This window comes from Micromonospora thermarum, assembly GCF_012034245.1.
GTDB lineage: Bacteria > Actinomycetota > Actinomycetes > Mycobacteriales > Micromonosporaceae > Micromonospora > Micromonospora thermarum.
Genome location: NZ_JAATEO010000008.1, coordinates 1 through 114,746 on the forward strand (window position 1 = coordinate 1; position 114,746 = coordinate 114,746).

Below are 114,746 nucleotides of genomic sequence, written 5' to 3' on the forward strand. Positions count from 1 at the left end.
ACCCGCGCCGACAAAGGGGGGATCAGCCAGCGGGTGCGACGTCCGGGCTCGCAGGCGCGGTCCGAGGGGGTCGGACCGGCGATGTCCCGGGTGTCCGGCCCGGCGATGACGTGGGGCGGGGGCCCTCACGGCGCCGGGACCATGTGTAACGACCGCCGGGCCGCCATCATTCCGGCCGGGTGGACCGGCGATCCGCCCGCTCGGGGCGGCGGCCCTGCTCGATCGTCCACGTGATGTAACGACCCCGGCCCGGCCGCCATTCCGGCGTGGTGATGCCGCCGGTCACGCCCTGGAACCGGACATCCGGCCGGTCCGAGGACACCTGATCCGGACGGGCGGGGCATCGCACGCAGGCGTGCGGAAGATTCCGGAGTCGAGGGCGACGGACCGAGGGGGACCTCGCGAAACCGACGATGTTGGGATCATCTCCCGGTGTCCGTGAGAATCTCCCGCGTTCCGCTCGCCGCGACCCTCACCGCCGTCGTCGGCGCGGTCGTCCTGCTCACCGTCCCGGCCCACTTCCGCCAGCCGGCGAACGCCAGCATCGTCTGGGTGCCCGCTCCGAGCCGACCCGCGGGCACGGGGACGCCCCCGGGGCCGACCGAGGGGCCGGTCGACGCTCCGGGGAGCCAGCCCTCGCCGACCGGCCCCGCGACGCCGCCGGAGGCTCCCGCCCGGCCCGGCGCCACCCCGCCGGGGACACGGCCGCCGGTGGTCGACCATGGCCCGCGAACGGGCAACAAGGTGGCTCTCACCTTCGACGCGGACATGACCGACGCCATGCGGTACCAGTTGCGCAGCGGCGCCGTGCGGTCGTACGCGAACCTGAGGATCGTCGACCTGCTGGAGCGGGAGAACGTGCCGGCCACCTTCTTCCTGACCGGCAAATGGGTCGAGCAGTACCCGCAGGTGACCCGGCGACTCGCCGCCAACCCGCGCTTCGAGTTGGCCAACCACACGTACGCGCACCTGGCCTTCACGGCGGACTGCTACGGCCTGCCGCGGCTGCCGCAGCGGCAGATGACCGCCGACGTGGCCCGCACGTTCGACATCGTGGCGCCGTACGGCGGCCGGCAGACCCGGTACTTCCGCTTCCCCGGGCTCTGCCACGACCGGGCGGCGCTGGACGCGCTGGCCCCGCTGGGCGTCACGGTGGTGGACGGGGACGTGGTGAGCGGGGACCCCTTCGCCACGTCGTGGCGACCGATCGTCCGGGCCGTGCTGGACGGCGTACGCCCGGGCTCGGTGGTCGTCCTGCACGTGACGGAGGCGAACGCGCCGATGACCGACGAGGCGCTGCCGCACATCCTCGCCGGCCTGGCCGAACGGGGGTTGGAGCCGGCCCCGCTCTCGGAGGTCCTCGGGCATCCCTGAACCTCGTTCACGAAGGCCGGCAAAAGCCTAAAATCGGGGCAAGACCCTAGAGGAGGTTGGCATGACCGCAGCGATGGAGATGCCCCGCGTGCAGGAGTGCGTGGTCACGGCGTGCGGGTACAACCACACCGGCGACTGCCACGCCTTCGCCATCACGATCGGCAGCATGGATCACGCCCACTGCCACACCTTCATCGAACTACCGGCGGTACGGGCCGGGGTGGACGGTCTGATCGCCCAGGTCGGCGCCTGCCAGCGGGCCGACTGCCGGCACAACGACCAGTTGGAGTGCCACGCGCCGGGCATCAAGGTCGGGCCGGACAACGACATGGCCGACTGCCTGACGTACGCCACCCGCTGACCACTCGCACCGTCCAGGGGCCCCGGCTACCACGCTTGACGTCGTAGCCGGGGGCCCTGCTCTCACGTCAGGCCGTTGGCCTCGCGGACGACCGTCACCAGTTCGTCGATGATCCCGGTGAGGGCGAAGTCCTTCGGCGTGAACACGCGTGCCACGCCGGCCCTCCGCAGCGCCTCGGCGTCGACCGCCGGGATGATGCCGCCGACCACCACCGGCAGGTCACCCCGGCCGGCGGCGCGCAGGCCGTCCAGCACCGCCGGCACCGCCGCGAGGTGCGAGCCGGACAGCACCGACAGCCCGACCAGGTCGACGTCCTCCTCGACGGCGGCGGCCACGATCTGCCCCGCGGTCAGCCGGATGCCCTGGTAGACGACCTCGAAGCCGGCGTCCCGGGCGCGTACCGCGATCTGCTCGGCGCCGTTGGAGTGCCCGTCCAGGCCGGGCTTGCCGACCAGCAGCCGCAGCCGACCGCTGCCCAGCTCCCGCGCGGTGGCGGTGACCCGCTCCCGGACGGCGGCCAGGGTGGCGTCCCCGCCCGCGCCGGCCGCGCCGGACAGGCCGGTGGGCGCCCGGTACTCGCCGAACACCTGCCGCAGCGCGCCCGCCCACTCGCCGGTGGTGACGCCGGCGCGCACGCACTCCAGCGTCGCCGCCATCAGGTTCGTCGTGGTCGCGGCGTCCGCGCGGAGGCGGGCCAGTGCCGCGTCCACGGCCGCCGAGTCCCGGCCGACCCGCCATTCGCGTACGGCGGCAGCGGCGGCCGCCTCCACCGCCGGGTCCACCTGCTCGATCGCCTCGGCACCGGCCGCGGTCAGCGGGGACGGCTCGGTCTCGACGAACCTGTTCACACCGACCACCACGTCGGTGCCGGCCTCCATCCGGCGGCGCCGCTCCGCGAGCGAGGCCACCAGCGCGCTCTTGAGGTAGCCGGTCTCGACGGCGGCCACCACGCCACCCATCTCGAGAACCTTCTCCAGCTCGACGCGGGCCCCGGTGACGATGTCGTCGACGAGCGCGGTCATCACGTGCGAGCCCTCGAAGAGGTCCGGGTACTCCAGCAGGTCCGACTCGTACGCGAGCACCTGCTGCATGCGCAGCGACCACTGCTGGTCCCAGGGGCGGGGCAGACCGAGCGCCTCGTTCCACGCCGGCAGCTGGACCGCGCGGGCCCGGGCGTCCCGGGAGAAGGTGACGCCGAGCATCTCCAGCACGATGCGCTGGACGTTGTTCTCCGGCTGCGCCTCGGTCAGGCCCAGCGAGTTGACCTGGACGCCGTACCGGAAGCGGCGTTGCTTCGGGTTCTCGACGCCGTACCGGTCGCGGGTGATCTCGTCCCAGAGCGCGCCGAACGCGCGCATCTTGGCGATCTCCTCGACGAAGCGCACCCCGGCGTTGACGAAGAAGCTGATCCGCTGGACGACGTCACCCATCCGCTCGGCGGGCACCTGGCCCGAGTCGCGAACCGCGTCGAGCACCGCGACGGCGGTGGCCAGCGCGAAGCCGACCTCCTGCACCGGGGTCGCCCCGGCCTCCTGCAGGTGGTACGAGCAGATGTTGACCGGGTTCCACTTCGGCATCTCGCGCAGCGTGTACGCGATGACGTCGGCGGTCAGCCGCAGCGACGCCGCCGGCGGGAAGATGTACGTCCCGCGGGACAGGTACTCCTTGATGATGTCGTTCTGCGTCGTGCCGGCGCAGCGGGCCAGCTCGGCACCCTGCTCGGTGGCGACGGTGCCGTAGAGGCCGAGCAGCCACATGGCCGGCGCGTTGATGGTCATCGAGGTGTTCATCTCGGCCAGCGGGATGCCCTCGAAGAGCGCCCGCATGTCGCCGAGATGCGCCACCGGCACACCCACCCGGCCGACCTCGCCGGCCGCCAGCTCGTGGTCGGGGTCGTACCCGGTCTGGGTGGGCAGGTCGAAGGCGACCGAGAGCCCGGTCTGCCCCTTCGCCAGGTTGCGGCGGAAGAGCGCGTTGGTCGCGGCGGCCGAACTGTGCCCGGCGTAGGTGCGCATCACCCACGGGCGGTCGCGCTCGGGCAGCCGACCCGGGAGAGCCTTCTCGTCCATGGCGGGAGTTTAAGTTACCGTTCAGTAAAACGGGTTGTGGAAAACCACACAGGTCCATGTCGCGGACGCCGGGGCGGGAAGCGCCCGGTATGGCCCGGACCGCCACACCCCGGACGGCCGCCGCCGGCGGACAGGCCGCACACTTGACGGCATGGAAGACGAGCTCGCGATCTCCGTACGGGGGCTGCGCAAGGCGTACCGGGAGACCGTCGCCGTGGCGGGGGTGGACCTCGACGTCCGCCGGGGCGAGGTGTTCGCCCTGCTCGGCCCGAACGGCGCCGGCAAGACCACCACGGTGGAGATCCTGGAGGGGTACCGCAAGCGCGACGCCGGCGAGGTCTCGGTGCTCGGCAGCGACCCGGCGGCCCCCGCCGCCGACTGGCGTTCGCGGGTGGGGATCGTGCTCCAGGGCACCGGCGAGTTCGACGAGCTGACCGTCTCCGAGGTGGTGCGCCACTTCGCCGGCTTCTACGCCGACGCCGACGACCCGGACAAGGTCATCGCCCGTGTGGGGCTGGCCGACAAGGCGAAGGCGCGTACGCACGCCCTCTCCGGCGGGCAGAAGCGCCGCCTGGACGTGGCGCTCGGCATCGTCGGCCGTCCCGAGCTGCTCTTCCTGGACGAGCCGACCACCGGCTTCGACCCCGAGGCGCGGCGCGAGTTCTGGGAGCTGATCCGGGACCTGGCGGCCGCCGGCACGACGATCCTGCTGACCACGCACTACCTCGACGAGGCCGAGGCCCTGGCCGACCGGGTCGGGGTGATCGCCGACGGGCGGCTGGTCGAGGTCGCCGCACCCGGGCGGCTCGGCAACCGGCACGAGGCCCTCGCGACGGTCTCCTGGCGTACGCCGGAGGGGGTCGTGGAGAGCGCGGAGAGCGCGACGCCGACGGCGCTGGTGGCGGAGCTCGCCACGCGCTTCGGCGGCGAGGTGCCCGGCCTGACCGTGACGCGGCCGACGCTGGAGGACGTCTACCTGAGGATGATCGGACATACATGAGCACCACGATGACGCCGGCCACGCCGGCCACCGCGATGCCGCGACGCCGGCTGGGCCCGGTCGCCCTGGGCCTGCGACAGGGTCGGCTGGAGATCACCCAGTTCCTGCGCAGCCGTGAGTCCGTCGTCTTCACCCTGGGCTTCCCGGTAATCATGATCATGATCTTCGCGTCGATCTTCGACGGCGAGATCGCGCCCGGTGTGCGCTTCACGCAGTACTTCGTCACCGGCATGATCGCGACCGGCCTGATGACGGTCAGCTTCCAGAACCTCGGCATCTGGATCCCGATCGAGCGGGACCGGGGGGTCCTGAAGCGCTACCGGGGCACGCCGATGCCGAAGTGGGCCTACTTCGCCGGCAAGGTGATCCTGGTGGTGGTGATCGGCGTCGCGGAGACCGCGCTGCTGCTCGCCGTCTCGGCCGCCCTGTTCGACCTGGAACTCCCCGGCACGGCCGCGAAGTGGCTGACCTTCGGCTGGGTGTCCGCGCTCGGGATCACCGCCTGCACGCTGTGCGGCATCGCGATATCCTCGCTGGCACGCAGCTCGCGCAGCGGCTCGGCGGTGGTCACCCCGGTCGCCCTGGTGCTCCAGTTCATCTCCGGGGTGTTCTTCGTCTTCACCCAGCTGCCGAGCTGGATGCAGCAGGTGGCGGCGCTCTTCCCGCTCAAGTGGATGTGCCAGGGGCTGCGCTCGGTGTTCCTGCCGGACGCCTTCGGCGCCCAGGAGCCGGGCGGCTCCTTCGAGCTGGGCCGGGTCGCCCTCGTGCTGGCCGCGTGGTGCGTGATCGGCCTGCTGCTCTGCCTCGGCACGTTCCGCTGGACGACCAAGCGCGACGGCTAGGGCTTGTGTCGAGTCCTCGGTCGAGCCGAGGCGGAGTCCAGGCGGCGGTCGGCAAGGCGGAGTTTCGTCCGTCGTCGCCTGGGCCCGCCGCAGGCCGGCCAGGGACTTCGACACACGCCCTAACCCGTACGGGCCGGGCGCACCGCGCGCCCGGCCCGCCACGACTCAGTACGAGTAGAAGCCCTTGCCGGTCTTGCGGCCCAGGTCGCCGGCGGTGACCATGCGCTGGAGCAGCTCCGGCGGGAAGAACTTCTCGTCGGCGGTGTCGGTGTAGATGTTCTTCGCGGCGTGCAGCAGCACGTCCACGCCGGTCAGGTCGGTGGTCGCCAGCGGACCCATGGCGTGACCGAAGCCGAGCTTGCAGGCGGTGTCCAGGTCCTCCGCCGAGACCACGCCGGACTCGACCAGCTTGACCGCCTCCACCACCAGCGCGGCGATGAGCCGGGTGGTGACGAAGCCGGCGATGTCGCGGTTCACGACCACCACGGTCTTGCCGATCTCCTCGGCGAACGCCTTCGCGGTGGCGAGGGTCTCGTCGCTGGTCTTGTAGCCGCGGACCAGCTCGCAGAGCTTCATCATCGGCACGGGCGAGAAGAAGTGGGTGCCGACGACCGCCTCCGGGCGCTCGGTGACGGCGGCGATCTGGGTGACCGGGATGGCGGAGGTGTTGGTGGCGAGCACCGCGTCCGCCTTGCAGATCTTGTCCAGCGCGCGGAAGACCTCGTGCTTGATCTCCAGGCGCTCGAAGACCGCCTCGACGACGATGTCCGCGTCGGCGACCGCCTCCAGGTCGGTGGTGGGGGTGATCCGGCCGAGCGCCGCCTCGACGTCGGACGCGGGGATCTTCCCCTTCTCGGCGAACTTCTCCAGCGACTTCCGGATGCCGTCCACGCCGCGCTTCGTGGCCGCGTCGTCCAGGTCCCGCAGGGTCACCTGCCAGCCCGCCTGCGCCGCCACCTGGGCGATGCCCGAGCCCATCAGCCCGGCTCCGACGACCGCGAGTCGACCCGCCATCTGCTCACTCCCTCGCCTGATTGGGTGTCTGCCTGCACCCTAGTCGGCGGGCCTGAACGAGTGCTAAGGGCGGTGCCCGACGCAACCGGGCGGTGCCGATCCGTCAGATGGTCATGGTCGGCTCGTCGGGCGTCGTGTCACGCTCGACCTCGACGCCGAGCGCCCGCAGGTCCGCCACGAAGTCGGGGTAGCCCCGGTCGACGTGGTGCACGTGCGAGACCTCGGTGACCCCGTCGGCGCAGAGCCCCGCGATGATGAGGCCCGCGCCGGCCCGGATGTCCGTCGCGCGCACCGGCGCCCCGGAGAGGCGGTTCCGGCCCCGGACCACGGCGTGGTGCCCGTCGGTCTTGATGTCCGCTCCCAACCGCATCATCTCGTTGGCGAACATGAAACGGCCGTCGAAGATGTTCTCGGTGATCAGGGAGGCGCCGTCACTGACCGCGGCGAGCCCGATCGCCATCGGCAGCAGGTCGGTGGCGAATCCCGGGTACGGCAGCGTGACCACGTCGACGGCGCGCGGACGGTCGTCCATCCGCATCCGGAAGGCGTCCTGCCGCGTCTCCACCAGCCCGCCCGCGGACACCAGCTTGTCCAGGGCCACCTCGAGAAACGCCGAGGGCACGCCGGTCACCGTCACGTCCCCCCGGGTCATCGCCGCGCCGAAGGCCCACGTCCCGGCGACGATCCGGTCCCCCACCGTGGCGTGGCGCACCGGGCGCAGCCCGGGGACACCGACGATCGTCAGGGTCGACGTGCCCGCGCCGTCGATCAGCGCGCCCATCTGGTTGAGCATCGTGCAGATGTCGACGATCTCGGGCTCGCGGGCGGCGTTGTCGATGACCGTGGTGCCCTCGGCGAGGACCGCCGCCATCACCAGGTTCTCGGTGGCGCCGACGCTGGGGAAGTCCAGCACGATCTCGGCGCCGCGCAGGCCGTGCGGTGCCGAGGCGATCACGAATCCGTGCTCGCCGGCGATGTCGGCGCCCATCCGGGTCAGGCCCGAGATGTGCATGTCCAGCCCGCGCGAACCGATCGCGTCGCCGCCCGGATGCGCCACCCGGACGCAGCCCCGACGGGCGAGCAGCGGGCCGAGCACGCAGATCGACGCGCGCAGCCGACGGACCAGGTCGTAGTCGGCCTCGACACCCGGCATCTCGGGCACGTCAATGGTGACCGAGCGGGAGCGGGCCACGCCGCCGTACGCGACCATCGGGTCCACCGGGTCGTCCGCGTCGAACCGGACGTCGCAGCCCAGCCGGCGCAGCACCTCCCCCATGATGGCGATGTCGGTGATCCGCGGGACGTTGGTGATCACGCTGCGGCCGGGCGCGAGCAGGGCGGCGGCCATGAGCTTCAGGGCCGAGTTCTTGGCGCCGACCACGTGCACGGTGCCGGCCAGGCGGGCGCCGCCGCAGACCCGGATGACGTCGACGGCGTTGGGCGCCGGGTCGCCCGGCCCCACGCCGGCCGGCCAGGCGGGCTCCGGCCGGGCCGGGATGGTCAGGTCCGGTATCCGTAGGCTGTGCGTCATGGCCGTCCACCTCACGCGCATCTACACCAAGGCCGGCGACGCCGGCATGACCAGGCTGAGCAACAACGAGCAGGTGCCGAAGACAGATCCCCGGATCGCCGCGTACGCGGACGTCGACGAGTGCAACGCGGCGATCGGCGTCGCGCTCGCCCTCGGGCAGCTCGACGAGGAGCTGCGGAACGTCCTCGGGTCGATCCAGAACGACATGTTCGACGTGGGTGCCGACCTGGCCACCCCGGTGGAGCCGGACCCGAAGTACCCGCCGCTGCGGGTCACCGAGGAGTACGTCGAGCGCCTCGAGGGCTGGTGCGACGAGTACAACGCACGCCTCAGCAAGCTCGACTCCTTCATCCTCCCCGGCGGCACCGCGGGCGCGGCGCTGCTGCACGTGGCGCGGACGATCGCCCGACGCGCCGAGCGTGCGGCCTGGGCCCTGGTCGCGCACGACCCTGATCGGACCAGCTCTCTTCCGGCAAAGTATCTCAACCGGCTCTCCGATCTGCTCTTTATCCTGGCAAGAACGGCAAATCCGGCGGGAGACGTGCTATGGGTGCCGGGCGGTAACCGCTGACCGGGCAACCGCCGCCCGCCCGCACCGGCGCGCTGCACCACGTCGAGGTGTGGGTCCCCGACCTGGCCGGAGCCGTCCGCAGTTGGGGATGGCTCCTCGGGGAGCTGGGCTGGACGCCGTTCCAGGAGTGGCCGGCCGGCCGCTCCTGGCGGCTCGGCCCCACCTACGTCGTGCTGGAGGAATCCCCCGCGCTGTCCGGCCGGGTCCACGACCGGCTCGCCCCGGGCCTCAACCACCTCGCCTTCCACGCCGGCCCGCCGGCCGCCGTCGACCGGCTGGTCGCGGCGGCGCCGGCGCACGGCTGGTCGCTGCTCTTCCCCGACCGCCATCCCCACGCCGGCGGTCCCGAAACCTACGCCGCCTATCTCACCGACGGCCAGGGGTACGAGGTGGAGCTGGTCGCCTTCCCGAACCGGTGACGTGCATGACGGCGGGCCCGGATCGTCAGGCGTTTCCGGAGAGCGGGACGGTGGCTAGGCCGCCGGCCAGTCCTGCGAGGCCAGACGCGGCGAGACCGCCCCCGGAGGGGCGGCCTCGAGCCAGGAGAGGAACCCGGTGACGGTGGATCGCGCCATGGCGATCTCGACCGGAGCGTGGTGACTGGTACAGCGGAGGATGACCCAGTCGGCGGGCATCGCGAAGCGCTCCTGCCCCTCGGGCAGCCGGCGGCGCTCGACCGCCAGACCCTTCCGGGAGAGGACCCGCTTCGGGCGGAGGGCGAAGCTGAACATCCGGTACCACCGGAGTTCGTCGCCCGCGAAACGGCCGAAGCCGGGAGCCCAGCCTCGGCCGTCGAGCATCGTGGAGGTCCGGACGCTGAGCCGGATGATGCCTCCGCTGCGGGTGACAAGTGCCCGCCGGACGAAGAGAATCAGGAGCGCGCCGAGGATGACGGCGACGCCGATCCCGATCCCTTCGACGATCTCCATCTCCGGTGTCGGCTCAGCGACCGGCGGAGGAGACCGGGGTGGCGCTCTCGGCCAGGACGGTGACGCCCTCGGCGCTCACCGACAGGAAGCCGCCGGCCACCTCGTACGCGACCTGCTCGCCACCGGGCAGCTTGATGCGGACCTGGCCGGGCTCGGCGAGCTGGCCGAGCAGGGGCGCGTGCCCCGGCAGCACACCCAGCTCGCCCTCGGTCGTCCGCGCGACGACCATCTCGGCGTCGCCGGACCAGACCTTCTCCTCGACGGCTACGAGCTCGACGTGAAGCTGCTGTGCCACGCTGTCTCCTTGCTGCGGCGGCGGGTTGCCGAAAGTCTAATCGCGCCGCAGACCCGCCCGTAACGCGGGTGGCGAGACCTGCCTCACTGAAACCCGATTCAGCTCGCCTTGTTCTGGAATTCCGGGTGCTCCAGCAGGAAGGCGTCGAGCTGCTCGTTCTTCAGTGACGCGAAGAAGTCCTGTACGGCGGGGTCGAAGCGCTCGCCCAGGTACTTCCCGTTCTCCATGATGCCGCCGCCCGGCAGCTTGATCATCTGGATGTTGTTCGGGCGCAGGTTCTTCAGCGCGAGGCCGAAGTCGACGACGCTGTGCCCGCGACCGTTGAAGACCAGGGACTGGCCGGCCGCCCGGAGCACCTTGTCCAGCTTGATCGGGTTGGTCACCACGTCGGCGCTGAACGCCTGGCTCGCCATCGCCTTGACGAACTGCTGCTGGTGGCGCTGCCGGCCGTAGTCGCCGTCCGGCACACCGTTCTTGGGGTAGCGCTGCCGGACGTAGTCCAGCGCCTGCCAGCCCTTGAGGTGCTGCTTGCCCTTCGGGTAGATGGCCTGCTCGCCCAGGTATCCGCCGCCGCCGGGCCGCAGCTCGCGGTGGGTCCCGTCGGGGCGGCGGTGCTCCGAGCGCACCTCGCGCTCGATGTTCATGGTGACGCCGCCCATCGCGTCGACGATCCGGATGAAGCCGCTGAAGTTGATGATCGCGCCGGCGTCGAACCGCTCGATCCCGGTCACCTGCTGGACCGTGCTGGCGAGCAGCTGGAAGCCCTGGGCCGCGTCCGGGTTCTGCCCGGCCTTGCGGCTGCCGTACGACATCGCCGCGTTCAGCTTCTCCTTGCTGCCGCCGAAGCCGGCCGGCTCGAAGGCCGGGATGTCGACGTAGAGGTCACGGGGCAGGGAGAACAGGTAACCGCGGTCGAGGCCGGCCGGCACGTGCAGCACCATGACCGAGTCGGCCAGCGGCGGCTGCTCCGGCTTCCGGGGGTCGACGCCGACGAGCAGGATGTTGAGCGGGCCCTTGATGTCGCTCTTGCGCTCCTTGGCGCCGGCAGCCTGGTCGCCGAAGAGGTCGGCCTTGCCCACCGCGCCCTCGTAGCGGGCCATCAGCGCCTCGGCGCCCACCAGGACCGCGCCGCTGAGGAACATGAGGACGGCACCGAAGACGGTGCAGACCCGGGCCCACCGCGGCACGCCTGCCCACACGGACGGCTTCCGACCGCCCTTGCCGGCCTTACCCACGATCATCTCCGTTCGTCACGCCCACGATCAGGAGACGGGCGTACGCAGCCGTTTGGTTGCACGGTTCCGCGCGCAATCGGGGGAGCGCGCGCATGAACGGTACCTCGCGTCGGGCATGATCGCCGACCCGTGGAACCGGGCAGCGGCGATGATAGGTCCCGAAGATGAACGAAAGGCCGCCCCGGCTTTAACCGGGACGGCCTTTCGGGTCGTCGACGGGCGGGCCCGACGACGGTCGTCAGCGGGCTCAGCCCTGCGCCATCAGCTCCTTGGCCTTGCGCTCCAGGTCCTCCAGGCCGCCGCACATGAAGAAGGCCTGCTCGGGGAAGTGGTCGTACTCACCCTCGCTGATCTTCTTGAACGCCTCGATGGTCTCCTTGATCGGGACCGTCGAGCCCGGCACGCCGGTGAACTGCTCGGCGGCGTAGGTGTTCTGCGACAGGAACCGCTCGATCCGCCGGGCCCGGCCGACGGTGAGCTTGTCCTCCTCGGAGAGCTCCTCGATGCCGAGGATGGCGATGATGTCCTGCAGGTCCTTGTAGCGCTGCAGGATCCGCTTCACCTCGGTGGCCACCGCGAAGTGTTCCTGGCCGACGAACTCCGGGGCGAGGATCCGGGACGAGGACGCCAGCGGGTCCACGGCCGGGTAGATGCCCTTGTCGGAGATCGACCGCTCCAGGTTGGTGGTCGCGTCGAGGTGGGCGAACGTGGTGGCCGGCGCCGGGTCGGTGTAGTCGTCGGCGGGCACGTAGATCGCCTGCATCGACGTGATGGCCTGACCCCGGACGGAGGTGATCCGCTCCTGGAGCTCGCCCATCTCGTCGGCCAGGGTCGGCTGGTAACCCACGGCGCTCGGCATACGGCCGAGCAGGGTGGACACCTCGGAACCGGCCTGGGTGAAGCGGAAGATGTTGTCGATGAAGAGCAGCACCTCCTGCTTCTGCACGTCGCGGAAGTACTCCGCCATGGTCAGCGCGGAGAGGGCGACGCGCAGCCGGGTGCCCGGCGGCTCGTCCATCTGGCCGTAGACCAGCGCGGTCTTGTCGATGACGCCGGACTCGGTCATCTCGGCGATGAGGTCGTTGCCCTCGCGGGTGCGCTCACCCACGCCGGCGAAGACCGAGGTACCACCGAAGTTGCGGGCAACACGGGTGATCATCTCCTGGATGAGCACCGTCTTGCCCACGCCGGCGCCGCCGAACAGGCCGATCTTGCCGCCCTTGACGTACGGGGCGAGGAGGTCGATGACCTTGATGCCGGTCTCCAGCATCTCGGTCTTCGGCTCCAGGTCCGCGAAGGCCGGGGCCTTGCGGTGGATGCCCCAGTGGTCGTCCGGGGTGAGGGTCTCGCCCTCGGTGAGGTTGAGGCACTCGCCGATCGCGTTGAACACGTGGCCCTTGACCGCGTCGCCCACCGGCACCCGGATCGGCGAGCCGCTGTCGCGCACCTCGGCACCACGGACCAGACCGTCGGTCGGCTGCATCGAGATGGCGCGGACCACGTTGTCACCCAGGTGCTGGGCGACCTCGAGGGTCAGCGTCTTCTCGCCGCCGGAGAGGGTCACGTCGACCTGCAGGGCGTTGAACAGTTCCGGCATGGCGTCGCGCGGGAACTCGGCGTCGACGACCGGGCCGATGACCCGGACCACGCGACCGGTGGCCGTCTTGGTCTCTACTGGGGCAGTCATCACACTTCACTTCCCGACGCGGCCAGCGCGTTCGCGCCGCCGACGATCTCGCTGATCTCCTGGGTGATCCCGGCCTGGCGGGCCGAGTTCATCTCGCGCGTGTACTTCTCGATCATCTCTTCGGCGTTGTCGGTGGCGCTCTTCATCGCCCGCCGCCGCGCCGCCGACTCGCTCGCCGCCGACTCCAGCAACGCCGCGTAGATCCGCGTGTTGACGTACTTCGGCAGCAGCGCGTCGAGCAGTGCCTCCGCCTCCGGCTCGAACTCGTACGCCGGGAGCAGGCCCTCCGACCGCGGCCGGTCCTCCACCTGCATCGGCCCGATGATCTTCGCGACCGGGTTCTGGGTCATCAGGGACTTGAACTCGGTGAAGACGATGTGCAGTTCGTCGACACCGAGCACGCCGTCCGCCCCGGCGCTGCCGTCCACGTCGTCCGCGCCGGCCGAGAACGCCTTGATCAGCGTCTCACCCACCTCGCGGGCGTCGGCGAACGTCGGCTGCTCCGAGAAGCCCGTCCAGCTCGCCGCGATCTCCCGGTTGCGGAACCGGTAGAACGACACGCCCTTGCGCCCGATGACGTAGAGCACCGGCTCCTTGCCCTCGGCCTTGAGCCGGGCGATCAGCGACTCGGCGGTCCTGATCGCGTTCGAGCTGTACCCACCGGCCAGGCCCCGGTCGCTGGTGATCAGCAGGACACCGGCCCGCCGGACCTGGGGACGCGGCGTGAGCAACGGGTGGTCGATCCGCGCGTTGGACGCCAGCGCCGTGAGCACCCCGGTGATGGCCTGGGCGTACGGCAGCGACGCCTCCACCCGGGCCTGGGCCTTGGCGATTCGGCTCGTCGCGACGAGCTCCATCGCCTTGGTGATCTTCTTCATCCCCTTCGCCGAGCGGATCCGCTGGCGAAGGACGCGAACCTGGGCGGCCATCGTCAGCTCTCAGCCGGGCGGTCGGTCGTGCCCTCGCGGAACCGCGTCACCGTCTCGCGGCTCTCCTCGCCCTCCAGCGGCTGGGCCGCGGGCTCGTTGATCCGCCGCTCCTCCTCCTTGCCGAGGAAGAGCTTCTTGAACTCGGTGATCGCCGAGTCGAGGGAGCCGACGATCTCGTCGTCCCACTTGTTGTCCGCGATCGCCGCCAGGACGCCCTCGTGCTTGTGGCGCAGGTACTGGAGGAACTCGGACTCGAAGCGCCGGATCTCGCCGACCGGGATGTCGTCCAGCTTGCCCTCGGTGCCGGCCCAGACCGAGACGACCTGCTCCTGCACCGGGTACGGCGAGTAGTTCGGCTGCTTGAGCAGCTCGACCAGGCGGGCACCGCGCTCCAGCTGGGCCCGGGAGGCCTTGTCCAGGTCGGAGGCGAAGGCGGCGAACGCCTCCAGCTCGCGGTACTGGGCCAGGTTGAGCCGCAGCGAACCGGCGACCTTCTTCATCGGCTTCACCTGCGCGGCGCCACCGACCCGGGAGACCGAGGTGCCGACGTTGATGGCCGGCCGGACGCCCTGGTTGAACAGGTCGGTCTCGAGGAAGATCTGGCCGTCGGTGATGGAGATGACGTTGGTCGGGATGAACGCCGAGATGTCGTTCGCCTTGGTCTCGATGATCGGCAGACCGGTCATCGAGCCGCCGCCCATCTCGTCCGAGAGCTTCGCGCAGCGCTCCAGCAGCCGGGAGTGCAGGTAGAAGACGTCACCCGGGTACGCCTCACGGCCCGGCGGGCGGCGCAGCAGCAGCGACACGGCGCGGTACGCCTCGGCCTGCTTGCTCAGGTCGTCGAAGACGATCAGGACGTGCTTGCCGCCGTACATCCAGTGCTGGCCGATGGAGGAGCCGGTGTACGGGGCCAGGTACTTGAAGCCGGCCGGGTCGGAGGCCGGCGAGGCGACGATGGTCGTGTACTCCATCGCGCCCGCCTCCTCCAGGATGCCCTTGATCGAGGCGATCGTGGAGGCCTTCTGACCCACGGCGACGTAGATGCAGCGGACCTGCTTCGTCGGGTCGCCGGAGCGCCAGTTGTCGCGCTGGTTGAGGATGGTGTCCAGGGCGACCGTGGTCTTGCCGGTCTTCCGGTCACCGATGATCAGCTGCCGCTGGCCCCGGCCGACCGGGGTCATCGCGTCGACGGCCTTGATGCCGGTCTGCATCGGCTCGAACACGGACTGGCGGGCCATCACGTTCGGAGCCTGGAGCTCCAGCTCGCGGTAGCCCTCGTTCGGGATGTCGCCGAGGCCGTCGATCGGCTGGCCGAGCGCGTTGACCACACGGCCGAGGAAGGCGTCGCCGACCGGCACCGAGAGCACCCGCTCGGTGCGCTTGACGCGCTGGCCCTCCTCGATGCCGCCGTAGTCACCGAGGACGACGACACCGATCTCCCGGACGTCGAGGTTCAGCGCCACACCGAGGGTGCCGTCCTCGAACTCCAGGAGCTCGTTGGTCATGGTCGAGGGAAGACCCTCGACGTGGGCGATGCCGTCGCCGGCGTCAGCGACGGTGCCGACCTCCTCGCGGGAGACGCCGGCCGTGTAGGAGGAGACGTAGCGCTCCAGGGCGCCGCGGATCTCCTCCGTCGAGATGGTCAGCTCGGCCATCCTCTGCTTCCTTAAGTATCAGGGCCCGGGATACCTAGTACCGACCGGTCCGATGGCGTCGAATCAGGGCTGCGGAAGCGCTGGTCAGCTCTTCGCGAGCGCGTTGCGGGTCTCGTTGAGGCGGCGCAGGACGGTGCCGTCGTACAGGTCGGAGCCGACCCGCACGCTGACGCCACCCAGCACTTCGGGATTCACCGTCTGCTTGACAGAGACCTCCCGACCGTATATCGCGGTGAGGCTGGCGCCCAGTCGACGCTCCTCCTCCTCGCTCAACGGGGCCGCGACGGTCACGTACGCGACCTGCCGGTCCCGCCGGTCGGCGGCCAGCTCGACCAGCCGGGTGAGCGCGCCGCTGAAGTTGCGTCCCCCGAAGCCGGCGAGCGCGACCCCGACGAGGTAGCCGGTGACCGGCCGGGCCTTGCCGGCGATCAGCTGGTCGACCAGGGTGGCCCGCTGGTCGGCCGGGACCATCGGGTCGGAGAGCGCGTTGGACAGCTCGGGCGAGCCGGAGACGACCTGCCCGAAGCGGAACAGCTCGTCCTCGACCTCGCCCAGCTCACCGGCCTTGTCGGCGCTCGCCAGGAGTGCCTCGACGCCCAGCAGCTCGGCGGCGTCGAGGAGTTCCGACGGGGCCGACCAGCGACCGGAGACGAGCGCGGTCAGCAGGTCGAGCGCGTCCGCGCCGACCTTGCCGGACAGGATCCCGGTGAGCAGACCGGCGCGGTCCTCACTCGAACGGGCCGGGTCGGAGAGCGCCCGGCGCAACCGCGGCTCCCGCCGCAGCAGCGCGGCGACGGAGAGGAGCTCGTCGGCGGTGGAGGCCACCGCCGACGGCTCCGCGCCACGGGCGTACGCGTCGAGGCGCTCGGCCGCGACCTTGTACGACTCCCGGCTGGCGGCCTGCATCAGCGGGCCCCCGCGCTCTCGAGACCGCTCAGGAACCGGTCGACGGTGCCCTTGCGACGCGCCTCGTCGGCGAGCGACTCACCGACGATCTTGCTGGCCAGGTCCACCGCGAGGGTGCCGACCTCGGTGCGCAGCTCGCGCACGATGGTGGCGCGCTCGGCGGCGAGCTGCTCCTTGCCGGCGGCGATGATCCGGTCGGACTCCTCCCGCGCCTTGGCGAGGATGTCCTGGCGGATGCCCTCCGCGTCGGCCCGGGCGTCGTCCCGGATCCGGGCGGCGTCGGTACGCGCCTCGGCGAGCTGTGCCCGGTACTGCTCGAGGAGCTGGTTCGCCTCGGCCTGCGCGGCCTCGGCGCGCTTGATGCCACCCTCGATCGCGTCGACCCGCGCCTGGAACGTCTGCTCCATGCGCGGGAAGACGAACTTCATCAGCACGACGCAGAGCAGGATGAAGGCGATGCCACCGACCACGATCTCCTGCCAGATCGGAATGATCGGGTTGTGGGCGGACTCACCACCCTCAGCGGCGAGGAAGAACATGGAAGACCTCCCGGTCAGAGGGGGGCGGAATTACTGGATCGGGCCCTGCCAGATGAAGCCGAACGCGATACCGAGCAGCGCGAGCGCCTCGATGACGGCGAAGCCGATCCAGACGTACGGCAGGGTCATCCGCGACGACTCCGGCTGGCGGGCGGTCGACTGGATGTAGGCGGCGAAGACCAGGCCCACGCCGATGCCCGGGCCGATGGCCGCGAGGCCGTAGCCGATGGCGGCGGTGCTGCCCTCTACCGCGGCGAGAACGTCCATTGGTTGGTTCCTCCTGGTTATCACGCGTGACGGTCACGCGGGACGACAACGGTTGGTGCGGTGGATCAGTGTTCTTCGGCGAGCGCGCCCTGCACGTAGCTGGCGGTCAGCACGGTGAAGACGTACGCCTGCAGGACGATCACCAGGAACTCGAGGAAGGTGAGCGCGACGGTCATCGCCCAGGACAGCACCGAGACCGGCGCCAGCCACGGCGTGATGTTCAGCATCGCGAAGCCGCCGAGCGTGAAGACCAGCAGGAGCATGTGGCCGGCGAACATGTTCGCGAAGAGACGGACGGCCAGCGAGAACGGCCGGACGAGGAAGGTCGAGAAGAACTCGATCGGGATCAGCAGCGGCAGGATGTACCAGGGCGCCGGCGGGATCAGTGAATTCTTGAAGAACTTCCCGGCCCCGTGATGGCGGATGCCGACCCAGATGAACATCACGTAGCTGATCACGGCGAGGAACGCCGGGAAGGCGATGTGCGAGTTCGGCGAGATCTGCAGGAACGGCACGATCGCGAAGAAGTTGGTCAGCAGGATGAAGCAGAAGAGCGTGGTGAAGTACGGCGCGAACCGCACCCCCGCGTGCCCGATCATGTCGACCGCGATGTTGTTCCGCACGAAGCCGTAGATCGACTCGGCGAACCACTGCTTCTTCGTCGGCACCAGCTGCGGGTTCCGGTAGCTGGCCAGGAAGAAGATGATGAGGACGCCGACGGCGAGCCAGACCATCGCCGTGATCTTGGTGAACCAGTAGGAGTTCTCCGCACCCCACGGCAGGATGCTGGGCAGGTAGAAGTCCTCCACGCTGGGAGGGAATACCGCCTCGCCCTGTGCCAGGACGTTCGCCTGTCCGAACACCGCGTCCCTTCCTAATTAGGCGTGCCGAGCTTGCGGACGACCAGGATGATGCCCCCGGCCATGCCGAGCACGACGCCGATCCCGGTGGCGATGCCACCGGTGCCGAGCCACCGGTCGACCAGCCAGCCGATGAAACCCCACACGAGCATGCCCGCGATCAGGTAGGAGAGCGCGGTCCAACCCTGGCCGGCACCGGACGGAACATCGTCCGGGCCGCCGCTGGGTCGGGGGTTTTGGTCACCAGCCATGACGGGGCGAACGATATCAGCCGGGAAGACGAGGCTGTGCCTCACCCCCCGCACAACCGTGGTTGTGTGGGCGTCTGGCGGGCAGGGTCGTCTGTGGGCACGCTACTCCCGTTCGGCCACCCAGAAAATGACCCATGCCGGACACATTTTGCGGGCGTCCGAGGTGTGGGACAGCGACGTGGGCCGTGCCTAGCGTGACCGGCGGGCGTGGACGGTCGTCAGCCACCAGATGTGCACGCCGGTCCAGACCACCACGCCGGCGGCGATGCCGAGGCAGAGCGGGACCAGCCCGGCCCAGCCGGTCGAGGCCACGCCGACCATCACCACGCCGAGCAGGGTGAACTTCGCCGCGTACAGGGCGAGGCCGAAGGGCAGCACGAGCTGCGGGTTGACGCTGTCGGCCCAGGCCAGCACGACGGTGGTGAGGGTGTAGCTGGCGGCGGTCACGCCCACCCCGAGCGCGGCGCCGAGGGCCGCGTCGGAGCCTCCGGTGAGCGCGCCGACCACCGCGGCCGCCGCCGCGAGCAGGCCGGTCGCCGCGAGCAGCAGCGGCAGGTGCCGCAGGCGCCACCGCCGGTCACCGGCCGTCGGCGCCGCCGGCTCGCGCACCCCGCGCTCAGCCACGGGGGTACGCCGGGAAGGCCCCGACCAGCTCGGTCACCTCGGCCGCCACCCGGCGCAGCGCGTCGGCGCCACCGGGTTCGCCCGGGTCGGTGCGCACCGCCCGGGCGATCAGGTCCGCCACCCGCCGCATCTCCGGTTCGCCCATGCCCTGGGTGGTGACGCTCGGCGTGCCGACCCGGATCCCGGAGGCGGTCATCGGCTTCTGCGGGTCGTACGGGATGGCGTTCTTGTTGAGCGTGATGCCGGCGGCGTCGCAGCGCGCCTCGGCCTCGGCGCCGGTCACCCCGAGCTCGCGCAGGTCGAGCAGGGCGAGGTGGGTGTCGGTGCCGCCCGAGACCGGGCGCATCCCCTGGTCGGCGAGACCGGCCGCGAGCGCCTGGGCGTTGCGGACCACCTGGGCGGCGTACGCCCGGAACTCCGGCTGGGCGGCCTCGCGCAGCGCGACCGCCTTCGCCGCGACGGCGTGCATCAGCGGGCCGCCCTGGGTGAACGGGAAGACGGCCTTGTCGATCCGCTGGGCCAGCGGCTCCCGGCAGAGGATCATGCCGCCGCGCGGGCCGCGCAGCACCTTGTGCGTGGTGAAGCAGACGACGTCGGCGTACGGCACCGGCGACGGGATGGCCCCGCCGGCGACCAGGCCGATGAAGTGGGCGGCGTCCACCATGAGGTACGCGTCGACCTCGTCGGCGATCTCGCGGAAGCGCGCGAAGTCGATCAGCCGCGGGTACGCCGTCGCGCCGCAGATGATCATCTTCGGCCGGTGGGCGAGCGCCAGGTCGCGCACCTCGTCGTAGTCGATCAGCTCGGTGTCCCGGTGGACCGTGTAGCCGACCGTCGCGAACCACTTGCCGGAGAAGTTCACCCGGCTGCCGTGGGTGAGGTGACCGCCGTGCGGCAGGTCCATCGCGAGCACGGTGTCCCCCGGCTGGACCAGGGCCGCGTACGCGGCCAGGTTGGCGCTCGCGCCGGAGTGCGGCTGGAGGTTGGCGTGCTCCGCGCCGAACAGCTCCTTCGCCCGGGCGATCGCGATCTCCTCGGCGCGGTCCACCTCCGCGCAACCGCCGTAGTAGCGGCGGCCCGGGTAGCCCTCGGCGTACTTGTTGGTCAGCGTCGAGCCGAGCGCCGCGAGCACGGCCGGCGAGGTCAGGTTCTCGCTGGCGATCAGCTGGAGGCCGCCACGGAGCCGGGTCAGCTCACCGAGCACGACGTCGGCGATCTCCGGATCGGTCGCCCGCAGCTGGTCGAAGTCCGGCCCCCAGAAGGTCGGCGTCGTCTCGGTGTCCACAGCGCCAGAGTCTATTGGGCCGCAGACTGGAAGCCGTGCGATGCCTGGTGACCGGAGCGACGGGGTACATCGGCGGGCGCCTGGCGCCCCGCCTGCTGGCCGAGGGGCACACCGTACGCTGCCTGGCCCGCAAGGCCGGACGGCTGCGGGACGTGCCGTGGGCCTCCCGAACCGAGATCGCCGAGGGCGACCTGCGGAGGCCGGACACGCTGGCCGCCGTGTTCGACGGGGTGGACGTCGCCTACTACCTGGTGCACTCGCTCGGCCAGTCCGGGTTCGAGTCCGCCGACCGGGAGGCGGCCACCCACTTCGCCGAGGCGGCGCGCGCGGCGGGCGTACGCCGGATCGTCTACCTGGGCGGGCCGGAGCCGCCGGCGGAGGCGGGCCTCTCCTCCCCCCACCTCCGCTCCCGGGCCGAGGTGGGGCGGATCCTGCTGGCGAGCGGGGTGCCGACGGTGGTGCTGCGCGCCGCGGTGATCATCGGCTCGGGCTCGGCCTCGTTCGAGATGCTGCGCTACCTGACCGAGCGGCTGCCGGGCATGGTGACCCCGCGCTGGGTACGCAACCGGATCCAGCCGATCGCCGTCCGGGACGTGCTGCGCTACCTCGTCGCCGCCACGCGGCTGCCGCCGGACGTCAACCGCGCCTTCGACATCGGTGGGCCGGACGTCCTCACCTTTCAGGACATGATGCAGCGGTACGCCCGCGTGGCCGGGCTGCCCCGGCGGATCATCCTGCCCGTGCGCGCGCTGACCCCGTCCCTCTCCTCGTACTGGGTCGGACTGATCACGCCGGTGCCCAACAAGATCGCCCGGCCGTTGGTGGAGAGCCTCATCCACGAGGCGGTGGCGCGCGAGCACGACATCGCGGCGTACGCGCCCGACCCGCCGGAGGGGCTGACCGGCTTCGACGAGGCGGTCGCCCTGGCGCTGGCGAAGGTGCGCGACGCGGAGGTGGAGACGCGCTGGTCCACCGCGAGCGGGCCGGACGCACCGGCCGAGCCGCTGCCCAGCGACCCGGAGTGGTCCGGCGGCACCGCCTACACCGACGTCCGGGAGCGGGTGGTGGACGCCCCGCCGGACAGGTTGTGGCGGGTGATCGAGGGCGTCGGCGGCGAGCACGGCTGGTACTCCTTCCCGCTGGCCTGGTCGGTGCGGGGCTGGCTGGACCGGCTGATCGGCGGGGTGGGCCTGCGCCGGGGCCGGCGCGACCCGCACCGCCTCCAGGTCGGCGAGGCGCTGGACTTCTGGCGGGTGGAGGAGATCGTCCCCGGTGAGCTGCTGCGGCTGCGCGCCGAGATGCGCCTGCCCGGCCGGGCCTGGCTGGAGATGCGGGCGATGCCGGCCGGGGACGGCCGGAGCCGGTACCACCAGCGGGCGGTGTTCCTGCCGCGCGGTCTGGCCGGTCACGCGTACTGGGGCGCGGTGGCACCGTTCCACGCGGTGGTCTTCGGCGGGATGGCCCGCAACATCGCCAAGGGCGCCGAGACCGGCGACCTCGCCCGCCCGCGGCGCTAGGGCGTGTCGAGGTCCTCGGCTCGACCGAGGACCTCGACACACGCCCTATTCGCCCGTCCGGCCGCCGGTGATCTCGTGGGCGGTCATCTCGCTCGGCGGGACGAAGTCGCGCACCGGCTGGTCACGCAGGGCGAACGACATCAGCTCCGCCACCGCGCCCACCATCCGCGCCTGCACCGTCCGGCCCACCGGGTCCCGCGGGTCGTCCGGGTTGGTGGCGATCGCGGCCACCGCCAGTTGCGGGGTGACGGCGACGACGGTCTCCGTGCCGTACCCCTCCGAGCTGCCGGTCTTCCCGGCGAGCGGGCGGCCCAGCTTCGCACGCAGGCTCTCCGCGGTGCCGCCTTCGCAGCCCCGGTACATCGACCGGTCGCCGACCGGGCAGCGCGCCGCGTCCACCGCCGCCCGGGCCACGTCCCGGTCCACGACCTGGCGGCAGTCCGGCTGCGCCGCGGCGACCGGACGACCGGCGGCGTCGGTGACCGACACCACCGGCAGCGGCGCGCACCACGTCCCCTCGGCCGCCACCGTGGCGTACGCGTTCGCCAGGTCCAGCGGCGTGGTCGCCGAGACGCCGAGGGTGAACGGCCCCCACTCGCGGGCCCCGTGCCGGGCCAGTCGCGCGTCGTCCTCGGCCCGGAACACGATGCCGAGCCGCTCGGCCATCTCCACCACCCGGTCGGCACCGACACGCTCGATGAGCCAGGCGAAGTACGTGTTGACCGACAGGCCGAACGCGCTCCACATGGTGTGCCGGCCGTCGACGGACGAGTTGGCGTTGCGCGGGCACCAGTACCCGTCGCAGCTCGCCGGGCCGCTCGCCGGGTAGCCGGTGAGGATCCGTTCGGGTGCGTCGTACGCGGTGTCCAGCGGCAGGCCGGACTCCAGCGCGGCCAGCATGGTGAACAGCTTGAAGGTGCTGCCGGCCTGGTAGCCCTGGATCGACCCGCCGCCGGCCACCAGCTGGTTGACCGTGTTCGGGTGGTTCTTCGACCCGCGCGGGTTCGCCTCCACGCTGTAGTTCCGGTTCACCGCCATGGCCAGCACCCGGCCGGTGCCGGGCTGGACCACCGCGGTCGGCATCGCGTGCGGGTCGTCCGCCGGGTAGATCCGCCGCACCTGCTCCGTGGCGGCCCGCTGCACCGCCGGGTCGAGCGACGCCACGATCGAGTACCCACCTCGCCGCAGTGCGAGCTGCCGCTCGTCGACCGTCGAACCGAACGCCTCCTGGGAGTTCCACCAGCGGGTGAACCAGTCGCAGAAGAAGCCCCAGTCCTTGTGGGCCTCGGGCACGGCCGTGCAGTCGTTCGGCGTCTCGCTGGTTCGCAGGGCGAGCGGCTGGGCCTTCGCGCCGGCGGCCTGTGCGGCCGGGAGCTGCCCGGACTCCACCATCTGGTCGAGCACGTACGCCCGACGCTGCAGCGCGGCGTCGGCGTCGCCGTTGATCGGGTCGTCGGTGTGCGGCGAGCGGACCAGCCCGGCCAGCAGGGCCGCCTCGGCCAGCGTCAGTTTGGCCGGCGACTTGGAGAAGTAGCGCTTGCTCGCCGCCGCCACCCCGTACGCCCCGGCGCCGAAGTACGCGATGTTGAGGTAGCGGGCCAGGATCTCGTCCTTGCTCAGCTCGCGTTCCAGGGCGAGCGCGTACCGCATCTCCTGGACCTTGCGGGTGGTGCTCACCTCCGTGGCCGCGCGGCGCTGGCGCTCGGTCAACCGCGGGTCGTTGGAGAGGACGTTGCGGACGTACTGCATGGTCAGCGTCGAGGCGCCCTGCCGCGAGCCGCCGCTCTGGTTGTTCGTGAACGCTCGGGCCACGCCGCGCAGGTCCACCCCGCTGTGCTCGTGGAAGCGGACGTCCTCGGCGGCGATGATCGCCTGGCGCATGACGGGGGCCACCTCCGCCAGCGGCACGTCCACCCGGTCCTCCTGGTAGAAGGACGTGATCAGGGTGGTGCCGTCGCTGGCGTACAGGTTGGACCGCTGCGCGGTCGGCGGCGTCCGCAGGTTGTTGGGCAGCTCCGAGTAGGGCGCGGCGAGCGCCGAGAACCCGACTCCGAACACCAGCGCGGCCGGTAGGGCCGCTGCCGCGAGCACCAGGCCGGCCAGGACGCCGGCCAGCAGGACGGTCAGGAGCTTGTCGAGATGTGCCCGGGTCATCAGCTCTCCCCGCAGGAGCCGGCAGGACCCACACAGAATGACCTGAATGTGCCTCTTGTCCGCCTCGTTCCGCGGACGGGTAACCCGGGTGGGTTACGGGAGCAGCGCCGCCGCCAGCGGGTGGACGGTCTCCTCGATCTCGTCGGCGACCCGGCCGAAGCACTGGTCGCCGCGACCCCACGGGTCGTCGAGGTCGTCGGTGGGCAGCGGGGTGGTGCCCGCCCGGGCGGCGTGGGCCGCCTCGACCAGAGCCACGCCCCGCGTGTACACGGCGTCCGGGGTCGCGTCGGCGGGCGGCAGGCCGGCCGGGTCCAGCGCGGCCAGCAGACGGCCGAACTCACCCAGCACGAAGGTGCGTGCCGCCGCGTCCGAGCGCAGCGCCACCACGTACTCCTGCTGGTCGGCCGTCGCGGTCAGGACGAGGTCGGCGGCGTCGATGTGGTCGGAACGGAGCTTGCGCGCGGCGAACCCCTCGGCGCTGCCGCCGCGGGCGGCGACCTGCCGGGCGGCCGGCGGGTTCATCTCCTCACCGGCGTGCCAGCCGCCGGTGCCGGCGCTGTGGCTGTGCAGCAGGTCGTCGGCGCGGCCCGGGTCCGACCCGCGCCGCTCCAGCCGCTCCCGGACGGCCAGGGTCAACAGCCGCTCCGCCATCGGCGAACGGCAGATGTTGCCCATGCACACGTGCAGAACTGTGAACGGAGGCACTCAGGCCACCCGGCTCTCGACGATGTCCGGGACCACGTCGCGCAGCTTCTCCAGCCCGATGGCGCCCGGGCGGACCAGCTGGGGCACCTCGCCGGTGAGGTCCACGATCGTGCTCGGCACCGGGTCCACCGCGGGCCCGGCCTCCAGGTACGCCCGCACCGAGTAGGCGAGCTGGTCCCGCGCCGCCTCGGCCGTCGTCGCGGCGGGCTGGCCGGCCTTGTTGGCCGAGGCGACCGCCATCGGGCCGGTCTCCCGGAGCACCTCCAGCGCCACCGGATGCAGCGGCATGCGCACCGCGACCGTGCCCGAGGTCTCGCCGAGGTCCCACCGGAGGCTGGGCGAGTGCTCGACCACGATGGTCAGCGCACCCGGCCAGAACGCCTCGACCAGGTCCCGGGCGGCGCGCGGCAGGGAGAAGACCAGGCCGTCCAGCGTGTGCCGGGAACCGATCAGCACCGGCGGCGGGGCCGGCCGGCCACCCTTCGCGTCGAGCAGGGCCTTGACCGCGTACGGGGTGAACGCGTCCGCGCCGATCCCGTAGACCGTGTCGGTCGGTAGCACGACCAGCTCGCCGTTCTTGACCGCCTCGATGGCCGCAGCGATGCCGCGGTCCCGGTCGGCGGGCGACCGGCAGTCGTAGAGCATCACGAGGATGCAGTCTGCCACGCCGGGCCGTCGCCGGCGTGCGGGCCGTCCGCTCGCCGGGACGCGGTGGCGAACCGGGGCCGGCCGGCGAGATCGGTGTGGTCGGCGATCGAGGCGTACCGGCCGTCCTCGGCGAGCAGCCGGGGCACCACCTCGCCGTGCGTGTCGTCGTGCTCCATCCCGAGCACGCCGCCGGGGCGCAGCAGCACCGCCACCCGGGCCACCACCGGCCGGATCACCGACAGGCCGTCGCCGCCACCGAACACGGCGTTCGCCGGATCGTGCCGACCCACCTCCGGCGGCACGGTCACGTCCGCCGGCACGTACGGCGGGTTGCAGAGCAGCACGTCCACCCGGCCCGCCAGGTCGGCGAGCAGGTCCGGCGCGGTGACGTCGGCCGCCACCACCTCGATCGGCCGGTCCCCCGCCGCGGCCCGGTCCGCCGCGTTGCGCCGCAGCCAGGACAGCGCCTCCGGTGACCCTTCCACCGCCACCACGCGCGCCGCCGGCACCTCCTGGGCGACCGCGAGGGCGATCGCGCCGGACCCGCTGCACAGATCCACGACCAGCGGCTCCGGGATCCGTCGCGCCTGGTCGACGCCCCAGCCGGCGAGCAGTTCCGTCTCCGGGCGGGGCACGAAGACGCCCGGCCCGACCGCCAGCTCCAGGTGGCGGAACGCGGCGGTGCCGGTGAGATGCTGCAACGGCTCGCGGTCGGCCCGCCGGGTCACCAGCGCGTCGAACCGGTCGCGCTGGGCCGGGGTGAACCCGTCGGCCAGGGCCAGCCGCCCCCGCGACACCCCCAGCACGTACGCGGCCAGCAGCTCGGCCTCGGCGCGCGCGCCCTCGACACCGGCGTCGGCGAGCATCCGGGCCGCCCGCGCCACCGCCACGGTGGGTCGCTCCCGGTTCGTCCCTTCGGACGGCTGTTGCGGCAGGGTGCTCACGAGATAATCATGAAGCGTCGCGGAGCCCACCACGAGCTGGTGCGGCCAGGCGCACACCGACGGGAGGTCACGGGTGGGTTGGCTCGACCGGGTCGGCGACCAGGTTGACGCCCTGACTCGGGCGCGGGCGCTGCAGGAGTCGAGTCGTTCCGCCGAGGCGTACACCGTCCTCGACCAGGTGCTCACCACCACCGCCGACCCGTGCGCACGGGCCGACGCGCTGGTGCAGCGCCTCTCCGCGGTGCTCAACCTGGGCCGGACGGCCGAGTACACGAGGGCCATCGAGGAGGCCACCACCGCCGTCCGTGATCTCGCGGAGCCGTACCTGCACGGGCACCTGAACGCCCTCGCCGCGCTCGCCGCCCACCACCAGGGCGCGCTGGACCGCTGCGTCACCCACCTGGTGCGGGCCGCCCGCGCGCTGGGCTCGGTGGAGGACCCGGACCGGGACACCGCGTGGGGCTGGCACGACCTCGCGATGGCCTACTCCTACCTCAGTTTCCACGGGTACGCCCTCGGCGCGATCGAGCGCGCGCGGCAGCTCGGGCTCGCCGCCGGCATCCCCGAGGAGACGTTCGCCGCTCCCGGCATCCGGCTGCGCAACGCGGTCGCGCTCGACCACAACGGCGACAGCGACGGCTGCCTGCGGGTGCTCCGGGACGTGGCCGGGGACCTGGAGCGCTTCCTGCGGGCGGGGCGGGCCGGCCGGCTGCGCCCGAGCAGCCTCGCCGCGTACGGCTACGCCGCCGCGCGCCGGGCCGCGCTGGGCGACCGGCTGGAGGTCGGGACGGACGCGGCCCCGTCGCGGCTGCTCAGCCACGGCGGGGACAGCTCCCGGGCCCGCGACATGCGTCAGCTCGGCCAGGTCTGCCTGGCGATCGCCGAGGGCCGCCCGATCGAGGCGGTCACCCGGTTGGACGGCGTGCAGGTCTCCACCGAGACGCTGGGTGCGGCCGAGCCGGCCCGGCTGCGCAGCATCGCCCTGAGCCGCGCGGGCGACCACGCGGCCGCGCACCGGGCCGACCGGCTGGCCTTCCGGCTCGCCGCGCAACGCAACGACCGCCTCCGGGACGTGTACATCGACGGCATCGCCGCCCGGATCGACCACGAGGACCTGCGCCGCGAGGCGGCCCGCTTCGAGGGCGAGGCGCTGACCGACCCGCTGACCGGCCTGCCCAACCGGCGCCGGTTGGAGCGGTACATCGCCGCCGTGATCGCCCGGGGCGAGCGGGTCGTGATCGGCGTGTGCGACCTGGACGGGTTCAAGGCGGTGAACACCCGCCACGGCCACCACTCCGGCGACCTGGTCCTGCAACGTGTCGCCGGGCTGGTCAACCGGGTCATGCGCCGGGGCGACTTCGTGGCCCGCTACGGCGGCGACGAGTTCGTCGTGGTGCTGTCCGGCGCGGGGATGGCCGAGGCGGCCGAGGTGGCCCGCCGCATCGAGAGCGCCGTCCGGGCGGAGGACTGGGAGTCGCTGGTCCCCGGCACGCCGGTCGGGGTCAGCATCGGCTTCGCCGAGGTGACCGCCACCGGGCCGGGCCCGCACGACGCCCTCAGCGCCGCCTTCGGGGCCGCCGACCGCGCGATGCTGCACGCGAAGACCCACCCGCGCGCATCCTGACCGCCCGCGCCCCGACCTACGGCGGTCAGCGCCGGGAGAGCTCGGCGTCCCCGGCGAGGCGGGCGGCCCGGTCGGCCTCGACCAGCGCCTCCAGCACACCGTCGAGGTCCCCGGCGAGCGCCAGGTCCAGGTTGTACGCGGTGTAGCCGATCCGGTGGTCGGTGATCCGGTTCTGCGGGAAGTTGTACGTGCGGATCCGCTCCGAGCGGTCCACCGTCCGCACCTGCGCCTTGCGGGCGTCCGAGGCGGCCGCGTCGGCCTGCTCCTGGGCCGCCGCCAGCAGCCGGGCGCGCAGGATCCGCATCGCCTGCTCACGGTTCTGCAGCTGGGACTTCTCGTTCTGGCAGGAGACCACGATGCCGGTCGGCAGGTGGGTGATCCGCACCGCCGAGTCCGTGGTGTTCACCGACTGGCCGCCCGGGCCGGACGAGCGGAACACGTCGATCCGCAGCTCGTTCGGGTCGATCGTGACGTCGACCTCCTCGGCCTCCGGCAGCACCAGCACGCCGGCCGCGCTGGTGTGGATGCGGCCCTGCGACTCGGTGACCGGCACGCGCTGCACGCGGTGCACGCCACCCTCCCACTTGAGCCGGGACCACACGCCGTTGCCGCCCTCCGGCACGCCCTTGGTCTTGATGGCCAGCGAGACGTCCTTGACACCGCCCAGGTCCGAGTCCTGCGCGTCGATCACCTCGACGAGCCAGCCGCGGCGCTCCGCGTACCGGGTGTACATCCGCAGCAGGTCGCCCGCGAAGAGCGCGGACTCCTCGCCGCCCTCCCCCGCCTTGATCTCGACGATCACGTCCTTGGCGTCGTGCGGGTCGCGCGGGATGAGCAGCTCGGCGAGCCGCTCCTCCAGCGCCGGCAGCGTCGCCGCGATGGTCTCCGCCTCGGCGGCGAAGGCCGGGTCCTCGGCGGCCAGCTCCTTGGCCGCCACCAGGTCCGCGCGGGCCTGCTCCAGCTCGGCGGCGGCCTTGTGCAGCGGCACCAGCTCCGCGTACCGGCGGCCGACCCGGCGGGCCGTGTTCTGGTCGGCGTGGATGGCCGGGTCGGCCAGCCGCTTCTCCAGCTCGGCGTACTCGTCGAGGAGGACGGCCAGACGCTCGCTGCTCATGGACGATGCTCCTTCGACGACGGCGCTGGACGGATGATGACCCCATCGGGGCGGAATACGGACGACGCCCGCGTCCGGCGGGAAACCGGACGCGGGCGCCGAACGGAAGGTTACTTGCCCTTCTTGGCCTGAACCTTGGCGTACTTCTGCTGGAACTTGGCCACCCGGCCGGCGGTGTCCAGGACGCGCTGCTTGCCCGTGTAGAACGGGTGGCAGGCGCTGCACGTCTCGACGTGGATGGTGCCGCCCTTGGCGGTGCTACGGGTGGTGAAGGTGTTGCCGCAGGAGCAGGTGACGTCGGTGGTCACGTACTCCGGGTGGATGTTGGGCTTCATGTCGCCTCGGTCCTCTCGTCGGTGGTCGCCGGGTCGCCCCCGTCACGTGCTCCGACGGTGGAAGGGCGTGAACCGGTACCGGTGGCCGATTGACCAGTGTGCCATGGGCGTACGCCGGCCCGGCAATCGGGCCGCACAACGGGTCCGGCATCGACAACGCACGCCCCTGCTCCGGCATTCCCGGCCCACGGTCGGGCATTCACCGGGACACGGCCGACCCGACGTACGACACGGAGTGACTGATGGCCCGCCTGATCGCGACGCGGGGGCTCCCCGCCTCCGGCAAGACCACCTTCGCCCGGAAGCTGCAACCGTCCGTGGTCCGGGTGAACCGGGACGACCTGCGCCGGATGCTGCACGGCGAGCGGTTGTTCACGCAGCGGGCCGAGTGGCAGGTGACGCTCGTGCAGCGGGCCCAGGTGGAGGCGCTGCTGCGCTCCGGGGCGGACGTCTGCGTGGACGACACCAACCTGCGGTCGCGGACCCTGCGGGACTGGGCCGACCTGGCCGCCCGGTACGGCGCCGAGTTCGAGGTGCACGACTTCACCGACGTGCCGCTGGAGGAGTGCCTGCGTCGCGACGCCGCCCGGCCGGAGGCGGACCGCGTCGGCGAGGCGGCGATCCGCCGCCTGTTCGAGCGCTACCTGGAGAGCAAGCCGCTGCCGTTACCGGTGCCCACGGCGCGGACGGGACGGCCGGCGCGGGTGCACCCGCCCTCCGACGAGCCGCCCGAGATCGTCCTGGTCGACATCGACGGGACCGTCGCGCTGAACGTCTCCCGCAGTCCGTACGACATGACGCGGGTCGGCGAGGACGAGCCGAACCCGGCGGTGATCTCGGCGGTCCGGGCGATGCACGCCGCCGGACATGGCGTGATCTTCTGCTCGGGCCGGGACGCGTCGGCCCGCGCCGCCACCGAGGCGTGGCTGGACCGGCACGTCAAGGTCCCCTACCTCGCGCTGCACCTGCGGGCGGTCGGCGACTCGCGCAAGGACTCGATCGTCAAGCGGGAGATCTACGAGCGCGAGGTCAAGGACCGATACCGGGTGGTCGGCGTCTTCGACGACCGGATGCAGGTGGTGCGGATGTGGCGCGAGCTGGGCCTGACCGTCTTCCAGGTCGCCGAGGGCGACTTCTGACGGCGACGGGCCCCCGCGATCGCGGGGGCCCGTCGGGTGCCGGGCTCAGGCGGCCTCCGCCGCCGCGGTGAGCATGACCGTCGCCTCGGCGCGGACGCCGTTGACCTCGACTGCGAGCAGCACCGACGCCCCCGGTCGCAGGGCGGTGAGCTGGCCGGTCGCCGGGTCGAAGCGGGCCACGTGCCAGGGCTTCAGCCCGGCGGCCGCTCCGATGTGCAGGTTCGGCGACGCCGACCAGTCCGCGCTGACCGGGGCGGCCACCGGCACCGTACGGCCACCGGGCTGGGTCACCGTGGCGGTGACGGTCGCCGGGGTGCCGACCGTGACGGCCTCCGGGGCGGTCAACGTGACCCGGTCGGCGTGGGCGTGGAACTCCGCGTCGACCCAGCGCGGGCCCTCGGCGAGCGGGTTGCGCCGCGCCTGGTCGGCCTCGGCCGGGGTCACCGGGTCCACGCCGTACTCGCTCCAGCCGGTGAAGCCGCCTTGGTCGGCCGGGGTGGACGGGTTCTTCCCCGAGTTGCCGTTGATGACGAACGGCACCCCGTCCACCCGGTCGGCGTGGAAGGTGCCGACGTGGGCGCCGATGAAGAGCGCCCCCTTGCCGGTCCGGTGCTGGAAGTCGGCCAGCCACTGCTCCAGCAGCGCCGCCTCCTTGCGGTCGCCGAGCTGGCTCGCCTTGGCGGGGCTGGGGTCGCGGGGCGGGTGGTGGTGCAGCACGACCACCGAGCCGACGGCCGGATCCCCGGCGGCCGAGTCCAGCGCCGCGCGGAGCATCCGCACCTGCTCGAACCCGCCGCCGCGCAGCGTCCCGGTGGACGAGTTGAGGGTGACGAAGCGGGTCCCCTTGTGGTCGAAGACCCGCTCGGTGGCACCGAACACCGCCCGGAAGTTGTCGATCGGCGCGCCCATGATCTCGTGGTTGCCGGGGACGTAGTGGTAGGGCAGCTCCCCGCCGAGTTCCTCGTCGAACAGCCGCTTCGCGAGGGCGAAGTCCGCCGGGTAAGCGGTGTCCACGAAGTCGCCGTTGACCACGACGAAGTCCGGCTTCGCGGCCTTCACCTCGCGGAGCGTACGGCGGGCCTGGGCGACCAGGTCGCTGTCCGGGTTCGCCGCGACGAACTGGGCGTCGGAGAGCACCGCGAACCGCCAGGGCGCCCGTCCACCGTGCCCTCGCGGACGACCACCCGGTCGGTCCGCGGGGCCTCGGCCGGCACGTCGAGCGTCGGCGGCACCTTCGCCACCAGGTCGTCGATGACGACCTCGCTCCGGTACTGCGTGTCCGCCCGGGTCTCGGCGACGTAGAACCGGCGGACCCGCAGCGGGTACTGCACGCCGGACGGCACGGTGAACTCGACGTACCGCCAGCCCGTCCAGGTCACCAGCGGCCCCCGCAGCACGTGCTGCGTGTTCTGCGCGTCGTGCAGGTGCAGGCTCGGCCACTCCCCGGTGCCGTTGCCGTGGATCCACATGCCGAACGCCTGCGGCTGACCGGGCACCTCGATCCAGGCGGGCGGATCGGCGTACGCGGCCCGGGTGCCGGTGGACTGGCTGAAGTCGTACGACATCCGCAGGCCGGTGCCGGTGCGGCCCGGCGCCGGCGCGACCGAGCCGCTGGCCCGGGCCTGGCTGAACCGCCACGACGCGGCGTCGTCGAAGGTGGCCACCGACACGTCGGTGAGCCCGACGGTGACCGGGACGACCGCGGTGCTCCGGCCGACGTGGACGGTGACCAGCGCGGAGCCGGTGTCCCGCAGCGCCGTCACCAACAGGTTGCCCTCGGCGGTCGGCGTGATCCGCAGCAGCTCCCGGTCGTAGTCGAGGGTCAGGTCGGCGGGCTCGATCGGCGCGGTGTTGCCCTCGGCGTCGTAGCCGACCACACAGACCAGGGCCGTCCCGTCGGTGCCGTCGAGGCCGATCCGGTCCACGGTGGAGTCGATCCGGCTCAGTGGCCCGAGCACGGTGAGGTCGATGGCGCCCCGCGCGTCGTCCCGCCACGCCGTGACGGTGACCTGCCCGGGCAGGCCCGCCCGGAACACGCCGTCGCCGTCCACCCTCCCGTGCGCGGCCGGGTTGGCCCGCCAGGTCGGCTCGCCGGCCGCCGGCCCGTACGTCTCGTCGTGTCCGGCCGCGGTGAGCCGGCGGGTCAGGCCGGGGAAGACGCGGTCGGGCCGGCCGCCGCGCACCGGCGAGACGCCCGGCGCGCTGGTGGGGTCGCTCGCGGTCTCCAGCCAGTACCCGGTGAGCCGGCCACTGCCCTGCGGCGCGTAGAGGGCGAGGCCGTTGGGGACGGCCCGCTCGGTGCCGTCGGACGGGCTGTTCTCCACCTGCACCGCGGCCGCGCCCGGCTCGCGGGCGAGCAGCGTCGAGGAGCCACCGCCGTCGAGGTTCAGCGCGTGGTGGGCGCCGAGTTCGGCCATCATCCGGCCCATCTCGGTCTGCGTGACGCCACGGCTGTCGACCTGCCGTCCGTCCACGGTGAGCATGATCATGCGTCGTCCGTCGGCGGAGAAGCCGACCGCGGTCCGCGGGGCCAGTGTGGGGTCGGCGATGCTCTGCACCACGCCGTCGCGGACCAGCACGTTGCCGCCGCCGACGGCCGCGTGCAGGCTGCTGCCGTCGGCCGGCTTCGGCCGGTACGCGACGCTCACCGGGTCGCCGGGGCGCAGCCCGGCGAGGGCGTCGGCGCCGGCGTCCCGGCCGAGCAGCACGGTGGTGCCGGCGGGGATCGGGCCGCTGCCGGCGGTGGTGGCGACGCTGGCGACGCGACCGTCGACCACCACGACCTCGGTGACGCGGGTGGCGCCCGCCACGGGACGTTCCCGGGTGTACGACCCCCAGAGCGCGGTGAACACGCCGATGCCGTTGGCCTGGACCATGTTGTTGAACTGGGTCAGGGGCACCGGACCCGTGGGCAGCGTCGCGGTGCCCTCGAAGTGCACCTCGACGACGCGGCCGAGCCCCTCCGTGGTGAGGGCGACGGCGTTGCGGTGCCCGGCGACGGCGGACTGGACGAGCTGACCGTCCTGGATGCCGACGCCCTGGGCGGCACCGGAGTTGTTGATGTCGAAGAAGTCACCGTTGACGGCGGCGACTGCGCGGGTGCGGTCGGCCGCCGCGCGCAGGGGCTCCGCCTTGCTGACCACGCCGGAGTTGACGTAGTCCACCGTGACGTCACCGGACAGGTCGGCGGTGAGGGCGTCGGCGCGTAGCCAGCCGTCGGCGTCGTACCGGTCGAAGGAGGTGAGGTCGAGCCCCGGGGCGACGGGACGCGTGGTCTTCGTGGTCTCGAGACCGCCGGCCGGCTCGACGCCGGTCGTGGTCCGGGCCGCACGGGTGGCCCCCGCCGGGTCCGCCGCGACGGTGACCGCACCGGCGGGGTGGGACGAGGCGCGGGGTGCGTCCTCGACCGCGGTGGCGGACAGGTCGCTGGCGGGGGCGGCCAGCGCGGCGGGGACCGGGCCGGCGGCGGTGGTCGCGGTGAGCAACGGCGTCAGCAGCAGGACGCCGGCGAGCCGGGTGGATCGTCTGCGGGTACGCATGGACGACAGTCAACCCGACGATGAACAGAAGTTTCAATATCGGATAGCTGAAGCGAAGGAAAACTTCGTCGCCGGTGGGCGGCCGGCGCTTGTCCGCCCGGTCTCCCGGCCGCTGCCCCCCGGTCCCGGCCGCAGAGCGGGCGCTTGCCGGCCCGGTCCCGGCCGTGGCCCGACGTGAGGTGGCCGGTGTCCCTCCGCTCCCTTTGCTCTGCTTCAACCCACGCGACGGAAACCGGGCGTGAGTGTTGCGGTGGTTGAAGCAGAGCAAAGGACGTGAGTCGGGGTGTCGGCGGTGGCTGGACGGGTGGGCCGACAGCGAGGGGGCGCGGCCACTCGGCCACGCCCCCTCGTCTCGTCCCGCCCGGGGAGGGTCACTCCCCCGGCGTCGACTTCGCGATCTGCATCAGGAACTCGATGTTGGTACGCGACTGCTTCAGCCGGTCCAGCAGGAGGTCCAGCGCCGCCTGCGAGTCCAGCGAGTGCAGCACCTTCCGGAGCTTGTGGACGATGGCCAGCTCCTCCGGCGCGAGCAGGATCTCCTCCTTGCGCGTGCCGGACGGGTGGATGTCGATGGCCGGGAAGGTCCGCTTGTCGGCGATCTTCCGGTCCAACTTCAGCTCCGCGTTACCGGTGCCCTTGAACTCCTCGAAGATGACCGTGTCCGCCATGGACCCGGTCTCCACCAGCGCGGTGGCGAGGATGGTCAGCGAGCCGCCGTTCTCGATGTTTCGGGCCGCACCCAGGAACCGCTTCGGCGGGTACAGCGCGGTCGAGTCGATACCACCCGACATGATCCGGCCGCTGGCCGGCGCCGCCAGGTTGTACGACCGGCCGAGCCGGGTCACCGAGTCGAGCAGGACGACCACGTCGTGGCCCAGCTCGACCAGGCGCTTCGCCCGCTCGATCGCCAGCTCCGCGACGGTGGTGTGGTCCTGCGGCGGACGGTCGAACGTCGCCGCGATGACCTCGCCCTTCACCGACCGCTGCATGTCGGTGACCTCTTCGGGCCGCTCGTCCACCAGCACCACCATCAGGTGGCACTCCGGGTTGTTGCGGGTGATCGCGTTCGCGATCGCCTGGAGCACCATCGTCTTGCCGGCCTTCGGTGGCGAGACGATGAGCGCCCGCTGGCCCTTGCCGATCGGCATGACCAGGTCGATCACCCGGGTGGTGAGGATGTGCGGCTCGGTCTCCAGGCGCAGCCGCTCCTGCGGGTAGAGCGGCGTCAGCTTGTAGAACTCCGGCCGGCGCTTCGCCTCCTCCGGCTCCATCCCGTTGATGGTGTCCAGCCGGACGAGCGGGTTGTACTTGTCGCGCCGCTGCTCGCCGTCGCGCGCCGCGCGCACCGCACCGGTGATCGCGTCGCCGCGCCGCAGGCCGTACTTCTTGATCTGTGACATGGAGACGTAGACGTCGTTCGGGCCGGCCAGGTAGCCGGTGGTCCGCACGAAGGCGTAGTTGTCGAGAACGTCGATGATGCCGGCCACCGGGACGAGCACGTCGTCCTCGCTGACCTGCGGCTCGCGGCCGCCGTCGCCGCCCTCGGCCCGCTCGCCACGGCCCCGCCGACGGTCCCGGAAGCGGCTGCGCCGGCCGCGCCGGCCGCCGCCCTCGCCGTCGTCCTCGCCGTCGCCGTCGCGCTCCGCGCGCTGGCCACGGTCACCGTTGCGGTCGCCGCGCTCGTTGCGGTCGCCGCGGTCAGCACGCTCGGCCCGCTCGTTGCGGTCACCGCGCTCGGCCCGCTCGTTGCGGTCACCACGCTCACCGCGCTCACCGCGCTCACCGCGCTCGGCCCGCTCGCCGCGCTCGGCCCGCTCGTTACGGTCGCCGCGTTCGCGGCCGCCACGGCCCTCGCCCCGCTCGGCGCGCTCGCCGGCCTCGGCCTCCTCGGGCCGGGACTCGGCCCGGGTCTCGCCGGCCTCGCCGCCCCGGGCCTCGCCGGCCCCACGGCCACGCCGGCTCCGGGTGCGGCCGGTGGTCTCGGCGGTCGCCGGCTCGGCCGGCTGCTCCGCCCGACGCTCGGCCGCCTCCGGCCGCTCGGCCGGCTCGCGGACCTCGGCGTGGACCTCCTCCCGGGCGGGGGCGGCCGCAGCCGCGACCTCGGCCCGCGGTCGAGGGGTCCCGGTGGCGGCCCCGCCACCCTGGCGCTCGGAGATCGCGCTGATCAGCTCACCCTTGCGCATGCGAGCCGTGCCCGAGATGCCGAGCGACGCGGCCAGGCTCTGGAGCTCCGGCAGCAGCATCGCCGACAGGCCGGTGCCGCTGCGTCGCCGACGGGTCGGAGCAGCGGACGTGGCATCAGCGACGTTGGAAACATCCGACGTCACGTCGGTGGTGTCGCTCAATGGATTCCTTCCCTCGATAGGCCGGGACTGCCCGGGATCGACATGCAGGTGGCCGGGCGGCCTCGGTGCACCCGCCTCGCAAGGACGCGTCGCGGGAGTCTGTGACACAGCAGCCGGTCGCTTTCCCGACTCACCGACGTGGTGGGCGGGATCCGCCGTCTGCGGCGACCTGTGAAGACTGCGGTGCGGCGTGGGCCTAGGCAGGGGTGACGGGCTGACCGCCGAAAGCTTCGGGGGTGCGCCGACCCGCAGGAAGATCGCATGCTTCGCGGCTGTGCTAAGTCTAGAGCGTAATCAACTCTTCCGACCTGCGGCAACAGGGTCCCGCTCCGCGTGTCCCAGTCTACCCCGGAAGACCCGGGCGCCGTGTGCCTCTATCGGCAACCGCCAGACCTGCCAATCTGTTCCCGGATCGAGGTCGGCGGGCGGCTCGGACAACGCCAGCACGGTCGGCCCCGCACCGGAGACCACAGCAGCCACACCGGCCCCACGAAGCGCATCCACCAGCGCAGCCGTCTGCGGCATGCCCTCGGCCCGGTAGCCCTGGTGCAGGCGATCGACCGTGGCCGGCAGCAGCAGCTCCGGCGCTGCGGTGAGGGCGTGCACGAGCAGCGCGGCCCGGCCCGCCGTCAACGCCGCGTCGTGGTGCGGCACGGTCGGCGGCAGGGCGGCCCGCGCCGTGGCCGTGAGCCCGCGCTCGGCCGGCACGAAGACCGTCGGCCGGACGCTGTCGGCGACCGGCAGCGACACCGCCCGGGCACCGGCCGGTTCCGTCCACGCCACGGTGAACCCGCCGAGCAGGCAGGGCGCCACATTGTCCGGATGGCCCTCGATCCGGGCGGCGAGCCGGAGCGCCGCCGCGTCGTCCATCCGACGCTCCCCGTCGACCACCAGCGCCCGGGCCAGCAGCACACCCGCGACGATCGCCGCCGACGAGGAGCCGAGCCCACGTGCCTGGGGGATGCGGTTGACGCACTCCACCGCCAGCCCGGGTGGCTGGCCGCCGAGCTCGTCGAAGGCGGCCCGCATGGCGCTCACCACCAGATGCCGCTCGTCGTCGGGCAGGTCGCCGGCCCCCTCACCGGTGACGCTCACGGTGACACCGCCGGTGGTGACCTCGGCGGCGACGTCGTCGTGCAGCGCCAGCGCCAACCCCAGGGCGTCGAACCCGGGCCCGAGGTTGGCGCTGGTGGCGGGGACCCGCACCCGGACCGGGTCGGGCGTGAAGTTCGTGGGCACGCGCTCATGCTATGGCCGCGCACCGACGTTCCGGATCTCTGCCCGCACCGTGGGACCGGCCGGAACCGGCGCCTACCGCACGACCGACGGATCCGGCTCGACGACCGGGTCGGTGAGGGAGAGCTTCCGGGTCGCGATCCGCCAGCCGACCGCGTAGACCAGGGTGACCAGGCCGCAGCCGGCCAGCACCACCCGCTCGTCGACGATGTCGACCACCGACGCCACCACCAGCTGGCTCACCGAGATGGCCAGCGTCGCCAGCATCATGTCGGTGGCGAAGACGCGGCCCCGCAAGCGGTCCGGCACCTCGCCCTGGAGGGCGAAGTTCGACATCACCCAGTTGCTGCCGCCCGCGAAGTGCGCCACGAAGACCAGCGCGAGCACCAGCGGGAACCAGTCGACGACCGAGGTGCCGAGGTAGGCCAGCCCGTAGAGCGACATGGACAGCGCCAGGCCGGGCAGCAGCCAGGCTCGGTTGCCCAGCACCCGCCGCATCAGGATCGGGCCCACCAGCGCCCCCGCGCCGCGTACCGCGAAGAGCAGGCCGGCGCCGGCCGCCCCCGCGCCGTAGACACCCGCCAGCAGCGGGAACACGGTCAGCACGCCGTTGCCCAGACCGACCGCGGACTTCACCGTCACCAGAGCCAGCACGCGGGGCCGGTGCCCGATGTAACCGAGCGCCTCCCGGACGGCCACCCAGGTCTGCTGCGCCGGCAGGTCCCGGTCCCGCGGGGCCTGCAACGGCCGGCGGATCAGCGTCGCCAGGCCCGCCGCCAGGGCCAGGCCGCCCACCGCGACCCAGAAGCACGCGTACGGGCCGACCGCGCTGCTGAGCACACCGCCGAGCGACGCGCCGACGATCGTCATCGTGCCCCAGGCGGAGCCCGCGACCGCGTTGCCGGCGGCCAGCTCGTCGGGGTCGAGCACGTTCGGCAGGGCGGCCTGGGCGGCCGGCGAGTAGAAGGCCTTCGCGACCGCCACGACGCCGATGCCGACCATCGCCAGCCACGCCGTGCCGGCGCTGCGTACGCCCAACAGCAGCAGCACGCCGAGCAGGGCGGCGATGTTCGCCCCGATCATGATCTTGCGGCGGTCGAAGCGATCGGCCACCGTCCCGGTGTACGGCAGCAGCAGTGCCACGATGCCGGTGTCCACGGCGAGGACCAGCGCCCCCCACACGCCGCTGCCGGTCAGCGACGGCAGGAGCACCAGCAGCGGCACCATGACGAACCAGTCGGCGCCGAAGACCACCAGCTCGGCCAGGAAGAGATTGCGGAAGTTCCGGTTGCGGCGCAGGACCGAGAGGATGGACGGCACGACCGAACCCTACCCAGCCGGCGCCTCACGTTCCGTCGGTGCGCGGACAGCACGGGAACGAAGATCGTCCCGCTGGCGCCGAGACGGCGCACGCCCCCGGCCGGTGGCCGGGGGCGTCCGTTGACAGGTCCTACTCCGTCGGCGGCAGCGGCGACGTGCGGCTCCTGGGCAGCCGCAGCACCTCGAACTGGTCGGTGCCGTCGACCAGCGCCGCCGAGGGCGCCGGCCGGGCGACGGCCCCGCCGGCAGTACCGGTGGTTCCACCGGCCGACCCCGCGGTCCCGGCGCCCGGTCTCGTCGCGGCGCCGGTCACCGCCAACTCCCGCTCGACGGCCGGATCGGTGGTCTCCGGGCCGGCGCCCACGGACGGAGCCTCGGGCAGCACCCCGCGCCGGCGGGCACGGCGGGCCCGGAACGACTCCTTCGTGTGCTCCACCATCGCGTACAGGGTCGGCACCAGGACCAGGGTGAGCAGCGTCGAGCTGAGCAGGCCGCCGATCACCACGATCGCCAGCGGCTTCGAGATGAAGCCGCCCTCACCGGTGAGCCCCAGCGCCATCGGCAGCAGCGCGAAGATCGTGGCAACGGCGGTCATCAGGATCGGCCGCAGCCGGCGGCGACCGCCCTCGACCACCGCCTCCCGGACGCCCACGCCCTGCGCCCGGTACTGGTTGACCAGGTCGAGCAGCACGATCGCGTTGGTCACCACGATGCCGACCAGCATGAGTACGCCGATCAGCGCGGGAACGCCCAGCGGGGTGCCGGTGGCCAGGAGCAGGCCGATCGCCCCGGTCGCCGCGAACGGGACGGAGACCAGCAGGATCAGCGCCTGGGTCAGGCTCCGGAACGTCGCCACCATGATCAGGAAGACGATCGCGATGGCGGCCAGCACCGCCAGGCCGAGGTCGGCGAAGGCCGCCTCCTGGTCCGCGCTGACGCCGCCGATGGCGAAGGTCGCCCCCGGCACGTCGATCGCGTCCAGCTTCTTCTGCAGCTCCTGGCTGGTCTTGCCCAGGTTGGAGCCGGTGGCCGTACCGGTGACCGAGACGCTGCGCTCGCCGTCGATGCGGGTGACCTGCTGCGGCCCGTCGACCTCGGCGATCGTCCCGATGTCGTCCAGCGTCACGGCGCCGATCCGCATCGTCCGCAACTGCTCGACGGTGGCCGGCGGCTGGCCGGCGGAGCGCAGCACCACGGGCTGCTGACCGCCGTCGAGCGTCACCTGGCCCAGCGGAGCGCCCCGGTACGCCTGCGCGACCAGCTGCCCCACCGCCGCCTCGGTGAGCCCGACCCGGGCGGCGGCCGCCCGGTCGACGGTGACGTCGACACGCTTCCCCTGGTCGGCGAGGCTGGTCGTCACGTCCTCGACGCCGGACAGGCCCTTCATCGCCGCCACGGCCTCGTCGGCGGCCCGCTGCAGCGTCGCCGGGTCGGCGGCCTGGACGACCACCTCCAGCTGGTTGGCCGAGGCGCCGCCCTGCCCGGCGCCGAACCGGAACTCGCCGGCGCCCGACCCGAGCGCGTCGAACTTCTCCCGGAGGACGCCGCGCATCTCCTTGGCGTCCGTGTCCCCGCTGAGGGCGAGGTTCCAGGTGGCGACGTTGTTGCCGCCGGTGCTGGCCCACGGGGTGTCCCCGGACCCGGCCGTCAGCTGGTACGTCTCGACACCCTCGGTGCCGGCCAGCACCTCCTCGACCCGGCGGGCCGCCGCGTCCGTGCCGGCCAGGCCGGTGCCCGCCGGCAGCTCCTGGGTGATGGTCATGGTGTCCTGGCCGGAGTCGTCCAGGAAGTTGGTCTCCAGCTGGCGGGACAGGCCGAAGGTGCCGAAGAGGACCAGCACGCCGAGCCCGAGGGTGATCCAGCGGGTGGCCCACGTACGGGTGGCGAAGCCGATGACCGGCAGGTATCCCCGCTGCAACGGGCTGCGCAGCTCCTTCTCCTCCGCCGCCCGGCGGACGTCCGCCTTCACGGCGTCGCCGGCCGGCTTCAGGAACCAGTACGCCAGCACCGGGATGACGGTGAGCGACCCGAGCAGCGAGGCGAGCAGGGCCACCGTGACGGTGATCGCGAACGGCGCGAACAGCTGCCCGACGAACCCGCCGACCAGCGCGATCGGCGCGAACACGGCGACGGTGGTGAGCGTGGAGGCGGTCACCGCGCCGGCCACCTCGCGGACGGCGGTGAGGATGGCCTCCCGCTTGGCCTCGCCGTACTCCAGGTGCCGTTTGATGTTCTCCAGCACCACGATCGAGTCGTCCACCACCCGGCCGACCGCGATGGTCAGCGCGCCGAGGGTGAGCAGGTTGAGCGAGTAGTCGCCGATCCACAGCGCGATCAGCGCGACCACCACCGACAGCGGGATGGAGACCGCGGTGACGAGAGTGGACCGGACCGACAGCAGGAACACCAGGATCACGACGACCGCCATCACGAGACCCAGCAGGCCCTCGGTGGTGAGGCTCTCGATCGACTTCTCGACGAAGGGCGCCTGGTCGAAGACGACGGTCAGCTCGGCGCCGGACGCGCCGCGCAGGTCGGCGAGCCGGTCCCGGATCTCGTGCGAGATCTCCACCGCGTTGCCGTCCGGCGTCGCGGTGACGGCGACGCCCAGGCTGTCCTTGCCGTTCGTCCGCGTGATCGCCGTGGCCGGCACGGGCTGCTGCTCGACGGTCGCCACGTCCCGGAGGCGGACCGAGGGCGGGGCGACCACCAGGTTGCGCAGGTCGTCCAGGTCGGCCAGCGGCGTACCGACCTGGACCGGGAGGGTACGGCCCTCGGCGACCACCGCACCGGCGGGGACCACGACCCCGTTGGCCCGCAGCGCCTCACCGATCGCGCCGGGCCGGATCCCGGCCGCAGCGAGCTTGTTCTGGTCCGGCGTGATCGCCACGACCTCGTCGCGGGTGCCGGTCACCTCGACGGTGCGGACGCCCTCGATCGCCTCCAGCTCGGGCACGACCGTGTCGCGGAGCCTCTCGCCGAGCGCGCGCAGGTCCCCGCCGGACGCGGCGAGCACCACCGCCGGCAGATCGTCCGTGCCACCGGCGACGACCTGGGGGTCCACCCCCTCGGGCAGTTGGGCGTCGACCCGGTTGAGCGCGGTCTGCATCTTGTTGACCACGTCGTCCAGGTCGGTGCCGAACTCGTACTGCACCTGGACGGTCGCCGAGCCCTCACGCGAGGTCGAGGTGATCTTCTCCAGCCCCGGGATGCCCTGGAGGCTGTTCTCGATGGGCTCGGTGACCTGCGACTCGACGACCTCCGGACCGGCGCCGGGGTACGCCGCCACGACGAAGGCGGCCGGGAACTCCAGCGACGGCAGGAGTTGCTGCTTCAGCGACGGCACGGCGAACGCTCCGAACGCCGTGGCCACCACCGCGATGAGGGCGACCAGCCCTCGGTTGGCGAGACTGAATCTGGCGAGCAGCGACATCGGCTGGACTCACTCCTGGAGAGGGACTGCGGTGCGGGGTGGGGAAAGTGTGCCCCACCCGATCTCGGCGGTTCCGGTGGGGCTCCGCCCGCGGTCCCGCCGACGGGACGGCTCCCGGGAGGGGATCAGACCAGGTCGAGGGAGCGAGCCGCGGCCAGCGGATCGTTGGCGATGGTGACCGGTGCGGGGGCCGTGGAGATGGCCCACTCCGGGTCCTTCAGGCCGTGACCGGTGACGGTGCAGACGACCGTCGAGCCAGGCGGCACGGCGCCCGCGGCGGCCTGCTGGAGCAGCCCCGCGACGCTGGCCGCGCTGCCCAGCTCGACGAAGATGCCGACCTCCCGGGCGAGCAGCCGGTACGCCATCAGGATCTCCCGGTCGGTGACCGCGGCGATCAGCCCACCGGAGGCGTCCCGGGCGTCGAGCGCCTTCGTCCAGCTCGCCGGGTTGCCGATCCGGATGGCGGTGGCGATGGTCGACGGTTCACGGACCACCTGGCCGGTGACGATCGGCGCCGCGCCGGACGCCTGGAAGCCGTACATCTTCGGGGTCCGCGTGATGTTGCCGGCGTCCCGTTCCTCCGAGTAGCCCAGCCAGTAGGCGGAGATGTTGCCGGCGTTGCCGACCGGCAGGCAGTGGATGTCCGGCGCGTCGCCGAGCGCCTCGACGATCTCGAACGCGGCGGTCTTCTGGCCGTGCAGCCGGTCGACGTTCACCGAGTTGACCAGGGCGACCGGGTAGTCCTGGGCGAGCTTCGCGGCCAGCGACAGGCAGTCGTCGAAGTTGCCGCTCACCTGGAGCAGCCGGGCGCCGTGGACCAGCGCCTGCGCGAGCTTGCCCAGCGCGATCTTGCCCTGCGGCACCAGCACCGCGCAGGTCAGGCCGGCGCGGGCGGCGTACGCGGCGGCCGAGGCGCTGGTATTGCCGGTGGACGCGCAGATGATCGCCTTGTTGCCGGCCTCGACCGCCTTGGAGACCGCGACCGTCATGCCCCGGTCCTTGAAGGAGCCGGTCGGGTTGGCACCCTCGACCTTGAGCCAGACGTCGCAGCCGATCCGGGACGACAGCACCGGCGCGGGCAGCAGCGGCGTGTTCCCCTCGTGCAGGGTGACGACGGGAGTGGCCTCGGTGACCGGCAGCCGATCCCGGTACGCGTCGATGAGACCCCGCCACATGTCGTACTCCTCCGCCTCTGCTCCCGGCCGCGCCGGGTCCCGTCAAGCCTGGACCAGCCACCCCGGGCGGCCTCCGGCGCACCCTCCGCCACCCACCAGGCGGGACACGGGTCAGGCCCCGCCCTCGACCCGCAGCACGCTGGCCACCGACCGGACGATGTCCAACCCGCGCAGCTCGCGGACGGTCGCGGCGAGCGCGGCGTCCGGTGCGACGTGGGTGACGATGACCAGGTCGGCGTCCTCGCCACGGCCGGCCGCGCCCTCACCGGCCGGCCCCTGCCGGACGGTCGCGATCGAGACGTCGTGCCGGGCGAACACGCCGGCCACCGCGGCCAGCACACCCGGACGGTCGGTCACGTCGAGGCTGATGTGGTAGCGCGTCAGCGCCTCCCCCATCGGGCGCACCGGCAGGTCGGCGTACGCGGACTCACTGGCCGCGCGGACCCCGGCGAGCCGGTTGCGGGAGACCGCCACCACGTCGCCGAGCACGGCGCTGGCCGTCGGCGCGCCGCCCGCGCCCCGGCCGTAGAACATGAGCTGCCCGGCCGCCTCCGCCTCGACGAAGACCGCGTTGAACGCGTCGCCGACGCTGGCCAGGGGGTGGGTCAGCGGGATCATCGCCGGGTGCACCCGGACGCTGACCGTCTCGCGGCCGGCCGCGTCCGCGCCCCGGGCGGCGATGCAGAGCAGCTTGATGGTGCAGCCCATCGCCTTGGCGCTGGCCACGTCGGCGGCGGTGACCTCGGTGATCCCCTCGCGGTGCACGTCGGCCGCGCTGACCCGGGTGTGGAACGCCAGCGAGGCGAGGATCGCGGCCTTGGCCGCCGCGTCGAAGCCCTCCACGTCGGCCGTCGGGTCGGCCTCGGCGTACCCCAGCTCGGTCGCCTCCTCCAGCGCCTCGGCGAAGCCGGCGCCGGTGGCGTCCATCGCGGAGAGAATGAAGTTGGTGGTGCCGTTGACGATGCCGGTCACCCGGGTGATGCGGTCACCGTGCAGCGACTCGCGCAGCGGCCGCAGCAGCGGGATCGCGCCGGCCACCGCCGCCTCGTAGTAGAGGTCGCCGCCGCCCTCGGCCGCCGCGTCGTGCAGCGAGCCGCCGTCCTCGGCGAGGAGCGCCTTGTTCGCCGTGACGACGCTCTTGCCGGCCCGCAACGCCTCCACGAGCCAGCCCCGGGCCGGCTCGATGCCGCCGACGACCTCGACCACGACGTCGACGTCGTCGCGTTTGATCAGGCCGAGCGGGTCGGTCGTGAACAGCGCCGGGTCGACCGGCAGGTCGCCGCGGTCACGGCCGATCCGGCGTACGGCGATGCCGGCGATCTCCAGCGGCGCGCCGATCCGGGCGGCGAGGTCGGCGGACTGCTCGTGCAGCAGCCGGACGACCTCGCTGCCGACCGTGCCGCAGCCGAGCAGCGCCAAACGCACAGGTGACGTCATCCCACATCCAAAGCGAGCAGGTCCTCTTCGGTCTCCCGCCGGACGATCAGGCGCGCCTGGCCGTCCCGCACCGCCACCACCGGCGGGCGCGGCACGTGGTTGTAGTTGCTGGCCATGCTCCGGCAGTACGCACCCGTGCCGGGCACCGCGACAAGATCTCCGGGCTGCACGTCGGCGGGCAGGAATTCATCCTTCACCACGATGTCCCCGGACTCACAGTGCTTTCCCACCACGCGGGCGAGCATCGGCTCGGCGGCGCTCGACCGGGAGGCCAGGGTCGCCGAGTACGAGGCGTCGTACAGCGCGGTGCGGATGTTGTCGCTCATGCCCCCGTCGACGCTCACGTACGTCCGGATCCCGTCGACGTCCTTGACCGTCCCCACCTCGTAGAGGGTGAACACGGCCGGCCCGACGATCGCCCGGCCGGGCTCGATGGACAGGTGCGGCACGGCGAGCCGCTCGGCGGCGCACTCCGCGTCGACGATCTTCCGCAGCCGCTTCGCCAGGTCGGCCGGCGTGGCCGGGTCGTCCTGGGTCGTGTACGCGATGCCGAAGCCGCCGCCCAGGTCCAGCTCGGGCAGTTCCACGCCGCGCGCGTCGCGGATCTGCGCCTGCAACGCGAGCACCCGGCGGGCGGAGACCTCGAAGCCGCTCGCGTCGAAGATCTGCGACCCGATGTGCGAGTGCAGGCCACGCAGCTCCAGCACGTCCTCGTCGAGGATGCGCAGCGCGGCGGCGATCGCCGCGCCGCCGGCCAGCGAGAAGCCGAACTTCTGGTCCTCGTGGGCGGTGGCGATGAACTCGTGGGTGTGCGCCTCGACGCCGACGGTCACCCGGACCAGCACCCTCGGCCGGACGCCCCGCTCCCGCGCCAGCGCGGTCAGCCGGTCGATCTCCTGGAACGAGTCGACGATGATGCGGCCCACCCCGGCGTCCAGCGCCCGGGTCAGCTCCGCGACCGACTTGTTGTTGCCGTGGAAGCCGATCCGCTCCGGCGGCATCCCGGCCGCGAGCGCGGTGGCCAGCTCCCCGCCGGTGCAGACGTCGAGGTGCAGGCCCTCCTCGGCGATCATCCGGACCACCGCGCGGCAGAGGAACGCCTTGCCGGCGTAGTAGACGTCCTCGGTGGGGAACGCGGCGCGGAAGTCCCGGCAGCGCGCCCGCAGGTCGTCCTCGTCCAGCACGTACACCGGGGTGCCGAACTCGGCCGCGACGTCGCGGACCGGGAGGCCCGCGACGGCGAGCGCGCCGTCGGCCCCCCGCGCGACGTTCCGCGGCCACAGCTGCGGCACCAGGGCGTTGACGTCGACCGGCGTACGCAGCCACGCCGGCCCCCGGCTGCCGATGTCCCCGTGCAGGGCACCGGCCTCGTGCGCGCGCACTACATCCGCTCCGGAGCCGAGACGCCGAGCAGGCGGAGCCCGTTGGCGATGACCACCCGGGTCGCGTCGTTCAGCCAGAGCCGGGCCCGGTGCAGGTCGGTGACCTCCTCGTCGCCGCGGGGCAGGACCCGGCAGTTGTCGTAGAACCGGTGGTACGCCCCGGCCAGGTCCTCCAGGTAGCGGGCCACCCGGTGCGGCTCGCGCAGCTCGGCGGCGGCCGCAACCACGGCGGGGAACTCGGCGAGCGCCTTGAGCAGCTCGTTCTCCTTGTCGTGGTCGAGCAGCTCCGGGTGGAAGGCCGCGGCGTCACCGCGGGTCAGGCCGACCTCCGCCGCGTTGCGGCCGACGCTGGCCGTACGGGCGGCCACGTACTGCACGTAGTAGACCGGGTTGTCGCGGGTGGCCCGGGTCCACAGCTCGATGTCGATGTCGATCGGCGAGTCGCTCGAGTAGCGCGCCAGCGCGTACCGGGAGGCGTCCACGCCGATCGCCTCGACCAGGTCCTCCAGGGTGACGACGGTGCCGAACCGCTTGCTCATCCGCACCGGGACGCCGTCGCGCACCAGGTTGACCAGCTGGCCGATGAGGATCTCGAGGTTGCGGTCCGGGTCGTCGCCGAAGCAGGCGGCCATCGCCTTCATCCGGCCGATGTAGCCGTGGTGGTCGGCGCCGAGCATGATCACGACCCGCTCGAAGCCACGCTCCCGCTTGTCCAGGTAGTACGCGCAGTCGGCGGCGAAGTACGTCCACTCGCCGTTGGACTTGCGCAGCACCCGGTCCTTGTCGTCGCCGAAGTCGGTGGTGCGCAGCCAGGTGGCGCCCTCGGCCTCGTACGTGTTGCCCTGCTCCCGCAGCCGGTTGAGCGCGTGGTCCAGCTCACCCCGGTCGTGCAGGTCCTTCTCGTTGAAGTACGTGTCGAACTCCACGCCGAAGTCGCGCAGCGAGGACTTGATCTCGGCGAACATCAGCTCGACGCCCTCGACCCGGAACACCTCCTGGGCGGCGGCGTCGTCGAGCGTCAGCACCTCCGGCCGCCGGGCCCGCACCTGCTCCGCGATCTCCGCGATGTACGCCCCGGCGTAGCCGTCCTCGGGAGCGGGCTCGCCCTTGGCGGCGGCGAGCAGCGAACGGGCGAACCGGTCGATCTGCGAGCCGGCGTCGTTGAAGTAGTACTCCGTGCCGACGTCGGCCCCGGTGGCGCGCAGCAGCCGGCTCAGCGCGTCACCCACGGCCGCCCAGCGGACCCCGCCGATGTGCACCGGGCCGGTCGGGTTCGCCGACACGAACTCCAGATTGATCTTCTGGCCGGCGAGCCGGTCGCTGCGGCCGTACTCCGCGCCGGCCTCGACGATCGCGCGGGCGAGCTGGCCCGCGGCGGCCGCGTCGAGACGGATGTTGAGGAAGCCCGGGCCGGCGATCTCCACCGACTTGACCCCCGCGGCCCGGCCGAGCTGCTCGGCCAGAGCGGCGGCCAGCTCCCGCGGCGGCACGCCCACCTTCTTGCTGAGCTGGAGCGCCAGCGTCGAGGCGTAGTCACCGTGCTCGGGGTTCCGGGGTCGCTCCACCGCCGTTCGCTCCGGCAGGGCGGAGCGGTCCAGGCCCCGCTCGGTGAAGACGGCGTGGGCTGCGGTGAGGACGACCTCGGCGAGTTCTGCGGGAGTCACCGAACCATGTTATCGGGGGTAGACTCGGTCCCCGCGGCGGCGACCCAGCATGTGAACCCGGCCCGCCAGATCCCCTGACCGACCGACCTGACGAGGCACGATGAGCATCAGCACCCCGGGCGGCCCGGAGCGCCGTCCGACCGTGGTCAGCACCGGCAAGAAGCCGGCCGCCGGCAAGGCGGGGTCCGGCAAGCCCGGGTCCGGCAAGCCGGGCACTTCGCGCGCGGGTGGCGGGGGCAAGGGCCCACGCAAGCCGATCGCACCGGTCAAGGTGAGCCAGGGTCGCAGCTGGGGTCCGATCGCACTGTTCACCGCCGTCGGCCTGCTCGCCGTCGCCATCATCGGGTACGGCGCCTGGGCAACCTTCCAGGGCTCGAAGCCGTGGGAAGACCGGGCGAACGCGATCGACGGCATGGTCAACTTCCGCGAGAAGGACCCGGAGCTGGTCAAGGGCGGCAACCACCAGCAGGGCTCGATCCAGTACTCGGTCCTCCCCCCGGTCGCCGGCCCGCACAACGACGCCTGGCAGAACTGCATGGGTGACGTCTACGACGCACCGATCGCCAACGAGCACGCGGTGCACAGCCTGGAGCACGGCGCGGTCTGGGTCACCTACCAGCCGAACCTGCCGGCCGACCAGGTCGAGAAGCTCGCCGGGAAGGTGCGCGGCAACGAGAAGCTGTTCATGAGCCCGTACGAGGGCCTCGACAAGCCGATCTCGCTGCAGGCGTGGGGCTACCAGCTCAAGGTCGACAACGCCGACGACGGCCGCATCGACGAGTTCATCAAGACCCTGAAGGTGAACGCCTCGATCGAGGGCCCGACCGCCCTCTGCAACCAGGGCGTCACCGCCACCGGCACCACTCCCCGCCAGTTGCAGCAGCAGTAAGGACTGCCATGACCGCGCCCACGAGCCTCGACAGCGACAGCGGCGAGACCACGGCCACCGACGACGGTGACCAGGTGTCCGCCCGCCGGTTCGGCACCCTCGCGGTGGCGCTCGCCGTCGTGGTCGGTCTCCTGCTCGGGTACGCGGGGGGCCTGCTCACCCCCCGCCTCACCCAACCCGGGGACGCCTCGGTGGAGGCGGGCTTCGCGCGGGACATGACCACCCACCACGCCCAGGCGGTGGAGATGGGGCTGATCGCGTTCCAGCGCGGCACGGACCAGGAGGTCCGGACGATCGGCGGCGACATCGCCCTCGCCCAGCAGGGCGACATCGGCGCCATGCAGACCTGGCTGCGCTCCTGGGAGCTGGACCCGACCGGTTCCCAGCCCCGGATGGCGTGGATGCCGGACGGCACCAGGATGGTCCGCGACGGGCTGATGCCCGGCATGGCCACCTCGGAGCAGATGGCGCAGCTGCGCGAGGCCCAGGGCAAGGAGCTGGACGTCCTCTTCCTGGACCTAATGATCAAGCACCACATCGGTGGCATCCACATGGTGGACGCCCTGCTCGACGCGAGCGACGAGCCGGACGTGGTCCAGGCCGCGCAGACCATGAAGAACACCCAGCAGACCGAGCTGACCAACCTCCAGAACGCCCTCAAGCGCATCCAGGGCTGAGTCCGCTCGCGGCGTCCGAGAAAGGCCCGCACCGCCGGTCGGCGGTGCGGGCCTTTCGCTGTGCGGTTCCCGAGCTCGACTCAGTCCGAGTTGTCTGTTTCGGGCGATGTGGGGCGTCCGACCGAATCCATCACTAAGAGAAGTTTCTCCACACATATCGTGACCAGTTGCGATTCGGGCTCGTTGCGCAGGACGTGGGGGTTGCACTGAGAGACGCGCGGCGTTCGGTCACCAGCTGGTGCCGGCGCCACACCATCGGCGGTGACGGGGCGGTGGCGGCCGTCCGTCGCGGACAGCGGCAGGGCGAGCCGGGAATGCTCAGCCGCGAACAGGAACTCGAACTGATCGACACGCTGCGGGGCAGCTACCCCGACGCGTTTGGCCTGGACGAGGAGCTCTGGACGCGACAGAGCCTGCACACCCTCATCCAGAGCCGGTTCGAGCTGCCGCTGGACGCGGGGGCGGTCGGGGCGTACCTGCGGGCCTGGGGGTTGGGTCCGCGGGAACCCCGCGAGCGCGCCTGCGGGCTCTGTGTGGGCGCCGTCGAGCGGTGGGTACGCACCGAGTACCCCGCCATCACCCGGGCCGCCCAGGAGCACCTCGCCGAGGTGTACTGGCTCGGGCGGGTGCGGCTGCGGGGCACCATGCCGGCCGCCGACGTGGTCTCCGCCGTCTCGTCCCGTGGCCGCGTCCGCTTCATGATCACCACGCCGTCGGTGGACCCGCCGCTGCCGCGGGACTTCGTGCTCCGGCTGAGCGGCGATGAGCAGCGCACCGTGCACCTGATCGTGGACGGCTCCTGGCCCCGCAACGAGTGGCCCCGCCGACTGCCCCGCCGGATCGTGCTGCACCCGCTGCCGAGCTGCGGCCGGGCCGTCGCCGCCTGAGCCCACCGCGAGTACGCGGCGCTCGCCCTTTGCTCTGCTTCAACCGACGCACTGAAATCCGACTCGGACCGTTGCGCGGGTTGACGCAGCGCAAATGGGACGTGTGAATGCGTCCGCCCCCACGCGCCGAGGCGGTTGATCAAGAGGTTTTGGCATCGGAAAAGCGCTCCCCCTGGCCGAAACCTCTTGATCGACACGAGTGGGGGCCCGGGAGGGAGAGACCCGGCGACACGGAGTCGATCTCCGGATACCGATTCGGCGATCGCGGGTGGAGTTTGCTAGTCTTCTCCAGTCGCTGAGCCCCCGTAGCTCAGGGGATAGAGCACCGCCCTCCGGAGGCGGGGGCGCAGGTTCGAATCCTGCCGGGGGCACCAGACAGACCGAGAAGCCCGGGCCACCCGCCCGGGTTTTTTCATGTCCGGGGACCGTACGGTGGCCGGACGAGGCTGTCCGCGTACCTCAGTCGGCGGCGCGGCGGGCGCGGGCCCGGCGCTTCCCCTCGTGCATGGCCTGGACGCGGGCGACGGGGATCGTGTGGCCCTCGGCGACGAGGTCGTCCGGGAGCTTCTGCGGCGCGGGCATCGCGTCCGCCCACGGGTCCCGCCCGGCCAGCAGCGCGGGCGCGGTCCCGATGGTGAAGTCGGCCGGCGTGACCGACGGCAGGTCGTCCCAGGAGACCGGGAACGAGACCGGCACGCCGGGCCGCAGCCGGGGACTGTAGGCGGCGACCACCGTCGCGCCGCCCGCCCGGGTGGAGTCGATGAAGACCTTCCCGCCCCGGTCCTCCCGGATGAAGGCGGTCGTCGCGAGGTCCGGGTTGAGGCGGGCGGCGCGGGCGGCGAGCGCCCGGGTGGCGGCGGCCATGTCCTCGGCCGTGGCGTCGCCCGCGACCGGGACGAACACGTGCACCCCCTTCGCCCCGCTGGTCTTCACCGCGCCCGACAGACCCGCGTCGGCGAGCGCGCGGCGGACCAGCAGGGCGGCGGCCACCGCCACGTCGAACGGCGCGCCCTCCGGCGGATCGAGGTCGAGCACGAGATGCGTCGGGCGGTGCAGGTCGGCGACCGTGGCGAGGGTCGGGTGGTACTCCACCGCGCGCTGGTTGGCGAACCAGAGCAGGGTGCGCCGGTCGTCGCAGAGGGCGTACGAGACCTCCCGGTGCGAGGCCTCGGCCCACACGCCGGTGCGGCGGACCCAGTCCGGCGTGTACTTCGGCAGGTTCTTCTGCATGAACGGCGGTTGACCGGGGCGCACCCGGACCACCGACAGCGGCCGGTCCCGCAGGTGGGGCACGATCCGCTCGCTCACCGTGTCGAGGTAGTCGACCAGGTCCCGCTTGGTCGCACCGGCACCGTCGAACAGCGGCTGGTCCAGGTTGGTCAGCGCGACCCCGTCCCGGGTCTCCTCGGCCCCTGCCATCCGATCACCCTGCCGGCCGCCGCGCCGGCGGTCAACCGGACACGGCGAACGGTCCCGGCCGGCCCGGACGGCGGCGAGCAGCCCGTCACGCCACACAGCGCACGGGCTCGGCCGGGACGCCGGCGGCGGCCGGGGCGGGCACCGGCCGCCGCCGGCCCAGCGTGACCAGGGCCACCAGCAGGGCGGCGGCGACCAGGGCGGCGGCCACGGCGAAGGCGGCCCGGTACCCGGCGGCGAGGGCGCCGGTCGCGGCCTCGCCCGCCTCGCGGACCGCGTCGGTGCGGCTCGCGGCCAGGGTGGCGAGCACGGCCAGCCCGAGCGCGCCGCCGACCTGCTGGGTCGTGTTGACCAGTCCGGACGCCAGGCCGGCGTCAGCCGGGTCGGCGCCCGCCATCGCCAGGGTGGTGACGGCCGGCAGGATCAGCCCACCGGCGACGCCGAACACCAGCACGGCCGGCAGCACGTCGACCGGGTAGCTGCCGTCGGCCGGGAGCCGGGCGAGGAGCAGGAAGCCGACCACGGCGGGGCCGAGCCCGGTGACCAGCACCGGCCGGGCGCCGTACCGCGCGGCCAGCCGGCCGGCGAGACCGAGGGAGACCACCGCGATCACCACCGGAGTGGGCAGGAACGCGAGCCCGGCGCCGGTCGCGTCGAGGCCGAGCAGCAGTTGGAGCGCCAGCGCGAGCAGGAACTGGAACCCGAAGAGGGCGGCGACCGCGAGGAACTGCACGACGTTGGCGGCGACCAGGTCCGGGGTGCGCAGCACCCGGGGCGGCAGCAGCGGGGTCGCGGCGACGCGCTGCCGACGGACGAACGCGGCGAGCAGCACGGTGGCGAGCAGGGCGGCGCCGGCCGTGCGTACGGAGGCCCAGCCGTGCTCGCCGACACCGACGATGGCCAGCACGGTCACCATCAGCCCGGACGTCGCCAGCGCCGCGCCGGGGACGTCCAGGCCGGCGCGCAGGCCGGCGCCCCGGTCAGGAGCGACCACGCGGAGGGCGGCGAGCAGCACCGCCAGCCCGATCGGCACGTTGACCAGGAAGATGGCCGGCCAGCCGGCGATCCCGGTGAGCACCCCGCCGGCCAGCATGCCGATCGACGCGCCGGCTGCCCCGGTGAAGCTGAAGACGGCGATGGCCCGGGTCCGGCCGGCGGGCTCGGGGTAGAGCCGGACGATCATGCCGAGGCTGACCGCGGTGGCCGACGCCCCGCCGGCACCCTGGAGGAAGCGGGCGGAGACCAGGACGGCCGGCGTGGCCGCCACGGCGCACAGCAGCGACGCCACGGTGAACAGGGCGACGCCGGCCAGGAACACGCGCCGGCGCCCGAGCAGGTCACCGAGGCGCCCGGCGAGCAGGAGCAGCCCGCCGAAGGCGACGAGGTAGGCGTTGACCACCCAGGCCAGCCCGGCGGCGGAGAAGCCGAGGTCCCGCTGGATCGCCGGGAGCGCGACCGCGACGACGCTGCCGTCGAGAATGACCATGAGGCTGGCGGTGCACAACACCAGCAGCGCCAGCCGGCGGGACGGTGCGGTACGGGTCGGCATGGGAGAGCCCCTCCTAGGTGCATGGTTTGTTACCGAGACCATCCTCTGTGACCATGAGGCCGAGCGTAAGGAGGCACTTTCATGTCCCAGGGGAACAGCGATGTGCCCATGACCGGCTGCGACAGCACGGTCGGCCCCTTCTCACCCGGCCAGGCGAAGGCCTGCACGGTCCGCGAGGTGCTCGACCGCGTGGGCGGCAAGTGGAGCATCGGCATCCTGGTCGCGGCGTCTCGTGGCCCGGTCCGCTTCACCGAGTTGGAACGCTGCGTCGAGGGCATCAGCCGCCGCATGCTCACGCTGACCCTGCGCAACCTGGAACGGGACGGCCTGCTGCGGCGGACGGTCTATCCGACCGTCCCGCCGAAGGTCGAGTACACCGCCACCCCGATCGCCCTGGAGCTGTACGAGTCGCTGGTCGCCCTCACCGAGTGGGCGGACCGGCACCGCGTTGCCATCGCCGCCGCCCGGGCCGCGTACGACCGGGAGCACGGCCGTGTGGCGAACGCCATCGAATCGGTCTGACCGATCGGTCAGCACCTGACCGATCGGTCAGGCATGCTGGTCGGGGAGGTGGGACCGGCATGGCACGGGTGGTACCGGAGACGCGGGACGAGATCCTCGCGGCCGCGGCACGGCGCTTCGCGACGACCGGCTACCGGGGCACGTCGTTGCAGGACATCGCCCGCGACGTGGGCTGTTCCAAGGCGGCGGTGCTCTACCACTTCGCCAACAAGGAGGCCATCCTCACCGCGCTGATGGCCCCGGCGATCACGGTCCTGCACGCCCTGGACGGCCGGATCGTCGCCGCCGGCGGGCCGGCCGACGCGCAGCGGGTCGCGGCGGAGGGCTTCGTCGACCTGGCGGTCCGGTTCCGGCGGGAGATCGCGCTGCTGCGCGGCGAGTTCCCGGAACTGCTCCAGCAACCCGCCTTCGCACACATCCAGGCCATCTCCGAACGGCTCATCGGCGCGTTCGCCGGACACTCCGACCGCCCGTCGGCGCGGATCGCCGCGCTGGTGGTGCTCGCCGGCATCGCCGAGACGTGCGGGGAGTTCGTCGACGTGCCCGACGAGGAGCTTCGCCCGGCGCTGCTGGCGCTGGTCCGGCGGGCGCTCGAACCCGCCGGCTGACCCATCCATCCACGACGGAGGACACCGAACCCATGGCGACCCTGCTCTACCGGCTCGGCCGGGGCTCGATGCGCCGGCGGCGACTCGTCGCCGCGATCTGGCTCGTCGTACTCGTCGGCCTCGGCCTCGCCGCCGCGACCCTGCGCGGCCCGACGGCGAGCAACTTCACGATGCCCGGCACCGAGTCGCAGCGCGCCCAGGACCTGCTCGCCGAGCAGTTCCCGGCGGCCAGCGGCGCGACCGGCACCATCGCCGTCAAGGCACCGGCGCCCGGTCAGCTCGGCACGCCGCAGGGCCAGGCGGTGGTCAAGGAGCTGACCCAGGAGGCCGCGACGTTGCCCGGCGTGGTCGGCGCCGTGGATCCCTTCACGGTGCGGGCCCTCTCCCCCGACGGCCGGTACGCGCTGATCCAGGTCCAGTTCGCCGAGGGCGCCGACACGGTGACCGACGCGCAGCGGGAGGCGTACGAGAAGGTCGGCGCGGCGGCCGAGGCCCAGGGCTGGCAGGTGGCCCCCGGCGGTGAGGTGCTCAACACCGAGCCGGAGGTCGGCTCGACCGAGGCCCTCGGCGTGGCCATCGCGGCGATCGTCCTGGTGGTCACGTTCGGGTCGCTGGTGGCCGCGGGGATGACCATGCTCAACGCGCTGATCGGCGTGGGCGTCGGCATGGCCAGCCTGTACGCGCTCAGCGACGTCGTGGAGCTCACCAGCACCGCGCCGCTCCTCGCCCTGATGCTCGGCCTGGCGGTCGGCATCGACTACTCGCTCTTCATCACCTCCCGCTACCGGCAGAACCTGCTCGACGGGCTGCCCCGGGACGAGGCGGTCGGCCGGGCGGTCGGCACCGCCGGCTCGGCCGTTCTCTTCGCCGGCGCCACCGTGGTGATCGCGCTGGCCGGCCTGGCGGTGGTGAACATCCCGTTCCTCACGGTCATGGGTCTCGCCGCCGCCGGCACCGTCACCGTCGCCGTGCTGGTCGCTCTCACGCTCCAGCCGGCGCTGCTCGGCTTCGCCGGCCGGCGGGTGCTGCCCCGCAAGCTCCGCGCCGCCACCACGGTGACCGACACGGACGCCACCACCGAGGCCACCGACGCGGACGGCACCACCACCGAGGACCGGTCCGCCTTCGGGTTCCGGTGGGCCCGCCTGGTGACCCGGTTCCGGCTGCCCGTCATCCTGGTCGGCCTGGTCGGGCTCGGCGTGCTCGCGCTGCCCACGCCCGACATGCGGCTGGCCCTCCCCGACCCCGGCACCGCGCCGGCGGGATCGCCGGCCCGGGTCTCCAACGACCTGATCAGCGAGGGCTTCGGGCCGGGCTTCACCGGGCGACTGGCGGTCGTCGTCGCCGGCGACGACCAGCAGACCACGGCGGCGGCCGTACCGCAGGTCACCGCGCTGGTCCAGCGCACCGAGAACGTGCTCGCGGTGGCACCGCCGCAGTTCAGCCCCGACGGCCATACCGCGCTGCTGGGTGTGGTCCCGAAGACCGGGCCCACCGACCCGGCCACCGAGACCCTGGTGGACGACATCCGGGGCGCCGTCGACGGCATCCAGGGCGCCGACGTGCTGCTCACCGGCGTGACGGCGATCGGCATCGACGTCTCCGAGAAGCTCTCCGACGCGCTGCCGGTCTACCTGCTGCTCGTGGTCGGGCTGTCGGTGCTGCTGCTGATGCTGGTGTTCCGCTCGCTGCTGCTGCCGGTCAAGGCCGCGCTGGGCTTCCTGCTCACCGTCGCCGCGACGTTCGGGCTCACCGTGGCGGTGTTCCAGCAGGGTCGCCTCGCCGACCTGGTCGGCCTGGACACGCCCGGCCCGCTGATCAGCTTCCTGCCGGTCCTGCTCATCGGCATCCTGTTCGGCCTCGCCATGGACTACGAGGTCTTCCTGGTCTCCCGGATGCGGGAGGACTTCGTCCACGGTGACACCGCCCGGCAGGCCACCATCAACGGCATGGGGCACGGCGCCCGGGTGGTCACCGCCGCCGCGCTCATCATGATCGCGGTCTTCGGCGGCTTCGTCTTCATGGACGACCCGGTCATCAAGTCGATGGGCTTCGCGCTCGCGGTCGGTGTCGCCATCGACGCGTTCGTGGTCCGGATGACGATCGTGCCGGCGGTCATGTCGCTGCTCGGCGACAAGGCCTGGTGGCTTCCGCGCTGGCTCGACCGGGCCCTGCCCAACGTCGACGTCGAGGGCGAGGGCCTGCGCAACCACCTGCGGGAGAAGGAGAGCACTCGCGTCTGAGGTGCGGGGACGGGCCCCCTGCTCCGGGAGCAGGGGGCCCGTCCTGACACTCAGACGCCCGCCGGGTACGTCTCCATCTCGCCGGGGGCCGACAGCGCGGGGAGCGGGTGCAGGGCCGTCGTCTCGTCGCACCAGATGAACGCGTCGTACCGCGCTCCCAGCCGGGTCGGCACGTAGTTGCCCCACGACTCGAACGACGGGTCGTACACCACGCCGATCGCCCGGTGGTCGAGGGCGTCGGTGACCCAGCCCGGCTGGTCGTCCCCGCCGAACACCAGCACCGCCCGCTCGGGCATCAGCTCGTGCAGCCGCCGCTCGACCGATCCCTCGCGGGCCGGCGGCACGACCATCGCCTCCGCCGGCGAGCCCCAGCGCGGCGCGGCGATCACCGTGCCCCGGTAGCTGCCGAACCCGACCAGCACGACCGCGTCCCGGCCGTGCCGCTCCCGGCCCAGCTGGCCGATGTTGAGCATGCCGTCGGCGGCCATGTCGGTCGCCCGCGCGTCGCCGACGTGGGTGTTGTGCGCCCAGACGATCCCGCGCGACCCGGGGCCGTAGTGGTCGAGCAGCCGGTCGAGGGTGTCGGCCATGTGGATGTCCCGGACGTTCCACGACTCCGGCCCGCCCGCGACCATCGCCCGGTAGTACCGCTCCGCGCCGGCGACGACCTCCGCGTTCTGCCAGGCCGAGAAGGCGTCCGCGCCGTCCGCCGCGGCGTGTTCCCGGGTACGCGCCAGCAGCCGCACCACCTCGTCCTCGCACCGCGCCGAGACGAACCGGCTGGCCATGCCGTACTCCTCGACCCGCTTGCCGTACGGCTCGAAGCAGCGGTACGCGTCCTGCGCGGCCTCCAGCGACGCCGGGTCCTCCTCGCCCAGGTAGTCGAAGATCGCCTGCATCGACTCCCACAGGCTGTAGACGTCCAGGCCGTGGAAGCCGGCCCGCGCCGACTCGGGCCGCTCCACGTTCCACGCGCGCAGCCAGCGGCCGAAGCGCGCCACCTCGGCGTTCGCCCACATCCACGTGGGCCACCGCTCGAACCGTTCCAGGGCGGCCTGCGGCTCGGTGGCGCCGCCCGGGGCGGCGGTGACCGCCCTGCTGAAGCGGTCGCAGTCCGGCCAGTCCCCCTCCACCGCCACGAACGAGAAGCCGCACTCGGCGATCAGGCGCCGGGTGAGCTGTTCCCGCAGCCGGTAGTAGTCGTAGGTGCCGTGCGTCGCCTCCCCGATCATCACGATCCGGGCGTCCCGGACTCGCTCCAGTAACGGGTCGAAGTCGCTCGGCGCGCCGAGCCGCTGAACCAGCATGGCGAGCGGCTACCCGGCGCGTCGGCGGGCAAACCGGTGTGTCGGCGCGCGGAGCGGGTAGGCGGCGCCATGACCGTCACCGGGGTGCAGTTGCAGGAGTACCTGGCCGGGCTCGACTACCCGGTCTCCCGTGCGGACCTCGTCCGGTGGGGCCAGGAGAACGGGGTGAGCACGGAGATGCTCCAGATGCTGCGGGCGCTGCCGGCGGAGGACTTCGACTCCCCCGCCGAGCTGGCGGAGGCGTTGAACACGCTGGCGTAGCCGTCGGCCTCACCGGCGCAGCAGGCGGAACAGGACCAGCCACTGCTCGGGCAAGACGTGCCCGACCGGCGTGGCCGGGTCCAGGCGGGTGGCGCGCAGAGCCGCCGCCGGGCGGGCGCGCGGGTGGTGCCGACCCAACGACGCCGCGAGCGAGCCGCCGGCGCCGTCGAAGCCCAGCTCCACCATCCGGCGGTACGCGGGCAGCTCCGCCGCCGGCAGCAACGGCTCGCCGCGGCGCTCGATCCGCAGGATGCCGGCGTCGACCCGGGGCACCGGCGCCGGCGGGCGTACTCGAGCTGGGTGGGCAGGGTCGCGGCGCGCAGGGCGGGGGCGGTCAGGCACCACCGCACCACGGCGGCGGTCAGCGACCACGGGATGTTGCCGACCACCTCGAACGGCTGCCGGGCGGCGCGGCGGCCAGGAAGTCCGCCTGCCGGTGCGTCACGTTCGGCAGGGCGGCCCTGACCCGGGCCAGCTCGGCACCGGCCGTCGGGTCCACCTCGTACGCGGCCAGGTGCCGGCAGCGGGCGGCGAGCGGACGGGTCAGCTGGCCGCGTCCGGCGCGCACCTCCAGCAGCAGGCCGTCCGGGTCGGGGCGGGCCGCCCGGACCAGCCGGGCGATCGCGGCCGGGTCGGCGAGGAAGTTCTGGGAGAGTACGCGACGGGACCGGTCGCGTTCGGTTGCTCTGGTACGGCGGGGCGCCACGGGTCGTCGTCCTGTCTGTCGCCTTGGCGACGTGGCGGACAGGCGGTCCGGGGCGTCTGTGCCGAAGTCCCGGCGCGGCCGGGCGGTGACATCGGCACAGGCCCTGAGGGCGCCGGTCCGGGTGATCGGGACACGGACGGCCCTGGGGGCGACGGCGCGGGACGGTCTCGACGCACGGGGCCGGTCACCTCGGGCGGTGGCCCGGGTGCACCGGTCGCGGCGGCCCACCCGGTGCTCGGCCGGGACGGGGACGCGGTGCTTGCGGTGATCAAGAGGTTTGGGCCGCGACACGCCGGCGCGACCGCCGGAAACCTCTTGATCGACGCTTACGGGGGGCTGGTCGGGTGGGGCGGGTGGGTCAGGCGGGGACGTCGACTGTGCGGGCTTCGCGGCGGGCGGTCTCGGCCGCTTCGAGGACGGCGACCACCTCGCGGCCGAAGCGCACGTCGCAGCGGTGGTCGCGGGTGCCCGAGTCGATCTCCTCCAGCAGTTGGTCGATCGCCGTCCCGTACGCGTCGGCCACCGTCCCCTTGCCGAGCGGGGCGGTCTCGATGCCGCTGACGCCGTAGAAGCGCAGATCCCGCGTGACCGCCTCGCCCGGCGCGTCCAGGGTGAGCGAGACGCTGCTGGTGGCACCGCCGTCGTGGGTGAGCAGCAGGTGCACGAGCCCACTCGGGCCGTCCATGGCGGCCACCCGGGTCACCCGGCCCAGCACCGGCAGGATGATGGACAGCGCGTGCGGGCCGACGTCCCAGAGGGCGCCGTGCTGGCGCCGCCACGCGGAGCCCCCGTACGGGTTGCCGGGCTGGTAGATCGAGGCGAAGAAGGTGGCGGTGCAGTGCTGCCAGCCCTCCTCGGCGGCGGTGGCGGCGAGGAACGTGGTGACGTTCGGGTGGTACCGCTGGGTGAAGAAGATCAGGGAGGCGACGCCGGACGACTGCGCCGCGGTGACCACCCGGTCGGCGTCGGCGACGCTCAGCGTGAGCGGCTTGTCCAGCAGCAGGTGCCGCCCGGCGGTGGCCGCGCGGACCGCGATGTCCGCCTGCACGTCGGGCGGAAGGGCGACCGCGACGGCGTCGGACGCGTCGATGAGCGCGTCGACGTCGTCGAACGCGGGCACGCCGTACCGCTGCGCGAGCGCGGCGGCCTTGGCCGGGTCCCGCCCCCAGACGCCGACGAGCGTGGTCCGGGGATGTGCCTTCAGCCCCGCGCCGTGCGTCTCCGCCGCCCAGTGCCCGGTGCCGAACAAGCCGAACCGCACCACCACGAGAACCCCCAAGCCGTCGTCCCGCCGCAGCACCTCGCGGCCCCTCGATCATGCTAGGGCCTGTGGAGAAGTCCCGGCGCGAGTCGCGCCGAGGCCCACGCGGCGATCCGGCAAGGCGGAGAGTGGACCGGATACCGGCGCGGGCAGTCGGGGGAGGTAACGGGAAGCTGCTCGGCCGGCTGTCGAGCTGCCCCGTTCATGAGACCACCCTGCGGGCGCCCCTCAGCGGTCGCACAGATGGGGCAGCTCGACAGGCTCTCCCACATCTCCCTCGCCGGCGACCCGCGCCCGTACGACATCGCTACTACGCGGATTAGTAGAGTGTGGCGGTGACCGAACCGCGCTCCCGGTGGGCCCGATGACCAGCGCCGCACCGGCCGGATCGCCGGTGGACGGGCTGCTCGCCGTCGCCGCCATCGTGCTGTCCCTGCTCGTCGCGGCGTGGGCCCTGGTGGCCACGCTGCGGCACCGCGCTCCCGACCGGGTGCAGTTCACCGGCCTGGCCGCGCTGGAGGCGGTCCTGCTGGTGATGGCCGTGGTGGCACTGGTCGCCCTCGCCGGGGGCGAGCGGCCGGGCGAGCCGGGCGCCTTCGCGGGCTACCTGGTGACGCTGGTGTGCCTGCCGCCGCTGGCCTGGGTGCTGGCCCGGATGGAGCCGACCCGCTGGGGCTCGGCGATCGTCTGCGCGGTCTGCCTGGTCGCCCCGGTGGTGGTGGTCCGGCTCCAGCAGACCTGGGCGGTGCTCGGTGGCTGAGGCGCCGGCCGCGGAGCGCACGCGGACCAACGCCGGCCCGGGCCGGCTGCTGATCGCCGTCTACCTGTTGTTCGCGATCGCCGCGACCAGCCGCGCCGGCCTCCAGATCGCCACCAAGTTCGACGAGGCGCCGGTCGCGTACCTGCTCTCCGCGCTCGCCGCGGCGATCTACATCGTGGCGGCGGTGGGTCTGGCCCGCGCCGGTGCCGCCGGCCGGCGGGTAGCGCTGGCCTGCTGCAGCGTGGAACTGGCCGGTGTGGTCGGTGTCGGGGCGTTCAGCCTGGCCCGGCCGGACCTGTTCCCGGACGAGACCGTCTGGTCCGGCTTCGGCAGCGGGTACGGCTACATCCCGCTGGTCCTGCCGGTGCTCGGCCTGCTCTGGCTCTGGCGCACCCGCCACGCTCCGGCCTGACCCGCTTATGCCCCCGCGCCCGGGGCGCGGGGGCGGACAGCGGGAGCGGTCAGTCCTTCGGGCCGCCCGCGACGTAGATGACCTGACCGGACACGAAGGACGCGCCCTCGCTGGCCAGGAACGAGATCGTGTGCGCCACGTCCTCGGGGCGGCCCACCCGGCGGACCGGGATCTCCGCCTCGGCGTGCTTCTGCAGCGCCTCGAAGTCGACCTTCATGCGGGCGGCGGTCGCCGCGGTCATGTCGGTGACGATGAAGCCGGGGGCGACCGCGTTGACCGTCACCCCGAACGGGCCCAGCTCGATGGCGAGGGTTTTGGTGAAGCCCTGGAGGCCCGCCATGGCGGCGGAGTAGTTCGCCTGGCCACGGTTGCCGAGCGCGGAGGTGCTGGAGAGGTTGACGATCCGGCCCCACTTCCGCTCGACCATGTGCTTCTGGGCGGCCTGGCTGAACAGGAACGCGCCGCGCAGGTGCACGCCCATCACCGTGTCCCAGTCGGCGTCGGTCATCTTGAACAGCAGGTTGTCCCGGAGCACGCCGGCGTTGTTGACCAGGACGGTGGGTGCGCCCAGCTCGGCGGCGACCCGCTCGACGGCCGCCTCCACCTGGGGGCGGTCGGACACGTCCGCACCGACACCGAGCGCCCGGCCACCGGCGGCGGCGATCGCGTCGACGGTCTCCTTGGTCGCGGACTCCTCGATGTCCACCACGGCCACGGCCAGCCCGTCGGCCGCCAGGCGCTTGGCGGTGGCCGCCCCGATGCCCCGCGCCGCACCGGTCACGATGGCGACCCGCTGCTCCTCCGACATGCCTACCTCCCGGTAACCTCACTGGATGCGCCACCCTAACCCGCGGCGGGGCCGGCGGAGCGCCGCCGATTCCGGGCTCCTCGCCGAGGGGCGTCAGAACCCGCGGCCCCGGCGCAGGCGGATCCAGCGGTAGCCGTAGCCGGCCAGCTGGAGGCGGTCCAGCTTGCCGACCGGCGCGTAGCTGCGGTCGCCCAGCACGTCGATCGGCAGGTCGGCCTCCGGCTCCAGGTGGCTCAGGTCGACCACGGCGTCCCCGGTGCCGAGGTTGTGCAGGAAGACCATCGTCCCGGTCGACCCGTCGGCCCGGTGCGCCAGCACCCCCGGCGGCGTCGGTACGTCGATGTGCGTGGTCGAGCCGGAGCCGATCTCGGGGGCCTCGCGGAGCGTACGGATCATGCGCTCGAACCACGCCAGCAGCGAGGTGCGGTCGGCCCGCTGGGCGGTGACGTTGACCTTCTCATAGGAGAACTCACCCTTGTCGATCACCGGCCGGACGAGCTTCTCCGGGTCCGCCGTCGAGAAGCCCGCGTTGGGCTGGTACCTCCACTGCATCGGCGTACGGATGGCCTGCCGGCCGGGCAGGGACAGGTCCTCACCCATGCCGATCTCCTCGCCGTACCGCAGCACCGGCGTGCCGCGCAGCGAGAACTGGAGCGAGTACGCCAGTTCGAGACGCCGCCGGTCGTTGCCCAGCATCGGGGCCAGCCGGCGGCGGATGCCCCGATCGTAGATCCGCATGTCCTCGTCGGGGCCGAACTGGGCGTACACCTCGTTGCGCTGCTCCGCGGTGAGCCGGGACAGGTCGATCTCGTCGTGGTTGCGCAGGAACGTCGCCCACTGCCCGCCCTCCGGCAGCGCCGGGGTGTCGCGCAGCGCCTCGATCACCGGCTCCGGGTCCTGCCGGGCGAGGGCGAGCATGAGGCGCCCGTTCAGCATGAAGTCGAAGAGCATGTGCAGCCGGTTCGCCGACCCGCCGCTGTCACCGAAGAACGTCGGCAACTGGTCGGGCTCCACATTGGCCTCGGCGAGCAGGACGGCGTCGCCCCGGCGCCACTGCACGTGCTGGCGCAACTCGGTGAGGAACTCGAAGTCCTTGGGCGAGTTCGGGTTGCCCGGCTCGGTCAGCTCGATGATGAACGGCGCCGCGTCCATCCGGAAACCGGAGACGCCGAGCTGGAGCCAGAAGGACATGATCTTCTTGACCTCGGCCCGCACAGCCGGGTTGGCCATGTTCAGGTCCGGCTGGAACTTGTAGAACCGGTGGTAGTACCAGCCCTTCGCGGTCCGGTCGTAGGTCCACGTCTCGTGCTGCTCCCCGGGGAACACCATGCCCTGGTGGCGGTCCTCCGGCTCCTCGTCGGACCACACGTACCAGTCCCGGTAGGGCGAGTCCGGGGAGGAGCGCGCGGAGACGAACCACGGGTGCTGGTCCGAGGTGTGGTTGACGACCAGGTCGATGATCACCCGGATGCCCCGGTTCTGCGCCTGGTGCAGCAGCTCGGCGAAGTCGCCGAGCGTGCCGAAGCGTGGGTCCACGTTGTAGAAGTCGGTGGCGTCGTACCCGTCGTCCTTGTTGGGTGACGGGTGGATCGGGTGCAGCCACAGGCAGGTCACGCCCAGCCGGGCCAGGTAGTCGAGCCGGCCGATCAGCCCCCGGATGTCGCCGACGCCGTCGCCGTCGGAATCCGCGTACGTGTCGATGTCGAGGCAGTAGACGACGGCCTCGGAGTACCAGCGGTCACCCATGCCTCAGGTATGTCTCCGACGGCGCCGGCCGGCAAACGTGAGGACGGCGCGACACGCCCGGGTGTAAGTGGTGGCACGCCGGGTACCTCCTTCCGATCCCCCGGCCGGCAGCGGAAGGATCGCGATGGCACTCGCCCAGGACGTCCCCCCGGAGCAGTTCGGAGGATTGACCGGCTGGGTGGCCGCTGTCATCGACGCGCTGGGCGCGGTCGGGGTGGCCCTGCTGGTCGCGCTGGAAAGCATCATCCCGCCGATCCCCAGCGAGATCGTCCTCGCGATGGCCGAGTACCTGGCCGGCGAGGGGCGTTTCAACGTCGTCCTGATCGTTCTCGCGGCCACCGTGGGGTCGTTGGTCGGCGCCCTCGCGCTCTACTGGCTCGGCGCGGGTCTCGGCGAGGACCGGCTGAAGCGGTGGCTGGACCGACTGCCCCTGGTGGACCTCGGCGACCTGGAGCGGGCGGACCGCTGGTTCGAGCGGCACGGCCGCTGGGCGGTGCTGTTCGGCCGCCTGGTGCCGGTGGTCCGCAGCCTGGTCTCCATCCCGGCGGGGGCGAACCGGATGCCCCTGGGCGAGTTCGTCGCGTTCACCACGCTGGGCAGCGGTGTCTGGAACGGGCTGATCGTCGGCCTGGGGTACACGCTCGGCACGCGCTGGGAGGACGTCGACCGGTACAGCAGCTGGTTCAACTACGCGATCTTCGCGATCTTCGCGGTCATGATCGTCAGCTGGGCGGTGAAGAAGGTCCGCCGGCGGCGGGCCCGGCGCGACCGCGAGTCGGTCCGCGCCGGGCGCTGACCGGGCCGCGCACCCCGGCGGGGTACGCGGCCCGGCGCTCACGCCCGGGTCAGGGCAGGGTGTCGAGGTGCGGGCCGACGGTGCGGGCGAAGTTGTTGCCGTTGCTCACGTCCCAGTTCACCGACCAGGTCATCGCGCCCCGCAGGCCGGGGTAGGTGCGCGGCGGGCGGAAGCTGCCGCAGTTGGTGCCCCGGGTCAGGCAGTCCAGGGCCGCGTTGACCACGCTGGGCGCGACGATGCCGCCGCCGGCCGCCCCGGGACCGGCCGGCAATCCCAGCCCGACCTGGTCGGGCCGCAAGCCCGCCTCCAACTGGATGCAGGCCAGCGCGACGATGAAGTTCACCGTGCCCTGGCTGTACGCGGCGTTGTTGTCGCAGCCGAGCATCGAGCCGGAGTTGTAGAACTGGGTGTTCACGACGGTGAGGATGTCCTTGATGTCCAGCGCCAGCTTGAAGTAGCTGGTGGTCGGGTTCTGCATGTCGATGGTCTGCGGCGCCATCGCGATGATGAGCCCGGAGCCGACCTTGGCGCGCAGCGACCGCAGGGCCTGCGCCATGTACGTCGGGTTCAGGCCGTTCTCCAGGTCGATGTCCACGCCGTCGAAGCCGTACCGCTGGATCAGCGCGTACACCGAGTCGCTGAAGGCGACCGCGGAGGCCGCGTCGTTGACGGCGACGCGCCCGGTCTCACCGCCGACCGAGATGATGACCTTCTTGCCCCGGCTCTTCAGGATCCGGACGTCGGCCGAGAAGTCCGCGTCGGTGTAGCCGCCCAGCGCGGCGGAGAGGCCGGGGTCGACCGCGAAGGTGACCGCGCCGGGGGTGGCCGTCGCCTCGGCGAAGGCGACCGCGACCACGTCGTACTCGGCGGGGACGTCCCGCAGGCGCAGCTCGACCGCCGGGTTGTCGAAGTTGTGCCAGTAGCCGGTGAGGATGTGCTTCGGCAGACCGGTGACCGGCGGTGGGCTCGTGGGCGGGGGCGGGGTCGTGGGGGGCGGCGTGGTGGGGGGCGCGGTGGTGGGCGGAGGCGTGGTGGGGGTCGTGCCGCCGCCGCACGCCGCCCCGTTCAACTGGCAGTTGGCGGGCGAGCCGGGTCCGCTGCCGAGGAAGCCGAAGGAGACCGAGGCGCCCGGCGCGACCGTACCGTTCCACGACCGGTTGGTGAACGTGTACCGCTGGCCGGACGAGGTGAGCAGCGCGTCCCAGTAGGTGCCGACCGACGTGCCGGCGGGCAGGTCGAAGGTGAGGCTCCAGCCGTTGATCGTGGTGGTCCCCCCGTTGGTGATCGTGTACTTCCCCTCCCACCCGCTGCCCCAGTCGGACGTCTTCACGAAGGTGGCGGTCGGGCCGGCGGCGTAGGCCGGCATCGCCACCCAGGCGGCGCCGAGCGCTGCGGTCAGCATGGTGACCAGGGACAGGACTAGGGATCTGGAACGCTTCATGCGACCCTCCACACCCGAACAGGCATCCACGGACGTCTACGTTGGCGCATATTATTAAGACTGTTAACTGTTCCTGTCCAGAGGTGTTCGGCAAGGGCCCCTCGCGCAACGCCTGGCGTTGCGCGAGGGGCCCTTGCCCGAGCGCCGTCAGCGGCGGAAGGTGAACCAGTTGACGTTGACGAAGTCGTTGGGCTGGCCGCTGGTGAAGGTCAGGTAGACCGTCCGGCGGCCGGTGGGGCCGGCGACGTTGCCGGGCACCGAGCGCCAGCTCTGCCAGCCACCGGTGTTGGCGAGGGCGAAGCTGCCGATCGGCGGGCTGGTCGGGCTGTCGAGGCGGACCTCGACCAGACCGCTCACGCCGCCGCCCGCACCGGAGGCGACCCGGGCGACGAAGTCCCGCGGCGGCGTGGCGCCGAACTCGACGTTGTCGTAGCGCGCCCAGTCGCCGTTGCGCAGCCAACCGATGTTCTGCCCGCCCTCGGAGCACGCCTCGGTGCCCACGCCGTTCTGGGCGTTGAACGACTCGGCCTCGATCGTCGCGTACGCGTCGCGGACACCACCCGGCGGCGGAGTCGTCGGGGGCGGGGTGGTCGGCGGCGGGGTGATGCCGCCGCCCCGGCTGTAGACGGCGACGTAGTCGACCACCATCGGCCGACCGGGGACGGTCGAGGCGGTCGGCGTGGTGAAGCCGGCCACCCCGTTCGGGAAGCCCCCGCCCATCGCCACGTTGAGCAGCAGGAAGTAGCCGGCGTGCGACGTCATCTGGGTCCAGTACGGCTCGCCGACCTGGCCCTGGGTGACGGTGTGGTAGACCTGCCCGTCGACGTACCAGCGCAGTTGCTGGGGACTGACGGACGTGTCCCACTCGAACCGGTAGGTGTGGAACGCCGACTGGCAGGTGCTGCCCGGGCAGGCCCGGGAGGCGCCGAGCCCGTTGAACTCGTTGCACGGTCCGCCGGGCGCGACGCCGCAGTGCAGGACTCCCCAGACGGAGTTGATCCCGTTGACGTTCTCCATGACGTCGAACTCGCCGATGCCAGGCCAGTTCTGGTAGTTGCCCCGGTACGGCGACCCGAGGGCCCAGAACGCCGGCCAGTAGCCGAGCGCCTCGGCGCCGGTCACGTTCGGCATCTGGATCCGGCCCTCGATCGCCAGCACGCCACCGGACGGCGGCTTGAAGTTGCTGCGGACGGTCTCGATCCGGGCCGACGTCCACTGGCCGGACGCGTTGCGCAACGGCGTGATGCGCAGGTTTCCGGAACCGTCGTGGCTGACGTTCGCGGTGCTGTTGGTGTACGTCTGGATCTCCCCGGTGCCCCAGTTGGGCGGGCCGCCGGGGTAGCTGGTGCCGGTGTCGATGATCCAGTTGGCCGAGGACGGCAGGGTGCCGGCCGCGCCCGTGAAGTCGTCGCTCCAGACCAGACTCCAGCCCGACGGAGGCGGCGGGACGGCGGCGTTCGCGGTGACGGTCAGGCCGGCCACCGCGGTGGTGGTGACGGCGGTGAGCAGCGCCAACGCCAGTCGTGTCCGGCGTCGCGCGGGCAGGGCGGCGGGCGCCCCGGGTGGCGTGTGCATGGCTGTGCCTCTCTGCGGGACGGGTCGAGAGAGCGCTCTCTCAGGAGTTGTACGTGCCGTTCACACAGTTGTCAACATCGATCTATATCCTCGCTCCGGCCGAGGGCCGGCGGAGCACCGCCTGCTCCAGCCCCGACCACGCGGTCGTGGTCGCCAGGTAGATCACCGCGGCGAGCGGCAGCACGAGCGCCACCAGCACGGTCGTGTACGGCAGCAGCGGCAGCAGGCGGGCGAGCGTCTCCCCGCCCGGCGTACCGGCCGCAGCCGGCGGGGCACCGCGCCGCATCCGGCGCGACGTCCACCACGCCAGCACGAGCAGCGCGACCAGCAGGACGCCGAACAGCGGCACCACCGCCCCGCCGAGGCCGTCGCCGAGCTGGTGCCCGAGCGGCACCCCGGCGAGGCGTTCGTCCAGCAGCCCGGTGCCGCCCTCGTCGGTGGTGAACAGGCGGTACGCCACCAGCAGGAACGGCGCCTGGAGCAGCAGCGGCAGGCAGCCGGTGAGCGGGCCGGCGCCGGCCGAGCGGTAGAGGACGAGGAGTTCGGCCTGGAGGCGGGCCGGCTCGTCCGCGTACCGCCGCTGGAGCTCTCGGACACGGGGGGCGAGCGCCGCGCGGCGCCGCTCCCCGCGGACCTGCGCGACGGTCAACGGGGAGATCAGCAGGCGGACGGCGACGGTGAAGACGACGATGGCGGCGGCGGTCGCCGCGCCGCCGGTGAGCGGTTCGAGCAGGCCGGCGAGCCCGGCCAGGACGGTGCCGGCGGCGCCGACCACGTCCGACAGCGGTGCGAAGGCATACATGGTGGAGGGACCCCTCGGGTGCGATTCCGGGTACGCGCCGACGGCGCGCGAGGACAGCGGAACCGGCCGCGCCAGGCTGGTGCCTACGCGGCCGAGGGGCGGAGACCGGGTGCCCGCGGGCGGGGCCGGCCGGGAGCGTCCGGGTCCACCTGGCGCGGCACCCGGCGGGATCGGGCCCGCGCCCGGAGTGCGCACGCCGCGCGGCTCACACCTGCGGCCGGCACCGCGACGAGGCGCACCGCGAGCAGGGTGACGAGCAGCACGAGCGCCGCGCCGGCGAGCAACCCGGACGGGTGGTCGACGAACACGGTCAGCCCGGCGAGCGCCGCGGCCCACCACCCGAGCAGCATCCCGACCACGAGCCCAGGCTACGAAGGCCGGTCACGTCACCCGCTGTGATGACGACACGCCGGTACCGCGTTTCCCACCGCCACCACGGCGGGTAACGACTGGGCCGACCCGGCGCGGACGGACCGCGGCCGGCCGAGACGGACGGTGATTCCCGATGACCGGTCAGGTGGTGACGGCGCCGAGCGCGGCGGCCGACGGGACCGACCTGCTCACCGTGGGTGTCGAGGAGGAGTTCCTGCTCGTCGACCCGCACACCGGGGTCGCCGTGCCCGCCGTCGACCTCGTCATGGAGCAGGTCCCGCCCGAGCTGCGCGGCCAGGTGGAGCGGGAGTTCCAGACCAGCCAGATCGAGATCGGGAGTCCGCCCGGCCTGGAGCTGAGCTCGATCCGGCACTCCCTGGGCGTGCTGCGCGCCGCACTCGCCGACGCCGCCGAGCGGGCCGGCGTACGCCTGCTGGCCATCGGGACCGGTCCGGCCGACGGGCCGGTGCCACCGGTGGTCGACAAGCCCCGCTTCGACCGGATGATCGAGCGGTTCCGGCTGCTGGTGCCCGGTCCCGGCAACAACGGCATGCACGTGCACGTCGGGGTGCCGGACGCCGAGACCGGCGTGCAGGTGCTCAACCACGTCCGGCCGTGGCTGCCGGTGCTGCAGGCGGTGACCGCCAACTCCCCGTTCGCCCGGGGCGAGGACACCGGCTACGCGAGCTGGCGGTCGGTGGAGTGGGAGCGCTGGCCGTCGGTGGCGCCGACGCCGTTCCTGGAGTCGCACGAGCACTACGAACGGTTGATCCGGCAGCTCATCGCGAGCGGCGTGATGCTGGACGAGGGGATGCTCTACTGGTACGCCCGCCTGTCCGCGAAGTACCCGACCGTGGAGATCCGGATCGGGGACGTCTGCCCGTCGGTGGACGACGCGGTGCTGGTCGCCGCCCTGGTGCGGGCGATGGTCGCGACCGCGATGGCCGACATCGCGGCGGGCCGCCCCGCCATCCGCACCGACCACCACCTGCTCGTCGCCGCGCACTGGCGGGCCGCCCACGACGGACTGGAGGGCGAGGGCGTCGACCTCACCGACGGTGAGCTGCGACCCGCCTGGGAACTGCTCGACCAGCTCGTCGACCGGCTGCGCCCGGCGCTGGAGCGGCACGGCGACCTGACCGAGGTGACCGACCTGCTCGGCGGGCTGCGCCGGCACGGCAGCGGCGCCGCGCGGCAGCGCGCCGTCTTCGCCCGTACCGGGAAACTGACGGACGTGGTGGAGGACGTCGCCCGGCAGACCCGTGGCTGACGACGTTCCGTGACAGGATGGTGCCCGTGGCGCGACGACTGATCGTTATCGGTGGCGACGCCGCCGGCATGACGGCGGCGTCCCAGGCGCGACGCCGCCGTGGCCCCGACGAGCTGGAGATCGTCGCGTTCGAGCGGGGGCACTACACGTCGTACTCGGCGTGCGGCATCCCGTACTGGATCAGCAGCGTGGTGTCCGACCCCGAGCAGCTCATCGCCCGCGACCCGGAGACGTTCCGGAGGCAGTTCCACGTCGACGTGCGACTGCGGCACGAGGTCACCGCCATCGACCTCGACCGACGCGAGGTCGTCGCCCGGGACCTGGAGGGCGGCGGCGAGGTCCGCGAACGGTTCGACAGCCTCATGTACGCCACCGGTGCGACACCCATCAAGCCGGACTGGGCCCGCACCGACGTGCGCGGCGTGTTCGGCGTGCAGACCCTCGACGACGGCGCCGCGCTGCGCGAGTGGCTGGACGCGGCCCCGAAGCCGCGGAGCGCCGTCGTCGTCGGCGGCGGCTACATCGGAGTCGAGATGGCCGAGGCGATCCTCCGGCGCGGGCTGTCGGTCACCCTCATCGAGCGGGCCGAGCAGCCGATGTCGACCGTGGATGCGGACATGGCCGAGCTGGTCAGCGACGCCATGCACAGCCTGGGTATGCAGATCCGCACGGGCCTCTCGGTCACCGGGCTGGAGGAGCGGGACGGGCGGGTGTCCGCCGTGGTCACCACGGAGGAGCCGGTCCCGGCCGACGTGGTCGTCCTCGGCCTCGGCGTCCGCCCCAACGTCGGGCTGGCCGAGGCGGCCGGGCTGCCGATCGGTCCCAGCGGGGCGATCCGGACCGACCGGCGCATGCGCGTGCCCGGTGTCGAGGGCGTGTGGGCCGCCGGGGACTGCGTGGAGTCCCTGCACCGGGTCAGCGGGATGCCGGTGCACATCCCGCTGGGGACGTACGCCAACAAGCAGGGCCGCGTCGCCGGCATCAACATCGGCGGCGGGTACGCGACGTTCCCCGGGGTGATCGGCACGTCCGTCACCAAGGTCTGCGACCTGGAGGTGGGGCGCACCGGGCTGCGCGAGCGGGACGCCGTGGCGTCCGGTTTCGAGTTCGTCTCGGTCATCGCCCAGTCCACCAGCCGGGCCGGTTACTTTCCCGGCTCCCGCCCGATGGCGGTGAAGCTGATCGCCGAGAAGCCCAGCGGGCGGCTGCTCGGTGCGCAGATCGTCGGCTGGTCGGAGGCGGCGAAGCGGATCGACGCCCTGGCCGTGGCGCTCTGGAACGAGATGACCGTGGACGACATGACTGCCCTCGACCTCGGTTACGCGCCGCCGTTCTCCCCGGTCTGGGACCCGGTGCTGATCGCCGCCCGCAAGGCGGTCGACGCCCTCGGCGCCTCGTCCGGATAGCGGGAGGAAGGTTCCCCTGACGCTTCGTGCGTAGCAGGACCCCTTGTCTCGCAACCGGTTCTGTCGGTGGGCGCGGTTAGCGTGTGCGCGCTGTCGCAGTGCCGGTTCCCGCGCCGATCCCCCTCGGAGGCCCCCATGTCCCAGGAGACGACCTACCTCGCGAGCGGACGTACCACTGCGACGCCCCGGTCTTCTCGTGCGCCACCGCCGAGGGCGGCCGGTACGTCTTGGCCGGCGACAGCCAGTCCTCGATCTACTGCTTCGACGCCGCCGGCACCGGGCTGTGGAAGCTCGGCACCGGCTGCGGCTCGGCGTACTCGATGCGGTACCACGACGAGCGGCTCTACGTGGTCACCACCAGCGGGCACCTGGCCTGCATCGACGCCAGCGAGCCGGCGATCCGGGCCGCCGAGGTGGTGCAGTGCGTCGAGGACCACGGGCGGCTGCGCATCCAGGTCCTCTCCCCCGGGTACCGACGGGACTGGGCGGTGCAGTTCCCCAAGGGCATCCGGGAGGTCGGCGGGCGCTACGTCGTCACCGAGGTCCGGGAGGCGGGCCGGGGCGGCTTCCACCGCGCGTTCGGCGACATCCGCCGCCTCCGCTGACCCGGCAGCGCCCGACCGGTCACCGCTGGCAGGTGGGGCACCAGTAGAGGTTGCGGCCGGCGAGGGCACCCCGGCTGACCGGGGTGGCGCAGACGTGACAGGGCGCGCCGGGGCGGCGGTAGACGTACACCTCGCCGCCGTGCCGGTCGACCCGCGCGGCGCGGCCCATCGCCTCGGGCAGGTGCGCGTCGCGGACGGTGTCGATCCGACCGCGGTCGACGGCCTGGCGCATCAGCGTCACCAGGTCCGCCCAGAGCCGCTCCCAACCGGCGGGGGTGAGCTGCCGGCCCGGCATCGTCGGCGACAGGGCTTCCCGGAACAGCGCCTCGGTGACGAAGATCAGCCCGGTGCCGGCCACCACCGACTGGTCGAGCAGCAACGCCGCGAGCGGCGTCGGGCTGCGGGAGATCCGGGCATACGCCCGCTCCGGGTCGGCGTCGGCGCGCAGCGGATCCGGGCCGAGCCGCCCGCGCAGCGCGGCCACCTCCGGCGGGGTGAGCAGCTCGCAGGCGGTGGGGCCGCGCAGGTCCAGCCAGTGCCGGTCGACCGACGACTCCAGCTCGGCGCGTCTACCGCCGCGCCGCGACCTGGAGCCGTCGCTAGCGAGCCGCAGCCGGATCTGGCCGACCGGTTCCGGGGGCTCGCCGGCCCCGTCGGTGACCTTGCCGTACAGGCCGAGGTGGACGTGGAGGGTCAGCTCGCCCGCGTAGTGGTGCAGCAGGTGCTTGCCGTACGCCTCGGTGCTCTCCAGGACGGACCCGGTGAGCCGCGCGGCGCCCTCGGCGAAGCGGCCCTGGGGGCTCGCCGCGTGCACCTTGTCCCCGGCGAAGAGCTCGGCGTGCCGGGCCGCCAGGCGGTGGATGGTGTGTCCCTCTGGCACGGCGGCAAGGGTAGTCAGCCGTGCTCACGTCTGCCATGTCAACTGCTCGAACGGCACCGTTGGCCACCCCGGGCGCGCATGACCATCTATGACACAGGTGGGGCCGGGGTGGGGCCGGAGACCTGTTGTTCCAGGGCGTCCGTTCAAAACCTGCGTGATGACCGATGCCGCCAGCGTCCCAAGGACACCAAGCGCCGCGACGACGAGCACCGCCCACACGGGCGTACCGGACGACTGCCGGCATCCTCCAACGGTGGCGCAACCTCGGCCACCCTTCGCGGGCACGAGCCGCAGGTATCCCGGGCCCGGCCTTGCTGGTGGGCGGCCTCCGGACGTGGGAGCGTTCCCGGTTTCGGCGTTGTGAACGAGAGGTAAAGGGCCCGGCGAATTGGAGTCAGTCCAAAACTGCAAGTTACTCACTGGTACGCGCCGACTGCACCACGTGACCACTCCTCACGTCTGAGGAAGTCGGTCGATGAATGCGCAGGTCAGCGGCCTAATTGGACGCCAGAGCTACGAGCGCTTCATCCACCGACCTGATTAGAACGTGTGTCCAGAAGCTGGACGATCGATTTAGGCACATCCCACGATGCGGAACATGAAGGGGGTCGATGCAGGGGGCCGCTGTTGCCGCAAGATCAGTGTCGTCTGGTCGCCTAAACTCTGATCTCGGCACGTCAGAGCGAGGTGCCTGCGCAAGTAGACAGACCCCGAGCACGGACGTCCGTGACCGTAGGTCTGGACGCCGAGCCGGGGTCCGTTCTCATTGCGAGTGAGGCGGCTACGGTAACAGGCTTCCGTCGTCCCGTGTGGGCGATTGGTCCTTCTCGGCGTTTGGCGCAAACGTTTATGAGGAGGGTTGCCTTATGGCAGTCGGCAGGAAGGCACGGACGGGCGAGCGCTGCCCGGAGAGCGGTGTGTGGAAGGTCGTCGGCTACCCGACGACGACCGCGCCCATCGCGGTGAACAACGTCATGCCGCCGTACAACGGTCAGGCCGTGACGTGGGAGCTCATCCGCCTCGCGTGATGAGCAGGTGACTTGGGGCCGTCTACCTTGCCGGTAGGCGGCCCCAAGTGCTGGCGCGGCGTACGCCCTACGTCCAGCGCCCGCCGTTAGGCCTCGCCCCGGCCAGATCCAGGAGGTTGGCCAGGCGGTACCGCAGCACCCGCGTCTGCCCGACCGACAGGACCAGGCTGGCTGCGGCGCCGCCCTGCACGCTGGTCAGGCGGACCATCGGCTCAGCGGCCGGGTGCAGGGCTTGCACCAGGGCCACGTCAACGATGAACGCCTCCGGCCGGTTGGTGTCCACGCGGCGGGCGCGGGAGCGGTGCTGGTCGCGGCGCTGGCATTCGTCCCGGTCGCACCAGCGCGGGTGGCTCAGCTCGGCCGGCTCGTCGGCAAGGGTGCCGGTCGGGAACACGTGCACGTAACCGCAGGGCCGGTCAACGTCCGGTGCCATGCCGACCGGGTGGGCGTCCATCCCGGCTCGGGCGACCACGGCGGTTACGTGGATGACGTGCCCGGTGCAGGTGTACGCGCAGGCGTCCAGGGAGTCGGCGGTGTACAGCTCGATGCGGACCGTCGCAGGTTCTCCGCAGAGGGGTGGGGTCGGTAGGGTTCGCACGGGTCGCCTCCTAGCTAGGCGATCAAGGCCCTCGGTCGGCGTGGCTGCGCTGGCCGGGGGCCGCCTTGTTCTGGCCATGACAAACGTACAGTCGATGTACGTCTAGAAACTAGACGTCTAGGTACTGGACAACCCCGAACACGTACAGATCATGTGCGTGCTTACGCTCGCGCCCATGACGAGCCCGCTCCACAACGTGCCGCTCTACCGGCAGTTGGCGGACCTGCTCGCCAAGGAGATCGAAGAGGGCAAGCTGCGCCCCGGCCAGCCGTTGCCGAGCGAGCTCCACTTGCAGCAGACCTACGGCGTGGCCCGAGGAACCGTGCGGATGGCCATGCGTGAGCTGCGCGAGCGCGGCCTGGTCGTCACCGTGCACGCGCGGGGAACCTTCGTCGCCGAGCAGTAGCCACTGAGCCCTGCCGCCACACCCGCGCAGGGCTGACCACGGCTAACGCGGTGGGGCCGGGGCGCGGCCGGGCAGGGTCGTCGGTCAGCCAGCGAAGGCGTATCAGCAGGTAGGGGCGGAGATGCCGCCCGCTCTGCTGGCCCCTGCCCCACGGATGGTGTGTCCCTCTGGCACGACGGCAACGGTAGCCCCGCCCACCGGCACCCCCGGACGGGGTGGGTGTCGCGATCGTCACCTCTGGGTACGTCTCCATCGTTACCGCGCGGGCGCCACCCGCTCCACCGGCCGCCAGCGCATTCATCAGGAGGTGTGTTGTGGTCAGAATTCCTTCCCTCTCGCGCCGGACGGAACCGGCGCCCGACGACACCACCGGCCGCACGGGCGAGGCGACCGCCACCCGCGACGGCGCCGCCGACGGCACGGCGCGGACCGCCCGTCCGGTCGTGACCGACCGGAGCGACGAGCGGACGACGTACCGCGGCACGGGGACGCCCGCCGACACCCGGGACACCGACGCCACGCGCCGGGCCGCCACCGCACGTACGCCGATCGCGGACGCCAGCCAGGAACGGACGCTCGACGGCCGCACCGTCGACCTGGACCGGGACGCCGCCGCGGCGCGCGCCGACCGGGACCGCGACGGTGTGCCCGACCGGGCGGAGCGGCCGGTGGTCACCGGCCCGAAGCCCCGGTCCAGCCTGCTCGCCACGCTCGGCCTGATCGCCGGCGTGGCCGGCGTGCTGTTCGTGCTGACCGGCGCCCTGGCCGGGTACGGGATCGGGCTCGGCGCCGTCGGCGCGGTCCTCGCCGTTCTCGGCCTGGTCGCGACCCGACGGCGGCACGTCGCCGGGACGACCGACGCGCTGCTGGGCGTCGCCGCCGGTCTCGGCGCCGTGGTCCTAGGCGTGGTCGCGATGACCGGCCAGTTCGACTGGCCGACCACCGACGGCGACTGGGTGGCGCGCTTCCGGGAGTGGCTCGACTCACAGTTTGTGGACCGCTTCTAGCGGGCACTGTCCGGCTCGCCGGCGGTGCGCCGGCGACGCCGGTGGTGCACCGGCACAGCCCGACCAGCCTGGTGGTTCACCAGCCGGGCACACCCTGATTCGGGGGCGGCGATTCGCCGCCCCCGAAGTGTTTCCGCGCTCGTGGCGCGGTCGCGCAATGAAACGCTGCCTACCCTCGACTACACGCAACGATTCGACGTCCTGTGCAACTTCCTGCGGTGGATCCCGTCGGCCGGCGCCGCATACCGTTGAGCCAACGGCGCCAGCCCGCGGGCCGAAGGTGGCCGGGCGCGCCCGACCCCTGGGAGCAGGACAATGACGATGGACGCCACCAGCCAGCGCTTCCTGATGTGCCGGCCGACGTACTTCGCCGTCGACTACGCGATCAACCCGTGGATGGACCCGACCGCGCCGGTGGACGCCGACCTGGCGATCCGGCAGTGGGAGCGGCTGCGTCAGATCTACCGGGACCTGGGCCACACCGTCGAGGAGATCACTCCGGTGCCGGGCCTGCCCGACATGGTCTTCGCCGCCAACGGCGGCACGGTGATCGACGGCAAGGCCATGGCCGTGCAGTTCCGCGACCCGCAGCGCGCCGACGAGGCGCCCGCGTACCGGGCCTGGTTCGAGAGCGCCGGCTTCGAGATGTACGACCCGAAGCACGTCAACGAGGGTGAGGGCGACGTCCTGCTGGTCGGCGACCATCTGCTCGCCGGCACCGGGTTCCGTACCGCCCACGCCTCGCACGCCCAGCTCCAGGAGGTCTTCGGCTACCCGGTGATCACCATGCAGCTGGTCGACCCGCGCTTCTACCACCTGGACACCGCGCTGACCGTGCTCGACGAGCGGACGGTCGCGTACCTGCCGGAGGCCTTCTCCCCCGGCAGCCAGGCCGTGCTGCGCCGGCTCTTCCCGGACGCGGTCCACGCCACCATGGCCGACGCCGAGGTGCTGGGCCTCAACGCGGTGAGCGACGGCCGGCACGTCGTGCTGCCGGCGCAGGCCACCGGCCTGGCGGCCAAGCTGCGGGACCGGGGCTACGAGACGATCGGTGTCGACCTGTCCGAGCTGCGCAAGGCCGGCGGCGGACCGAAGTGCTGCACGTTGCGACTCCGTCAGGGAAAGGCGAGCAAGTGATCGAGGACAAGCTGCGGACGCCCGAGGCCGTCCGGGACGCGGAGCGGTGGACCGCGCACAACTACCACCCGCTGCCGGTGGTGATCTCCTCCGCCGAGGGCGCCTGGCTGACCGACGTGGACGGCCGCCGCTACCTCGACTGCCTGGCCGGGTACTCGGCGCTCAACTTCGGCCACCGGCACCCCGAGCTGATCCGTGCCGCGCACGAGCAGCTGGACAAGCTGACGCTGACCAGCCGCGCGTTCATCCACGACCAGTTCGCCGACTTCTGCCGCGAGCTGGCCGAGCTCTGCGGCAAGGACCTCGTGCTGCCGATGAACACCGGCGCCGAGGCCGTCGAGACCGGCATCAAGGTGGCCCGCAAGTGGGGCTACCAGGTCAAGGGCGTCGCCCCGGGCCAGGCGAACATCGTGGTGGCCGAGGGCAACTTCCACGGCCGCACCACCACGATCGTCTCCTTCTCCACCGACGAGGACGCGCGCGCGGACTTCGGGCCGTACACGCCGGGCTTCACCGTTGTCCCCTACGGCGACCTCGACGCGCTGAGCGCCGCCATCGACGAGAACACCGTCGCGGTGCTGCTCGAGCCGATCCAGGGCGAGCAGGGCGTGGTCGTACCGCCGGAGGGCTACCTGCCGGGCGTACGCCGGATCTGCACCGAGCGGAACGTGCTGTTCATCGCCGACGAGATCCAGTCCGGCCTGGGCCGGACCGGCGCGACCTTCGCGTGCGAGCACGAGGGTGTCGTGCCGGACATGTACCTGCTGGGCAAGGCGCTCGGCGGCGGCATCGTCCCGGTGTCGGCCGTCGCGGCGGATGCCGGGATCCTCGGCGTGCTCAAGCCGGGCCAGCACGGCTCCACCTTTGGTGGCAACCCCCTCGCCTGCGCGGTGGCCACCGAGGTCGTCCGGCTGCTCGCCACCGGCGAGTTCCAGCGCCGCTCCGCCGAGCTGGGCGCCCGGCTGCACGCCGGCCTCCAGGCGCTCGTCGGCAAGGGTCTGCTCGCCGTCCGGGGCCGGGGCCTCTGGGCCGGCCTGGACATCGACCCGGCGCTGATGAGCGGCCGGGAGGCGTGCGAGCGGCTGATGGAGCGCGGCGTCCTCGCCAAGGACACCCACGGCTCGACCATCCGCCTCGCCCCGCCGCTGGTCATCACCGAGGAGGAGATCGACCACGCGGTGGCGCAGCTGGCCGCCGTGCTGGCCGGCTGATCGCCGTACGCGACGAAGGGCGCCGGGAGTGGATCCCGGCGCCCTTCCGCCTTCCCGCCTCAGCGGGGCAGGCGCATCGCCATGGTCGGCGCCTCGGCCATCACCGACGCCGGCGTGTACGGGGCGCCGGCGGGCAGCTCGTCGGGGCGGCCCACCTGGACACCCGGGTAGAGCTCGACCATGTCGCCCTCGGCCAGCACCCGCGACTGCTGCGGCTTGAGCGGGATCCGCTCCGCCTCGGTCATCGACCCGCCCGGCCGGATGCCGGAGCCGTTCGTGCTGACGTCGGTCACGATAATCTCGCCGACGCGCAGCTCCAGCTTCAGGTGGCTGCGGCTGATCCAGCGGCGGGCCTCGTCGTTGAGCCACTGGCCGAGCACGATCGCGCCGGCGGCGTCCGGCGCGCGCCCCACCAGCACCGGCTCCTCGTCGGTGAGCACGAAGCGGCGGCGGATCAGGCCGCCGATGCGGACCGCCAGCACCTCGGAACGGGGCCGCGGGCCGGCGTCGTTCAGGCGGGTGCCGTGCCGCGGGCAGGTCGGCACGCCGCCGCGCAGACTGGGCGGCGGCTGCGTCACCGGGCTGCGGTCGGTCACCGCCGCCAGGTCGGCGAACGCGCCGCCCCCGCCGCCCTGGCCGAAGAGCGCGCACCCGGGCTCCGGGCACCGCCACTTCCGCGCCAGCAGCTTGACCCCGGCGGGCGACCGGTCCCCGGCGACCGGGGTGTCACCGCCGCCGACGTGGGCGACGAAGGTGGGCCCGCCCGCACCCGGCACCGGGGCGACCACCCGGCCCGGCTGGTCGGTCACCCACGGGTAGCGCCCGCGCAGCCCGTCGAAGCGACCGCGGCTGAGCACCGGCAGGCCGAGCAGGTCGGCCACCTCCAGCATCCGGTCACCCGGGTTGTCGAGCACCTCGACCAGCCCGTCGTCGGCCCACCGGCGCACCACCATGCGCTCGTTCGAGGTGAGGTCGGCGTCGGAGAGCAGGGCCCGGTGCACCACCGCGTAGACCGGGACGCTGTCCTCCTCCAGCTCGCGGGAGAGCGCGTCGATCACCATGCCGAGCCGGAGCAGGCTGGCGGGCCGGCCACCGTCGATGTCCTGGTACCGGATCACCTCCGCCAGGTCGAGCACCGCCCGGACCAGCGAGGGGTCGGTGCAGACCCGGCCCTCGATGGCGTCCAGCACCTTGCTGATCTCGAATCTCATCGGACCTCCTCCACGATCCCGTCGATCCGCCGCGCGAGGTCCAGGTCACGGTGGGTGACGCAGCCGACCGAATGGGTGACGCAGCGGAAGGTCACCGTCCGCCAACGGATGTCGATGTCGGGGTGGTGGTCGAGATCCTCGGCCACCACGGCCACCCGGTCCACCAGCGTGATGGCGTCCGGGAAAGTGGCCAGCTCCACGGTGCGGGTGATCCCGGCCTGGTCACCGGACCAGTCGGGCAGCCCGCTCAGCTCGTCTCGCACCGCCTCCGCGGTGAGCGCGTCTGCCATGGGGAGACCCTACCCGTGCGACCTGCGACGACGCCGACCAGCAACGTCGGGGTGCCCACCGGCCGACAGCGGGCGGGGGGTGGCACACCGCCACCCCCACCGCCCCGGGCTCAGCGGGCGCGGAGCGGACGACCCACCTCGTGCAGGTGCGCCAACGCCTGCCGGTACGACTCGACCAGGCCCACCTCGGCGTACGGGACGCCGCGCTCAGCGCAGTACGCCCGCACGATCGGCCGGGCCCGCCGCAGGTTCCCCCGGGGCATGTTCGGGAACAGGTGGTGCTCGATCTGGTAGTTCAGCCCGCCCAGCGCGACGTCGACGACCCGCCCGCCCCGCACGTTGCGCGACGTGAGCACCTGTTTGCGCAGGAAGTCCAGGTCGTCGGCGGCGGTCGGCATCGGCATGCCCTTGTGGTTGGGCGCGAACGAGCAGCCCATGTACAGCCCCCACAGCCCCTGATGGACAGCGGCGAAGACCAGCGCCTTCACCGGCGACATCACCAGCAGCAGGCCGCCGGCGTAGAGCACGGTGTGCGCCGCCAGCAGCAGCGCCTCGACGCCGCGGTGGCGCATCGGGGTGCGGAACCCGCCGCCGGGTTCCCGGCCCACCACCGCGCGCCCGCTCGCCACGTGCAGGCTCAGCCCCTCCAGCAGCAGCATCGGGAAGAACAGCCAGGCCTGCCGGCGGGCCAGCCAACGGGCCACACCCCGGGTCGCCCGGCCCTGCTCGGCGCTCCAGACCAGCGCGCCCGCCCCGACGTCCGGGTCCTCGTCGGTGTGGTTGGGGTTGGCGTGGTGCCGGTTGTGCTTGTCCACCCACCAGCCGTAGCTGATCCCCACCGCGAGGTTGCCGGCGAGCAGGCCTACCAGCTCGCTGGGCCCACGCCGCCGGAACATCTGCCGGTGCCCGGCGTCGTGCCCGAGGAAGGCCAGCTGGGTGCTGGCCACCGCCAGCAGCACGGCGACCGCCACCTGGGCCCAGGAGTCGCCGACCAGCACGACCACGGCCCAGGCGACGGCGAAGAACCCGGCGGTCAGGGCGATCCGGAGGGCGTACCGGCCCGGACGACGCTCCAGCAGGCCCGCGTCCCGGATCCGTCGGGACAACTCGGCGTAGTCACTGCCCCGCCGTACCGGTGGATCCGCCACGAGTTCACGCATGATGCCCCGCCCCCTGCCTCGGTCGCGATCGTGCCGGCTGGCCCGACCCCCCATCACCGAGTTTCACGGGAAAGGATGCGCTAGGTAATCCTGCGCACCCCCGGATCCGCGGTAGGGCGCGCCCTACGGTACCCCCCGAACACGCGCTGTGACGACCGTCAGCTCATCCGGCCCACTACGGCCCGGAGCCGGGCCAGGTCCCGGCGCCGCCGCTCGTACGTGGCGGCCAGGCCGATCAGCGCGAACCCACCGGCGGCGAGGAAGATCCACCGAGGCAGGAGGTCCCAGGTACGGGCCAGCTCGTGCAGCGCCAGCGGGGTGAGGGTCAGCGCGCCGAGGACGGCCGGCGCCTGCCAGCGCCGGGTTGCTCCGAGCAGCACCGCCGTGAGCGCGGCGAGCCCGAGCAGGAGCCGCCGGCCCGGCTGCGGGTCCGGCGCGACCAGCACCGACGCGAGGCTCGGCAGCAGCCCGGCGGCGAGGCCGGGCCCGAGCGCCTGCCAGCTGGTCAACCCCGGCCGGCTACGCAGTGCCACCGCGCCCGCCACGAGGGCCAGCGCCGCCGCCGGCAGCGTGTACGCCTCGAGTACCGCCACGTCGCCGGCGGCCAGGAGCAGCCAGGTGCCGACCAGTTCGCTGCCCCCGGCGACGGCGGCGAACGCCCAGCGCCGCGCGTACGGCTCGCCCCGGCGCAGCAGGCGCAGCCCGACGGCGACGCCCCAGAGCACGCAGACGGCGGCGGCGTGCCGCAGCGAGCCCGCGGCGAGCAGGAACGCCACCAGCGCCACTCCCTGCGCGGCGGCGTCCAGCACCCGCCCGGCGGCGCCCAGCACGGCGGCGACGGCGAGGGTGAGCACCGCGACGGCGAGCACCGTGAACGCTGCCGCCCGCAGCGGCAGCCCGCCGGCCAGCGGCGCCGTGACGGCGAAGGCGGTCGCCGCCCCGACCGCCGCGAGCCGGGCGACCAGCCGTGCTACGGCCTGCCGGCCGGTCACCCCGACCACGGTGGCGGTCACCACCAAAGCCCCGAGGCCGGTGAGCGTCCCCGCCCGGGTGGCGAGCAGCCCCAGCAGACCCGAACCGGTGAACACCAGCCCGAGCGGCAGCGCCACCGGGGCGAGCAGCGGACGCGGTGCGGCCAGGGCCGCGACCAGGAGGGCGGCGATCCCGAGCAGCATGGTGGCGCCGGGCAGCACCGGCCAGGGCGCGCCCGCCGCCATGAGCAGCACCGGAACCGCCGACGTGAGGAACGGCACCGTCCCCGGCACGGCGCGCCACCGTGCACCCGTCCCGCCGAGCGGGTCGGGCTCGGCCCGGGATGCGGCAGGTCGTGGCATCCCGGCCTCCGGCGGGTCACCTGGGTCCGCCTCGCCGCGTTCGGGGTCGACCGGTCGATCCGGGACGCCCGAAAGCCGCCCGGCCACGACGGCCACGCCGGCCGCCAGCACCAGCAACGCCAGGCCCGCCGGCACGACGCCCGGCGCCGGCTCGACCTCCGGCACACCCGACCAGACGGCGACGGGGCCGTACGGGGCGATCAGCGCGGTGAGCACCACCGGCAGGAGGACCGCCACGCCCACCGCCGACAGGCCGGCACCGGCCACGCGCAGAGCCCTGCCGCCACCGGCCGCGACGAGCCCGACCACGGCGGACAGGGCCGCCAGGGCGGCGTACAGGGCCACCGGTTCGTCGCCCGCCACGGCCAGCGGCGCCAGGCCGATCGGCGGCAGTGCCACGGCGAGCGCGGTCGAGGCGTACCGCTGGAGGTCCGGCCAGTGTCGACGGACCGCCAGCAGGGCCGCCGGCAGCAGCGCGGCGGCGGCGAGCGCCGCCCGGGCCTGCCACCAGGGCGGCGCACCGCCGGCGAACCCGGCGAGGGTGGCGCCCGCCGGCGTGGCGAGCAGGGCGCAGGCGAGGCCGGCACCGCCGACCCCGCGTTGCGCGACCCCGCCCCGCCGCCCGAGGACGGCGACCACGAGCCCGACGACTCCGGTCACCGCGAGTGCGGCCCCGGCGCCGCCGGGGGCGGCCAGCCCGACGAGCAGGGCGTGCGCGAGCAGGGTGGCCCCGGCCACGGCGGAGGTGAGCACCAGGGTCTGTGTCGACGGTCCGGCGCGGCCGGGCTGTGACGTCGACACAGACCCTGGCCCCGGGCGCGCGTCGCGGCGGCCGACGGCGGCCACGAGCAGGCCCACCGCCGCCGCCAGGTCCAGCGCCACCACGGCCGGCCACGGGGTGGCCCACGCGGCCGGCGCGGCGAGCACGGTCACCGCTGTCCCGACCGCCGCCAGCGGAAGCCGGGCGGGGCGGGGCAGCAACAGGCCGATCGCGATCACAATCACCGCCGTCGCGACCGGCAACTGCCAGCCCCAGGCGAGGTCCGGCCCCGGCCCGGCACCCCGCCACGGCGGGAGGGAGCGGACCACCGCACCGCCGGCCAGCCCCGCCACCGCCACCCCGGCGACCTGTGCCAACCCGCCGGCCACCACCAGCGCCCCGACGCGGGGCCCGGCACGCCACCCGGCCGGCACCAGCCGGACGCCCCCGGCGAGGGCCACCACGACCAGCGCCGACAGCACCAGCAGCAGGCTCTCCCGCAGCTCGGCGGCGGGCCGCAGTAGCGCGGCCGCCAGCACCGGCACCAGCAGGCCCGTCGCGACCAGCCGGAACACCCGCCCGCCGGCCAGTACGGCCGCCGCCACCACGGTCACCGCCACCAGCAGCAGCGGGAACCCGGCCAGCAGCGGCGTCCCGGCGAACCGCCCGACCGCCAGCGGCACCAGCGCACAGCCGGCGGCGAGGACCAGGGCGGTGGCGTACCCCAGCCAGGCCAGGATCCGCCCGGCCAGGACGGCCGGCCCCCCACCGGCCGCCGCAGACCCCCCGGCGGCCGGTGCCGCACCCCCCTCCGCTGCCGGCGTCGCCCCGGCTGTCGCCGTGGCCGGACCGTCCGACACCCCCGTGGCCGGACCGTCCGACACCCCCGTGGCCGATCCGGGCGGCACCGCTGTGGCGTCCGGCGCTCCAGCCCCGGCGACCCCCGGTCTGGTCAGCGCGGTCACCACCAGCAGGTCCACGACGGCCACGCCGACCAGCACCACCGCCCAGCCGCCCGCCGACGGCCGGTGCTCCGCCGCGAACAGCGGCAGCACCGGCTGCACGGTCAGCAGGGCCGCGAACCACGGCACGGTCAACCGGCTGAGCCGGGCGTATCCCGCGGCGATCGCCGCGCCGGCCCCCCCGACCAGCGCGGCGTACCGGGTGCCCGGCCAGCCGGCCACCCCGCCCAGGTCCACCGTCCAGGCGGCGTACCCGTCGAGGAGCACCAGCAGCAATCCCACCGCGGCGATCGTCTCCGCGGTCCCCCGAAGCCCGCGCCGCACCGCCACCAGCGGCACGGCGAGGGCCAGCGCGGTGAACGCCGCCAGGATCAGCGCCCGACCCGCGACGCCGACCGTCGCCCACGCCACGGCCGTGAAGACGACCGCCGCGGTGCCCAGCAGCAGTCCACCCAGGACGAAGAGCAGGCCCTGCACCGTCCGGGTGGACGCCTCCGCGCCGCCGGGCCGCGGCAGCGCGCCGGCGGGCGGCGTCGCCGGCACACCGGGCCGGCCCGCCGGCGCCACCGGACGCGCCGCCGCCGGCACCGGGAACTCCGCCCGGATCGCGGCGGCCAGCTCCGTGCGGCGCCGCCGGGCCGTACCGAGACGGTCCGTGACCTCCTCGTACGCCCGGCGCGCCCGCTCGACCTCCACGCCGAGTGCCGCGATCTCCCGGTCGAGCCGGATCACCTCGGCCGCCGGCGGGTACGGCGGGCGGCCGCATCCGGAGCAGCCGGCGCCGAGGTCGGCCGGCGCACCGCAGGCGGGGCAGGGGTAGGCGGTGGTCTCCACGCGGCCATCCTCGACAACCGGGGATCGTCCCACCAGAGTGCGCGTACCTAGGCACCCGGCCTCGGGCGACGGTGCTCCGCAGCCGCGGGATCGTCCGGCCGGCCGGCGCCGGTCAGGGGCGGGTGTGTTCGTACACCCAGGCGGCGTAGTCGGGGTTGCCGCTCTCCACCCGGGTCACCAGGATCTCCGGCACCTCGTACGGGTGGCTGGCCCGGATCTGCTCCACCAGCGCGGCGGCCCGGTCGGGGGCGGTCTTGAACTGCACGGACCACTCGGTGCTGGTCTCCACGCCCTGCTGCCACCAGTAGGTGCTGTCCACCTGGCCCCCCACCTGGGCACACGCTGCCAGGCGACCGGCCACCGCGGCAGCCGCGATAACGTCCGCGACGGCGCGCGCATCCACCACCGTCGTCACCACGCAGATCTGATCCACGACCGCACCCTACGCGGGACCGTCCCGGTTGGCGGAGATCCAGGCGTCGATCCGGGCCCACCAGTCGAAGAGCCAGTCGATGCGTTCCTGCCGGCCAACCGGCACCTCCTCGGGGGGCACGGACCAGAAACGCATCACGATCCGCTTGTCCATCGGCAGCTCACGCCACACGTCGGTGACGGTGAGCATCCGGTCCAGCCCGGTGTGCGCCACGAAGATGACGCCGGCGTCGGGGGCGGCGTCCAGCGCGGCGAGCAGACCGCCGGGTTGCGGGGCGAGGACGTGCTGCATCCGCTCCGCGCGCAGCGCCATCCGCTCCAGGCCCAGTGAGCGCAGCCGGGCGATGGCCCGGAGGCGGCGGCGCGGGGTGAAGTTGCCACCCTCCGGGAAGATCACGAACGCGTCGTCGTCGTCCAGGCCGGTCGCCAGGTGGCCGATCTGTTCCGTCACCGGGCCACGGCTGTCGGGGCCGGGCGCGAGGAAACGGTTCGGCAGCCGGTTGAGCAGCACGTCGATCGCCGGGTCCCACTGGAGGCTGTCCTTGAGGACGATCCGCGGCTCCCGCCGGAACCAGTTGACCAGGGCGTGGATCAGGATGAACGAGTCGCCCGGACCGGCGTGCCGGCACAGCACGAGTTCCGGCCGGCCGGGGAGCGCCGTGTCCGGGTCGGTGCCGACCACGTCGATGGTGAGCCGCAGCGTCCACCGGGCCTGCCAGAACAGCACCCGCAGGAACCAGCCGGCGAGCTGGTAGTGCGCCCGCTGGAAGGCCGGGGACCGGACCTGCCAGCCGAAGCCGGAGGCCACCCAGAGTATGAAGAGCGCGAGGAGCGCCGCCGCGTCCCAGACCAGGTAGACGGCGCCCACCCAGAGCACCCGCAGGGGCCGCAGCCGGCCCGGGACGAGCGGCGAGGCGGCCAGGGCGAGCAGGGCCCACGCCGGGACCGTGGTCACCACCGTGATGGCGAGCAGCACGACGCCGGGGGCGAGGAGCAGCCGGCGGACCCACCGTGGCGGTAGCGGCATCAGCTGTCCAGTTGGGCCAGGTAGTGCCGGGTCGCCGTGTACGCGCGGCTGATCCGCCGCCCCACCGCCGCCATGTCCCGGTACGCCCACGGAGTGTCGTCGCGGGGTCGCAGCCCACCGGTCGGCAGCACGTGCACCTCCACCCCGTCCGGCACGGCCGCCATCTCCCGGGCGAACCGGTGCCGGCGGGCGATCTCGAACGCGACCTGCGCGATCTCCCAGGGCCGCCGGGGCGGGCTCAGCTCACGCTCGATCCGGCCCACCTGGAGGACGAAGATGCGGCCGGCCCCGGCCGCCACCGCCTCGCCGATGGGGATGGAGTTGACGATGCCGCCGTCGACGTAGTGCTGGTCGCCGATGCGGGCCGGCGGCAGCAGGCCCGGCACGGAGGCGCTGGCGAGCACGGCCGGCACCACCGGCCCGGTGTCGAACCAGTACTCGGCGGCGCGCTCGATGTTCGCCGCGCAGCAGCGGAACGGCACCCGCAGGTCCTCGAAGGTGGTGTCGGCCCCCAGCTCGTTCTCCAGCAGCTTGCGGAGGGGGCGCGGCGAGTGCAGGTGCGTACGCGCGGCGAACCGGCGCAGCTGCCGGGCCACGGAGTCGCCGTACACCTCACTCGCCTCCGGCGACGCCCAGAGCCGGACCAGGCGGTCGGTGACCGCCTCGGACGGGTCGGCGGCCACCAGCGCGCCGTTCACCGCGCCGATGGACGTGCCCAGCACCAGGTCGGGCCGGATGCCGGCCCGGAACAGGGCCCGCAGCATGCCCACCTCGACCGCGCCGAGGACTCCGCCGCCCCCGAGCACGAACGCCACCGGTCCCCGCGCCATGCCGTTCATCCTGGCACGGGCACGCCGCACGGCCGCCGCAGGTGGCACGGGGACCGTTGACAGGGTGGAAACATTGACGCAACCTGATAGCGCTCCCATCCTCCCGAGGCAGGTGTGATCGGTGAAGCCGGCACTGCATCCCGGCCGGTTGCTGTCCCGCAGGTACCGGCTCATCGACCAGATCGGCGCCGGCGGCATGTCGGTCATCTGGCGGGCCCGGGACGAGGTGCTCGACCGGATCGTCGCGTTGAAGGTCCTGGTGCCGTCGCTGGCCGCCGACGCCCGCTTCCGGGACATGGTCCGGGAGGAGGCCCGCGCCGCCGCCCAACTGGTCCACCCGCACGTCACCTCGGTCCACGACTACGGCGAGACGGTCGCACCGGACGGCTCGATCACCTCGTTCGTCGTGATGGAACTGCTGGCCGGTGAGGAGCTGGAGCTGCGCCTGACCGAGGGCCCGCTGCCGTGGGCGGAGGCCGTCGAGGCCGGCGCGCAGGTGGCCGACGCGCTCGCGGCCGCGCACCGGCTGGGCATCGTCCACCGGGACGTCACCCCGGCCAACGTGATGATGACCCGCACCGGCGCCAAGGTGCTCGACTTCGGGATCGCCACGCGGATCGGGGCACCGGACGAGGACGAGGACGGCGGCACGTTCGGCACACCCGCGTACGTCGCACCCGAGCGGCTCGACGGCGCGCCCGCCCAGCCGGCCACCGACGTGTACTCCCTCGGCGTGCTCCTGCACGAGGCGCTCACCGGCCGGGTGCCGTACCCCGCCGACACCTGGGAACAGCTCAGCGCGGCACTGGCCGAGGGCGTCCCGCCCACGCTGACCGACGTGCCGGGCCTGCCGCCCGAGGTGGCGCGGATCTGTCTGCGCTGCCTGGCCCGGGACCCGGCCGCGCGGCCGACCGCCCGGCAGGTCGCCACGGTGCTGCGCGACCAGCTGCTCCCCGCCGATCCGCAGGCCGCCACGATGCTCGCGCCCACCCTCACCCTGCCCGCCCTCACCCCACCGTCCACCGGGGACGCCCGGCCCGAGCCGGGCGGGGAGCCGGCCGCCCCTCCGGACCAGAAGCACGATGCGGGGCCGACCATGGTGCCCACCGCGGCGGGAGCGCCCGGCGGAGCGGGCCGGGTCCGGGGGCGTCGGCCGCGGCCGGTGCTGATCGTGCCGGTCATGCTCGTCGTGGGCGTGGCGCTGGCGACGCCGGCACTCCGCCAGGAGGATCACCCTCCGCCCCGGTCGTCGCCCACCACCGGCCCGGCCGGGCCGGTCCCCTCGGCCGCGCCCGACCACACGCCACCCGCGACGCACACGCCGACCTCACCGGCACGCTCGGCCGAGCCGACGCCGAGCCCCGACGCCGGGACCCTGGTGGACGCCGCCAACCGGCTCGACGACGTGATCGGCGCCGGGCTCAGCGACGGCGGCATCCGCTCCGACGTCGGCCTGGACCTCCGCAACGAGCTGCGCAACCTCACCGCCGCCGCGCGCACCGGCGCGGACGACCTCACCGAGCGGGTGGTGGGGCTCCGCGAGAAGGTCGCGGTCCGCCTCCGCGAGGGCGCGATCAGCCAGTCGTACGCGGAGCAGCTGGACGCCGCGATGGCCGACCTCGCCGCGACGCGGGCCTGAGGTCAGGGCAGTGCCACGCGGGCGGGCTCGCGGACGCCGCCGGGGACGGCCGCCGTGGCGATGAAGTGCCGGTAGACCTCCTCGTAGCCGGCCGCCATCCGGGCGGTGGAGAAGTTCTCCGCGACGTGGGCGACGCAGGCCGCCGGGTCGAGGTCGGTCGCGGCGCGCAGCGCCCCGGGCAGTTCGTCCTCCCGCTCGCAGGTCAGCCCGGTCACGCCGGGGCGGACCAGCTCCGAAACGGCCCCCCGGTTCAGGGCCACCACGGGTGTGCCGGTGGCCATCGCCTCCAGCATCACCACGCCGAACGGTTCCTCCCACTGGATCGGCATGACCAGGCACCGGGCCTCGACCAGCAGACGGAAGGCGGCCGTACGGTCGGCGTCGAGCACCACCGTCACGTCATCGTCCACGATCGGCCGGATCACCTCCTCGTAGTAGCGGCGCTCGGCGGGCTCGTTGCACTTGCCGGCCAGCACCAGCGGCAGCCCGGCGGCCCGGCAGGCACGGATGGCGATGTCCGGGCCCTTGTCCGGGCTGAACCTGGCCAGCCAGAGCACCGGTCCCGACGCGGGTGTCCGCTTGCGCGGGATGCCAGCGAGGTCGAGCGCGTTGTGGACGGTCCCGACCCAGGGCAGTCGCGGGTTGAGGCGCCGTTGGGCGTGGGAGATGGCGACCAGGCCCACGCCCTGGTCGGTGTCGTCGAGCACGGTGCCGTACTCGCCCACCGGGTTGCCGTGCACGGTGGCCACCGTGGGAACGGCCCGCCGTCCGGCCACCAGCGGGCCGATGGTCGTGTGGTCGTGGATGACGTCGAAGTCGCCCGGGCCGATCAGGTGGTTCACCCGGGAGAGGTGGGCCAGCTCGGGCAGGGACTCACCGAGCCGGTGGTACTGCAGGTCCGAGATGGTGGAGACGAAGCGCGCGGTGGTGCCGTTCCCGCTGCCCGCACCGAACAGGGTGACCTCGTGGCCGCGCTCGCCGAGCGCGGCCACCAGACCGGCGACCACGTGTTCCAGCCCGCCGTAGCCGGGTGGGGGCACCGACAGCCACGGCGGGACCACCATGGCGATCCGCAGCGTCCGCTCGGCCGACCGCTGGTCCCGGCGGTTCACGGCCACGTGTCCTCCCCGTCGATCCGGGCGGGCGTCACCCGCCGTCCGCCGGACCGCCGTCACCGGACGGCGGCGGTCGCCTGCGGTTTCCCGGTGGCGACCCCGCTAAACAGGACAATTCGGTCAGTCATCCGCCCACCAGCAGCTGGTCCCGCACGGCGCGAACGCCCTCGGCGGACCACGCCACCCGCTCGGCCTGGTCCCTTTCCCACCACGAGCGCACCACGCCACCGAGGATCACCGTGTCCCCGTCCACCTCGACGGTCACCCGTTCGGTGCCGATCCCGCGCAACAGCGCCCGCTGGACGTCCCGCCGGATCCGCTCGCCGTCCGGCCGGACGGCAGGCCGCACCTCGACCAGGTTCGTCACCCCCCGTACGCCCCGCAGACGCCGCACCTCGGACTCGGCGGTCCGCCGTTGCCAGCCGAACTCCACCTCGCCCCGGAGCATCACCCACCCGTTGGCGACCGTCACGTCCAACCGCTCGGCCGGCACGAAGCTGTCCCACTCCAGCGCACGGCTGACGGCGATCGCGATGTCCCCGTCGGTGTACCGCTCCTCGCCGAGGAGGCGGACCTCCAGGTCGTCGGCGATCGCCCGGACGCCCCGGACGCGCTGCGCGCAGCGCCACGCCGCCCACTTCCGGGCGTAGCTGTCCACCCAGCCGGTCAGCGTCACCACGCCGTCGTCGACGCTGACCCCGATCTCCTGCGGCTCGACGCGGGGATCCCAGGCGAGTTCGTCCAGCACGTCCCGTTGGATCTGCGCGTCGGTCCGGACGGCGGTGGTGGTCATCGCTTCCTCCGTACGCCTCACGGGTCCTCGTACTCCGACCGTGCCGGCGGTACGGGTGACGGCGGTTCACCCGGACCGGGTGAACCGCCGTCGTCGGAAGGAGGCGCGGCGGGTGACGGAGCCAACCCCCTTGGCTCCGCCACCCGCCGCAGGAGGGAGGAGGAAAGTTCGTATCCGTTAGGACGCTTCGGCCAGCGTCACGGTTGCCGTCGATTCGGCGCCGTTTCGCTTGTAGGTCACCTCGACGCGGTCCCCGACCTTGCCGGCCTGCACGGCCGAGACCAGGTCGTCGGAGTCGTTGATCACCTTGTCGCCGAACCGGGTGACCACGTCGCCGCGCTGGAGGCCCGCCTTCTCGGCGGCGCTGCCCGGGGTGACGGCGGCCACCAGGGCTCCGCCGCCCTCGGCGGCGTTCACGCTCACGCCGAGCGTGGGGTGGCTGACGTTCTCGCCCCGCTGGAGCGTGGCCGCGACGTCCTTGGCCTTGTTGCTCGGGATGGCGAACCCGACGCCGATGTTGCCCGTGCTGCCCTGACCGGCGGTGGCGATGGCGGTGTTGATGCCGATCACCTCGCCGCGGGTGTTCACCAGGGCACCACCGGAGTTGCCGGGGTTGATCGGCGCGTCGGTCTGGAGCAGCCCGGAGATCGAGGTGACCCCCTGGCGCGGGTCCGGCTGCTGGGAGCCGGCCTGGATGGTGCGGTCCCGTGCGCTGAGGATGCCGGCGGTCACCGAACCCTGCAGGCCCAGCGGGCTGCCCAGGGCGAGGACCTGGTCGCCGACCTGCATCCCGTCGCTGTCGCCGAAGGTCGCCGGCTTCAGGCCGCTCACCCCGGACGCCTTCACGACGGCCAGGTCGGTCTTCGGGTCGGTGCCGACGATCCGGGCCTGGGCGGTCTCGCCGTCGGCGAAGACCACCCGGACGGTGTCACCGCCCGCCGACGCGATCACGTGGTTGTTGGTCAGCACGAAGCCGTCGTCGCTGAGGATCACACCCGAGCCCTCGCCGTTGCCGGTGGTGATCGACACCACGCTGGGCTGCACCTCGGCGGCGATCCGCGGCAGGTCGGCACTGTTGATCACCGGCGCGGCCGAGTAGGTGCGGGTGGTCCCGGAGTCGCCGTCCAGGGCGAGCGCGAGGGCGCCGCCGGCCACACCGGAGCCGAACATCAGGGCGAGCACCGCGACACCCGCTCCGGCGAACTTCGCGACGCGGCCCGGATTGGCACGCGGGCCGGTCTGCGGCGCCGCCCACGGCGGCAGGGTCTGCCCGGCGAGGTGGGGCTGCGGGCCGGCGTGGTGTGCCGGGGCGCCCGGATGCGGCGGCTGCGGACCGTACCCGGCCGCTCCCGGCTGACCCCCACTCCAGCCGGGCTGGTGGCCGGGGTACCAGGGAGCACCCGGGTAGCGGCCCTGCTGGTAGCCGCCGTACGGGTGGCCGCCGGACGGCACGGCACCGGGCTGGCCGGACACCGGGTACGGCGGCGCGGACGGGGTGGCGACCGACGGCGTGCCGGGGCCGGCGGGAGAGCCGGGGGCCGGGGCCTCGGGGGTACGGCCGGCCTCCGGCGCGGTCGCGGGACCGGCTTCGGCGGCGCCCGAGGCGGCGGGGTCGGCGGCACCCGAGGCGGCGGCGTCCGTGGCACCCGGGGCGGCGGGGTCGGCGGGGCTGCCCGGGGTGGTGGGGTGGGAGTCGGACTGCGCACGCTCGACGCGGGGCAGCCCGGCGGTGGGGTGCGACGGCTCGGCGTCGATGGGGGCCGGCCGGCGCTGCGGGTCGGACTCGTACTCGGTCATGGATCCACCATCTCCCCTGCCACTGCGACCAGCCTGGAACCAGCCTGAAGGTTGGCTGAAAGTCACACGTCGTCGCCGTCCGTGTCCGGAACGAGGGGCAGCCGGACCCGGAACGTCGCTCCCCCGCCCGGCGTCTCGGCCACCTCGACCGTGCCGTGGTGGGCGGCCACCAGGGCGGCGACGATCGCCAGCCCGAGCCCGGTGCCGGTGTTCCCACCGGCCCGGCGCGTCCGCGCCGCGTCCGCCCGGTAGAAGCGCTCGAAGACACGCTCCGCCCGCTCCGGCGAGAGCCCGGGACCGGTGTCGGCGACCTCCGCGACCGCGAGGTTCCCCGGCTCGGACCGCAGCCGCAGGGTCACCGACGCGTCCGGCGGGGTGTGCGTCAGGGCGTTCGTCATCAGGTTGCCGATCACCTGCCGCAGCCGGGCGTCGTCGCCGTACACGACCAGGGGTCCCGAGCCCGGGACGATGTCCAGCTCGATCCGGCGGTCCGGGGCCACCGCCCGGGCCGCCTCGACCGCGTCCGTCGCCAGCACCGGCAGCTCGACCGGGGCCAGCGCGAGCGGACGCTCCCGGTCCAGCCGGGCGAGCAGCAGGAGATCCTCGACCAGCAGCCCCATCCGGGCCGCCTCGTCCTCGATCCGGCGCAGCAGGTCGCCGGTCTGCTCGGGGGCGCGCACGGCGCCCTGCCGGTACAGCTCGGCGAAGCCGCGAATCGTCGTCAGCGGGGTGCGCAGCTCGTGCGAGGCGTCCGCGACGAACTGCCGCATCCGCTCCTCGGAGCGACGGGCCCGGGCCTCGGACGTCTGCGCATTCACGGCGGCGTCCCGGGCGGCGGACTCGGCGGCCCGGGCGGCCGCCTCCGACGCGGCGCGGGCGGTGAAGGCCGCCTCGATCTGGGTGAGCATCGCGTTGAGCGCCCGGGACAGCCGCCCGAGTTCCGAGGTGGGGCACTCCTGCCCCGCCTCCGGATCCGGCACCCGCCGGGTCAGGTCACCGCCGGCGATGGCGGCGGCCGTCTGCTCGATCTCCACCAGCGGTTTCAAGCTGGTCCGCACGATCGCCGCGCCGATCGAGGCGAGCAGGATCAGCACGGCGGTGCCGACCAGCAGGTCGATCCAGACCAGCCGCTTGACGGCCAGGTCCACGTCCGTCAGGTGCTGCCCGATGGCCACCCATTCGCCGCCGGGAAGCTCGGTGTAGAGGATGCGCCAGCGCACGTGGCCGTTCTGTGCCCGGACGGTGTGCGGCTCACCGCCGAGCCGCGCGAACTCCTCGGCCTGCGTGGGCAGACGCGGCAGGTCGGCGGTCGAGAAGCGTTGCTGATCGAACACGGCGACCAGCTGGCCGGTTCGGGAGTCTTCGGCTACCAGCAGGTAGTCCGTCGGGATGCCGAGCTTGCCGGACTGCTGCTCGATCACCGCTGCCTGGATGTTGCGCGCGGAACCTTTCAGTTCGGCGTCGACCTGGCCGACCAGGTAACTGCGCAGGAAATACGTGGTAAGGGCACTGATGACCAACAGCGCGAGGGCGACAAGGGCGAGAACCGCCGTGACCAGCTTGACGCGGAGCGGGACGCTGCGGAGCCGGAGCTTCGCCTCCTGGACGACGTTCACGCCGCCGGCTTGCGGAGGACGTATCCGACCCCGCGCAGGGTGTGGATCAACCGGGGCTGGGTGTTGTCGACCTTGCGCCGCAGGTACGAGATGTACGACTCGACGATGTTGTCGTCGCCCCGGAAGTCGTAGTTCCACACGTGGTCGAGGATCTGCGCCTTGGACAGCACCCGGTTGGCGTTGAGCATGAGGTAGCGCAGCAGCTTGAACTCGGTCGGCGACAGCTGCACCCGCTGGCCCGCCCGGTACACCTCGTGGGTCTCCTCGTCCAGCTCCAGGTCGGCGAAGGTGAGCCGGGACGGCGCCTGCTCGCCGGTGCTCGTACGCCGCAGCACGGCACGGATCCGCGCGGTCAGCTCCTCCAGGCTGAACGGCTTGGTGACGTAGTCGTCGCCGCCCAGGGTGAGCCCGCGGATCTTGTCGTCGGTGGCGTCCCGCGCGGTGAGGAACACGACCGGCGTCCGGGTGCCGCCCTCGCGCATCATCCGGATGACCTCGAATCCGTCGAGGTCGGGCAGCATGACGTCCAGCACGACCAGATCGGGGCGGTGGTCCTTCGCGGCGTTCAGCGCGGCGCTGCCGCTGGTGGCGGTCGCCACGTCGAAGCCCGCGAACCGCAGGCTGGCGGAGAGCAGTTCGAGGATGTTGGGGTCGTCCTCGACGACGAGCAGTCGCGCCTCGGTCTGGGTAGCGGCCATGTGGCCCATCATCCGCGCTCAGGCTGCGCCATGCCTGGGCGGTCGCTGAAAAGAATCTGTGAGCGTCAGGCCGCCAGGTCCAGCTCCCGCGATGCGACCACCGGCCGGGTCGGCAGCGGGTGCAGCGCCGCGGTCCGGGGCACCCGGGCGGGCACCAGGTGCACCGCCGACTCGGCGGCCCGCGCCAGCACCCGCCGGTCGGCGTCCGCCGCCGGATGCAGGGCCGCCGTGACGGCCACGGTCACCACCAGGTCGCGGGCGCCGAGCACCCGCCGCAGCGACCGCCACAGGGTCTCGTCGCCGAGGAAGGCCGCCGCGGTGGTGGCCGTGTCGGTGGCCGCGCACCGGTAGCCGATCCGCAGCGGCACCACCGGGGCACCCGCGTCGATCGCGGCCTGGAACATCGCCGGCCGGAACCCGCCGGCCGGCCGGCAGTCCCCCGCGTCACCGCACCAGGTGGTGCCCTCCGGGAAGACGGCGGCCGGCCGCCCGGAGCGCAGCAGGGCGGCCAGCCGCGCCACCGTGTCCGGCAGGTCCCGGGGCCGGGCCCGGTCCACGAAGACCGTCCCGGCGACGCCGGCGAGCTGGCCGATCAGCGGCCACGTCCGCACCTCGCTCTTGGCCATCATCCGGGCCGGCGACACGGCCAGCACCGCCAGGATGTCCAGCCACGACACGTGGTTGGCGACCAGCAGCGCGCGCCGCCGGGGCAGCCGGCCCCGGACCACGAGGCGCACGCCGAGGGCCGCTGCGGTGGCCCGCGCCCAGCGGCGGGTCGCGGCCTCCCGCTCGCGAACGGGCAGCAGCGGGAGCAGCACCGCCAGTCCGGCACCGGCGAGCAGCACCGCCAGTCCGGCGGCCATCCGGCCCAGCCGCCGGGCGGCGGAGACCTCGGGCGCGTCACCGGGCACCGGCAGGCAGGTCGGGCCGCATCCGGAGGTCGGCCGCCAGAGGTCGTACGGGACGGCGGTCACCGCTCCACCCCGCCCAGGAAGTGCCGAAGGTAGCGCGGGTTCATCCGGTCCAGGGAGAAGAGCACGTAGAAGTCGGCGACGCCGAAGTCCGGGTCGTAGGCCGGCTCGCCGCAGACCCACGCGCCGAGGCGCAGGTAGCCGCGGAGCAGCGGCGGGACAAGTGCCCGCGCCTCCGTTACCCCGACCGCGTCGGTGGGCACGCCGGGCTCGGCGAACCAGGGGCGCAGCGGGCGGACCCGCAACGGCGGCGGAGCCAGGTGCTTCGTCCGCGCCAGGGCCCACACCTCCGCGGCCGCCCGTCCCCCGTCGGCCACCGGGACCGAGGCACAGCCGCCGAGCCAGCGGACCCCGCGCAGGTGCAGGTAGCGGGCGATGCCGGCCCACATCAGGTTGATCACGGCGCCGGAGCGGTGGTCCGGGTGTACGCAGGACCGCCCGGCCTCCACCAGGTCGTCGCGGAGCGGGTCCAGCGGCGTCAGGTCGAACTCGTCCTCGGCGTACCGGCGGTCGGTGCGGCCCGGTGGCAGCAGCCGGTACGTCCCGACGACCTCACCGGTGCTCTCCTGCCGCACGATCAGGTGGTCGCAGTACGGGTCGAAGTCGTCGACGTCGAGGCCACCCGCACCGGGGCGCAGGGTGGCGCCCAACTCGGTGGCGAAGACCTCGTGTCGGAGGCGTTGCGCGGCCGCGACCTGGCTGGGGTCGTCGGCGATCGACAGCGTGTACCCGCTGGTCGTGAGGGGTGCGCCAGCGGCGGGCAGAACGGCCATGCGTACCTGTGTAGGGGCCCCGGGTTGCCGGTCACGGTGGTGAGGAGTGTCGATCGGGTGAACGGCGGTGGGCGGCCGGCTGCCGTCACCGCCTCCTGGCGCCGCCGGGCGGACGTGGCAGGCTGCCCGGGGCGGGCCGGCGACGGGGCCGGTGCCGCCGACCGGAGGTGCAGACATGATCATCGGCGCGCGGTACAACGGCCCGCCCGGCTCGGGCAACGGCGGGTGGAGCGCGGGGACGTTCGCGGCCTCGGCGCTGGACACCCCGCAGTCCCGGCCCGCGGCGCCCGACGACGCGGTGGAGGTGACCCTGCGACGGCCGCCGCCGCTGGAGACCCCGCTGACCCGGCACGGGAACGAGGTCCGCGACCCGGACGGTCACCTGGTCGCCGAGGTCCGCCCGGTCCCGGGGTTCCGCACCGTGGTGGACGCGGTCGACCTGCCGACGGCACGTGCCGCCGCGGCCGCGTACCCCGGGCTGGTGGACCACCCCTTCCCCGGCTGCTTCGTCTGCGGCCCGGAGCGGCCCGACGGCCTGCGGATCTTTCCCGGTCCGCTGCCGGACGGCCGCACCGCCGCGCCGTTCCGCGTGCCGGACGACGTCGACGCGGTGACCGTCTGGGCGGCGCTGGACTGCCCCGGCGGCTGGTCGGTGATCGCGCCCGGCCGGCCGTACGTGCTGGGTCGGATCGCCGCCGTGGTCGACGCGCTGCCGGAGCCGGGCGACGAGTGCGTGGTGACCGGGATGATGGCGGGCGCCGAGGGCCGGAAGGCCGAGGTGCACAGCAGCCTGTACGCGCCGGACGGCACCCTCCTCGCCTGGGCCCGCGCCACCTGGATCGCGGTGTAGGGCCTTTCGCGTTGCCTGGCGGAAGCGCGCTGGTCGTTCTCAAGGAGGAGCGCCTCCCGCGTGAGGCTGAGGAGTAGGTACGTACGACGCCTGATTGATCCGGTTGCGCCGGCCACTCACCCTGTGCAGTGGCATACCCCTAACGCCACCCACTGAGGGCTGTCAGCTGTGGCCGGTTGAGTAGGCGTTGATGCGGGTTGGCTTTGGGGAAGTGGCTTGCGGAGTAGGTGGTGCATGGTAGCGGGTGTCGATCGGGTGCCTGTCGGTGCGGCGATGCGGGGCGTGGGGCTGGTTGGGGTGGATGTCCCACCCGGTGGTTAGTGTCCCCACTATGGGGCAGCCGAATCGGCTGAGCGTTGTCCAGGCGTATCGATTCGCGTTGGACCTGTCCCCGGCGCAGGAGCGGGCAGTGCTGGGTCATGCCGGGGCGGCGCGGGTGGCGTACAACTGGGGGCTGGCCCGGGTGAAGGCCGTGTTGGATCAGCGGGCTGCTGAACGCAGCTACGGCATCGGCGACGATCAGCTCACCCCGGCTCCTGGATGGACGCTGCCGGCCCTGCGCCAGGCGTGGAACACGGCGAAGGAGGACGCGGCACCGTGGTGGCGGGATTACTCGAAGGAGGCATACAACACTGGCCTCGACGCCCTCGCCCGTGGGCTCAAGAACTGGGCCGACTCCCGCTCCGGTAAGCGATCCGGCCGGCCGGTCGGCTTTCCCCGGTTCAAGTCGCGCCGCCGGTCGACACCGGCGGTGCGGTTCACCACCGGGGCCATCCGGGTAGAGCCGGATCGAAAGCATGTGGTGCTGCCCCGGCTGGGCCGGTTGAAGCTGCACGAGTCGGCGCGCAAACTCGCCCGCCGGCTTCAGGCCGGCACCGCCCGGATCCTGTCCGCCACGGTGCGTCGTGACGGCCGCCGGTGGTACGTGTCGTTCACCTGTGAGGTGCAGCGCGCGCGACGCACCCCCGCCCGTCCGTGCGCGACGGTCGGCGTGGACCTTGGGGTGATGCACGTGGCCGTACTGTCCACCGGCGTGCTGGTGCCGAACCCGCGGCATCTCGATGCCGCCCTGCGCAAGCTTCGCCGGATCAGCCGTGCGCTGTCCCGCAAGGTCGGCCCAGACCGGCGCGCCCACCGAGATGCCTCGAAGCGGTGGTGTCGCACCCGAACAGCGCTGGGCCGGGCGCATGCCCGGGTGGCGAACCTGCGCCGCGACGGCCTGCACAAGCTCACCACCCGCCTCGCCACCGGCTACGGCACGATCGTGGTGGAGGACCTCAACGTGGCCGGCATGCTGCGCGGCCGCCGGCTGGCCCGGCGGATCACTGATGCCGGCTTCGCCGAGATCCGCCGACAACTCGTCTACAAGACCGACTGGTACGGCGGCCGGCTGGTGGTGGCCGACCGCTGGTGCCCCTCCTCGAACACGTGCTCGGCATGTGGCGCGGTGAGAACCAAGCTGACCCTGTCCGAGCGCACCTTCACCTGCACCACCTGCGGCCTCGTCCTGGACCGGGACGTCAACGCCGCACGCAACCTGGCCGCCCTGGCGGCCACCGTCGCCGGGAGTGGCCCGGAGACACTAAACGGACGCCGAGCCGACCGGAAGACCCCGCCCGCGGGGCTGGTGGCCGTGAAACGTCTACCCGGCACCGCCACCGCGGACAAGACCGGGACCGTCCCACCGCAAGGTAGGACATCCGATCATGCACCTACTGCTGCTTCATGAGAGGAAACGGAGAAGAATGTCTGACGGGCAGCGAAGCCCCACCAGCGACGGTCAGATCGTGGTGTCCGGCCTGACGAAGGTCTACCGCAACGTCCGCGCGGTCGACGACCTGTCGTTCACGGTCGAGCCGGGCCGGGTCACCGGCTTCCTCGGCCCGAACGGCGCCGGCAAGACGACCACGCTCCGCATGCTGCTGAACCTGGTCACCCCGACCGGTGGCCAGGCGACCATCGGTGGCCGGCGGTACGCCGACCTGACCGATCCGCTGCGGCACGTGGGGGCGGTGCTGGAGGCGTCCAGCGCGCACAAGGGCCGCACCGGGATCAACCACCTGCGGGTGATCTGCGCGGCCGCCGGCCTGCCGAAGTCGCGCGCCGACGAGGCACTGGCGCTGGTCGGGCTGACGCCGGCCGCCAAGCGCAAGTTCAAGGGCTACTCGCTCGGCATGAAGCAGCGGCTGGGCATCGCCGCCGCGATGCTCGGCGACCCGCGGGTGCTGATCCTGGACGAGCCGGCGAACGGCCTCGACCCGGAGGGCATCCGGTGGATGCGCGGGTTCCTCAAGAACCTGGCCGCCCAGGGACGGACCGTCCTGGTCTCCAGCCACCTACTGTCCGAGATGCAGCTCCTCGCCGACGACGTGGTGATCATCGCGGCCGGCCGGCTCGTCCGGCAGGGCCCGGTGGACCAGGTGATCGGGTCGATGACGCACGGCGTCCGGGTACGGGTCCGCACGCCGCAGGCCGACGCGCTGACCGCCGCGCTGAAGGACGGGCCCGCCACGGTGGACGTCGACGAGCACGGCACGCTGCTGGTCGGCGGTGTGGACGCGCCGACGGTGGGCCGGGCGGCCCTGGCCGCCGGTGTCGAGCTGCACGAACTCACCACGGAACGGCCCGACCTGGAAGGGGTCTTCCTGGAGCTGACGGCCGGAAAGGCGGGCATCCGATGAACCTCGTCCGAGCCGAGTTGGCGAAGGTCCGTACCACCAACATGTGGTGGATCCTGGCTCTGATCTACCTGCCGCTGTGGGGCCTCACCCTGTTCTTCAACTACGTCCAGACGGACCAGCTGGTGAACGGGAATCTCGGCCAGGTGCCGGAGGACCAGGCCGACACCGTGGCGGCGGTCGCCCTCCCGGACAATCTGGCCGCGAACCTCTACACCAACGGCCAGTTCTTCGGCCTGCTGATGGTGATGCTGCTCGGCATCCTGGTGGTGACCAACGAGTTCTTCCACCAGACGGTCACCACCACGTTCCTCACGACACCGCACCGGAGCGCCGTGATGGCGGCCAAGCTGGTGGCCACGGCCGCTTTGGGGCTGATCTTCTGGTTGGTCACGACCGGCGCGAACCTGCTGGTCGGCTCCGCCATCCTGGAGTCCGTCGGCGTGGGTGCCCGGTACGGGAGCGCCGCGTGGGAGGCGATCGGGCTGAACGCCCTGGCGTACCTGCTGTGGGCGATCCTCGGCGTCGGGATCGGGGTGCTGATCCGCAGCCAGATCGGGGCCACCGTCACCGGCATCCTGCTCTACCTGGGCGGCACGATCGGCGCGGTCATCGTCATCAGCACGCTGGCAGCGCGCTTCGGGGACTGGATCAACAACCTCCAGCTCCTGGTGCCCTCCCTCGCCTCCAGCCTGATGGTCACCGGGGCCGAGATCCCGGGGAACCCGCCGCGCTGGGCGGGCGCCGCGGTGCTGGTCGGGTACGCGGTGGTGGCCGGCGTGATCGGCACGCTGACCGTGCGTCGGCGCGACATCTCCTGACACACGTCGTGGCGGGGACGGCACCGTCCCCGCCACGCGTGGCGGACGCACTCATCGCGACACGCCGAACTGGGCGTGCCCGACACTCCGGCGCTTACCAGCAGTTGACGGAACACGCAGCGTTTACCGAACTTCTGGCATCTTCTGTGAAACGGACCACGCGGCGGAGGCGGAAATGCCTGCGGGTTCCGTACGGCGTAGCCTGGGAGCCGACTCCGCGCGCCCGGAGGAAAGGGCGCACCGCGTGACACACAAACCCGCGTGAAAGAGGCGATTACCGGCCGTGTCGACCCAGCAGACTTCGCAGGAGAACCCACTGGCGGGTTTCGGCCCGAACGAGTGGATCGTCGAGGAGATGTACCAGCGGTACCTCACCGACCCCACCAGCGTCGACCCGGCCTGGCACGACTTCTTCGCGGACTACCGGCCCGCACCGGGCGCCGCGACGCCGCGTGCCGAGCAGCCCGCCCCGAAGCCCGCCGCCGCGCCCGAGCCGTCCGGCCAGCAGGAGGCCGCCGCGACCGTGGCGCAGCCCGGGCGTAAGGAGGCCGAGGCGAAGCCGGCCCCGGCCAAGCCCGCCGCGGAGAAGGCCGCCGCCAAGCCGGCGAAGGCCGCCCCGGCGAAGCCGGCCGCGAAGGCCGCCGTCCCGACCGCCGCCGGCCCGCAGACCACGCCGCTGCGCGGCGTCGCCGCCAAGATCGTCCAGAACATGGACGCGTCGCTGAGCGTGCCGACCGCGACCAGCGTGCGAGCCGTCCCGGCCAAGCTCCTGGTCGACAACCGCATCGTGATCAACAACCACCTCGCCCGCGGGCGCGGTGGCAAGGTCAGCTTCACCCACCTCATCGGGTACGCGCTGGTCCGCGCGCTCGTCGCGCACCCGGAGATGAACAACTCGTACGCCGAGGTCGACGGCAAGCCGGTGCTGGTCCGCCCCGAGCACGTCAACCTGGGCATCGCCATCGACCTCACCAAGCCGGACGGCAGCCGCAACCTGGTGGTGCCCTCCATCAAGGCCTGCGAGCAGATGGACTTCCGGCAGTTCTGGCAGGCGTACGAGGACGTGGTCCGGCGGGCTCGGAAGAACGAGCTGACCATGGAGGACTACTCCGGCACCACCATCTCGCTGACCAACCCGGGCGGCATCGGCACCGTGCACTCGATGCCGCGCCTCATGACCGGGCAGAGCGCGATCATCGGCGTCGGCGCGATGGAGTACCCGGCGCCGTACCAGGGCATGAGCGAGGCCACCCTCGCCGAGCTGGCGGTCAGCAAGGTCATCACGCTGACCAGCACGTACGACCACCGCATCATCCAGGGCGCGCAGTCCGGCGAGTTCCTGAAGGTGATGCACGAGCTGCTGCTCGGCGAGCACGGCTTCTACGACCAGATCTTCACCTCGCTGCGCATCCCCTACGAGCCGGTGCGCTGGATGCGCGACGTCGCGGTCGACGGCGAGGGGCAGATCAACAAGACCGCGCGGGTGCACGAGCTGATCCACGCGTACCGGGTGCGCGGCCACCTGATGGCCGACACCGACCCGCTGGAGTTCAAGATCCGCAAGCACCCGGACCTGGACGTCCTCCAGCACGGGCTGACCCTGTGGGACCTGGACCGGGTCTTCCCGGTGAACGGCTTCGCCGGCAAGCAGCGGATGAAGCTGCGCGAGGTCCTCGGTGTGCTGCGCGACTCGTACTGCCGCCGGGTCGGCATCGAGTACATGCACATCCAGGACCCGGAGGAGCGGCGCTGGATCCAGGAGCGGGTCGAGCGCCGGTACGAGAAGCCGTCGCCGGAGGAGCAGAAGCACGTGCTCAACCGGCTCAACGCCGCGGAGGCGTTCGAGACCTTCCTCCAGACCAAGTACGTGGGCCAGAAGCGGTTCTCGCTGGAGGGCGGCGAGTCGCTGATCCCGCTGCTGGGTGAGGTGCTGGAGGCCTCCGCCGAGGGCGGGCTGGACGAGGTCGTCATCGGCATGGCCCACCGGGGCCGGCTCAACGTGCTGGCCAACATCGTCGGCAAGCCGTACGAGAAGATCTTCTCCGAGTTCGAGGGCCACCTGGACCCGCGGTCCACGCAGGGCTCCGGCGACGTGAAGTACCACCTGGGCCAGAACGGCAAGTTCACCACGCCGGACGGCGACCACGCGGTGAAGGTCTCGGTGGTGGCCAACCCGTCGCACCTGGAGGCCGTCGACCCGGTGCTGGAGGGCATCGTCCGGGCCAAGCAGGACCGGATCGACCTCAAGCTGGAGGGTTACACCGTGCTGCCGCTGGCGGTGCACGGTGACGCCGCGTTCGCCGGCCAGGGCGTGGTCGCCGAGACGCTCAACCTGTCCCAGCTGCGCGGCTACCGCACCGGCGGCACGGTGCACGTCGTGGTCAACAACCAGGTCGGCTTCACCACCGCCCCGGAGTACAGCCGCTCCAGCCTCTACAGCACCGACGTGGCCCGGATGATCCAGGCGCCGATCTTCCACGTCAACGGTGACGACCCGGAGGCCGTGGTCCGGGTCGCCCGGCTCGCCTTCGAGTACCGGCAGGCGTTCAACAAGGACGTCGTGATCGACCTGGTCTGCTACCGGCGGCGCGGGCACAACGAGGGCGACGACCCGTCGATGTCCAACCCCCAGATGTACAAGATCATCGACTCGAAGCGCTCGGTGCGGAAGCTCTACACCGAGGAGCTGATCGGGCGGGGTGACATCACCGTGGAGGACGCGGAGGAGCTGCTGCGCGACTACCAGGCGCAGCTGGAGCGGGTCTTCAAGGCCACCCGCGACGCCGCCACCACGCCGCGCCAGCTCTCCCGCCCGAAGCGGGAGGAGGAGCCGGAGCCGCTGGTCGAGACCGCCACCGACGCCGCGGTCGTCAAGGCCATCGGCGAGGCGCACGTCAACCTGCCGGAGGGCTTCACCCCGCACAAGCGGATCCAGCAGCTGCTCGACCGGCGGGCCAAGATGTCCGTCGAGGGCAACATCGACTGGGGCTTCGGCGAGATCATCGCCTTCGGCTCCCTGCTGCACGACGGGGTCACCGTCCGGCTCGCCGGCCAGGACTCGCGCCGCGGCACCTTCGTCCAGCGGCACGCCTCGGTCGTCGACGCGGCGACCGGCGACGACTACCTGCCGCTGAAGTCGCTCACCGGCGACGGCGAGCGGTCCCGGTTCTTCGTGCACGACTCCCTGCTCAGCGAGTACGCGGCGATGGGCTTCGAGTACGGCTACTCGGTGGAGAACGTCAACGCGCTGGTCTGCTGGGAGGCCCAGTTCGGCGACTTCGTCAACGGCGCCCAATCGGTCATCGACGAGTTCATCTCCTCCGGGGAGGTGAAGTGGGGCCAGCGGTCGGCGGTCACCCTGTTGCTGCCGCACGGCCACGAGGGCCAGGGCCCGGACCACACCTCCGGCCGCCCGGAGCGGTTCCTCCAGCTCTGCGCCGAGGACAACATGCGCGTGGCGATCCCGACCACCCCGGCGAACTACTTCCACCTGCTGCGCCGCCAGGCCCTGTCGCCGAAGCGCAAGCCGCTGGTGGTGTTCACGCCGAAGTCGCTGCTGCGGCACAAGCTCTGCATCTCGCAGGTCGAGGACTTCACCACCGGCACCTTCCAGCCGGTGCTACCCGACGGCGGCGCCCCGGCCCCGGAGCAGGTGAAGCGGGTGCTGCTCTGCTCGGGCAAGGTCTACTACGACCTGTTCCAGGCCCGGCAGGAGCGCGGTGTCACCGACACCGCGATCGTCCGGGTGGAGCAGCTGTACCCGATCCCGGTCGACGAGATCCGGGCCGCCCTCGCGACGTACCCGAACGCGGAGGACTTCGCCTGGGTCCAGGAGGAGCCGGCCAACCAGGGCGCCTGGTCGTTCGTCGCGCTGAACATGCTGGAGCACCTCGACGGTGTCCGGCTGCGCCGCATCTCCCGCCCGGCCGCGGCCGCCCCGGCGGTCGGCTCGGCCAAGATGCACGACGTCGAGCAGCAGGCGCTGATCGAGGCGGCCCTCCCCCGCCCGTAAACGCACCACGCACGGCGGCGGGGCAGGGACGACGGTCCCTGCCCCGCCGCCGTCGCGCCACCACAGACGAGGAACGCACATGTATTTCACCGACCGTGGGATCGAGGAACTGGTCGAGCGACGCGGCGACGAGCAGATCAGCATCGAGTGGCTCGCCGAGCGTCTGCGCGACTTCGTCGACCTGAACCCGGAGTTCGAGACGCCGATCGAGCGCCTGGCCACGTACCTGGCCCGCCTCGACGACGAGGACGAGGAGTGACCGGCCCGGGTCGGAGGACCCGGGCGGGGGGCACGCTGATCTCCTAGGGTGGATCTCGTGGCCCGGAGTGTGTACGTCACCAGCGTGGGGTCCGGCGGGGGCAAGTCGACCGTCGCCCTCGGCCTGGCGGAACTGCTGTCCCGGCAGGTCGAACGGATCGGGGTGTTCCGCCCGCTCGTCGGCGGCGCCACCCCGGATCCCATCCTGGCCCTGCTCGCCGACCGCTACCGGATCGAGCTGCCGATCGGGGACCTGGCCGGCGCGACGTACGCCGAGGCCACCGCGATGGTCGCCGACGGCCGGCGGGAGCAGCTGATCTCCGGGATCGTCGAGCGCTACCGCGAGGTCGAACGGCGCTGCCCGGCGGTGGTCGTGGTGGGCAGCGACTTCGCGGACGGCGGCGACGGTGCCGGCCCCCGCGAGCTGGCCTTCAACGCGCGGCTCGCCACCGACTTCGGCAGCGTCGTCGTCCCGGTCGTCGACGGGTACGGGCAGGAGCCGGCCGCCATCGCGGCGGCGGCGCGCCGGGCGTACCACGACTTGGAGGACCTCGGCGCGACGGTGCTGGCGGTGGTCGCCAACCGGGTGCCGGAGCCGATGGCGCTGCCCGACCTGCCGGTCCCCACGTACGCGATCCCGGAGGTGCCGAGCGTGTCGGCGCCGACGGTGGCCGAGGTGGCGGCGGCGCTCGGCGCCACGCTGCTCGCCGGTGACGACGCCGCACTCAGCCGCGACGTGCTCGACTACGTGGTCGGCGCGGCCCACGTGCCGACCCTGCTCGACCACCTCACCGAGGGCGCACTCGTCATCATGCCCGGCGACCGGGACGACCTCCTGGTGGCCACGAGCGCCGCGCACGTGGCCGGGCAGGTCTCGCTGTCCGGGCTGGTGCTCACCCTCGGCGTGCAGCCGGACCCGCGCGCGATGCGGTTGGTCGAGCGGCTGAAACCGGGGCTCGCGGTGCTGTCGGTGCCCAGCGACAGCTACGACACGGTCGCCGCGTCCAGCCGGATCGAGGGCCGGCCCAGCGCCGGCAACCCGCGCAAGGTCGAGGCGGCGCTCGGCGCCTTCGAGCGCTGTGTGGACACCGACGACCTGGCCAGCCGGCTGCGGGTCAGCCGCTCCGAGCGGGTCACGCCGCTGATGTTCGAGTACGACCTGATCGACCGCGCCCGGACGCAGCGCCGGCACGTGGTGCTGCCCGAGGGCTCGGAGGAGCGGATCCTGCGGGCGGCCGAGATCCTGCTGCGCCGGGGCGTGGCCGACCTGACCCTGCTCGGCCGGCCCGACGACATCGCCCGGCGCACCCGGGAACTGGGCGTCGACATCGCCGGCGCCCGGGTGGTCGACCCGGTCGCCAGCGAGTGGCGTGACGAGTTCGCCGCCACGTACGCGAAGCTGCGCGTCCACCGCGGCGTCACGCTGGACCTGGCCCACGACATCGTGGCCCAGCCGAACTACTTCGGCACGATGATGGTGCAGACCGGGCACGCCGACGGCATGGTCTCCGGCGCCACCCACACCACCGCCGCCACCATCCGCCCCGCCTTCGAGATCATCCGGACCATGCCGGAGGTCTCCATCGCGTCCAGCGTCTTCTTCATGCTGCTCGCCGACCGCGTCCTGGTGTACGGCGACTGCGCGGTCAACCCCGACCCGGACGCCGCCCAGCTCGCCGACATCGCCATCTCGTCGGCCGACACCGCCGCCCGGTTCGGCATCGAGCCGCGGGTGGCCATGCTCTCGTACTCCACCGGCGCCTCCGGCGCCGGGGCGGACGTGGAGAAGGTCGCGGCGGCCACCCTGCTGGTGCGGGAACGGCGACCGGACCTGCTGGTGGAGGGCCCGATCCAGTACGACGCGGCGATCGACCCGGCGGTGGCGGCCACGAAACTGCCCGGCAGCGCGGTGGCCGGCCGGGCGACGGTCTTCATCTTCCCGGACCTCAACACCGGCAACAACACGTACAAGGCGGTGCAGCGGTCGGCCGGCGCGGTGGCGGTCGGGCCGGTCATGCAGGGCCTGCGCCGGCCGGTGAACGACCTGTCCCGGGGCGCGACCGTCCCCGACATCGTCAACACGGTCGCGATCACCGCGATCCAGGCCGGGGAGTCGTCATGAGCCGGGTGTTGGTTTTGAACTGCGGGTCGTCGTCGGTGAAGTGGCGGCTGTACGACGGCGACGAGGTCCGGGGCAAGGGCACGGTCGAGCGCATCGGCGAGCCCGGCGGCGGCCCGCCCGACCACGGGACGGCGGTCCGGCAGATCCTCGACGGGCTCGACCTGACCGGGCTCGCCGCCATCGGGCACCGCGTGGTGCACGGCGGCCGGCGCTTCGGCGAACCGGTCCTGGTCGACGACGAGGTGCTCGCCGCCGTCCGGGACCTGGTGCCGCTGGCGCCCCTGCACAACCCCGCCAACCTGACCGGCATCGAGGTCGCCCGGGCGACACTGCCCGACGTGCCGCAGGTCGCCGTGTTCGACACCGCCTTCCACACCACGCTGCCCGAGGCCGCCGCCACGTACGCCATCGACCGGGAGACGGCCACGCGGTACGGCGTCCGGCGGTACGGCTTCCACGGCACCTCGCACGCGTACGTCTCCCGGCGCACCGCGGAGCTGCTCGGCCGCCCGTACGAGGAGATCAACACCATCACCCTGCACCTCGGCAACGGGGCCAGCGTCACCGCGGTGGCCGGTGGGCGGAGCGTGGCCACCTCCATGGGCATGTCCCCGCTCGAAGGCCTGGTGATGGGCACCCGCAGCGGCGACCTGGACCCGACGGTCATCTTCCACCTGCGCCGGGAGGGCGGGATGGGCGTCGACGAGATCGACGACCTGCTCAACCACCGCAGTGGCCTGCTCGGGCTGACCGGCGCCAATGACATGCGGGAGGTGCTGGCGCGCCGGGCCGACGGCGACCCGGCCGCCGCCCTCGCCTTCGACGTGTACTGCCGGCGGATCACCGCCTACGTCGGGGCGTACTACGCCCTGCTCGGCCGGGTGGACGCGGTCACCTTCACCGCGGGCGTCGGCGAGCACGCCGCCCCGGTGCGCGCGGCGGCGCTGGCCGGCCTGGAGCGGTTGGGGATAGCCGTCGACCCGGCCCGCAACGCCGGCAGCGGCGACCGCGTCATCTCCCCGGACGGCGCGGAGGTGACGGTCTGCGTGATCGGCACCGACGAGGAACGCGAGATCGCCCGCGCGGCCCGCGAGGTGGCCGCGGCCTCGCGCTGACGGCCGACACGCGCACGGGCGCGTGAGGGTGTCCGGGCGCGATGGACGGACCGGCAGACCGCGAGGGGCGGTGTGGCAACGCCGGAGCCCTCAACGGCTCCCGCGCGGCCGGCTCAGCCCAGGGCCAGCCAGGCGGCCAGGACGACCAGCACCACGGCGGCCACCGCGGCACCGACGAGCAGCGGCGCCCGCCCGGCGGCGGTCGGTGCCTGCGGCTCGGGCGTGTTCGCGAAGACGCGGAACGCCTCGGTGTTGCCGGCCGGGTCGGTGTAGTTCTCAGGCATGCCGCTGACCATAGCGAAGCGCGTCGACATACCGGATTCCCGGCTCGCGTGGATCCCACAGGTCGAGCCGGGCGGTGGAGGTGTTCCGGCCGGGTGGTGCGCGGACGTGGACCGGTCGGCGGGACCGACCGGGGCACCCGGACACCTACCGTGGATCCGTGGGGGTGAAGCGGCTGGTCGCCGCGGTGCTGGCGGCGCTGCTGCTGGCGGGCTGCGCGCCGGCCACCGCCGCCACCGGGGGGCCGCCGCCGGTCCGCCCGGTGCCCGAGGGCCCGTACGCCGTCGGCGTGCGTACGTTCACCCTGGACCCGGGCTCGGCGCGGCCCCTGCCGGTGACCGTCTGGTACCCGGCCGAGGGCGCCGGCGTCGCCGACGGGCGGTTCCCCGTCGTCGTCTACAGCCACGGGCTGCACAGCCTGCCGGGGCTGCACGCCGGACTGACCACCCGCTGGGCCGCCGCCGGCTTCGTGGTGGCCGCCCCGGCGTACCCGCACACCCGGCGGGGCACTGCCCGGTTCAGCCGGGCGGACGTCCGGCACCAGCCGGCCGACGCGTGGCGGGTGATCCGGCACCTCGTCCGCCTGGAAACCCGGCGCGGTGACCCCCTCGCCGGGCATTTGGACGTGGCGCGGTTCGCCGCCGCCGGCCACTCCGCCGGCGGCTTCACGACGGCCGGCATGTTCGCCTCCGGCCACTCCGCCCGGCTGCGGGCCGGCATCGTCATCGCCGGTGGCGGGATGGCCGGCGGTCTCGCCGATCCCGTCGCGCCGCTGCTCTTCGTGCACGGCACGGCCGACCGGATCGTGCCGCTGGGGGTCGGCCGCGCCGCCTACGATCGCGCCACCGGGCCGGCGGCGTTCCTGAGCGTGCTCGGGCAGGGCCACGGCGAGTACCTGGCGCCGGGCGGTCGGGGCTTCGACCAGGTCCTCGCCACCACGACCGAGTTCCTCCGCTGGACCCTCTACGGCGATCCGGCCGCCCGCCGCCGGCTGACCGGCGCCGCCCTCTCCCCCGGCGTGACGGCGTTCGAGCACCGCCTGAACACCTGAGCCGACCGGAGCCCCGATCAGCGGGCACGGGCCGCGGAACGGCGGGCCGGCGGCACGCCATCCCGCCTCACGACCGCGGCCCGATCCCGCCGGCAGTCCGCCGTGCCCGACCGGACACACCGCGGTTCGGATGAGGCTCGGTGGGCCTCGGGCCGGCGTGTCGCCTGCCCGCGCATCATCTGATCACCCGCTGCGGGTGGCACCGGCACAGCCCGTCCATCTCCGGCGGGTGGGCCCGCCGGGCGAGGCACAATCGAATCCATGTCGCGTCGCCTCACCCCCGCCCTGCTCACCCCCGCCCTGCTCGCCGGCGCCCTGGTCGCGGCCGGCCTCGCCGGGTGCTCCTCGGAACGGCCGGCCGCCCCGGCGGCACCCCCGACCCTGGCCACCCCGACGCCACCGGCGACCACCGGCGCACCGGCGCTGGCCGGCAGTGCCCCGGAGCGCAGCTTCGCGGTCGGCGTACGCCAGCTCGGCCTGACCCGCGACGGGAGCCGGAAGCTGCCGGTGACCGTCTGGTACCCGGCCGCCGGGACGGCCGGCGGCGCCGCACGGCAGTCCGCGGACGCGGCCGACGGGAAGTTCCCGGTGGTCATGTTCAGCCACGGCCTGGGCGGGCGGCCCGCGGACTACGCGCCGCTGCTGACCCGCTGGGCGGCGGCCGGGTTCGTGGTGGCCGCCCCGACGTTCCCGCACACCGCCCGGGGCGGCGACGGCAACGTGCTCGACGTGCTCAACCAGCCCGCCGACGTGTCGTACGCCCTCGACGCCGTCCTCCGCCTGGACGCCACGGCCGGCGACCCGCTGCGCGGCCGGCTCGCCACCGAGCGGGTGGCGGCGGCCGGGCACTCGGCGGGCGGGGTGACCACGATCGGGCTGTTCACCGCCGGCCGGGACGAACGGCTCGACGCCGGGGTGGTCTTCGCGGGCACCGCCCTGGGCGTGGGCACCGCGTTCGCCGGCGCGGCCGCACCGCAGCTGTTCGTGCACGGCGAGGCCGACGAGGTGGTCGAGTACGCCGCCGGCAAGGCGGTGTACGACAAGGTGCCCTGGCCGAAGGCGCTGCTCAGCCTCCCCAAGGGGGACCACGGCCGCGCCCTGCTCAGCGACGGTGCCTCGCTGCGGGTGGTCTCCGACACCACGGTGGAGTTCCTGCGCTGGACGCTCTACGGCGACGAGGCCGCGAAGCGCCGTATCCCGGCCGACGCCGCCCGCGGCGACATCGCGACGCTGGACAACCGCCTGTAGCGCGACGGCGCCAGCGATCAAGATCCGAACCAGGGTCAGGGAAGGAGCGGCCTCAGCATGGCCACATGGCCGGGAGGCCGCTCTTTCCCTGAAAGTGCGCGGATCTTGCGGCGAGGGCGTCAGGCGGTGTGGTCGACGACGACCTTGCCGAAGACGTCGCCGGAGTGCAGGCGGGCGAACGCCTCCTCGACCTTCGAGAACGGCACGACGCTGTCCACGACCGGGCGTACGCCGTGCTCGGCGCAGAAGGCCAGCAGGGCGGTCAGCTCGTCCGGGGTGCCCATCGAGGTGCCCAGGATCTCCAACTGCATGGCGAACACACGCCGCAGGTTCACCTTCGGCTCGTGCCCCGCCGTGGCGCCGGAGACGACGATGCGGGCATCCACCGCGGCGGACTTCAGCGAGTGGTCGAAGGTGGCCGCGCCGACCGTCTCGATCACCACGTCGACCCGCTCCGGCAGCCGGGCTCCCGGCTCGACGGCGGTCGCACCGAGCGCCGCGATGCGCTCCCGCTTGGCGGCGTCGCGGCTGGTCGCGTACACCCGCTTGCCCATCGCCGCGGCGAGCGCGACGGCCGCGGTGGCCACGCCCCCGCCGGCGCCCTGCACCAGCACGGCGTCGGCCTCGTCCACCCGGCCCTTGGTGGTGAGCATCCGCCACGCGGTCAGCCAGGCCGTGGGCAGGCAGGCCGCGTCCGCCGCCGCCAGCCCGGCCGGCAGCGGCAGCAGGTTCAACCGGGGTACGGCCACCCGCTCGGCCAGCGTGCCCGGGAAGTGCTCGGAGAGGATGGAGATCCCGCGCGGGTCGCCCGGGGTGGGGATCACCGGGTAGACCACCACCTCGTTGCCGTCCGGGTCGACGCCGGCAGCGTCACAGCCGAGGATCATCGGCAGCTGCTCCTCGCGCAGCCCCACGCCCCGCAGGGACCACAGGTCGTGGTGGTTGAGCGAGCTGGCGGTGACCTGGATGGTCACCCAGTCGTCGTCCGGGTGCTCCGGCTCGGGCCGCTCCCCGACGGTGAGCGCGGCGAGCGGGTTGGCGTCGTCGAAGCGGGAGGCGAAGGCGGCACGCATGATCCGCACGGTAACAAGCTGAGCGGGTGACAAGAAGGGCCCCTTCCTGTGCGAAACACGATAGGAAGGGGCCCTTGCTTCTCGTCCTAGCGGGTCACCCCGTCGCGGCGGGCGGCCTCGGCCACCGCCTCGGCGACCGCGGGCGCGACCCGCGGGTCGAGCGGTGACGGGACGATCGCCTCGGCCGTCAGCGACTCGGCGACCACCCCCGCGATCGCGTCGGCGGCGGCGACCTTCATGCCGTCCGTGATCCGGGTGGCCCGGGCGTCCAGCGCGCCCCGGAAGACGCCGGGGAAGGCGAGCACGTTGTTGATCTGGTTGGGGTAGTCGCTGCGGCCGGTGGCGACCACCGCGACGTGCCGCGCGGCCACCTCCGGGTGCACCTCCGGGGTGGGGTTGGCCAGGGCGAAGACGATCCCGCCGGGCGCCATGCCGGCGACCGCCGCCTCCGGGATCTCCCCGCCGGAGACACCGATGAGCACGTCCGCCCCGCGCAGCGCCTCGGTGATGTCGCCCTGCCGGCCGTCGGCGTTGGTCAGCTCCGCCAGCTCGGTCTTCGTGCCGGTGAGCCCCTCGCGGTGCCGCCCGATGATCCCCCGGGAGTCGCAGACCACCACCTGCTCCGGGTTCACCCCGCCGGCGATGAGCATCTTCGTCACGGCCACGCCGGCGGCGCCCGCGCCGCTGACTCCCACCCGCAGGTCACCGAGCTTGCGGTTGAGCAGCGTGGCGGCGTTGCGCAGCGCGGCGAGCACGACGATGGCGGTGCCGTGCTGGTCGTCGTGGAAGACCGGGATGTCCAGCGCCTCGTCCAGGCGCCGCTCGATCTCGAAGCAGCGCGGGGCGCTGATGTCCTCCAGGTTGATCCCGCCGAAGGACGGCGCGAGGGCGCGCACCACCGCCACGATCTCGTCGACGTCCTGCGTGTCCAGGCAGACCGGTACCGCGTCCACCCCGCCGAACTGCTTGAACAGCACGGCCTTCCCCTCCATCACCGGCAGCGCGGCGCGCGGGCCGATGTTGCCCAGACCGAGTACGGCGGAGCCGTCGGTGACGACCGCGACGGTGTGGCCGGTCCAGGTGTAGTCGTCGGCGAGGCGCGCGTCGGCGGCGATCGCCTCGCACACCCGGGCCACGCCCGGCGTGTACGCGAGGGAGAGGTCCTCCCGGCTGGTCAGCGGGACGGTCGAGGCGACGGCCATCTTGCCGCCTCGGTGCAGCCGGAAGACGGGATCAGCGGGGTCCACGGTGGACGATGACATTGGTGACTCCAGGATCTGTCGATGCAGACGGACCGACCGGTCGGGGCGCGAGGTGAGGCGACGAGCGGCGGCGCGAGGTGCGGGGGGTCACCCGGACACCTGCCGAGCATAGTGTCGAGTGCGCCCATGGGATGTGAGTAGGGTCATACTCGACGGCGGCTGAATAGGCGGGGGCGCGGCCAGTAGCGCGCCACCACCCGTCCCCGCACGTCCGCCACCCCGTACGCCCGGGAGTCGTCGGTGACCAGAGGGTTGTCGCCGGCCAGCCACCAGCCGCCCGCCTCGGTACGGACCGCGCGCTTGACGACCAGCAGGTCGGGGCGGCTGCGGAAGACCGCGACCACGACGTCCCCGGGGCGGACTCGCCGGTCGCCGCGCCGCACCAGGACGGCGTCACCGTGCCGCAGCGTGGGCACCATCGACGGACCCGTCACGAGTACGGCCGACAGCGGCATCCGCGGCCGGAACCCGGCCCCTGGCGGCTGCGCGGGCATCGGATTCACCTCCACCGGGTACCAGGTCCAGGAGTAATGTCGTCCTGGATCATCGCAAACTTCCCAGGAGGATCCTGATGCGACTTCCGCGCATCCTTACGCCCCGAGTGACCGCCAGCGCCCACTGCGACCTGCCGTGCGGCGTCTACGACCCGGCACAGGCCCGGATCGAGGCCGAGTCGGTGAAAATGATCTGCGAGAAGTACCAGGCCAACACCGACCCGGAGTTCCGCACCCGCGCCATCATCATCAAGGAGCAGCGCGCCGAGCTGGTCAAGCACCACCTCTGGGTGCTCTGGACCGACTACTTCAAGCCGGCCCACTTCGAGAAGTACCCGCACCTGCACCAGCTCTTCAACGAGACCACCAAGCTGGCCGGCGCGGCGGGCGCCAAGGGTGCGACCGACCCGGCCAAGGCCGACCAGCTGCTCCAGAAGATCGACGAGATCGCCAAGATCTTCTGGGAGACCAAGCAGGCGTGACGCTCGGCGCTCCGGCACCGACACTCCGGCCGGCACGTCCTCGGGACGTGCCGGCCGTCCGCTTTTCTGCGCCGACGCCGGCCGCGGTGAATCCCGTACCCGCCGGCCGACGGCGCCTTGGAGGCCCGCCGCCGGCACGCCGGTCGCCCCCACCGCACCCGGTGGGCCGAGCGGGTAGAGTCCCCGACCGGGGGGATGACGCGTGACTCCAACGACCGGCCGGCCGACGACCGAC

At 73.1% G+C, this 114,746-nt stretch carries 101 protein-coding genes, 1 tRNA gene and 2 pseudogenes (1 of these 104 running past the window's edge); 41 read left to right on the top strand and 63 right to left on the bottom strand.

Annotated elements, in window-relative coordinates; genetic code table 11:
• Positions 1–432: 432 nt before the first annotated feature.
• Together HCJ94_RS09225 and HCJ94_RS09230 are read left to right on the top strand one after the other, a co-directional pair.
• Complete coding sequence (locus tag HCJ94_RS09225) at positions 433–1,374, top strand: polysaccharide deacetylase family protein (RefSeq protein ID WP_309227203.1); 942 nt, start codon at positions 433–435, stop codon at positions 1,372–1,374.
• A 61-nt stretch (positions 1,375–1,435) separates the two neighbouring features.
• Positions 1,436–1,735 (top strand): DUF1540 domain-containing protein, encoded by a 300-nt coding sequence (locus HCJ94_RS09230; RefSeq protein WP_168000560.1) that lies wholly within the window; start codon positions 1,436–1,438, stop codon positions 1,733–1,735.
• Positions 1,736–1,797: 62 nt separating this feature from the next.
• Here the strand turns inward: HCJ94_RS09230 and HCJ94_RS09235 are convergent, their stop codons facing one another.
• Positions 1,798–3,804 carry an ethylmalonyl-CoA mutase gene (locus HCJ94_RS09235; RefSeq protein ID WP_168000561.1) on the bottom strand — a complete coding sequence of 669 codons (2,007 nt, stop codon included), beginning with the start codon at positions 3,802–3,804 and terminating at the stop codon, positions 1,798–1,800.
• A 151-nt stretch (positions 3,805–3,955) separates the two neighbouring features.
• Here HCJ94_RS09235 and HCJ94_RS09240 point away from each other — a divergent pair, with 151 nt between their 5' ends.
• Together HCJ94_RS09240 and HCJ94_RS09245 are read left to right on the top strand one after the other, a co-directional pair.
• Positions 3,956–4,804 (top strand): ABC transporter ATP-binding protein, encoded by an 849-nt coding sequence (locus tag HCJ94_RS09240; RefSeq protein WP_168000562.1) that lies wholly within the window; start codon positions 3,956–3,958, stop codon positions 4,802–4,804.
• Complete coding sequence (locus HCJ94_RS09245) at positions 4,801–5,646, top strand: ABC transporter permease (RefSeq protein ID WP_168000563.1); 846 nt, start codon at positions 4,801–4,803, stop codon at positions 5,644–5,646. The genes HCJ94_RS09240 and HCJ94_RS09245 overlap by 4 nt, the downstream gene beginning before the upstream one ends.
• Before the next feature lie 165 nt (positions 5,647–5,811).
• Here the strand turns inward: HCJ94_RS09245 and HCJ94_RS09250 are convergent, their stop codons facing one another.
• Positions 5,812–6,660, bottom strand: coding sequence for a 3-hydroxyacyl-CoA dehydrogenase family protein (locus HCJ94_RS09250; protein WP_168000564.1), 849 nt, complete (start codon positions 6,658–6,660; stop codon positions 5,812–5,814).
• Between the two features lie 103 nt (positions 6,661–6,763).
• Positions 6,764–8,191, bottom strand: coding sequence for a UDP-N-acetylglucosamine 1-carboxyvinyltransferase (gene murA, locus HCJ94_RS09255; protein WP_168000565.1), 1,428 nt, complete (start codon positions 8,189–8,191; stop codon positions 6,764–6,766).
• On the opposite strand from murA, the gene HCJ94_RS09260 reads away from it, so the two are divergent.
• Complete coding sequence (locus HCJ94_RS09260) at positions 8,190–8,762, top strand: cob(I)yrinic acid a,c-diamide adenosyltransferase (RefSeq protein WP_168000566.1); 573 nt, start codon at positions 8,190–8,192, stop codon at positions 8,760–8,762. The two genes, murA and HCJ94_RS09260, sit on opposite strands and share 2 nt — an antisense overlap.
• 47 nt (positions 8,763–8,809) lie before the next feature.
• Entirely contained in the window at positions 8,810–9,181 is a 372-nt protein-coding gene (locus HCJ94_RS09265) for a VOC family protein (protein ID WP_309227204.1), read from the top strand.
• A gap of 54 nt (positions 9,182–9,235) precedes the next feature.
• On the opposite strand, the gene HCJ94_RS09270 is transcribed toward HCJ94_RS09265, so the two are convergent.
• From HCJ94_RS09270 to glyA, 13 genes are all read right to left on the bottom strand, one after another.
• Positions 9,236–9,691, bottom strand: a complete 456-nt coding sequence (locus HCJ94_RS09270) for a DUF2550 domain-containing protein (RefSeq protein WP_168000567.1) — start codon at positions 9,689–9,691, stop codon at positions 9,236–9,238.
• A 13-nt stretch (positions 9,692–9,704) separates the two neighbouring features.
• Positions 9,705–9,986 carry a F0F1 ATP synthase subunit epsilon gene (locus tag HCJ94_RS09275; RefSeq protein ID WP_168000568.1) on the bottom strand — a complete coding sequence of 94 codons (282 nt, stop codon included), beginning with the start codon at positions 9,984–9,986 and terminating at the stop codon, positions 9,705–9,707.
• A gap of 98 nt (positions 9,987–10,084) precedes the next feature.
• Complete coding sequence (locus HCJ94_RS09280) at positions 10,085–11,227, bottom strand: LCP family protein (RefSeq protein WP_168000569.1); 1,143 nt, start codon at positions 11,225–11,227, stop codon at positions 10,085–10,087.
• A 241-nt stretch (positions 11,228–11,468) separates the two neighbouring features.
• Positions 11,469–12,908 (bottom strand): F0F1 ATP synthase subunit beta, encoded by a 1,440-nt coding sequence (gene atpD, locus HCJ94_RS09285; RefSeq protein ID WP_168000570.1) that lies wholly within the window; start codon positions 12,906–12,908, stop codon positions 11,469–11,471.
• The gene (locus tag HCJ94_RS09290) at positions 12,908–13,837 is read right to left on the bottom strand and encodes a F0F1 ATP synthase subunit gamma (protein ID WP_168000571.1); all 930 of its coding nucleotides are present in this window, start codon (positions 13,835–13,837) and stop codon (positions 12,908–12,910) included. The genes atpD and HCJ94_RS09290 overlap by 1 nt, the downstream gene beginning before the upstream one ends.
• Before the next feature lie 2 nt (positions 13,838–13,839).
• Positions 13,840–15,492, bottom strand: coding sequence for a F0F1 ATP synthase subunit alpha (atpA, locus tag HCJ94_RS09295; protein WP_168000572.1), 1,653 nt, complete (start codon positions 15,490–15,492; stop codon positions 13,840–13,842).
• 84 nt (positions 15,493–15,576) lie between these two features.
• On the bottom strand, positions 15,577–16,398 hold the full coding sequence (locus HCJ94_RS09300; RefSeq protein ID WP_168000573.1) for a F0F1 ATP synthase subunit delta: 822 nt from the start codon (positions 16,396–16,398) through the stop codon (positions 15,577–15,579).
• Positions 16,398–16,937 carry a F0F1 ATP synthase subunit B gene (locus HCJ94_RS09305; RefSeq protein ID WP_168000574.1) on the bottom strand — a complete coding sequence of 180 codons (540 nt, stop codon included), beginning with the start codon at positions 16,935–16,937 and terminating at the stop codon, positions 16,398–16,400. Before HCJ94_RS09305 ends, HCJ94_RS09300 begins: the two co-directional genes overlap by 1 nt.
• Positions 16,938–16,967: 30 nt before the next feature.
• Positions 16,968–17,204 carry an ATP synthase F0 subunit C gene (locus tag HCJ94_RS09310; protein WP_168000575.1) on the bottom strand — a complete coding sequence of 79 codons (237 nt, stop codon included), beginning with the start codon at positions 17,202–17,204 and terminating at the stop codon, positions 16,968–16,970.
• A 65-nt stretch (positions 17,205–17,269) separates the two neighbouring features.
• On the bottom strand, positions 17,270–18,067 hold the full coding sequence (gene atpB, locus HCJ94_RS09315; protein ID WP_168000576.1) for a F0F1 ATP synthase subunit A: 798 nt from the start codon (positions 18,065–18,067) through the stop codon (positions 17,270–17,272).
• An 11-nt stretch (positions 18,068–18,078) separates the two neighbouring features.
• Positions 18,079–18,315 carry an AtpZ/AtpI family protein gene (locus tag HCJ94_RS09320; protein WP_168000577.1) on the bottom strand — a complete coding sequence of 79 codons (237 nt, stop codon included), beginning with the start codon at positions 18,313–18,315 and terminating at the stop codon, positions 18,079–18,081.
• Positions 18,316–18,504: 189 nt separating this feature from the next.
• The gene (locus HCJ94_RS09325) at positions 18,505–18,939 is read right to left on the bottom strand and encodes a hypothetical protein (RefSeq protein ID WP_309227205.1); all 435 of its coding nucleotides are present in this window, start codon (positions 18,937–18,939) and stop codon (positions 18,505–18,507) included.
• Entirely contained in the window at positions 18,932–20,224 is a 1,293-nt protein-coding gene (gene glyA / locus HCJ94_RS09330) for a serine hydroxymethyltransferase (RefSeq protein WP_168000578.1), read from the bottom strand. Before glyA ends, HCJ94_RS09325 begins: the two co-directional genes overlap by 8 nt.
• A 35-nt stretch (positions 20,225–20,259) precedes the next feature.
• On the opposite strand from glyA, the gene HCJ94_RS09335 reads away from it, so the two are divergent.
• Positions 20,260–21,741 carry an SDR family oxidoreductase gene (locus HCJ94_RS09335; RefSeq protein WP_168000579.1) on the top strand — a complete coding sequence of 494 codons (1,482 nt, stop codon included), beginning with the start codon at positions 20,260–20,262 and terminating at the stop codon, positions 21,739–21,741.
• Between the two features lie 45 nt (positions 21,742–21,786).
• Here the strand turns inward: HCJ94_RS09335 and HCJ94_RS09340 are convergent, their stop codons facing one another.
• From HCJ94_RS09340 to prmC, 4 genes are all read right to left on the bottom strand, one after another.
• Positions 21,787–23,895 (bottom strand): transglycosylase domain-containing protein, encoded by a 2,109-nt coding sequence (locus HCJ94_RS09340; RefSeq protein ID WP_168000580.1) that lies wholly within the window; start codon positions 23,893–23,895, stop codon positions 21,787–21,789.
• A gap of 93 nt (positions 23,896–23,988) precedes the next feature.
• A complete protein-coding gene (locus HCJ94_RS09345; protein ID WP_168000581.1) occupies positions 23,989–24,600 on the bottom strand; it encodes an arsenate reductase/protein-tyrosine-phosphatase family protein in 612 nt (203 codons plus the stop codon).
• Positions 24,601–25,245 (bottom strand): L-threonylcarbamoyladenylate synthase, encoded by a 645-nt coding sequence (locus HCJ94_RS09350; protein WP_168000723.1) that lies wholly within the window; start codon positions 25,243–25,245, stop codon positions 24,601–24,603.
• The gene (prmC, locus tag HCJ94_RS09355; RefSeq protein ID WP_168000582.1) at positions 25,245–26,192 is read right to left on the bottom strand and encodes a peptide chain release factor N(5)-glutamine methyltransferase; all 948 of its coding nucleotides are present in this window, start codon (positions 26,190–26,192) and stop codon (positions 25,245–25,247) included. The genes HCJ94_RS09350 and prmC overlap by 1 nt, the downstream gene beginning before the upstream one ends.
• 73 nt (positions 26,193–26,265) lie before the next feature.
• Between prmC and HCJ94_RS09360 the strand changes: the two genes are divergently transcribed.
• A complete protein-coding gene (locus tag HCJ94_RS09360) occupies positions 26,266–27,816 on the top strand; it encodes a GGDEF domain-containing protein (RefSeq protein WP_168000583.1) in 1,551 nt (516 codons plus the stop codon).
• 25 nt (positions 27,817–27,841) lie between these two features.
• On the opposite strand, the gene prfA is transcribed toward HCJ94_RS09360, so the two are convergent.
• The gene (gene prfA, locus HCJ94_RS09365) at positions 27,842–28,930 is read right to left on the bottom strand and encodes a peptide chain release factor 1 (RefSeq protein WP_168000584.1); all 1,089 of its coding nucleotides are present in this window, start codon (positions 28,928–28,930) and stop codon (positions 27,842–27,844) included.
• A 110-nt stretch (positions 28,931–29,040) separates the two neighbouring features.
• A complete protein-coding gene (gene rpmE / locus HCJ94_RS09370; protein WP_168000585.1) occupies positions 29,041–29,265 on the bottom strand; it encodes a 50S ribosomal protein L31 in 225 nt (74 codons plus the stop codon).
• A gap of 242 nt (positions 29,266–29,507) precedes the next feature.
• Here rpmE and HCJ94_RS09375 point away from each other — a divergent pair, with 242 nt between their 5' ends.
• Positions 29,508–30,404 carry a phosphatase domain-containing protein gene (locus tag HCJ94_RS09375; RefSeq protein WP_168000586.1) on the top strand — a complete coding sequence of 299 codons (897 nt, stop codon included), beginning with the start codon at positions 29,508–29,510 and terminating at the stop codon, positions 30,402–30,404.
• Positions 30,405–30,449: 45 nt separating this feature from the next.
• On the opposite strand, the gene HCJ94_RS30045 is transcribed toward HCJ94_RS09375, so the two are convergent.
• The 10 genes from HCJ94_RS30045 to argS all read right to left on the bottom strand — a co-directional run bounded on the left by HCJ94_RS30045 (position 30,450) and on the right by argS (position 47,935).
• Complete coding sequence (locus HCJ94_RS30045) at positions 30,450–31,541, bottom strand: metallophosphoesterase family protein (protein WP_309227206.1); 1,092 nt, start codon at positions 31,539–31,541, stop codon at positions 30,450–30,452.
• Positions 31,460–33,943, bottom strand: coding sequence for a phosphodiester glycosidase family protein (locus tag HCJ94_RS09380; protein WP_240944096.1), 2,484 nt, complete (start codon positions 33,941–33,943; stop codon positions 31,460–31,462). The genes HCJ94_RS30045 and HCJ94_RS09380 overlap by 82 nt, the downstream gene beginning before the upstream one ends.
• Before the next feature lie 371 nt (positions 33,944–34,314).
• On the bottom strand, positions 34,315–36,288 hold the full coding sequence (gene rho, locus HCJ94_RS09385) for a transcription termination factor Rho (RefSeq protein ID WP_168000587.1): 1,974 nt from the start codon (positions 36,286–36,288) through the stop codon (positions 34,315–34,317).
• A gap of 294 nt (positions 36,289–36,582) precedes the next feature.
• Positions 36,583–37,527 (bottom strand): homoserine kinase, encoded by a 945-nt coding sequence (thrB, locus tag HCJ94_RS09390; RefSeq protein WP_168000588.1) that lies wholly within the window; start codon positions 37,525–37,527, stop codon positions 36,583–36,585.
• A 72-nt stretch (positions 37,528–37,599) separates the two neighbouring features.
• Positions 37,600–38,844, bottom strand: coding sequence for an MFS transporter (locus tag HCJ94_RS09395; protein ID WP_168000589.1), 1,245 nt, complete (start codon positions 38,842–38,844; stop codon positions 37,600–37,602).
• A 130-nt stretch (positions 38,845–38,974) separates the two neighbouring features.
• Positions 38,975–42,277, bottom strand: a complete 3,303-nt coding sequence (locus HCJ94_RS09400) for an efflux RND transporter permease subunit (RefSeq protein WP_168000590.1) — start codon at positions 42,275–42,277, stop codon at positions 38,975–38,977.
• Positions 42,278–42,402: 125 nt separating this feature from the next.
• Positions 42,403–43,452, bottom strand: coding sequence for a threonine synthase (gene thrC, locus HCJ94_RS09405; RefSeq protein ID WP_168000591.1), 1,050 nt, complete (start codon positions 43,450–43,452; stop codon positions 42,403–42,405).
• A gap of 111 nt (positions 43,453–43,563) precedes the next feature.
• Positions 43,564–44,877 carry a homoserine dehydrogenase gene (locus HCJ94_RS09410; protein ID WP_309227211.1) on the bottom strand — a complete coding sequence of 438 codons (1,314 nt, stop codon included), beginning with the start codon at positions 44,875–44,877 and terminating at the stop codon, positions 43,564–43,566.
• Positions 44,878–44,885: 8 nt separating this feature from the next.
• Positions 44,886–46,271 carry a diaminopimelate decarboxylase gene (lysA, locus tag HCJ94_RS09415; protein WP_168000593.1) on the bottom strand — a complete coding sequence of 462 codons (1,386 nt, stop codon included), beginning with the start codon at positions 46,269–46,271 and terminating at the stop codon, positions 44,886–44,888.
• Positions 46,271–47,935: an arginine--tRNA ligase gene (gene argS / locus HCJ94_RS09420; RefSeq protein ID WP_168000594.1), complete on the bottom strand. Its 1,665-nt coding sequence runs from the start codon at positions 47,933–47,935 to the stop codon at positions 46,271–46,273. Before argS ends, lysA begins: the two co-directional genes overlap by 1 nt.
• Before the next feature lie 100 nt (positions 47,936–48,035).
• On the opposite strand from argS, the gene HCJ94_RS09425 reads away from it, so the two are divergent.
• The 4 genes from HCJ94_RS09425 (at position 48,036) to HCJ94_RS09440 (ending at position 50,762) form a co-directional block, all read left to right on the top strand.
• Positions 48,036–48,824 (top strand): thioredoxin-like domain-containing protein, encoded by a 789-nt coding sequence (locus HCJ94_RS09425; RefSeq protein ID WP_168000595.1) that lies wholly within the window; start codon positions 48,036–48,038, stop codon positions 48,822–48,824.
• Between the two features lie 8 nt (positions 48,825–48,832).
• Positions 48,833–49,501, top strand: a complete 669-nt coding sequence (locus HCJ94_RS09430; protein ID WP_168000596.1) for a DUF305 domain-containing protein — start codon at positions 48,833–48,835, stop codon at positions 49,499–49,501.
• Between the two features lie 194 nt (positions 49,502–49,695).
• Positions 49,696–50,388 carry a winged helix-turn-helix domain-containing protein gene (locus tag HCJ94_RS09435; protein WP_168000724.1) on the top strand — a complete coding sequence of 231 codons (693 nt, stop codon included), beginning with the start codon at positions 49,696–49,698 and terminating at the stop codon, positions 50,386–50,388.
• A gap of 299 nt (positions 50,389–50,687) precedes the next feature.
• Positions 50,688–50,762, top strand: a tRNA-Arg gene (locus HCJ94_RS09440).
• Positions 50,763–50,847: 85 nt separating this feature from the next.
• Here HCJ94_RS09440 and ligD read toward each other — a convergent pair.
• Both ligD and HCJ94_RS09450 read right to left on the bottom strand, forming a co-directional pair.
• Positions 50,848–51,807, bottom strand: a complete 960-nt coding sequence (gene ligD / locus HCJ94_RS09445; RefSeq protein WP_168000597.1) for a non-homologous end-joining DNA ligase — start codon at positions 51,805–51,807, stop codon at positions 50,848–50,850.
• Between the two features lie 85 nt (positions 51,808–51,892).
• Positions 51,893–53,353 (bottom strand): MFS transporter, encoded by a 1,461-nt coding sequence (locus HCJ94_RS09450; RefSeq protein ID WP_168000598.1) that lies wholly within the window; start codon positions 53,351–53,353, stop codon positions 51,893–51,895.
• An 81-nt stretch (positions 53,354–53,434) separates the two neighbouring features.
• Between HCJ94_RS09450 and HCJ94_RS09455 the strand changes: the two genes are divergently transcribed.
• Genes HCJ94_RS09455 through HCJ94_RS09465 form a run of 3 tightly spaced genes read left to right on the top strand, consistent with a single transcriptional unit; the run spans position 53,435 to position 56,726 of the window.
• Complete coding sequence (locus HCJ94_RS09455) at positions 53,435–53,875, top strand: winged helix-turn-helix transcriptional regulator (RefSeq protein ID WP_373684227.1); 441 nt, start codon at positions 53,435–53,437, stop codon at positions 53,873–53,875.
• Positions 53,876–53,934: 59 nt separating this feature from the next.
• A complete protein-coding gene (locus HCJ94_RS09460) occupies positions 53,935–54,483 on the top strand; it encodes a TetR/AcrR family transcriptional regulator (RefSeq protein WP_168000599.1) in 549 nt (182 codons plus the stop codon).
• Positions 54,484–54,515: 32 nt separating this feature from the next.
• Positions 54,516–56,726, top strand: a complete 2,211-nt coding sequence (locus tag HCJ94_RS09465) for an MMPL family transporter (RefSeq protein ID WP_168000600.1) — start codon at positions 54,516–54,518, stop codon at positions 56,724–56,726.
• 50 nt (positions 56,727–56,776) lie between these two features.
• Here the strand turns inward: HCJ94_RS09465 and HCJ94_RS09470 are convergent, their stop codons facing one another.
• A complete protein-coding gene (locus HCJ94_RS09470) occupies positions 56,777–58,033 on the bottom strand; it encodes an erythromycin esterase family protein (protein WP_168000601.1) in 1,257 nt (418 codons plus the stop codon).
• 69 nt (positions 58,034–58,102) lie between these two features.
• Between HCJ94_RS09470 and HCJ94_RS09475 the strand changes: the two genes are divergently transcribed.
• Complete coding sequence (locus HCJ94_RS09475; RefSeq protein WP_168000602.1) at positions 58,103–58,294, top strand: DUF2795 domain-containing protein; 192 nt, start codon at positions 58,103–58,105, stop codon at positions 58,292–58,294.
• Positions 58,295–58,303: 9 nt separating this feature from the next.
• Here the strand turns inward: HCJ94_RS09475 and HCJ94_RS09480 are convergent.
• Both HCJ94_RS09480 and HCJ94_RS09485 read right to left on the bottom strand, forming a co-directional pair.
• Positions 58,304–59,000, bottom strand: a pseudogene (locus tag HCJ94_RS09480) (ribosomal RNA small subunit methyltransferase A).
• 358 nt (positions 59,001–59,358) lie between these two features.
• Positions 59,359–60,264, bottom strand: coding sequence for a Gfo/Idh/MocA family protein (locus tag HCJ94_RS09485; protein ID WP_168000726.1), 906 nt, complete (start codon positions 60,262–60,264; stop codon positions 59,359–59,361).
• 361 nt (positions 60,265–60,625) lie between these two features.
• On the opposite strand from HCJ94_RS09485, the gene HCJ94_RS09490 reads away from it, so the two are divergent.
• Positions 60,626–61,021, top strand: coding sequence for a hypothetical protein (locus HCJ94_RS09490; protein ID WP_168000603.1), 396 nt, complete (start codon positions 60,626–60,628; stop codon positions 61,019–61,021).
• Positions 61,014–61,510 (top strand): annotated as a pseudogene (locus HCJ94_RS09495) (hypothetical protein). The gene HCJ94_RS09490 and the pseudogene HCJ94_RS09495 overlap by 8 nt, the downstream one beginning before the upstream one ends.
• Here the strand turns inward: HCJ94_RS09495 and fabG are convergent.
• Positions 61,483–62,241, bottom strand: coding sequence for a 3-oxoacyl-ACP reductase FabG (gene fabG, locus HCJ94_RS09500; RefSeq protein ID WP_168000605.1), 759 nt, complete (start codon positions 62,239–62,241; stop codon positions 61,483–61,485). The pseudogene HCJ94_RS09495 and the gene fabG sit on opposite strands and share 28 nt — an antisense overlap.
• Before the next feature lie 93 nt (positions 62,242–62,334).
• A complete protein-coding gene (locus HCJ94_RS09505; RefSeq protein WP_168000606.1) occupies positions 62,335–63,987 on the bottom strand; it encodes an alpha-amylase family protein in 1,653 nt (550 codons plus the stop codon).
• 124 nt (positions 63,988–64,111) lie between these two features.
• On the opposite strand from HCJ94_RS09505, the gene HCJ94_RS09510 reads away from it, so the two are divergent.
• Positions 64,112–64,783, top strand: coding sequence for a DedA family protein (locus tag HCJ94_RS09510; RefSeq protein ID WP_168000607.1), 672 nt, complete (start codon positions 64,112–64,114; stop codon positions 64,781–64,783).
• A 49-nt stretch (positions 64,784–64,832) separates the two neighbouring features.
• On the opposite strand, the gene HCJ94_RS09515 is transcribed toward HCJ94_RS09510, so the two are convergent.
• The 4 genes from HCJ94_RS09515 to HCJ94_RS09530 form a co-directional block, all read right to left on the bottom strand.
• The gene (locus HCJ94_RS09515) at positions 64,833–66,224 is read right to left on the bottom strand and encodes a chitinase (RefSeq protein WP_168000608.1); all 1,392 of its coding nucleotides are present in this window, start codon (positions 66,222–66,224) and stop codon (positions 64,833–64,835) included.
• Positions 66,225–66,371: 147 nt separating this feature from the next.
• On the bottom strand, positions 66,372–67,799 hold the full coding sequence (locus HCJ94_RS09520) for a carbohydrate-binding protein (protein ID WP_168000609.1): 1,428 nt from the start codon (positions 67,797–67,799) through the stop codon (positions 66,372–66,374).
• Positions 67,800–67,881: 82 nt separating this feature from the next.
• Positions 67,882–68,601 (bottom strand): YidC/Oxa1 family membrane protein insertase, encoded by a 720-nt coding sequence (locus HCJ94_RS09525; protein ID WP_168000610.1) that lies wholly within the window; start codon positions 68,599–68,601, stop codon positions 67,882–67,884.
• 83 nt (positions 68,602–68,684) lie between these two features.
• Positions 68,685–68,951 carry a DUF6412 domain-containing protein gene (locus HCJ94_RS09530; protein WP_205800978.1) on the bottom strand — a complete coding sequence of 89 codons (267 nt, stop codon included), beginning with the start codon at positions 68,949–68,951 and terminating at the stop codon, positions 68,685–68,687.
• Between the two features lie 155 nt (positions 68,952–69,106).
• On the opposite strand from HCJ94_RS09530, the gene HCJ94_RS09535 reads away from it, so the two are divergent.
• From HCJ94_RS09535 to HCJ94_RS30050, 3 genes are all read left to right on the top strand, one after another.
• The gene (locus HCJ94_RS09535; protein ID WP_168000612.1) at positions 69,107–70,243 is read left to right on the top strand and encodes a carboxylate-amine ligase; all 1,137 of its coding nucleotides are present in this window, start codon (positions 69,107–69,109) and stop codon (positions 70,241–70,243) included.
• Between the two features lie 26 nt (positions 70,244–70,269).
• Positions 70,270–71,649 (top strand): FAD-dependent oxidoreductase, encoded by a 1,380-nt coding sequence (locus HCJ94_RS09540; RefSeq protein ID WP_168000613.1) that lies wholly within the window; start codon positions 70,270–70,272, stop codon positions 71,647–71,649.
• An 83-nt stretch (positions 71,650–71,732) separates the two neighbouring features.
• Entirely contained in the window at positions 71,733–72,254 is a 522-nt protein-coding gene (locus HCJ94_RS30050; RefSeq protein WP_309227207.1) for a PQQ-binding-like beta-propeller repeat protein, read from the top strand.
• 19 nt (positions 72,255–72,273) lie between these two features.
• Here HCJ94_RS30050 and HCJ94_RS09550 read toward each other — a convergent pair whose 3' ends face one another.
• Entirely contained in the window at positions 72,274–73,134 is an 861-nt protein-coding gene (locus HCJ94_RS09550) for an Fpg/Nei family DNA glycosylase (protein WP_168000614.1), read from the bottom strand.
• An 866-nt stretch (positions 73,135–74,000) separates the two neighbouring features.
• On the opposite strand from HCJ94_RS09550, the gene HCJ94_RS09555 reads away from it, so the two are divergent.
• Positions 74,001–74,162, top strand: a complete 162-nt coding sequence (locus HCJ94_RS09555) for a hypothetical protein (RefSeq protein WP_168000615.1) — start codon at positions 74,001–74,003, stop codon at positions 74,160–74,162.
• A gap of 67 nt (positions 74,163–74,229) precedes the next feature.
• On the opposite strand, the gene HCJ94_RS09560 is transcribed toward HCJ94_RS09555, so the two are convergent.
• Positions 74,230–74,760 carry a hypothetical protein gene (locus tag HCJ94_RS09560; RefSeq protein ID WP_168000616.1) on the bottom strand — a complete coding sequence of 177 codons (531 nt, stop codon included), beginning with the start codon at positions 74,758–74,760 and terminating at the stop codon, positions 74,230–74,232.
• Positions 74,761–74,935: 175 nt separating this feature from the next.
• On the opposite strand from HCJ94_RS09560, the gene HCJ94_RS09565 reads away from it, so the two are divergent.
• The 4 genes from HCJ94_RS09565 (at position 74,936) to rocD (ending at position 78,521) form a co-directional block, all read left to right on the top strand.
• Positions 74,936–75,166 (top strand): GntR family transcriptional regulator, encoded by a 231-nt coding sequence (locus tag HCJ94_RS09565; RefSeq protein WP_240944098.1) that lies wholly within the window; start codon positions 74,936–74,938, stop codon positions 75,164–75,166.
• A gap of 314 nt (positions 75,167–75,480) precedes the next feature.
• The gene (locus tag HCJ94_RS09570) at positions 75,481–76,173 is read left to right on the top strand and encodes a DMT family transporter (protein WP_240944099.1); all 693 of its coding nucleotides are present in this window, start codon (positions 75,481–75,483) and stop codon (positions 76,171–76,173) included.
• A gap of 321 nt (positions 76,174–76,494) precedes the next feature.
• A complete protein-coding gene (gene ddaH / locus HCJ94_RS09575) occupies positions 76,495–77,310 on the top strand; it encodes a dimethylargininase (RefSeq protein ID WP_205800980.1) in 816 nt (271 codons plus the stop codon).
• Positions 77,307–78,521, top strand: coding sequence for an ornithine--oxo-acid transaminase (gene rocD, locus HCJ94_RS09580; RefSeq protein WP_168000619.1), 1,215 nt, complete (start codon positions 77,307–77,309; stop codon positions 78,519–78,521). The genes ddaH and rocD overlap by 4 nt, the downstream gene beginning before the upstream one ends.
• 59 nt (positions 78,522–78,580) lie before the next feature.
• Here rocD and HCJ94_RS09585 read toward each other — a convergent pair whose 3' ends face one another.
• The 7 genes from HCJ94_RS09585 to HCJ94_RS09615 form a co-directional block, all read right to left on the bottom strand.
• Positions 78,581–79,732: an FHA domain-containing protein gene (locus HCJ94_RS09585; RefSeq protein ID WP_168000620.1), complete on the bottom strand. Its 1,152-nt coding sequence runs from the start codon at positions 79,730–79,732 to the stop codon at positions 78,581–78,583.
• A complete protein-coding gene (locus HCJ94_RS09590) occupies positions 79,729–80,022 on the bottom strand; it encodes a 4a-hydroxytetrahydrobiopterin dehydratase (protein WP_168000621.1) in 294 nt (97 codons plus the stop codon). Before HCJ94_RS09590 ends, HCJ94_RS09585 begins: the two co-directional genes overlap by 4 nt.
• 110 nt (positions 80,023–80,132) lie before the next feature.
• Positions 80,133–81,185 (bottom strand): fatty acid desaturase family protein, encoded by a 1,053-nt coding sequence (locus HCJ94_RS09595; RefSeq protein WP_309227212.1) that lies wholly within the window; start codon positions 81,183–81,185, stop codon positions 80,133–80,135.
• A gap of 155 nt (positions 81,186–81,340) precedes the next feature.
• Positions 81,341–85,072 carry an SCO7613 C-terminal domain-containing membrane protein gene (locus tag HCJ94_RS09600; RefSeq protein WP_168000623.1) on the bottom strand — a complete coding sequence of 1,244 codons (3,732 nt, stop codon included), beginning with the start codon at positions 85,070–85,072 and terminating at the stop codon, positions 81,341–81,343.
• 112 nt (positions 85,073–85,184) lie between these two features.
• Positions 85,185–85,505, bottom strand: a complete 321-nt coding sequence (cutA, locus tag HCJ94_RS09605; protein WP_168000624.1) for a divalent-cation tolerance protein CutA — start codon at positions 85,503–85,505, stop codon at positions 85,185–85,187.
• A 9-nt stretch (positions 85,506–85,514) separates the two neighbouring features.
• Complete coding sequence (locus tag HCJ94_RS09610) at positions 85,515–86,531, bottom strand: 1-acyl-sn-glycerol-3-phosphate acyltransferase (protein ID WP_168000625.1); 1,017 nt, start codon at positions 86,529–86,531, stop codon at positions 85,515–85,517.
• Positions 86,531–87,361, bottom strand: coding sequence for a patatin-like phospholipase family protein (locus tag HCJ94_RS09615; RefSeq protein ID WP_168000626.1), 831 nt, complete (start codon positions 87,359–87,361; stop codon positions 86,531–86,533). Before HCJ94_RS09615 ends, HCJ94_RS09610 begins: the two co-directional genes overlap by 1 nt.
• Positions 87,362–87,482: 121 nt before the next feature.
• On the opposite strand from HCJ94_RS09615, the gene HCJ94_RS09620 reads away from it, so the two are divergent.
• Complete coding sequence (locus HCJ94_RS09620; RefSeq protein ID WP_168000627.1) at positions 87,483–89,000, top strand: serine/threonine-protein kinase; 1,518 nt, start codon at positions 87,483–87,485, stop codon at positions 88,998–89,000.
• 2 nt (positions 89,001–89,002) lie between these two features.
• Here the strand turns inward: HCJ94_RS09620 and HCJ94_RS09625 are convergent, their stop codons facing one another.
• The 7 genes from HCJ94_RS09625 to HCJ94_RS09655 all read right to left on the bottom strand — a co-directional run bounded on the left by HCJ94_RS09625 (position 89,003) and on the right by HCJ94_RS09655 (position 96,763).
• Positions 89,003–90,118, bottom strand: coding sequence for a glycosyltransferase family 4 protein (locus tag HCJ94_RS09625; RefSeq protein ID WP_309227208.1), 1,116 nt, complete (start codon positions 90,116–90,118; stop codon positions 89,003–89,005).
• Positions 90,119–90,239: 121 nt separating this feature from the next.
• Positions 90,240–90,908, bottom strand: coding sequence for a BON domain-containing protein (locus tag HCJ94_RS09630; RefSeq protein ID WP_168000628.1), 669 nt, complete (start codon positions 90,906–90,908; stop codon positions 90,240–90,242).
• Between the two features lie 177 nt (positions 90,909–91,085).
• Positions 91,086–92,705: a trypsin-like peptidase domain-containing protein gene (locus tag HCJ94_RS09635; RefSeq protein ID WP_168000629.1), complete on the bottom strand. Its 1,620-nt coding sequence runs from the start codon at positions 92,703–92,705 to the stop codon at positions 91,086–91,088.
• Between the two features lie 62 nt (positions 92,706–92,767).
• Positions 92,768–94,321 (bottom strand): sensor histidine kinase, encoded by a 1,554-nt coding sequence (locus HCJ94_RS09640; protein ID WP_168000630.1) that lies wholly within the window; start codon positions 94,319–94,321, stop codon positions 92,768–92,770.
• Positions 94,318–95,019: a response regulator transcription factor gene (locus tag HCJ94_RS09645; RefSeq protein ID WP_130320204.1), complete on the bottom strand. Its 702-nt coding sequence runs from the start codon at positions 95,017–95,019 to the stop codon at positions 94,318–94,320. The genes HCJ94_RS09640 and HCJ94_RS09645 overlap by 4 nt, the downstream gene beginning before the upstream one ends.
• A gap of 65 nt (positions 95,020–95,084) precedes the next feature.
• Positions 95,085–95,993, bottom strand: a complete 909-nt coding sequence (locus tag HCJ94_RS09650) for a lysophospholipid acyltransferase family protein (protein ID WP_168000631.1) — start codon at positions 95,991–95,993, stop codon at positions 95,085–95,087.
• Positions 95,990–96,763 carry a GNAT family N-acetyltransferase gene (locus HCJ94_RS09655; protein WP_168000632.1) on the bottom strand — a complete coding sequence of 258 codons (774 nt, stop codon included), beginning with the start codon at positions 96,761–96,763 and terminating at the stop codon, positions 95,990–95,992. The genes HCJ94_RS09650 and HCJ94_RS09655 overlap by 4 nt, the downstream gene beginning before the upstream one ends.
• Positions 96,764–96,938: 175 nt before the next feature.
• Between HCJ94_RS09655 and HCJ94_RS09660 the strand changes: the two genes are divergently transcribed.
• From HCJ94_RS09660 to HCJ94_RS09695, 8 genes are all read left to right on the top strand, one after another.
• The gene (locus tag HCJ94_RS09660; protein WP_168000633.1) at positions 96,939–97,613 is read left to right on the top strand and encodes a hypothetical protein; all 675 of its coding nucleotides are present in this window, start codon (positions 96,939–96,941) and stop codon (positions 97,611–97,613) included.
• Between the two features lie 331 nt (positions 97,614–97,944).
• Positions 97,945–99,342, top strand: a complete 1,398-nt coding sequence (tnpB, locus tag HCJ94_RS09665) for an IS607 family element RNA-guided endonuclease TnpB (protein WP_205800959.1) — start codon at positions 97,945–97,947, stop codon at positions 99,340–99,342.
• 16 nt (positions 99,343–99,358) lie between these two features.
• A complete protein-coding gene (locus HCJ94_RS09670; protein WP_168000634.1) occupies positions 99,359–100,294 on the top strand; it encodes an ABC transporter ATP-binding protein in 936 nt (311 codons plus the stop codon).
• Positions 100,291–101,112: a DUF2705 family protein gene (locus HCJ94_RS09675; protein ID WP_168000635.1), complete on the top strand. Its 822-nt coding sequence runs from the start codon at positions 100,291–100,293 to the stop codon at positions 101,110–101,112. Before HCJ94_RS09670 ends, HCJ94_RS09675 begins: the two co-directional genes overlap by 4 nt.
• Positions 101,113–101,395: 283 nt before the next feature.
• Positions 101,396–105,124 carry a multifunctional oxoglutarate decarboxylase/oxoglutarate dehydrogenase thiamine pyrophosphate-binding subunit/dihydrolipoyllysine-residue succinyltransferase subunit gene (locus tag HCJ94_RS09680; protein WP_168000636.1) on the top strand — a complete coding sequence of 1,243 codons (3,729 nt, stop codon included), beginning with the start codon at positions 101,396–101,398 and terminating at the stop codon, positions 105,122–105,124.
• A 79-nt stretch (positions 105,125–105,203) separates the two neighbouring features.
• A complete protein-coding gene (locus HCJ94_RS09685; RefSeq protein ID WP_168000637.1) occupies positions 105,204–105,383 on the top strand; it encodes a DUF6104 family protein in 180 nt (59 codons plus the stop codon).
• Between the two features lie 48 nt (positions 105,384–105,431).
• Positions 105,432–107,504 (top strand): phosphate acetyltransferase, encoded by a 2,073-nt coding sequence (gene pta / locus HCJ94_RS09690; protein WP_168000638.1) that lies wholly within the window; start codon positions 105,432–105,434, stop codon positions 107,502–107,504.
• Complete coding sequence (locus HCJ94_RS09695) at positions 107,501–108,619, top strand: acetate/propionate family kinase (RefSeq protein ID WP_168000639.1); 1,119 nt, start codon at positions 107,501–107,503, stop codon at positions 108,617–108,619. Before pta ends, HCJ94_RS09695 begins: the two co-directional genes overlap by 4 nt.
• Before the next feature lie 113 nt (positions 108,620–108,732).
• Here HCJ94_RS09695 and HCJ94_RS09700 read toward each other — a convergent pair whose 3' ends face one another.
• Positions 108,733–108,903 carry a hypothetical protein gene (locus HCJ94_RS09700; protein WP_168000640.1) on the bottom strand — a complete coding sequence of 57 codons (171 nt, stop codon included), beginning with the start codon at positions 108,901–108,903 and terminating at the stop codon, positions 108,733–108,735.
• A 158-nt stretch (positions 108,904–109,061) separates the two neighbouring features.
• Here HCJ94_RS09700 and HCJ94_RS09705 point away from each other — a divergent pair, with 158 nt between their 5' ends.
• On the top strand, positions 109,062–109,952 hold the full coding sequence (locus HCJ94_RS09705; RefSeq protein WP_168000641.1) for an alpha/beta hydrolase family protein: 891 nt from the start codon (positions 109,062–109,064) through the stop codon (positions 109,950–109,952).
• A gap of 261 nt (positions 109,953–110,213) precedes the next feature.
• Positions 110,214–111,200, top strand: coding sequence for an alpha/beta hydrolase family protein (locus tag HCJ94_RS09710; protein WP_168000642.1), 987 nt, complete (start codon positions 110,214–110,216; stop codon positions 111,198–111,200).
• Positions 111,201–111,319: 119 nt separating this feature from the next.
• Here the strand turns inward: HCJ94_RS09710 and HCJ94_RS09715 are convergent, their stop codons facing one another.
• The 3 genes from HCJ94_RS09715 to HCJ94_RS09725 all read right to left on the bottom strand — a co-directional run bounded on the left by HCJ94_RS09715 (position 111,320) and on the right by HCJ94_RS09725 (position 114,044).
• Entirely contained in the window at positions 111,320–112,282 is a 963-nt protein-coding gene (locus HCJ94_RS09715) for a zinc-binding dehydrogenase (RefSeq protein ID WP_168000643.1), read from the bottom strand.
• Between the two features lie 77 nt (positions 112,283–112,359).
• Positions 112,360–113,535 carry an NAD(P)-dependent malic enzyme gene (locus HCJ94_RS09720; RefSeq protein WP_168000644.1) on the bottom strand — a complete coding sequence of 392 codons (1,176 nt, stop codon included), beginning with the start codon at positions 113,533–113,535 and terminating at the stop codon, positions 112,360–112,362.
• A gap of 143 nt (positions 113,536–113,678) precedes the next feature.
• Positions 113,679–114,044, bottom strand: a complete 366-nt coding sequence (locus HCJ94_RS09725) for a S24 family peptidase (RefSeq protein WP_168000645.1) — start codon at positions 114,042–114,044, stop codon at positions 113,679–113,681.
• A gap of 62 nt (positions 114,045–114,106) precedes the next feature.
• On the opposite strand from HCJ94_RS09725, the gene sodN reads away from it, so the two are divergent.
• Together sodN and HCJ94_RS09735 are read left to right on the top strand one after the other, a co-directional pair.
• Complete coding sequence (sodN, locus tag HCJ94_RS09730; RefSeq protein ID WP_168000646.1) at positions 114,107–114,511, top strand: superoxide dismutase, Ni; 405 nt, start codon at positions 114,107–114,109, stop codon at positions 114,509–114,511.
• 202 nt (positions 114,512–114,713) lie between these two features.
• On the top strand, positions 114,714–114,746 hold the 5' end (the start) of the coding sequence (locus HCJ94_RS09735; protein ID WP_168000647.1) for an ATP-binding protein. The gene runs 375 nt beyond the window's last position; the window shows 33 of its 408 coding nt (coding positions 1–33); the start codon lies at positions 114,714–114,716; its stop codon lies off the right edge, out of view.

Bases quoted from the DNA above. Each gene is read 5' to 3' on its own strand.
- HCJ94_RS09230 (WP_168000560.1), top strand. From the start codon at position 1,436: ATGACCGCAGCGATGGAGATGCCCCGCGTGCAGGAGTGCGTGGTCACG.
- HCJ94_RS09235 (WP_168000561.1), bottom strand. From the start codon at position 3,804: ATGGACGAGAAGGCTCTCCCGGGTCGGCTGCCCGAGCGCGACCGCCCG.
- HCJ94_RS09240 (WP_168000562.1), top strand. From the start codon at position 3,956: ATGGAAGACGAGCTCGCGATCTCCGTACGGGGGCTGCGCAAGGCGTAC.
- HCJ94_RS09245 (WP_168000563.1), top strand. From the start codon at position 4,801: ATGAGCACCACGATGACGCCGGCCACGCCGGCCACCGCGATGCCGCGA.
- HCJ94_RS09250 (WP_168000564.1), bottom strand. From the start codon at position 6,660: ATGGCGGGTCGACTCGCGGTCGTCGGAGCCGGGCTGATGGGCTCGGGC.
- HCJ94_RS09260 (WP_168000566.1), top strand. From the start codon at position 8,190: ATGGCCGTCCACCTCACGCGCATCTACACCAAGGCCGGCGACGCCGGC.
- murA (WP_168000565.1), bottom strand. From the start codon at position 8,191: ATGACGCACAGCCTACGGATACCGGACCTGACCATCCCGGCCCGGCCG.
- HCJ94_RS09270 (WP_168000567.1), bottom strand. From the start codon at position 9,691: ATGGAGATCGTCGAAGGGATCGGGATCGGCGTCGCCGTCATCCTCGGC.
- HCJ94_RS09280 (WP_168000569.1), bottom strand. From the start codon at position 11,227: ATGATCGTGGGTAAGGCCGGCAAGGGCGGTCGGAAGCCGTCCGTGTGG.
- atpD (WP_168000570.1), bottom strand. From the start codon at position 12,908: ATGACTGCCCCAGTAGAGACCAAGACGGCCACCGGTCGCGTGGTCCGG.
- HCJ94_RS09290 (WP_168000571.1), bottom strand. From the start codon at position 13,837: ATGGCCGCCCAGGTTCGCGTCCTTCGCCAGCGGATCCGCTCGGCGAAG.
- atpA (WP_168000572.1), bottom strand. From the start codon at position 15,492: ATGGCCGAGCTGACCATCTCGACGGAGGAGATCCGCGGCGCCCTGGAG.
- HCJ94_RS09300 (WP_168000573.1), bottom strand. From the start codon at position 16,398: ATGCAGGCCGCCAGCCGGGAGTCGTACAAGGTCGCGGCCGAGCGCCTC.
- HCJ94_RS09305 (WP_168000574.1), bottom strand. From the start codon at position 16,937: ATGTTCTTCCTCGCCGCTGAGGGTGGTGAGTCCGCCCACAACCCGATC.
- HCJ94_RS09310 (WP_168000575.1), bottom strand. From the start codon at position 17,204: ATGGACGTTCTCGCCGCGGTAGAGGGCAGCACCGCCGCCATCGGCTAC.
- HCJ94_RS09320 (WP_168000577.1), bottom strand. From the start codon at position 18,315: ATGGCTGGTGACCAAAACCCCCGACCCAGCGGCGGCCCGGACGATGTT.
- HCJ94_RS09340 (WP_168000580.1), bottom strand. From the start codon at position 23,895: ATGACCCGGGCACATCTCGACAAGCTCCTGACCGTCCTGCTGGCCGGC.
- HCJ94_RS09350 (WP_168000723.1), bottom strand. From the start codon at position 25,245: ATGCTCTACGACTGCCGGTCGCCCGCCGACCGGGACCGCGGCATCGCT.
- prfA (WP_168000584.1), bottom strand. From the start codon at position 28,930: ATGAGCAGCGAGCGTCTGGCCGTCCTCCTCGACGAGTACGCCGAGCTG.
- rpmE (WP_168000585.1), bottom strand. From the start codon at position 29,265: ATGAAGCCCAACATCCACCCGGAGTACGTGACCACCGACGTCACCTGC.
- HCJ94_RS09375 (WP_168000586.1), top strand. From the start codon at position 29,508: ATGGCCCGCCTGATCGCGACGCGGGGGCTCCCCGCCTCCGGCAAGACC.
- HCJ94_RS09380 (WP_240944096.1), bottom strand. From the start codon at position 33,943: ATGCGTACCCGCAGACGATCCACCCGGCTCGCCGGCGTCCTGCTGCTG.
- HCJ94_RS09400 (WP_168000590.1), bottom strand. From the start codon at position 42,277: ATGTCGCTGCTCGCCAGATTCAGTCTCGCCAACCGAGGGCTGGTCGCC.
- thrC (WP_168000591.1), bottom strand. From the start codon at position 43,452: ATGTGGCGGGGTCTCATCGACGCGTACCGGGATCGGCTGCCGGTCACC.
- HCJ94_RS09425 (WP_168000595.1), top strand. From the start codon at position 48,036: ATGAGCATCAGCACCCCGGGCGGCCCGGAGCGCCGTCCGACCGTGGTC.
- HCJ94_RS09430 (WP_168000596.1), top strand. From the start codon at position 48,833: ATGACCGCGCCCACGAGCCTCGACAGCGACAGCGGCGAGACCACGGCC.
- ligD (WP_168000597.1), bottom strand. From the start codon at position 51,807: ATGGCAGGGGCCGAGGAGACCCGGGACGGGGTCGCGCTGACCAACCTG.
- HCJ94_RS09450 (WP_168000598.1), bottom strand. From the start codon at position 53,353: ATGCCGACCCGTACCGCACCGTCCCGCCGGCTGGCGCTGCTGGTGTTG.
- HCJ94_RS09455 (WP_373684227.1), top strand. From the start codon at position 53,435: ATGTCCCAGGGGAACAGCGATGTGCCCATGACCGGCTGCGACAGCACG.
- HCJ94_RS09460 (WP_168000599.1), top strand. From the start codon at position 53,935: ATGGCACGGGTGGTACCGGAGACGCGGGACGAGATCCTCGCGGCCGCG.
- HCJ94_RS09465 (WP_168000600.1), top strand. From the start codon at position 54,516: ATGGCGACCCTGCTCTACCGGCTCGGCCGGGGCTCGATGCGCCGGCGG.
- HCJ94_RS09470 (WP_168000601.1), bottom strand. From the start codon at position 58,033: ATGCTGGTTCAGCGGCTCGGCGCGCCGAGCGACTTCGACCCGTTACTG.
- HCJ94_RS09475 (WP_168000602.1), top strand. From the start codon at position 58,103: ATGACCGTCACCGGGGTGCAGTTGCAGGAGTACCTGGCCGGGCTCGAC.
- HCJ94_RS09490 (WP_168000603.1), top strand. From the start codon at position 60,626: ATGACCAGCGCCGCACCGGCCGGATCGCCGGTGGACGGGCTGCTCGCC.
- fabG (WP_168000605.1), bottom strand. From the start codon at position 62,241: ATGTCGGAGGAGCAGCGGGTCGCCATCGTGACCGGTGCGGCGCGGGGC.
- HCJ94_RS09505 (WP_168000606.1), bottom strand. From the start codon at position 63,987: ATGGGTGACCGCTGGTACTCCGAGGCCGTCGTCTACTGCCTCGACATC.
- HCJ94_RS09510 (WP_168000607.1), top strand. From the start codon at position 64,112: ATGGCACTCGCCCAGGACGTCCCCCCGGAGCAGTTCGGAGGATTGACC.
- HCJ94_RS09515 (WP_168000608.1), bottom strand. From the start codon at position 66,224: ATGAAGCGTTCCAGATCCCTAGTCCTGTCCCTGGTCACCATGCTGACC.
- HCJ94_RS09520 (WP_168000609.1), bottom strand. From the start codon at position 67,799: ATGCACACGCCACCCGGGGCGCCCGCCGCCCTGCCCGCGCGACGCCGG.
- HCJ94_RS09525 (WP_168000610.1), bottom strand. From the start codon at position 68,601: ATGTATGCCTTCGCACCGCTGTCGGACGTGGTCGGCGCCGCCGGCACC.
- HCJ94_RS09530 (WP_205800978.1), bottom strand. From the start codon at position 68,951: ATGCTGCTCGGGTGGTGGGCCGCGGCGCTCGCCGGGCTGACCGTGTTC.
- HCJ94_RS09535 (WP_168000612.1), top strand. From the start codon at position 69,107: ATGACCGGTCAGGTGGTGACGGCGCCGAGCGCGGCGGCCGACGGGACC.
- HCJ94_RS09555 (WP_168000615.1), top strand. From the start codon at position 74,001: ATGGCAGTCGGCAGGAAGGCACGGACGGGCGAGCGCTGCCCGGAGAGC.
- HCJ94_RS09565 (WP_240944098.1), top strand. From the start codon at position 74,936: ATGACGAGCCCGCTCCACAACGTGCCGCTCTACCGGCAGTTGGCGGAC.
- ddaH (WP_205800980.1), top strand. From the start codon at position 76,495: ATGGACGCCACCAGCCAGCGCTTCCTGATGTGCCGGCCGACGTACTTC.
- HCJ94_RS09585 (WP_168000620.1), bottom strand. From the start codon at position 79,732: ATGAGATTCGAGATCAGCAAGGTGCTGGACGCCATCGAGGGCCGGGTC.
- HCJ94_RS09590 (WP_168000621.1), bottom strand. From the start codon at position 80,022: ATGGCAGACGCGCTCACCGCGGAGGCGGTGCGAGACGAGCTGAGCGGG.
- HCJ94_RS09610 (WP_168000625.1), bottom strand. From the start codon at position 86,531: ATGCCGCTACCGCCACGGTGGGTCCGCCGGCTGCTCCTCGCCCCCGGC.
- HCJ94_RS09615 (WP_168000626.1), bottom strand. From the start codon at position 87,361: ATGGCGCGGGGACCGGTGGCGTTCGTGCTCGGGGGCGGCGGAGTCCTC.
- HCJ94_RS09630 (WP_168000628.1), bottom strand. From the start codon at position 90,908: ATGACCACCACCGCCGTCCGGACCGACGCGCAGATCCAACGGGACGTG.
- HCJ94_RS09635 (WP_168000629.1), bottom strand. From the start codon at position 92,705: ATGACCGAGTACGAGTCCGACCCGCAGCGCCGGCCGGCCCCCATCGAC.
- HCJ94_RS09645 (WP_130320204.1), bottom strand. From the start codon at position 95,019: ATGGCCGCTACCCAGACCGAGGCGCGACTGCTCGTCGTCGAGGACGAC.
- HCJ94_RS09655 (WP_168000632.1), bottom strand. From the start codon at position 96,763: ATGGCCGTTCTGCCCGCCGCTGGCGCACCCCTCACGACCAGCGGGTAC.
- HCJ94_RS09660 (WP_168000633.1), top strand. From the start codon at position 96,939: ATGATCATCGGCGCGCGGTACAACGGCCCGCCCGGCTCGGGCAACGGC.
- tnpB (WP_205800959.1), top strand. From the start codon at position 97,945: ATGGGGCAGCCGAATCGGCTGAGCGTTGTCCAGGCGTATCGATTCGCG.
- HCJ94_RS09670 (WP_168000634.1), top strand. From the start codon at position 99,359: ATGTCTGACGGGCAGCGAAGCCCCACCAGCGACGGTCAGATCGTGGTG.
- HCJ94_RS09675 (WP_168000635.1), top strand. From the start codon at position 100,291: ATGAACCTCGTCCGAGCCGAGTTGGCGAAGGTCCGTACCACCAACATG.
- HCJ94_RS09685 (WP_168000637.1), top strand. From the start codon at position 105,204: ATGTATTTCACCGACCGTGGGATCGAGGAACTGGTCGAGCGACGCGGC.
- HCJ94_RS09695 (WP_168000639.1), top strand. From the start codon at position 107,501: ATGAGCCGGGTGTTGGTTTTGAACTGCGGGTCGTCGTCGGTGAAGTGG.
- HCJ94_RS09700 (WP_168000640.1), bottom strand. From the start codon at position 108,903: ATGCCTGAGAACTACACCGACCCGGCCGGCAACACCGAGGCGTTCCGC.
- HCJ94_RS09710 (WP_168000642.1), top strand. From the start codon at position 110,214: ATGTCGCGTCGCCTCACCCCCGCCCTGCTCACCCCCGCCCTGCTCGCC.
- HCJ94_RS09720 (WP_168000644.1), bottom strand. From the start codon at position 113,535: ATGTCATCGTCCACCGTGGACCCCGCTGATCCCGTCTTCCGGCTGCAC.
- sodN (WP_168000646.1), top strand. From the start codon at position 114,107: ATGCGACTTCCGCGCATCCTTACGCCCCGAGTGACCGCCAGCGCCCAC.